99 protein-coding genes and 1 other RNA gene (1 of these 100 only partly in view) are annotated in these 115,343 nt (G+C 48.0%); 49 read left to right on the plus strand and 51 right to left on the minus strand.

All coding sequences use genetic code 11. The features are described 5' to 3' along the window. The first annotated feature begins 108 nt into the window (after nucleotides 1-108). The 7 genes from FHW36_RS08555 (at nucleotide 109) to FHW36_RS08585 (ending at nucleotide 14,115) form a co-directional block, all read left to right on the plus strand. Nucleotides 109-774, plus strand: a complete 666-nt coding sequence (locus FHW36_RS08555; RefSeq protein ID WP_145665671.1) for an RNA polymerase sigma factor — start codon at nucleotides 109-111, stop codon at nucleotides 772-774. Nucleotides 775-835: 61 nt separating this feature from the next. Beyond that, nucleotides 836-1,825: a FecR family protein gene (locus FHW36_RS08560; protein WP_145665676.1), complete on the plus strand. Its 990-nt coding sequence runs from the start codon at nucleotides 836-838 to the stop codon at nucleotides 1,823-1,825. A 51-nt stretch (nucleotides 1,826-1,876) separates the two neighbouring features. Next, complete coding sequence (locus FHW36_RS08565; protein WP_145665679.1) at nucleotides 1,877-5,275, plus strand: SusC/RagA family TonB-linked outer membrane protein; 3,399 nt, start codon at nucleotides 1,877-1,879, stop codon at nucleotides 5,273-5,275. Nucleotides 5,276-5,292: 17 nt separating this feature from the next. Beyond that, nucleotides 5,293-6,819, plus strand: a complete 1,527-nt coding sequence (locus FHW36_RS08570; protein WP_145665681.1) for a RagB/SusD family nutrient uptake outer membrane protein — start codon at nucleotides 5,293-5,295, stop codon at nucleotides 6,817-6,819. A gap of 8 nt (nucleotides 6,820-6,827) precedes the next feature. Further along, nucleotides 6,828-9,917: a glycoside hydrolase family 2 TIM barrel-domain containing protein gene (locus tag FHW36_RS08575; RefSeq protein ID WP_145665684.1), complete on the plus strand. Its 3,090-nt coding sequence runs from the start codon at nucleotides 6,828-6,830 to the stop codon at nucleotides 9,915-9,917. A gap of 1 nt (nucleotide 9,918) precedes the next feature. Beyond that, complete coding sequence (locus FHW36_RS08580) at nucleotides 9,919-11,811, plus strand: MGH1-like glycoside hydrolase domain-containing protein (protein WP_145665686.1); 1,893 nt, start codon at nucleotides 9,919-9,921, stop codon at nucleotides 11,809-11,811. A 6-nt stretch (nucleotides 11,812-11,817) separates the two neighbouring features. Continuing rightward, entirely contained in the window at nucleotides 11,818-14,115 is a 2,298-nt protein-coding gene (locus FHW36_RS08585; RefSeq protein WP_145665688.1) for an aminotransferase class III-fold pyridoxal phosphate-dependent enzyme, read from the plus strand. Here the strand turns inward: FHW36_RS08585 and FHW36_RS08590 are convergent. From FHW36_RS08590 to FHW36_RS08625, 9 genes are all read right to left on the minus strand, one after another. Continuing rightward, the gene (locus FHW36_RS08590; RefSeq protein ID WP_222429030.1) at nucleotides 14,100-15,251 is read right to left on the minus strand and encodes a DegT/DnrJ/EryC1/StrS family aminotransferase; all 1,152 of its coding nucleotides are present in this window, start codon (nucleotides 15,249-15,251) and stop codon (nucleotides 14,100-14,102) included. The two genes, FHW36_RS08585 and FHW36_RS08590, sit on opposite strands and share 16 nt — an antisense overlap. Further along, nucleotides 15,229-15,600: a sugar 3,4-ketoisomerase gene (locus FHW36_RS08595; RefSeq protein WP_145665690.1), complete on the minus strand. Its 372-nt coding sequence runs from the start codon at nucleotides 15,598-15,600 to the stop codon at nucleotides 15,229-15,231. Before FHW36_RS08595 ends, FHW36_RS08590 begins: the two co-directional genes overlap by 23 nt. Beyond that, entirely contained in the window at nucleotides 15,569-16,444 is an 876-nt protein-coding gene (locus tag FHW36_RS08600; RefSeq protein ID WP_145665692.1) for a beta-1,6-N-acetylglucosaminyltransferase, read from the minus strand. Before FHW36_RS08600 ends, FHW36_RS08595 begins: the two co-directional genes overlap by 32 nt. A 216-nt stretch (nucleotides 16,445-16,660) precedes the next feature. Continuing rightward, nucleotides 16,661-17,881 carry an Imm26 family immunity protein gene (locus tag FHW36_RS08605; protein ID WP_186452349.1) on the minus strand — a complete coding sequence of 407 codons (1,221 nt, stop codon included), beginning with the start codon at nucleotides 17,879-17,881 and terminating at the stop codon, nucleotides 16,661-16,663. Nucleotides 17,882-17,906: 25 nt separating this feature from the next. After that, the gene (locus tag FHW36_RS30455; protein WP_186452350.1) at nucleotides 17,907-18,080 is read right to left on the minus strand and encodes a hypothetical protein; all 174 of its coding nucleotides are present in this window, start codon (nucleotides 18,078-18,080) and stop codon (nucleotides 17,907-17,909) included. A gap of 364 nt (nucleotides 18,081-18,444) precedes the next feature. Further along, on the minus strand, nucleotides 18,445-19,698 hold the full coding sequence (locus tag FHW36_RS08610; protein WP_246121117.1) for an MFS transporter: 1,254 nt from the start codon (nucleotides 19,696-19,698) through the stop codon (nucleotides 18,445-18,447). Between the two features lie 13 nt (nucleotides 19,699-19,711). Next, complete coding sequence (locus tag FHW36_RS08615; protein WP_145665697.1) at nucleotides 19,712-20,374, minus strand: ArsR/SmtB family transcription factor; 663 nt, start codon at nucleotides 20,372-20,374, stop codon at nucleotides 19,712-19,714. Between the two features lie 8 nt (nucleotides 20,375-20,382). Then, nucleotides 20,383-20,817: a rhodanese-like domain-containing protein gene (locus FHW36_RS08620; protein WP_145665699.1), complete on the minus strand. Its 435-nt coding sequence runs from the start codon at nucleotides 20,815-20,817 to the stop codon at nucleotides 20,383-20,385. A gap of 306 nt (nucleotides 20,818-21,123) precedes the next feature. Beyond that, complete coding sequence (locus FHW36_RS08625) at nucleotides 21,124-23,556, minus strand: TonB-dependent receptor (protein ID WP_145665701.1); 2,433 nt, start codon at nucleotides 23,554-23,556, stop codon at nucleotides 21,124-21,126. 292 nt (nucleotides 23,557-23,848) lie between these two features. On the opposite strand from FHW36_RS08625, the gene FHW36_RS30460 reads away from it, so the two are divergent. Beyond that, nucleotides 23,849-23,998 (plus strand): hypothetical protein, encoded by a 150-nt coding sequence (locus FHW36_RS30460; protein WP_186452352.1) that lies wholly within the window; start codon nucleotides 23,849-23,851, stop codon nucleotides 23,996-23,998. 35 nt (nucleotides 23,999-24,033) lie between these two features. Here the strand turns inward: FHW36_RS30460 and FHW36_RS08630 are convergent, their stop codons facing one another. Further along, nucleotides 24,034-25,383 carry an SMI1/KNR4 family protein gene (locus tag FHW36_RS08630; protein ID WP_145665703.1) on the minus strand — a complete coding sequence of 450 codons (1,350 nt, stop codon included), beginning with the start codon at nucleotides 25,381-25,383 and terminating at the stop codon, nucleotides 24,034-24,036. 287 nt (nucleotides 25,384-25,670) lie between these two features. On the opposite strand from FHW36_RS08630, the gene FHW36_RS08635 reads away from it, so the two are divergent. After that, nucleotides 25,671-26,597, plus strand: a complete 927-nt coding sequence (locus FHW36_RS08635) for a glycoside hydrolase family 43 protein (protein ID WP_145665706.1) — start codon at nucleotides 25,671-25,673, stop codon at nucleotides 26,595-26,597. Nucleotides 26,598-26,809: 212 nt separating this feature from the next. After that, complete coding sequence (locus tag FHW36_RS08640) at nucleotides 26,810-28,801, plus strand: alpha-L-arabinofuranosidase C-terminal domain-containing protein (protein WP_246121118.1); 1,992 nt, start codon at nucleotides 26,810-26,812, stop codon at nucleotides 28,799-28,801. Between the two features lie 41 nt (nucleotides 28,802-28,842). On the opposite strand, the gene FHW36_RS30465 is transcribed toward FHW36_RS08640, so the two are convergent. Continuing rightward, a complete protein-coding gene (locus tag FHW36_RS30465; RefSeq protein WP_186452353.1) occupies nucleotides 28,843-29,769 on the minus strand; it encodes a nuclear transport factor 2 family protein in 927 nt (308 codons plus the stop codon). Nucleotides 29,770-30,010: 241 nt separating this feature from the next. Between FHW36_RS30465 and FHW36_RS08650 the strand changes: the two genes are divergently transcribed. Continuing rightward, nucleotides 30,011-30,439, plus strand: coding sequence for a hypothetical protein (locus FHW36_RS08650; RefSeq protein ID WP_145665708.1), 429 nt, complete (start codon nucleotides 30,011-30,013; stop codon nucleotides 30,437-30,439). Nucleotides 30,440-30,490: 51 nt separating this feature from the next. Then, nucleotides 30,491-30,928, plus strand: coding sequence for an acetyltransferase (locus FHW36_RS08655; protein WP_145665710.1), 438 nt, complete (start codon nucleotides 30,491-30,493; stop codon nucleotides 30,926-30,928). Between the two features lie 59 nt (nucleotides 30,929-30,987). On the opposite strand, the gene FHW36_RS08660 is transcribed toward FHW36_RS08655, so the two are convergent. Together FHW36_RS08660 and FHW36_RS08665 are read right to left on the minus strand one after the other, a co-directional pair. Further along, on the minus strand, nucleotides 30,988-31,410 hold the full coding sequence (locus FHW36_RS08660) for an SH3 domain-containing protein (protein WP_145665712.1): 423 nt from the start codon (nucleotides 31,408-31,410) through the stop codon (nucleotides 30,988-30,990). 24 nt (nucleotides 31,411-31,434) lie between these two features. Next, nucleotides 31,435-31,926 (minus strand): BON domain-containing protein, encoded by a 492-nt coding sequence (locus tag FHW36_RS08665; RefSeq protein ID WP_145665715.1) that lies wholly within the window; start codon nucleotides 31,924-31,926, stop codon nucleotides 31,435-31,437. Nucleotides 31,927-32,291: 365 nt separating this feature from the next. Here FHW36_RS08665 and FHW36_RS08670 point away from each other — a divergent pair, with 365 nt between their 5' ends. From FHW36_RS08670 to FHW36_RS08705, 8 genes are all read left to right on the plus strand, one after another. Then, nucleotides 32,292-33,380 (plus strand): hypothetical protein, encoded by a 1,089-nt coding sequence (locus FHW36_RS08670; RefSeq protein ID WP_145665717.1) that lies wholly within the window; start codon nucleotides 32,292-32,294, stop codon nucleotides 33,378-33,380. A 19-nt stretch (nucleotides 33,381-33,399) separates the two neighbouring features. Beyond that, a complete protein-coding gene (locus FHW36_RS08675; RefSeq protein WP_145665719.1) occupies nucleotides 33,400-33,702 on the plus strand; it encodes an autorepressor SdpR family transcription factor in 303 nt (100 codons plus the stop codon). Next, nucleotides 33,689-34,579, plus strand: coding sequence for an SdpI family protein (locus FHW36_RS08680; protein ID WP_145665721.1), 891 nt, complete (start codon nucleotides 33,689-33,691; stop codon nucleotides 34,577-34,579). Before FHW36_RS08675 ends, FHW36_RS08680 begins: the two co-directional genes overlap by 14 nt. Before the next feature lie 4 nt (nucleotides 34,580-34,583). Then, entirely contained in the window at nucleotides 34,584-35,900 is a 1,317-nt protein-coding gene (locus tag FHW36_RS08685; RefSeq protein ID WP_145665723.1) for an alpha/beta fold hydrolase, read from the plus strand. A gap of 92 nt (nucleotides 35,901-35,992) precedes the next feature. Beyond that, nucleotides 35,993-36,529, plus strand: coding sequence for an RNA polymerase sigma-70 factor (locus FHW36_RS08690; RefSeq protein ID WP_186452354.1), 537 nt, complete (start codon nucleotides 35,993-35,995; stop codon nucleotides 36,527-36,529). 11 nt (nucleotides 36,530-36,540) lie between these two features. Continuing rightward, nucleotides 36,541-37,527 carry a FecR family protein gene (locus FHW36_RS08695; RefSeq protein ID WP_145665728.1) on the plus strand — a complete coding sequence of 329 codons (987 nt, stop codon included), beginning with the start codon at nucleotides 36,541-36,543 and terminating at the stop codon, nucleotides 37,525-37,527. Beyond that, nucleotides 37,520-38,878: a hypothetical protein gene (locus tag FHW36_RS08700; RefSeq protein ID WP_145665731.1), complete on the plus strand. Its 1,359-nt coding sequence runs from the start codon at nucleotides 37,520-37,522 to the stop codon at nucleotides 38,876-38,878. The genes FHW36_RS08695 and FHW36_RS08700 overlap by 8 nt, the downstream gene beginning before the upstream one ends. An 88-nt stretch (nucleotides 38,879-38,966) precedes the next feature. Continuing rightward, on the plus strand, nucleotides 38,967-39,746 hold the full coding sequence (locus tag FHW36_RS08705; protein WP_145665734.1) for a class I SAM-dependent methyltransferase: 780 nt from the start codon (nucleotides 38,967-38,969) through the stop codon (nucleotides 39,744-39,746). Here the strand turns inward: FHW36_RS08705 and FHW36_RS08710 are convergent. Next, nucleotides 39,743-40,435 carry a molybdopterin-dependent oxidoreductase gene (locus tag FHW36_RS08710; protein ID WP_145665737.1) on the minus strand — a complete coding sequence of 231 codons (693 nt, stop codon included), beginning with the start codon at nucleotides 40,433-40,435 and terminating at the stop codon, nucleotides 39,743-39,745. The two genes, FHW36_RS08705 and FHW36_RS08710, sit on opposite strands and share 4 nt — an antisense overlap. A 144-nt stretch (nucleotides 40,436-40,579) precedes the next feature. Between FHW36_RS08710 and FHW36_RS08715 the strand changes: the two genes are divergently transcribed. Continuing rightward, nucleotides 40,580-41,602 carry a sterol desaturase family protein gene (locus FHW36_RS08715; RefSeq protein ID WP_145665740.1) on the plus strand — a complete coding sequence of 341 codons (1,023 nt, stop codon included), beginning with the start codon at nucleotides 40,580-40,582 and terminating at the stop codon, nucleotides 41,600-41,602. Here FHW36_RS08715 and FHW36_RS08720 read toward each other — a convergent pair. Both FHW36_RS08720 and FHW36_RS08725 read right to left on the minus strand, forming a co-directional pair. Then, nucleotides 41,567-42,652, minus strand: a complete 1,086-nt coding sequence (locus FHW36_RS08720) for a metallophosphoesterase (RefSeq protein WP_145665743.1) — start codon at nucleotides 42,650-42,652, stop codon at nucleotides 41,567-41,569. The genes FHW36_RS08715 and FHW36_RS08720 overlap by 36 nt on opposite strands. A gap of 97 nt (nucleotides 42,653-42,749) precedes the next feature. Further along, complete coding sequence (locus FHW36_RS08725; protein WP_145665745.1) at nucleotides 42,750-43,202, minus strand: cold-shock protein; 453 nt, start codon at nucleotides 43,200-43,202, stop codon at nucleotides 42,750-42,752. 266 nt (nucleotides 43,203-43,468) lie between these two features. Here FHW36_RS08725 and FHW36_RS08730 point away from each other — a divergent pair, with 266 nt between their 5' ends. Further along, nucleotides 43,469-46,759, plus strand: a complete 3,291-nt coding sequence (locus FHW36_RS08730; RefSeq protein ID WP_145665748.1) for a S41 family peptidase — start codon at nucleotides 43,469-43,471, stop codon at nucleotides 46,757-46,759. Nucleotides 46,760-47,105: 346 nt separating this feature from the next. Here FHW36_RS08730 and FHW36_RS08735 read toward each other — a convergent pair whose 3' ends face one another. The 9 genes from FHW36_RS08735 to FHW36_RS08775 form a co-directional block, all read right to left on the minus strand. Continuing rightward, nucleotides 47,106-48,086 carry a DUF6268 family outer membrane beta-barrel protein gene (locus FHW36_RS08735; RefSeq protein ID WP_145665751.1) on the minus strand — a complete coding sequence of 327 codons (981 nt, stop codon included), beginning with the start codon at nucleotides 48,084-48,086 and terminating at the stop codon, nucleotides 47,106-47,108. A gap of 166 nt (nucleotides 48,087-48,252) precedes the next feature. Further along, nucleotides 48,253-49,494, minus strand: coding sequence for a beta-ketoacyl-ACP synthase II (gene fabF / locus FHW36_RS08740; RefSeq protein ID WP_145665754.1), 1,242 nt, complete (start codon nucleotides 49,492-49,494; stop codon nucleotides 48,253-48,255). Nucleotides 49,495-49,500: 6 nt separating this feature from the next. Then, nucleotides 49,501-50,058: a TetR/AcrR family transcriptional regulator gene (locus FHW36_RS08745; protein WP_145665758.1), complete on the minus strand. Its 558-nt coding sequence runs from the start codon at nucleotides 50,056-50,058 to the stop codon at nucleotides 49,501-49,503. Between the two features lie 53 nt (nucleotides 50,059-50,111). Next, a complete protein-coding gene (locus FHW36_RS08750; protein ID WP_145665760.1) occupies nucleotides 50,112-50,546 on the minus strand; it encodes a hypothetical protein in 435 nt (144 codons plus the stop codon). Between the two features lie 2 nt (nucleotides 50,547-50,548). Then, the gene (locus FHW36_RS08755; RefSeq protein WP_145665762.1) at nucleotides 50,549-51,022 is read right to left on the minus strand and encodes a hypothetical protein; all 474 of its coding nucleotides are present in this window, start codon (nucleotides 51,020-51,022) and stop codon (nucleotides 50,549-50,551) included. A gap of 170 nt (nucleotides 51,023-51,192) precedes the next feature. Beyond that, a complete protein-coding gene (locus FHW36_RS08760; RefSeq protein WP_145665764.1) occupies nucleotides 51,193-51,543 on the minus strand; it encodes a GIY-YIG nuclease family protein in 351 nt (116 codons plus the stop codon). A 4-nt stretch (nucleotides 51,544-51,547) separates the two neighbouring features. Next, a complete protein-coding gene (locus FHW36_RS08765; protein WP_186452355.1) occupies nucleotides 51,548-52,138 on the minus strand; it encodes a TetR/AcrR family transcriptional regulator in 591 nt (196 codons plus the stop codon). A 113-nt stretch (nucleotides 52,139-52,251) separates the two neighbouring features. Then, nucleotides 52,252-55,218: an AsmA-like C-terminal region-containing protein gene (locus tag FHW36_RS08770; RefSeq protein WP_145665770.1), complete on the minus strand. Its 2,967-nt coding sequence runs from the start codon at nucleotides 55,216-55,218 to the stop codon at nucleotides 52,252-52,254. Further along, the gene (locus FHW36_RS08775; RefSeq protein WP_145665773.1) at nucleotides 55,191-55,463 is read right to left on the minus strand and encodes a hypothetical protein; all 273 of its coding nucleotides are present in this window, start codon (nucleotides 55,461-55,463) and stop codon (nucleotides 55,191-55,193) included. The genes FHW36_RS08770 and FHW36_RS08775 overlap by 28 nt, the downstream gene beginning before the upstream one ends. Before the next feature lie 113 nt (nucleotides 55,464-55,576). Between FHW36_RS08775 and FHW36_RS08780 the strand changes: the two genes are divergently transcribed. Both FHW36_RS08780 and FHW36_RS08785 read left to right on the plus strand, forming a co-directional pair. Continuing rightward, a complete protein-coding gene (locus tag FHW36_RS08780; RefSeq protein ID WP_145665776.1) occupies nucleotides 55,577-56,563 on the plus strand; it encodes a glycoside hydrolase family 43 protein in 987 nt (328 codons plus the stop codon). A gap of 86 nt (nucleotides 56,564-56,649) precedes the next feature. Further along, nucleotides 56,650-59,085 (plus strand): TonB-dependent receptor, encoded by a 2,436-nt coding sequence (locus FHW36_RS08785; protein ID WP_145665779.1) that lies wholly within the window; start codon nucleotides 56,650-56,652, stop codon nucleotides 59,083-59,085. Here FHW36_RS08785 and FHW36_RS08790 read toward each other — a convergent pair. Continuing rightward, entirely contained in the window at nucleotides 59,068-60,330 is a 1,263-nt protein-coding gene (locus FHW36_RS08790) for an MFS transporter (RefSeq protein ID WP_145665782.1), read from the minus strand. The genes FHW36_RS08785 and FHW36_RS08790 overlap by 18 nt on opposite strands. A gap of 115 nt (nucleotides 60,331-60,445) precedes the next feature. On the opposite strand from FHW36_RS08790, the gene FHW36_RS08795 reads away from it, so the two are divergent. Beyond that, nucleotides 60,446-61,333 carry a LysR substrate-binding domain-containing protein gene (locus FHW36_RS08795; protein WP_145665785.1) on the plus strand — a complete coding sequence of 296 codons (888 nt, stop codon included), beginning with the start codon at nucleotides 60,446-60,448 and terminating at the stop codon, nucleotides 61,331-61,333. Between the two features lie 53 nt (nucleotides 61,334-61,386). On the opposite strand, the gene FHW36_RS08800 is transcribed toward FHW36_RS08795, so the two are convergent. Genes FHW36_RS08800 through FHW36_RS08810 form a run of 3 tightly spaced genes read right to left on the minus strand, consistent with a single transcriptional unit; the run spans nucleotide 61,387 to nucleotide 64,093 of the window. Then, nucleotides 61,387-62,367: a helix-turn-helix transcriptional regulator gene (locus FHW36_RS08800; protein ID WP_145665788.1), complete on the minus strand. Its 981-nt coding sequence runs from the start codon at nucleotides 62,365-62,367 to the stop codon at nucleotides 61,387-61,389. Between the two features lie 31 nt (nucleotides 62,368-62,398). Next, nucleotides 62,399-63,493 carry a FecR family protein gene (locus FHW36_RS08805; protein WP_145665791.1) on the minus strand — a complete coding sequence of 365 codons (1,095 nt, stop codon included), beginning with the start codon at nucleotides 63,491-63,493 and terminating at the stop codon, nucleotides 62,399-62,401. A gap of 36 nt (nucleotides 63,494-63,529) precedes the next feature. Further along, nucleotides 63,530-64,093, minus strand: coding sequence for an RNA polymerase sigma-70 factor (locus FHW36_RS08810; protein WP_145665794.1), 564 nt, complete (start codon nucleotides 64,091-64,093; stop codon nucleotides 63,530-63,532). Nucleotides 64,094-64,538: 445 nt separating this feature from the next. Here FHW36_RS08810 and FHW36_RS08815 point away from each other — a divergent pair, with 445 nt between their 5' ends. Together FHW36_RS08815 and FHW36_RS08820 are read left to right on the plus strand one after the other, a co-directional pair. Then, nucleotides 64,539-65,132: a Crp/Fnr family transcriptional regulator gene (locus FHW36_RS08815; RefSeq protein WP_145665797.1), complete on the plus strand. Its 594-nt coding sequence runs from the start codon at nucleotides 64,539-64,541 to the stop codon at nucleotides 65,130-65,132. 91 nt (nucleotides 65,133-65,223) lie between these two features. Beyond that, nucleotides 65,224-66,006 carry a sterol desaturase family protein gene (locus FHW36_RS08820; protein WP_145665801.1) on the plus strand — a complete coding sequence of 261 codons (783 nt, stop codon included), beginning with the start codon at nucleotides 65,224-65,226 and terminating at the stop codon, nucleotides 66,004-66,006. Between the two features lie 59 nt (nucleotides 66,007-66,065). Here the strand turns inward: FHW36_RS08820 and FHW36_RS08825 are convergent, their stop codons facing one another. Further along, nucleotides 66,066-67,397 (minus strand): DEAD/DEAH box helicase, encoded by a 1,332-nt coding sequence (locus FHW36_RS08825; RefSeq protein WP_145665804.1) that lies wholly within the window; start codon nucleotides 67,395-67,397, stop codon nucleotides 66,066-66,068. 104 nt (nucleotides 67,398-67,501) lie between these two features. Between FHW36_RS08825 and FHW36_RS08830 the strand changes: the two genes are divergently transcribed. Further along, complete coding sequence (locus tag FHW36_RS08830; protein WP_145665807.1) at nucleotides 67,502-68,428, plus strand: NADP-dependent oxidoreductase; 927 nt, start codon at nucleotides 67,502-67,504, stop codon at nucleotides 68,426-68,428. Nucleotides 68,429-68,456: 28 nt separating this feature from the next. On the opposite strand, the gene FHW36_RS08835 is transcribed toward FHW36_RS08830, so the two are convergent. Then, on the minus strand, nucleotides 68,457-68,840 hold the full coding sequence (locus FHW36_RS08835; RefSeq protein ID WP_145665810.1) for a winged helix-turn-helix transcriptional regulator: 384 nt from the start codon (nucleotides 68,838-68,840) through the stop codon (nucleotides 68,457-68,459). A 107-nt stretch (nucleotides 68,841-68,947) separates the two neighbouring features. Here FHW36_RS08835 and FHW36_RS08840 point away from each other — a divergent pair, with 107 nt between their 5' ends. After that, a complete protein-coding gene (locus FHW36_RS08840) occupies nucleotides 68,948-69,655 on the plus strand; it encodes a DsbA family oxidoreductase (RefSeq protein ID WP_145665812.1) in 708 nt (235 codons plus the stop codon). A 313-nt stretch (nucleotides 69,656-69,968) separates the two neighbouring features. Beyond that, nucleotides 69,969-70,922 (plus strand): ion channel, encoded by a 954-nt coding sequence (locus FHW36_RS08845; protein WP_145665814.1) that lies wholly within the window; start codon nucleotides 69,969-69,971, stop codon nucleotides 70,920-70,922. 29 nt (nucleotides 70,923-70,951) lie between these two features. Here the strand turns inward: FHW36_RS08845 and FHW36_RS08850 are convergent, their stop codons facing one another. Continuing rightward, complete coding sequence (locus tag FHW36_RS08850) at nucleotides 70,952-72,394, minus strand: sodium:solute symporter (RefSeq protein WP_145665817.1); 1,443 nt, start codon at nucleotides 72,392-72,394, stop codon at nucleotides 70,952-70,954. A 208-nt stretch (nucleotides 72,395-72,602) separates the two neighbouring features. On the opposite strand from FHW36_RS08850, the gene FHW36_RS08855 reads away from it, so the two are divergent. After that, on the plus strand, nucleotides 72,603-73,535 hold the full coding sequence (locus FHW36_RS08855) for a bifunctional helix-turn-helix transcriptional regulator/GNAT family N-acetyltransferase (RefSeq protein WP_145665819.1): 933 nt from the start codon (nucleotides 72,603-72,605) through the stop codon (nucleotides 73,533-73,535). On the opposite strand, the gene FHW36_RS08860 is transcribed toward FHW36_RS08855, so the two are convergent. Continuing rightward, nucleotides 73,532-73,990 (minus strand): DinB family protein, encoded by a 459-nt coding sequence (locus FHW36_RS08860; RefSeq protein ID WP_145665822.1) that lies wholly within the window; start codon nucleotides 73,988-73,990, stop codon nucleotides 73,532-73,534. The two genes, FHW36_RS08855 and FHW36_RS08860, sit on opposite strands and share 4 nt — an antisense overlap. A 209-nt stretch (nucleotides 73,991-74,199) precedes the next feature. On the opposite strand from FHW36_RS08860, the gene FHW36_RS08865 reads away from it, so the two are divergent. The 4 genes from FHW36_RS08865 to FHW36_RS08880 all read left to right on the plus strand — a co-directional run bounded on the left by FHW36_RS08865 (nucleotide 74,200) and on the right by FHW36_RS08880 (nucleotide 81,555). After that, on the plus strand, nucleotides 74,200-75,837 hold the full coding sequence (locus FHW36_RS08865) for an acyl-CoA carboxylase subunit beta (protein ID WP_145665825.1): 1,638 nt from the start codon (nucleotides 74,200-74,202) through the stop codon (nucleotides 75,835-75,837). 140 nt (nucleotides 75,838-75,977) lie between these two features. Beyond that, complete coding sequence (gene rnhA, locus FHW36_RS08870) at nucleotides 75,978-76,439, plus strand: ribonuclease HI (RefSeq protein ID WP_145665828.1); 462 nt, start codon at nucleotides 75,978-75,980, stop codon at nucleotides 76,437-76,439. A gap of 521 nt (nucleotides 76,440-76,960) precedes the next feature. Next, complete coding sequence (locus FHW36_RS08875; protein ID WP_145665832.1) at nucleotides 76,961-80,050, plus strand: SusC/RagA family TonB-linked outer membrane protein; 3,090 nt, start codon at nucleotides 76,961-76,963, stop codon at nucleotides 80,048-80,050. Between the two features lie 11 nt (nucleotides 80,051-80,061). After that, the gene (locus tag FHW36_RS08880; RefSeq protein ID WP_145665835.1) at nucleotides 80,062-81,555 is read left to right on the plus strand and encodes a RagB/SusD family nutrient uptake outer membrane protein; all 1,494 of its coding nucleotides are present in this window, start codon (nucleotides 80,062-80,064) and stop codon (nucleotides 81,553-81,555) included. Nucleotides 81,556-81,603: 48 nt separating this feature from the next. On the opposite strand, the gene FHW36_RS08885 is transcribed toward FHW36_RS08880, so the two are convergent. Further along, a complete protein-coding gene (locus FHW36_RS08885; RefSeq protein WP_145665838.1) occupies nucleotides 81,604-82,167 on the minus strand; it encodes a methyltransferase family protein in 564 nt (187 codons plus the stop codon). Nucleotides 82,168-82,263: 96 nt separating this feature from the next. On the opposite strand from FHW36_RS08885, the gene trxA reads away from it, so the two are divergent. Then, a complete protein-coding gene (gene trxA / locus FHW36_RS08890; RefSeq protein WP_145665841.1) occupies nucleotides 82,264-82,560 on the plus strand; it encodes a thioredoxin in 297 nt (98 codons plus the stop codon). Nucleotides 82,561-82,566: 6 nt separating this feature from the next. On the opposite strand, the gene FHW36_RS08895 is transcribed toward trxA, so the two are convergent. The 4 genes from FHW36_RS08895 to fbaA all read right to left on the minus strand — a co-directional run bounded on the left by FHW36_RS08895 (nucleotide 82,567) and on the right by fbaA (nucleotide 86,377). Further along, entirely contained in the window at nucleotides 82,567-83,718 is a 1,152-nt protein-coding gene (locus FHW36_RS08895) for a hypothetical protein (RefSeq protein WP_145665844.1), read from the minus strand. Nucleotides 83,719-83,758: 40 nt separating this feature from the next. After that, entirely contained in the window at nucleotides 83,759-84,196 is a 438-nt protein-coding gene (smpB, locus tag FHW36_RS08900; protein WP_145665847.1) for an SsrA-binding protein SmpB, read from the minus strand. 61 nt (nucleotides 84,197-84,257) lie between these two features. Next, nucleotides 84,258-85,106 carry an acetyl-CoA carboxylase, carboxyltransferase subunit beta gene (gene accD, locus FHW36_RS08905; RefSeq protein ID WP_145665850.1) on the minus strand — a complete coding sequence of 283 codons (849 nt, stop codon included), beginning with the start codon at nucleotides 85,104-85,106 and terminating at the stop codon, nucleotides 84,258-84,260. Between the two features lie 203 nt (nucleotides 85,107-85,309). Then, nucleotides 85,310-86,377 (minus strand): class II fructose-bisphosphate aldolase, encoded by a 1,068-nt coding sequence (gene fbaA, locus FHW36_RS08910; RefSeq protein WP_145665853.1) that lies wholly within the window; start codon nucleotides 86,375-86,377, stop codon nucleotides 85,310-85,312. A 137-nt stretch (nucleotides 86,378-86,514) separates the two neighbouring features. Between fbaA and FHW36_RS08915 the strand changes: the two genes are divergently transcribed. Further along, nucleotides 86,515-87,327 carry an alpha/beta fold hydrolase gene (locus FHW36_RS08915; protein WP_222429031.1) on the plus strand — a complete coding sequence of 271 codons (813 nt, stop codon included), beginning with the start codon at nucleotides 86,515-86,517 and terminating at the stop codon, nucleotides 87,325-87,327. Here the strand turns inward: FHW36_RS08915 and FHW36_RS08920 are convergent. The 3 genes from FHW36_RS08920 to FHW36_RS08930 form a co-directional block, all read right to left on the minus strand. Further along, a complete protein-coding gene (locus tag FHW36_RS08920) occupies nucleotides 87,324-87,770 on the minus strand; it encodes a QcrA and Rieske domain-containing protein (RefSeq protein ID WP_145665856.1) in 447 nt (148 codons plus the stop codon). The two genes, FHW36_RS08915 and FHW36_RS08920, sit on opposite strands and share 4 nt — an antisense overlap. A 64-nt stretch (nucleotides 87,771-87,834) precedes the next feature. Then, a complete protein-coding gene (locus FHW36_RS08925; RefSeq protein WP_145665858.1) occupies nucleotides 87,835-88,620 on the minus strand; it encodes a helical backbone metal receptor in 786 nt (261 codons plus the stop codon). Between the two features lie 112 nt (nucleotides 88,621-88,732). Beyond that, a complete protein-coding gene (locus FHW36_RS08930) occupies nucleotides 88,733-90,091 on the minus strand; it encodes a pyridoxal-phosphate dependent enzyme (protein ID WP_145665861.1) in 1,359 nt (452 codons plus the stop codon). A gap of 112 nt (nucleotides 90,092-90,203) precedes the next feature. Between FHW36_RS08930 and bioD the strand changes: the two genes are divergently transcribed. The 10 genes from bioD to FHW36_RS08990 all read left to right on the plus strand — a co-directional run bounded on the left by bioD (nucleotide 90,204) and on the right by FHW36_RS08990 (nucleotide 101,020). Then, nucleotides 90,204-90,848, plus strand: coding sequence for a dethiobiotin synthase (bioD, locus tag FHW36_RS08935; protein ID WP_145665867.1), 645 nt, complete (start codon nucleotides 90,204-90,206; stop codon nucleotides 90,846-90,848). After that, nucleotides 90,845-91,417: a 5-formyltetrahydrofolate cyclo-ligase gene (locus FHW36_RS08940; RefSeq protein ID WP_145665870.1), complete on the plus strand. Its 573-nt coding sequence runs from the start codon at nucleotides 90,845-90,847 to the stop codon at nucleotides 91,415-91,417. Before bioD ends, FHW36_RS08940 begins: the two co-directional genes overlap by 4 nt. A gap of 6 nt (nucleotides 91,418-91,423) precedes the next feature. Beyond that, a complete protein-coding gene (gene lpxK / locus FHW36_RS08945; protein ID WP_145665879.1) occupies nucleotides 91,424-92,494 on the plus strand; it encodes a tetraacyldisaccharide 4'-kinase in 1,071 nt (356 codons plus the stop codon). A 15-nt stretch (nucleotides 92,495-92,509) separates the two neighbouring features. Then, entirely contained in the window at nucleotides 92,510-95,608 is a 3,099-nt protein-coding gene (rnr, locus tag FHW36_RS30470; protein WP_186452356.1) for a ribonuclease R, read from the plus strand. 20 nt (nucleotides 95,609-95,628) lie between these two features. Further along, nucleotides 95,629-96,600 (plus strand): polyprenyl synthetase family protein, encoded by a 972-nt coding sequence (locus FHW36_RS08965; RefSeq protein WP_145665884.1) that lies wholly within the window; start codon nucleotides 95,629-95,631, stop codon nucleotides 96,598-96,600. 182 nt (nucleotides 96,601-96,782) lie between these two features. Continuing rightward, nucleotides 96,783-98,423: an amino acid permease gene (locus FHW36_RS08970; protein ID WP_145665889.1), complete on the plus strand. Its 1,641-nt coding sequence runs from the start codon at nucleotides 96,783-96,785 to the stop codon at nucleotides 98,421-98,423. 135 nt (nucleotides 98,424-98,558) lie between these two features. Then, a complete protein-coding gene (locus FHW36_RS08975; protein WP_145665894.1) occupies nucleotides 98,559-99,023 on the plus strand; it encodes a DoxX family protein in 465 nt (154 codons plus the stop codon). A 67-nt stretch (nucleotides 99,024-99,090) separates the two neighbouring features. Next, nucleotides 99,091-100,140, plus strand: coding sequence for a Smr/MutS family protein (locus FHW36_RS08980; RefSeq protein ID WP_186452357.1), 1,050 nt, complete (start codon nucleotides 99,091-99,093; stop codon nucleotides 100,138-100,140). A gap of 23 nt (nucleotides 100,141-100,163) precedes the next feature. After that, an RNA gene (gene rnpB, locus FHW36_RS08985) (RNase P RNA component class A) lies at nucleotides 100,164-100,542 on the plus strand. A 67-nt stretch (nucleotides 100,543-100,609) separates the two neighbouring features. After that, nucleotides 100,610-101,020 (plus strand): DUF4870 domain-containing protein, encoded by a 411-nt coding sequence (locus FHW36_RS08990; protein WP_145665903.1) that lies wholly within the window; start codon nucleotides 100,610-100,612, stop codon nucleotides 101,018-101,020. 70 nt (nucleotides 101,021-101,090) lie between these two features. Here FHW36_RS08990 and FHW36_RS08995 read toward each other — a convergent pair whose 3' ends face one another. Continuing rightward, complete coding sequence (locus tag FHW36_RS08995; protein ID WP_222429032.1) at nucleotides 101,091-102,788, minus strand: S8 family peptidase; 1,698 nt, start codon at nucleotides 102,786-102,788, stop codon at nucleotides 101,091-101,093. Between the two features lie 367 nt (nucleotides 102,789-103,155). Between FHW36_RS08995 and FHW36_RS09000 the strand changes: the two genes are divergently transcribed. After that, nucleotides 103,156-103,689, plus strand: a complete 534-nt coding sequence (locus tag FHW36_RS09000) for a histidine phosphatase family protein (protein WP_186452358.1) — start codon at nucleotides 103,156-103,158, stop codon at nucleotides 103,687-103,689. A gap of 375 nt (nucleotides 103,690-104,064) precedes the next feature. On the opposite strand, the gene amaB is transcribed toward FHW36_RS09000, so the two are convergent. From amaB to panC, 9 genes are all read right to left on the minus strand, one after another. Then, nucleotides 104,065-105,594, minus strand: coding sequence for an L-piperidine-6-carboxylate dehydrogenase (gene amaB, locus FHW36_RS09005; protein ID WP_145665914.1), 1,530 nt, complete (start codon nucleotides 105,592-105,594; stop codon nucleotides 104,065-104,067). A 24-nt stretch (nucleotides 105,595-105,618) separates the two neighbouring features. Beyond that, on the minus strand, nucleotides 105,619-106,509 hold the full coding sequence (locus FHW36_RS09010) for a DUF1338 domain-containing protein (protein WP_145665919.1): 891 nt from the start codon (nucleotides 106,507-106,509) through the stop codon (nucleotides 105,619-105,621). Nucleotides 106,510-106,597: 88 nt separating this feature from the next. Next, nucleotides 106,598-107,668 carry a saccharopine dehydrogenase family protein gene (locus tag FHW36_RS09015; RefSeq protein WP_145665922.1) on the minus strand — a complete coding sequence of 357 codons (1,071 nt, stop codon included), beginning with the start codon at nucleotides 107,666-107,668 and terminating at the stop codon, nucleotides 106,598-106,600. A gap of 466 nt (nucleotides 107,669-108,134) precedes the next feature. Continuing rightward, nucleotides 108,135-108,950, minus strand: a complete 816-nt coding sequence (gene panB, locus FHW36_RS09020; protein WP_145665924.1) for a 3-methyl-2-oxobutanoate hydroxymethyltransferase — start codon at nucleotides 108,948-108,950, stop codon at nucleotides 108,135-108,137. Between the two features lie 80 nt (nucleotides 108,951-109,030). Next, on the minus strand, nucleotides 109,031-109,921 hold the full coding sequence (locus FHW36_RS09025) for a Ppx/GppA phosphatase family protein (protein WP_145665926.1): 891 nt from the start codon (nucleotides 109,919-109,921) through the stop codon (nucleotides 109,031-109,033). Nucleotides 109,922-109,965: 44 nt separating this feature from the next. Further along, complete coding sequence (gene ppk1, locus FHW36_RS09030; protein ID WP_145665931.1) at nucleotides 109,966-112,113, minus strand: polyphosphate kinase 1; 2,148 nt, start codon at nucleotides 112,111-112,113, stop codon at nucleotides 109,966-109,968. 192 nt (nucleotides 112,114-112,305) lie between these two features. Continuing rightward, a complete protein-coding gene (locus FHW36_RS09035) occupies nucleotides 112,306-113,331 on the minus strand; it encodes a lysylphosphatidylglycerol synthase transmembrane domain-containing protein (RefSeq protein ID WP_145665952.1) in 1,026 nt (341 codons plus the stop codon). 37 nt (nucleotides 113,332-113,368) lie between these two features. Beyond that, a complete protein-coding gene (gene panD, locus FHW36_RS09040; RefSeq protein WP_133811105.1) occupies nucleotides 113,369-113,713 on the minus strand; it encodes an aspartate 1-decarboxylase in 345 nt (114 codons plus the stop codon). Nucleotides 113,714-113,833: 120 nt separating this feature from the next. Then, nucleotides 113,834-114,697, minus strand: a complete 864-nt coding sequence (panC, locus tag FHW36_RS09045; RefSeq protein ID WP_145665955.1) for a pantoate--beta-alanine ligase — start codon at nucleotides 114,695-114,697, stop codon at nucleotides 113,834-113,836. Nucleotides 114,698-114,806: 109 nt separating this feature from the next. Here panC and FHW36_RS09050 point away from each other — a divergent pair, with 109 nt between their 5' ends. Then, a protein-coding gene (locus tag FHW36_RS09050) for a glycogen/starch synthase (protein ID WP_145665967.1) crosses the window boundary here: on the plus strand, nucleotides 114,807-115,343 show its 5' portion. 282 nt of this gene lie beyond the right edge of the window; the window shows 537 of its 819 coding nt (coding positions 1-537); the start codon lies at nucleotides 114,807-114,809; its stop codon lies off the right edge, out of view.

The following is a 115,343-nucleotide window of genomic DNA, read 5'->3' on the forward strand; positions in this document are numbered from 1 at the left end:
TTTTACCACCTGTTTTTTTACGTAGTATATATATTGATAGTACAAAGGTTAAAATATGTATACTTGAGGTTAATTTTTACATAGGTTACTCACCGGAAAAATAATACTTTGGCGGCTCATAACCTGTTCCCGGTGGCCTTGTCTTCTCCACATAAAAATATAGCACCTTTGCCTGTGCCTGACAGCAAGCCTGCTGCCGGAGAAGCTCTTGCCGTTTTCTGGACCGAATTTCAACAACATAATGAACACGGCTTGTATAAGATCTATCATGAACTGTACGATAACCTGTATCATTACGGAATATCCGTGGTCCTGGATCAGCAAATGGTAAAAGAAGCCATCAACGACGTATTCGTAGAGCTGTGGAAGAAACGGGAGCAGCTGATCGTGCCGGATCATATCCCTAATTATATCTTTATCTGTTTCAAACGCCGCCTCAGCAAACTGTTAGGCAAAGAGCATAAGCGCTCTGCCAAATATGCCGGACAGCTGTTCCAGGAGCCGGAAGAGCAGTCGTACGAGGCAGTGCTTATCGGCATGGAAGCCGATACACAGCTACGCCATAAAATGGAAAAGGTGCTGGCCCAGCTAACAGCCAGGCAAAAAGAGTTTATCCGCCTGCGTTTTTATGAAAATATGAGCATGGAAGAAATATCCCTTAAAACTTCCGCCTCTGTACGTACTATTTATAATACCCTGCATACCGCTATGGTACAGCTTCGCAGGATTTTGTCCTTCTTCTCACTCACCTTATTGTGGTATTTAGTAAAATAATTTTCATTTTCTTTAGTAAAAAAGAAAAGTACTGGTCCTCTTTACATTAAACGGGCAATTCATGAACCTACAGGCCTTCATGGCGGAAGATTTTATGCTGAACGAATCCTTTGTACGTTACTGTCTGCAGAGTAACGACGAAGATGTTGCTTTTTGGAACGACTGGATTGCACGGAACCCTCATAAACGGCCGGAAACGGAGAAGGCGAGGGAATGGGTGCTGCGCCTGGGTGTACGACTCAACGCTTCCGAGAAGCAGGAAGAATTCAGCAAGCTTCGCGCCATGATTGAAACAGACCGTGTCCAGGGAAAGCGCCGCAAAAGCTACCTGCCATATGTGGCCGCTGCAGCCATGTTTGCAGGAGCTGTTGTGGGCGCATGGCTGTGGAAAAAACAACCGCGTACCGAGCATAGCGCCGCCATGGCGTATACCACGTACCACGCGGATAGTGCTCGTAAACAGGTAATACTGGCAGATGGGAGTACGGTGATCCTGAACTGCAACAGTACATTAAAAGTCCCTGCCAGCTTTAATCAGCAGGAACGCCACCTGATCCTGCAAGGGGAGGCGTTGTATGATGTACAAAAAGACGATAAACGCCCATTTACAGTAACCGCCGGGCAGGCTACTGTACAGGTACTGGGTACTGTTTTTAAAGTAAGGGCCTACCTTTTTGAAAACAATGTACAGGTGTCATTATTATCCGGGAAAGTGAACGTGGCGGCCGACAATGCGGCAACGGCACTGTTACCCGGACAGATGGTGAAAACCAGCCGGGGCGGATTGATTGCCGGCACGTTCGATGCTGCAAGGGAATCGGACTGGCGCAGTGGACGATTATTATTTAAAGATGCATCCCTCCAGGAAATAGCCAACTTACTGGAGTATTGGTACGGTGTTAAGGTGCATGTAGCACCCCGCAATTATCAGGCTATTCACTTCAATGGCCAGTTCATGAATAAGTCATTATCCGAAGTGATTGCCTCTATTACTTACATCACTAATCTTAAAATTAATATCTCCGGAAACGAGTTATTTATCAACCAATAGTGAGCGCAGCAAGGCTGCTATTCCATTCTAAACTATAAACTTTCTGACGTTATGAGAAAGCAAAGCATCTCTTGTTATTACAAGAGTATAGCCCGGCGTGTGTGCTGTATAGCGCTGGCAGTATGTTTACTGTCGTGGGTACAGATCCCCGAGGGACTAAAAAATAAAGTCGAAATAGGATTTTCTCAGTCGAGTGTACTCAACGCGCTTCGCTACCTGGAGAAAAATACCGCGTTAAAGTTCTCCTATAACCGCGATGACCTGGAACGTACGGGCAAATTTTCTATCGATAAAAAAGTACGTACGGTGGAAACATTGTTAAAAGATATTTGCGCTGCCGCAGGCCTGGAATACCGGGTTGCCAACGACATGATCCTGGTAAAACGCGTTGCCGCGCCGCCGGCGGTAACAAGCGTGGAGCAGCAAAAGGAGCAGGACCTGCAGGGTATCGTAAAAGCCGCCACCGGCGAGCTGATTCCTGGCGCCACCGTTAAGGTAAAGGGCAGCAACAAAGGCACTTTCACCGCGGAAGATGGAAAGTTTAAACTGGCCGGCGTACCGGAAAATGCCATACTGGAAATTGCCTACATTGGCTACGAACCGCAGGAAATTGCCGTGGGTGGCCGCAAAGAGTTCAGCATCACCCTGCAGGCATCTGTGAAAGTACTCGACCAGGTAGTAGTAGTGGGATATGGTACGCAAAAGCAGGGCAATGTTACTGCCGCCATCTCTTCCGTAAAAGGCTCCGCTATCCAGAACATGGCCACCAATAACCCGGTAGACGCCCTCCAGGGAAGAGTAGCCGGCTTGTCGGTAACCAGCACCGGAGGCCAGCCCGGCGCTATGGCCGATGTACGCATCCGCGGCCTCAGCACATTTGGTAACCACCGACCACTCTTTATCATCGATGGCTCCCCCGGCGATCCCACTTACCTGAGCAATAACGATATCGCTTCCATGGAAGTGCTGAAAGACGGCGCCGCGGCCTCTATTTATGGTTCTTCCAGTGCCAACGGCGTAGTGATCATCACCACCAAAAAAGGAAAAAAAGGCGTACCGGTGATCGACTTCAATGCTTACTATGGCCTGGTAAGTCCCACCAGTAAATACAAACTCCTGGATGCCGACGGGTATAAATCGGTGCTTAAAACGATGTACCAGAATGCCGGCCGCAATTTACCTGCCTACGTGACAAAGAATACCGGCGTTAATACCAACTGGCAGGATGAAATCTCCCAACAGGGTAATGCCGAAAACTATAACCTCAACCTGCGCGGTGGAGGCGATTATATTACCTATGCCCTCAGTGGAGATATTACCAATGAAAAAGGTAATTTTATAGGATCTGATTTTAAAAAGAAAACGGTACGCTCCCGCAATGAATACAAAAAAGGTATCTTAACCGTAGAAGCCAACCTGACCTACTCCGAAACTAAAACACAGGTACAGAAATTTTCCCTCCGGGAAGCCTATTTTCAGTCGCCTTTACTCCCGGTGCTCGACAGCAGCGAGAAGTACGGATATGGCTTAACGGTAAACGGATTGCCCAAATACCAGAACCCAGTAGGCGCTGATCATTATTTTCAGTCATACAATACCACACAGTATTTCAATGTAAATACCCGCTTAACCCTTGATTTATGGAAGGGATTGAAAGCGGTAACAAACCTCAACCTGGTAAACGCCAACAACTTTGATTTTGCTTTCCGCCCCGCTGTACGGATCAACGCCAACGATGGCGCCGTACCCTATGCTTATCTCTATAACCAGCGTGCCAACAACCGGCAACGCCTGATGGAAAACCTGCTTTACTATGATTTCAATAAAGGAAAACATGCACTCAATGTGCTCGCGGGCTATACGGCACAGGAAACTACCAGCGATTGGCTGAACGTTACCGCCGATGGTAAAACCATTGTACGTACTATCCAGGACGGCCAATTGGTAGAGAAAACAGTGCCAGGCGGATTCCTGGATCCGTCTTTCATTACCATGGACGGCGCACTGGGAGGTACTTTCGGCGCCGGCGGCAGCAAAACAAAATATGTACGCTTGTCTACCCTCGGTCGCATTAACTATGCCTACGATGATAAATACATGATCCAGGTATCAGCAAGAAGGGATGGCTCCTCCAAATTCGACCTGGCCAAACGTTACAGCGTATTCCCTTCTGTAGCCCTGGGCTGGAATATCCAGAAAGAAAGCTTTATGAACAATATCAGCTGGCTGGATATGTTGAAATTGCGCGCCAGCTACGGTGAACTGGGAACAGAAGAAGCATTGCTGCCTTATGATCACCTGAATCTCATGTATGTCGACAATACCTGGTTAGGTGGTTATGTACAGGGAAGTGGCAGCACGCCGTGGACCGGTATCATCGGTCAGGACTTGCTGGGTCGTGAACTGCACTGGGAAACCAGCCGCTCTTCCAATATAGGCGTTGACTTTGCCCTGCTCCAGAATAGATTGAGCGGCTCTTTCAACGTGTTTAACAATAAAACAGATGGCTTGCTGATCACGAAAGAAGTACCACCTTCTTCCGGCGTGAATAATCCTACACTGAACGTTGGTAAAATCAGCAACCGTGGATGGGAACTGGAGTTTACCTATAGCCACCACGAAAGCGCTCTCCAATACAGCCTTACCGGTACGCTCAGCAGCGTGAAGAATAAAGTGGTAACACTGGCCAACGAAGGACAGACATTATATGGTACCGGCCTGAAATTCGGCGCCGACCATATTGCCAACCAAACCCGTGTAGGCAAAGAAGTAGGGGCGTTTTACCTGTATGAAGCAGATGGTATATTCCAGTCAGATGCGGAAGCTGCCAACTATAAAAATAAAGCGGGCGATCGCCTGCAACCTGCTGCCAAAGCAGGTGATATCCGGTTTAAAGATACCAATGGCGACGGCGTAATCGACGAAAATGATAAAACCTACCAGGGATCAGGCTTCCCCAAACTGGAATATGGATGCAATATCACGCTCAATTATAGAGGGTTAGACCTGGTACTGTTCCTGCAAGGCGTGAGCGGCAACAAGATCTACAATGGTAACCGCTTTGAGCTGGAAGGCATGGATGCCGGCCGTAATTTCCTCACTACTACCTTAAATGCCTGGACGCAGGATAATACGCATACAGATATGCCACGTGCCGTATTGGGCGACCCTAACAGGAATGCCCGCGAATCTACCCGCTTCCTGGAAAATGGCAACTACCTGCGCATGAAAACCATCCAGCTGGGGTATACCTTTCCACAAAGCATCCTGGGTCGTTATAAAATACAGAAACTGCGCCTGTTTGCCAGCGGACAAAACCTGTTAACGTTTACCCATTACAGTGGGCTGGATCCGGAAATAGGCAGGACCTCAGTACTCAACACCGGCATGGATCGTATGGCATACCCTCAGAACAAGAAAGTGATACTGGGTGCGCAATTGTCTTTCTAAGCATAAAATTATTCAAGATGAGAAAATTACATGTTTATATACCGCTGATATTTGCGCTAATGGCGATTGCGCCGGGTTGCAGCAAGGATGTATTAAACCAGCGCTCTCCCGATAAACTGGAAAGTGACCTGTACTGGACTTCCAAAGAAAGGGCCCTGTCCGGTCTGGCTGCCGCCTATTCACAAGTAGAAGGATTTATTTATTGGGATAACTACGTGGAAGCCCGCTCTGTACGCGAATTCTACCGGGAAGACTATGTGGAGGCCGGCGATGATGCCTATAACTATTCCTGGTGGATAGAACACTTTAACTTCAATTTTACCTCCGGTAACTATGCCATAGATTTATTATGGAGAGAAAATTACCGCGGTATTTACTACACCAACCAGGTGCTCGAAAACGTGGCTGCCATGCAGCCTTCCATGATAGATGATGCTTCCCGCAAGCAGATCCTGGGTGAAGCACATTTCCTGCGTGCCTATTATCACTATAAGCTCCTGGTGGATTTTGAAAAGATTATTATCCGTGATAAAGTACCACAGAAAGAATCAGAGCTGCCCAAAGGCCTATCTGACCGCAAAGAAACATGGGATTTTATCTGCAACGAGTTAAAAGCTGCAGAAGCGGCACTGCCGCTGAGAAGCGAGCGCCCCGATGCAGAGCTGGGACGCGCCACCAAAGGCGCGGCACAGGCGTTCCTGGGTAAAATTTACCTGTACCGCGCCGGCGAAGATAAGGGCGCTGCACCTGCATTGCTCGCAGCATCGTCCGACTGGTTCAGCAAGGTACTGGCTTCCAACCAATATCACCTGGAAGATAACTATATGTCCATGTTCAATGGCGTTGGTAAAAATACCGCCGAGTCTATCTTCGAATTACAGCAGTCTTCCGACGTAAACAACGGTGCTTCCTATGGTTCCTACCTGGCCGATTGGATGGCGGCTTCGCAAATGGGCGGCTATGGCGAAATATACGGTACGCCGCGTTTACTCACGGAAATGCTGAAGGAAGGAAAAACGGCCACGGATCAACTATACGACCACCGCGTATATGCCAACCTCGTTTTCAACGATCCTTATTTCAACGATGCCAATAACCCCCGTGCCTATGGATATACGTACAACCAGATTTTCGAGGCAGGTACCAACGTGATTGCCTTCAGGAAATGGATCCCTGCATCGCTCGATCGTTTAGGGAACGACAATGCCCTCAACGTACCATTGATCCGCCTGGCCGATGTAATGCTGATGCAGGCAGAAGTACTCAATGAACTGGGTAAGCCCGGCGCCATGAGTCTCATCAATGACGTAAGAGCCCGCGCAAAAATGCCGGCATTAAACCTCACCGTCAAGGCCGATATCTTCCAACAGATCATGCATGAAAGAGTGATGGAGCTGACCCTGGAAAACTGCCGCTACTACGACTTGCGCAGATGGGGATTGCTGGAAACAGAAATGAAGGAAGCCGGTCGCAAGTACGCCGCCGATAAAGCCTTCTATCCGCTTCCATTGAAAGAAACGGTGAATAATCCGATGGCTAACTAAGGGAAAGTATGTATAAGAAAATAGGTTTGTTATTCGCGATATGCGCCGGTGTCACTACCGGTCACGCACAAACGAATGATTGGGAAAATCCGGCAAAAGTAGCTCAACATGTTTTGTCCCCGCATGCCCATTTCATACCCTATACCAACGCAGCCGCAGCTGTACGCCGGGATTCCGCGCGTGCAGCTGTCATGCTGCTCGATGGTACCTGGCAATTTCATATGGCCCGCAACCCCGGCGCCAGGCCCGGAGATTTTTACCGCAACGATTTTGATGTATCTCAATGGAAAAAAATACGGGTACCGGAAAACTGGCAGACAGCGGGATTTGACAGCTACATTTTTACAGATGTAGAATATCCTTTCAAACCAGATCCTCCCAAAGTGCCGGCAGACTTCAACCCTGTTGGTTCCTACCGCCGCAATTTTGAATTGCCCGCTAACTGGAAAAATAAACAGGTATGGATACACCTGGGCGCTGTAAACTCTTTCTTCTATCTCTGGATCAACGGACACTACCTGGGTTTCAGCAAAGACAGTAAAACCCCTACGGAATTTGATATCACGCCTTACCTGAAAACAGGCGCCAATAACGTTTCCATCCAGGTATTCCGCTTCAGTGACGGATCTTACCTGGAAGGACAGGATATGTGGAAGCTCAGCGGGATTGAAAGGAGCGTATATCTCGTAGCCCGGCCCAAATTGTGTGTATATGATTTCTTTGCCAAACCCTTGCTGGTTAACCAGTACAGGGATGGTAACCTGGACCTGTTGCTGCAACTGAACCGCCGGCCTTTGCCGGCAGAGGCGGGGCAACGCATCAGTGTGAAGCTACTGGATCAGGATAAAACTATCTTAACAAAAGAATGGCAGATAGGGAAGGATAGTTCCTGGGAGATGAATGCAGGGTTGACCGACATCAGGTCCTGGAATGCGGAACGCCCTGCCCTGTATACTTTAGTGATGACGCATTACGACCGGAATGGCGCCGAGCTGGAAAGCATAGCCCATCGCATTGGCTTTCGTACCGTTGAAATCAAAGGCGGACAGCTGCTGCTAAACGGCGTACCTATCCATATCAAAGGCGTTAACCGTCATGAACACGATATGTACCGTGCCCGCGTGATATCGCATGAAGGTATGCGCCACGATATTGCTGTGATGAAGCAATACAATATCAACGCCGTGCGCAACAGCCATTACCCGGATACGGAGGAATGGTACGACCTCTGCGATGAATATGGTATTTACCTGGTGGATGAAGCAAACATTGAATGCGACGGCATGTCGCTGACACCACTACAAACATTGTCCGATAAGCCCGAATGGGAACAGGCCTACCTGCACCGGACTAAGCGCATGGTGGAACGAGATAAAAATTATTGCAGCATCATTACCTGGTCGCTGGGCAATGAAAGCGGTTTTGGCAATAACTTCATCTCCACCTATAAATATATCAAGGCAAAAGATAATACCCGGCCGGTGCAATATGAAGCGGCTGGCTCTAATCCGTGGACAGACATCATTTGCCCGATGTATAAATCGATCTATACGCTACAGCAAAAATACCTGCCGGCAAATGACCCGCGTCCCATTATTCAATGTGAATATGCGCATATGATGGGTAATGGTGGTGGTAACCTGCAGGACGACTGGGAACTGTTTTACCAGCATCCCCGATTGCAGGGCGGCTTTATCTGGGATTTTGCTGACCAGACCTTTTTAAAAACGGATGCCAATGGCCGGCAGATATGGGCCTATGGCGCCGACATGGGCACCGTAGGCGCCACCAGTGATACCAGTTTCTGTGCCGACGGCATGCTGGCAGCCGACCGCACCCCGCATCCGCAGGCATTTGAAGTCAGGAAAGTATACCAGAACATACAAATCAGGCCGGCAGGAACACAATGGCGTATCATTAACCGGTTTGATTTTACTAACCTGCAAGACTATACGATCCGCTGGAAAATCAGGGGAGATGGTGCAGACATCGCCACCGGCTTAGTGCCACCGCTGGCCCTGGCGCCGGGTAAAGACACGCTGCTGACCATTGCCCTGCCCGGTTTTACCCCCAACGCTGGCACGCACTATTACCTGCACTTTGAAACATCATCGCCTGACCAGGCGGTAGTGGCCACGGAGCAATATCCGTTACCCACCTATATACCGGTGGTAAAACAGGTAATGGATGGACCATCCTTGCTGGTAACGGAAGATGGTACGATTGGCAATACCTTGTTCAAAGCCAGGTTTAACAAAACAACCGGTTGGCTCGACAGCTATACCTCCGGCAACCAATCCCTCCTGCAGGCCCCTTTACAGCCTAACTTCTGGCGGGCAGCCACCGATAATGATATTGGCAACAGCGGGCAAATCCGTTGCGATATCTGGCAACAGGCGCTGCAAAATGTGGAACTGAAGCAGCTGAAAATTACACCGGTAAATGCTACCCGTATGGAGGTGAAAACAATACATTACCTGCCGGCCGTAAAGGTAACCTATACCACCACCTATACGGTATTTGTAAATGGCGATATCAACGTGGTGGCCGAATTTATGCCTGCAGATACCACCTTGCCGGAACTGCCGCGCATGGGCATGCGCATGATCTTGCCGGCCAGCTACGACCAGGTAAGCTGGCAGGGACGGGGCCCGTTCGATAACTACCAGGACCGGAAATACGCAGCTGACATCGACGTATATACGATGCCGGCAGATGCGCTGTTCCATCCTTATCCCCGTGCGCAGGAAAGCGGGCACCGCACCGATGTGAGCTGGATGGCCATGCAGGATAAAGATAAATCCGGCTGGATGTTCCTGTCGGATACATTGCTCAGCGCAGGCGTGCTTCATTTTGACATGGCGCAACTGGACTTCGACCGCCGGCAGAATAAACACGGCCATTCCATTCTCAATGAGAACGGGGTGTGGTGGGATATCGATTACCTGCAACAGGGAGTAGGGGGAGATAACAGCTGGGGCGCTAAACCGCATCCACAATACTTATTACCCTGCCGCCCTTATCAATATTCATTTACATTAAGAAGATTAATGCCCGGCATGAACGCGGTACAACAAGCTAAACTAAGATTCGAATAGTATGAGGAAATGGTGGTGGTTATTGTGTTGCAGCACCCTTGCGGTAAAGGCGCAACAGGTAGACAGGCAGCAGTTTACAGACGTATTGGATATAAAGCATTTTGTAAAAAACAATGCTGATGTAGCCATCAATTTTTTTTCAGACATGGGGGCCTGGCATGCTTACGCATTGCCCGCACGCAGCGCCGACTACGGGGGTTTTATTGGCCCCCTGCTGATGGAAATGAACGGGCGATGGCTAAGCAACAGCATCGCGAAATTGCATGTATCTGTACAGGGCAAAACGTGGCAACCGGAAAATGGCACCGCACACTATTACCCTGGGCTGATAGAACAAAGTTACCGGCTGAAAGACATACGCGTGCGTCTGCGCCTGATTTTTACCAGCCGCACCACCGCCATGCTCCAGACAGAATTGACCAACCTGGGCCGCAAACCCCTCCGGCTGCACCTGCAGTGGGAGGGAAGCGTCTCCCTGCCATCAAAAGAATGGCAGCAGCATGGCCAACAACTGAGTACTAACGTAAATGGGCATACGTTCTATATCGATTATTTGTCTGCCGGCAAATGGAATATCCATTTCACAGATACCGGCTATACGTCGGCGAAAACGATCCTGTTACCGGCCAAAGGCCATTGGCAGGAAACGCAGCTCCAGAGCTACCGGCAGCAGGACACCGCCACTACCGGCTTTGACGTGGCATTACAACAAAACCGTTCCCGCTGGAATGGCTACCTGCAATCGGTGTTGGGCAACGATACCATCCTGCAGCGCCTGAAAGTAAAATGCCTGATGACATTGATGACCAACTGGCGCAGTACATACGGTAACCTGAAGCATGACGGAATTTTTCCTTCCGCCAGCTACCAGGGCTTCTATGGCTTCTGGGCGTGGGACAGCTGGAAACAGGCTGCCGCCACCTGTCTGTTTCATCCTGCATTGGCAAAAGATAACATCCGTGCGATGTTTGATTATCAGCAACCCGATGGGATGGTGATCGATTGTATCTATGCCGACAGCAGCGAAAACAATGCCCGCGATACCAAGCCTCCATTGGCCGCATGGGCAGTATGGGAAGTATTCCGGCATACCGGCGATACCACTTTTGTGAGAGAGATGTATGCACCGTTGGTACGTTATCACCGGTGGTGGTATGCCGACAGGGATCACGACCGGGATAGCCTTTGCGAGTACGGCGCTACCGATGGCACCCGCATCGCCGCCGCCTGGGAAAGTGGTATGGACAATGCCGTACGGTTCGATCACGCCCGTATGCAGCAAAACCACGACTATGCCTGGTCGCTGGATCAGTCGTCGGTCGATTTGAATGCCTACCTCTATGCAGAAAAACAGTATCTTGGCAAAATGGCCGCCCTGTTGCATCTGGAGGATACCTGGACGGCTCCGGCAGCAGCGTTGAAAGAAAAAATTAATCAGCAATATTTTGATACGGCTACGGGGTTTTATTATGATAGTCACGGTTCCCTGGTAAAAGTACAGGGAGCGGAAGGCTGGATACCCCTGTGGGCGGGTATTGCCACGCCTGCGCAGGCAGCGGGCGTAGCGGCCGTCATGCAGCAGCCGGCGAAGTTCAATACCAAAGTACCCCTGCCGGTACTGGCAGCCGATCATCCCGCCTTCGATCCCCTCAAGGGCTACTGGCGCGGACCGGTATGGCTGGATCAGTTTTATTTTGGCATCATAGGATTGATGGCATATGGGTACCAGCAACAGGCAGATGCCCTGTTAATAAAGCTGTGGGACCATGCAGAAGGGATGAAGGATAATCATCCGTTGTATGAAAACTATCATCCCCTCACTGGGAAAGGATTGAATGCAAAGAATTTCAGCTGGTCAGCAGCACATATATTATTGTTATTACAGCGTAAATAAAGTATTATGGAGATATCGGCAATGAAAGCGCTTCTACAGCAGCACTATGGAATGGACGTCAGCGTACAGGCGCTGGATGGTTATGAAGAACGCAACTATCTGCTGAAAGATAGTGCCGGTCAGCAATACATCTGCAAGGTAGGAAATGCCGGCGGTGATCTGCATTTGCTGGATGTACAGATTAAAACGCTGGCGCACCTGGCTAATTCCCCGGTGTCAGCCGGTTTTCAGCAGGTAAAACCGAATGTACGCGGCGAAGCAATCACCGCTATCCCAGCCGGGTATATGCGGGTACTCACTTTCCTACCCGGCAAAATATGGGTAGAGGCGCCGGCGCATACCCCCGCGTTGTGGAACAGCCTGGGCAGCTTCCTTGGAAGAATGGATAAAGCATTGCAGGATTTTGCGCATCCCGCAGCCTATCGCATCTATAGCTGGGACCTGCGGAATGCCCTGGCTGCCAGGGAACACCTGGGCGCAATTAAAGATCATGAGCGCCGCCGGATGGTGGCCTATTTCCTGTTACAATTTGAAACGGAAATAGTGCCGCAACTATCACAGCTGCGCATGGCAGTGATTCATAATGACGCCAACGATTATAACCTGCTGGTCCACGGTGAAGCCGTAACAGGTCTTATCGACTTCGGCGATATGGTATACAGCCAGTTGGTCAACAATGTAGCCGTAGCTTGTACCTATGCCATGTTACATCAGTCCGACCCGCTGGCGGCGGCCGCGCGTGTAGTGGCAGGTTATCACAAAGAGTGGCCATTGACATCAGCCGAAATCAGTTGCCTATACTACCTGGTCGCTGCGCGTTTATGCATTAGCGTTACCAACTCCGCCAAGCAGGCAGCTGCAGGCAGTAACAACAGTTTCCATTTTATTACTGAAAAGGGCGCCTGGACGTTATTGTATCAACTGATCAAAATCAATCCCCTGGCGGCGGAAGATGCCTTCAGGATAGCAGCCGGCCTGCCATCGCTGATAAATGCCAGCGATGATTACCAACCCTTGTTGGAAGAAAGAAAGCAACACATTGGCCGTAACCTCAGTATCAGTTACCGGCAACCACTCAAAATCTGGAAGGGGGCATTGCAATACCTGTATGATAAAAAAGGGCGTACTTATATAGACTGCGTAAACAACGTAAGCCATGTAGGGCATTGCCATCCCACTGTGGTAGCGGCTATCCAGCGACAGGCCGCCAGGCTTAACACTAACACCCGTTACCTGTACGACGACCTGGTAGCTTATGCCAAAGAGTTGACCGCCACGCTGCCGGGAGAGCTGAAAGTGTGTTACTTTACCAACTCCGGTAGTGAGGCAAACGACCTGGCGATCCGCATGAGCCGGCACTTTACCAAACAGAAAGATGTGATTGTACTGGATCATGCGTACCACGGTACTTCCACGGTGGCTATGGAGCTAAGTCCCTATAAATTTGACGGTAAAGGTGGTTTTGGTAAGCCACCGCATACGCATAAAGCGGTGAATCCCGATCTATACCGCGGCGAGTTCCGCTATGGGCAGGAGAATGCCGGCGCAGCTTATGCGGAAGATGTCGCTCATATAATTGCTCGTTTGTCAGCAGAAGGAAAAGGCGTGGCCGCCTTTATTTGCGAAACCCTGTTGGGCGTAGGGGGGCAAATTCCACTGCCTGCCGGCTACCTGGAAAAAGTTTACCAGCATGTAAGGGCTGCAGGCGGCGTATGCATCGCCGACGAAGTACAGGTCGGCTTCGGCCGCGTGGGTAGCTGCTTCTGGGGCTTTGAGCTACAGGAGGTGGTACCCGACATCGTGGTGCTGGGTAAGCCTATTGGCAATGGACATCCGCTGGCAGCGGTGGTGACCACCCCGGCTATTGCGGAAGCATTCAATAATGGTATGGAATACTTTAACACCTTTGGCGGAAACCCGGTATCTATGGCCACCGGGAGAGCAGTGTTAAAAGCCATCCAGGAAGAGGAAATGCAGCAACATGCCCTTGATACCGGTGCGCATTTCCTCGAAGGGCTGAAACAACTGATGCAAAAGCACCCGATTATTGGCGATGTACGCGGACATGGATTGTTCATTGGGGCGGAACTGGTGCGCAGCCGGGAAACACTGGAACCCGCCGTACCGGAAATAGATGTGGTAGTGGAGAAAATGAAAGACCGGGGCTTCCTGATCAGCACAGACGGGCCGTTGCACAATGTGCTCAAAATAAAGCCACCATTGGTATTTAATAAAGAAAATGCAGATGCGTTGCTGGCGCACCTGGACACGGTACTGGGAGAATTCTCTTATCCTGGGAATTGATTCATAACAGCTACCACCTGGTGAATCTCCGCTTCGGTATGGATGACAGAGCAGGGGAGACTCAACGTTTGCTGGTGGATCTGCGTAGCAATGGGATAGTGGTAATGACGGAGGTATCCTTTCAACGCTGGCTGGTCATGCGGCGCTACCGGGTAATGAATATCCGTAGCGATATGATGATCAGCCAGGTATTTTTTCAGTTCATCTCTTTTCGGATGGAGCACATTGTAGATATGATAGACGTGAAAATAGTCCGGATCTACCACAGGTTTCATAAACTGATCATTCAGACCGGCGGCATAAATGTCTGCCAGTTTTCTTTTATGTTCGTTGATGCTGTTGAGTGCAGGGAGTTTAATTCTCAGGAAAGCGGCCTGTAGCTCATCGAGCCGGGAGTTATACCCGATAACACCGTTGTGATATTTTTTTTCTGAGCCATAGTTCCGGAGTTGCCGGAGCTTCAGGTAGTCGGTTTTGGATTTACAGATAATTGCACCGGCATCCCCAAGGGCGCCGAGGTTTTTGGTAGGATAGAAGCTGAAGGCGCCAAAGTCGCCGAAGGTGCCGGCCAGTTGTTGTTTATACCGGGCGCCATGTGCCTGGGCACAGTCTTCAATTACTTTAAGGCCATGTTGGGTGGCTATATCCATCACCGGTCCCATATTACAGCATTGTCCGTATAGATGTACCACCATGATAGCTACCGTTTTCGGCGTAATCAGGGGGGCAATAGCGGCAGGGTCTATATTATAGGTGCGTATGGATGGTTCGGCCAACACCGGTACCAGTCCGCAATGAATGATAGAAAGGATGGTGGCAATGTAGGTATTGGAAGGAACAATGACTTCACTGCCTTTTTCAAAACCGCAACACTGGAGGGAAAGGATCAGGGCATCGAGACCATTGGCTACGCCTACTGCATATGCTGAGCCATGATAATCTGCAAATTCCTGTTCAAAATGAGTTACCTCTTCGCCCAGGATATACCAGCCCTTTTCCAGGACATGTGCCAATTGCTGTTTGAATTGCTCTTCAAAAGGATGGTTAAGCCGCTTCAGATTTTCGTATGGAATTGCATGGCTCATAGCGCTATGCTGTTGAGTAAACGGCTGTTCATATGGCATCATATGGCTCATAAATGTAGTCTTTTGGGTCAAAGGACGTAGATGCCAATACTAACAGGATGGCATCCGGCGAAAAACTATGCATGACATGCCAGTCTTCGGGCATTAACAACAGGCATTTATCAGGACTGTCCAAGACAAATTCTTCCTCGAGTTTACTGTTATGATTGCTGATCTGGCAGGAACCCTGGATACAGATGGCCGCTTGTTCGGTAGTATGATGGCGGTGGCCTCCCCTGGAGGAGTTGTCTACGGAGTAAATATAAAAAAGCCTTTTTATCTCAAAGGGTACCACGTCGTCCAATACTGTTAATGATCCTCTATTGTCTTTAAACGTTTTTATATGAATTAATTTTGCCATCGGTCGGTATATATTCATCAATGATATCAAGGATTTCCGGGCTCTTAGTCATGTTAAACTTACGTGCAAAAAGCATGTCGGATTGCAATAATTTTTCAGCATCGCTGGCATTCAGCACTTTGGGATTTGCACCACCCCGCGACCAATCTATATAACGATAGCTGTTGTTAATAATTTTGTCCCGGTAGGGAGAGTTCATCAGTATCGTTTGAAAAACGACCTCATCACTCGCCCAGCTAAAGAAAAAGAAGCGCCGGAGCTTATTGTCTTCCGTTACCCTGTTCACTACATATAAAGCGGCGTCCGGGCTCAGCATCCAAAACATAGAACCGCCATAGGGATGTAGTCCGTAAGGGACCTTCTTCCTGGGGAACACTTTATTGATCACGTTTTCCAGGCGATATTTCCCTGGAAAACTAAATGCTGTCAGGTAATATTTTCTTAGCCGGATCCACCCTTCTTTCCAGTCGTTGATAATGTCTCGGTAACTTATAAATTCCTTTCCCCGGTGTGCTTCCAGGAAGTCGTTGATATAATCGGCCGACTTAATCGGATAGTCCTGGCCACTCAGGAAGTTGATAAAATCATAACGTCTTCCGGTAGCTGTAATTTCCCGGATACAGGCAAAAGTAGCTAATACGGTACTGAACGCGGCCCAGGTAACCTTTTGCCGGTTCTGTATGAAATATACATTGGGTAATGTTCCCAAATATAAATGTGGCTGTATATCAAACTTTTTATCTACGTGAATATAGAAGTCAAAATTTTCATGAGATAATCTTTTGATCATCCTTTCCGTTTGATGCGGATCAGTGTAGGTAAGGATCAAATGGGCGATGCGCATACTTTGCGGGCGACATTAATTGTGTATGAATGATGGGTGTGCTGGGGTGTGCTGCCGGGCCCGGGAAGTTTGCTTCCTGTAACCAATCATCATCACCCGGGTTAAATATAGTCATTTAAATTCATAATGTACCGTAGTAAATTGTTGTAACAGTGCTAATACTCAAATAATTGTGCGCAGGTCGCATGATCAGATATGATTGATGTGCCCGCTATTTTACGATAACGTCAGTAGCTCCTCCCGGTTTTTTGCACCAAATTGCCGGCAAAAATCATCATAACTAATGTTTACAGGTACCGCCAGGCTGTTGAAAAGGGCTGTTTTAATCGCGAGGTTATCGGGATGGTTAATGTCGGTATACTTATAGAAAGGAGGCAGCCCATTCCTGAAATCGGCTAGTAAATCTATCGGTGCTCCGCAGCTGACGCCATTATTCCTGAAATCAATATTTAAATCGACACCTTCCGGGACTGTTATTGCTATAGGTGGTATATCTGTGACCATGGCATGCCCCCAGCCGAAATAGTATCCCTTCCTGGCCGACGCTACATAACGGCCATAATGCATCGGGAAATTCAGTTCAGCAGGCTCCAGGGGAAGATGACCGATGATTGGATATTGTCCGCGCATCAAAGTGTCATCCATCATATAGAAGGCCGGTAACGTTTTTTGCTGTTGAAGCAGTAACAAATCTACTACCAGGGAATCTGCCCTGAAATCGTATAGCGTAACCAGCTGCACAACCGTCATCAGGTCATACCAGTGATGGTCTTTATCTACTACCTCTCTTTTTCTCAATGCCGAAATATTCAGGAGGTGCCGACCAAATACATATTCAACAGGGTCGCCATACAGGCTAAATCGGGTGGGCACGGCAAAAAAGTCGCCGCTTCTAAACTTTACCGGCCGGATTTTACCCGCCTTCTTTTCTTTTAGTTGTGCTAATCTATCCAAGTGATCAGCAGGCAAACCCTGGATAAATTGTGGGAGTCGCTGCCAGAAATCGGCCAACTGCTGCATACCATTGAATACCGGTGCATTATTTTCGATATCGGCTTTTTGCGAACCGATCTTCCAGCTCCAGTAGGTTTGGTAAGCAGGTGGACGCTCACCATTCCCGGCCATCTCCGGCAGCGGGTCCACCGGGGATATATCTACCCCGAAACTCACTGTTCTTCCCGGATAACTACTGATGTTGATTACGGAAATGGGTTTTTCTTTACCCTTGCCTCCGGGAGAAATAATTTTACTTCGCTCCCTTGTAGTAATGGCTGTGTCGAATTCCGCATAGGAAGTAACGGTTTGTATAAGTGCCTTGCGGATTATGTCCTGGTCAAAATAGCAGATCAGTCCTTTGGGAAAAGTGATGCGTGTCCATTGTGGGTCAACGGGGCACAAACCAATATATTTCCGTTGTTCATTACTAAATTCTGGCATATACGATAGTACTATTAGTGGCAAATTACAAAATAGCTGCCAGCTTACCATATTGCGTATAGCCGGTCCTGTTGTATCTTCTCAACAGGGGGCCCGCTGCCTTAATTACTTTATATAGATACAGCGGCACAGACCACCCCGACCAGAAGAAGCTGGGACCCACAATGGCAAAGATTCCCAGTGTTTCTACCCAGGGCATTTTTAGTATTAACCCCGAAACAACGAAGGCTAGTGTTACCAGGTAGCTCCGAATAGGTTTTGCCTCAAGTGTCTATCGCCTGCACTCAAATCTAAGGATTATAGTGATAGCGGTGTATATTCGGGAGGCATCTTTGCGCCATGAAAAATTACTAATAGCAGTAAAAATCCTTTCTAACTTTAAGGAATATCTGAGATAGATATGCAGCGACTATTATTTATTGGAGTGTTATTATTATCGGCTTGCACATGGAATGTCAATCGCGTAATAGGAACTTATCGTAGCACTTGCTTTCTACATATTTATCCGGCGGTTATTTTATTTTGACGTTGGATAGCTCGTGTAACTTCTCCTATCAATTTGCTTACCTGGAGAAAAAAGAAGGCTTTCTCTCCTTCATCTTCATCAACACCCACACACCCGATAAAAAAGTAAGTATACCGGCAATATGTACAGCCCAAACCAGCCCCACCAGCTGCGCTACAATGCCCGACATAACGGCGCCCACGGCATATCCTATATCTCTCCAAAATCTATATACCCCCAGGGAAGAAGCCCGCCAGGAAGGATGCGCCGCATCGCTCACTGCGGCCAGCAACGCAGGATACACCATAGCAGTGCCGGCGCCTAAGAGCACGGAGCCTATCATACCGGACATAAAAGGGGAGAAGAGCAACAAACCAATTACTACATGGCCGGCGGCCTGGGTAAACATCCCCCATACAATCAGTGGCTTCCTGCCAACACGATCTGTCAGCGGCCCGGTTACTACCTGCCCCACACCCCACACCACCGGGTAAATAGCTTTTATCCAGCCAATCCCTTCCAGGCCCACACCCGCGGAAACAAAAAGCAAGGGGAATACGCCCCACGACATACCATCGTTGAGATTATTGATAAGCCCTGCTTGTGATACGGCAAACAGGTTTTTATTTTTAATACTGGTTTCTTTAAATACCCACCACAGGTTAGGCCGGTGTGGCCGCTCCCCGGAGGTAGTAATAGCTACCTGGCTGGCCTCCAGCGTGGCATAGGAGCGGGTATCCCGGATAATAAAAATAGACAATAACAATCCAAAAATCGTATAGGCGATACCGATATAGAAGGGTTGGGGTCTTAATCCATATTGCGCCGCTATGTAACCGGTGAGTAATGCCGTTAGGCCCACGGCGCCGTAACCGGCAGCTTCATTGAGGCCCATGGCCAGGCCTCTTTTCTTGGGACCTACCAGGTCAATTTTCATGTTGACGGTCATCGACCAGGTGAAACCCTGGCTCATACCCAGTAATACATTGGCCAGGATAATCCAGTTCCACGACGGGCCCCAGGCGAGCAAAAAAGGTACGGGTAACCCGATGATCCATCCCAATATCAATACCCGTTTACGGGTCAGCTTGTCGGCCAGTACACCGGATACCAGGTTGGTAAATGCTTTCACCACACCAAAGGCAATGATGAAGGAAAACACAACAATGTCGGAGGCAATCTTAAATTCTTCTGACCCTACCAGGGGCACTATGGTACGCTCCAATCCCACCATACCTCCCACGAGGCAGTTTACCAGCACCAGCAACACAAATTGCTGCCAGTTTTCTTTTAATCCCAATTTGATCTCCACGATAATAGCTTGATTATTTGGTGGTAACCGGGTAGCCCTTCGCGGCCCAGTCAGGGAAACCTTCATATAGCCTTTGCGCCTTATAGCCTTTTTTCTTCAGCAGGGCTACGGCTTCATCGGCAAACACACAGAAGAGACCACGGCAGTAAGCAATCACCGTTTTATTTTTGGGTAATGTTTTCAGGATGCTGCTCAATTCATCTATCGGGGCAGACAGCGCCCGGTGTATATGTCCCCGCTTATATTCTTCTGCTGATCGAACATCCAGCAAAATTACCCTGTCTTTTTCCAACAGGGCAACCAGTGCTTCGGCATCAATGCTCTCGATAGGACCGTATCCTTTCCGGAAATCACTCACCACTTTTTCTACTTCGGCGTTATACACGATGCCCAACGCACGCAAGGCCGCCCAGGCATTAAACACGTTTTCACCTGCCAGGGAATATAAAATAAAGTTGCCATCCCGCGTGATGCTGACCAGCTTCGCGTTTTTCAATACCTGTAAATGCTGAGAAGCGTTCGCCACCGACATGCCCGTATGGTTGGCAATCTGTTCTACGGAAAAAGGACCTTGCCCCAGCAGGTCAATGATCTCCAGGCGATGGGGATTACCCATCGCCTTCGTGATCTTCGATAACTCGTCATACACTTTGTCCTTAAACGCCCGCTTCGTCATACCGCACACTATTTTTGAGTAGGATAATGTTGATCGATCCAGTTTACTTTCACGTTCTTCTCAATGTTCAATAGCCTTGCCTGTTTGAATCCCATTTCGGTCAACGTTTTAAATGCGGGCCGAACATTCGGGCATTTATCAAATGGGCAGCAGCCACAGTAGATCACTACTTCTTTATTTTTGTCAGTAGTTTTCAAAACCTGTCTAAGCTTGGCTAAACTTTCTGCATCTGATGCAGGGCCTATGTCAATACTGTTTTTGATAATTGCGCCCGGGCCTACGGATAAAATGAGCAGGTTACCATCTTTTTGATGGGTAATGGCATCTGCCAATACCGCTGGCGCCATTAACTGTGCAGGTGTCCAGGGTTCTGCTTTTTGTTGCGCTGATAAGCCTTGTATACAGGCTATTAACCCCATCATCAACAAAGAGAAATACTTCATAAGCTCTTTTTTTGACGAAAGTAGGGGATATTTAACTATTCAACAAAATTATTGAATAGATTTAGGTGTCTTCCTAAGTAACGAAACAGGAAAGGTCAGGGCTGATAATCCAGCATCCGCTCTATCACAAGGGTAATTCTACCTGTGGTAACAAGATGAATACAATTTTTCTCTTCGTCATGATACATAAGTATTGCGCCACCAGCAACTACCCAAGGACATTCATGCGTCAGAAAAGGACAAGGCATAAACTAAAACAGGCGCCTCTCTGCAGAGGCGCCTGTAGGTTATACAGATGAGAATAGTTTAGAACTTATACGTCACATTACCGGAAAAGCGCCTGGGCATCTGTGGCTCCAGGGTACTCCAGCCTTTATAGTAGATCTGGTTAGTGAGATTGTCCAGTTTAAACGCCACACCAAATTTGTTGGTGTTGTAAAACAGGGAACCATTCAGCACGGTATAGGAAGGCAATGTGAAAGTACCGGTGGTAGCGCGGTTCAGGATAATGTTTTCACCGGCGTAGTTGCCGCCAAAACCAATACCAAACCCTTTAACAGCACCCTGCTGGAATTTGTAAGTCACCCAAAGGTTAGCCAGGTTTTGAGGACCGGCTTCTTCGGGGCGCCTGTTTATATAATCCGTGGCGTCTGTTTTGGTGATCTTACTATCATTATAGCTATAGCCAGCAATGACATTTAAGCCGGCTACCGGGTTGGCAGTGATCTCTGCATCGACACCACGGCTATATTTTTCCCCGCCCTGGTTATAGTACCGTGGCTGATGAGGGATTTCCATGATAATATTTTTCACCTTGATATCGTAATAACTTACGGAACCGGTGATCATACCTCCCAGCAGGCTGGCTTTCACGCCCGCTTCCAGCTGGTTGGCCTGCTCAGGTTTGAAGGTTTTAATACTGTTGTCGCCCTGCTGCTTAGGTGCGCTGTTGGCATTGGAGAAGCCATTCATATAATTGGCGAAAACAGACAAGGTATTGGGAATAGGTTGATATACCAGGCCAAACTTAGGCGACACGGTAGTTTGCTGGTACTTATCGTTTTTATTGAGCGTCAGTCCCCCGTTGGTGAAATGGTCCACGCGCAGGCTTACCATCGCTGATAAGTTAGGCAGGAAGTTAAACACATCGGATACATACGCGCTGTACACATCCTGTTTCAGGTTGGCATTTTGCAGCGGCAATGCATTTAGCAGCGAATCAGTATGCTGTTTGGAAAGGATGCCATTGTCGGCGCCGGCCATATTGATGATGCCGTTCATGGCATAACCGGTGGCGCTGCTCACGGAACCGCGACTGAAATAATCCAGTCCGGCTACCAGCCGGTTGCGGAACTGACCTATTTTGAAATCACCGCTGAAGTTTTGCTGGATATCCGTGGTATTGGTGCTACCATTCTGGTAGCTGATATACCGGGCAAAAGTAGGGGAAATGTTCGGAAACCCGGGTGTGCTGGCAGACCCTTCATACAGGTAAGAATAATATCCTTCAGATTTGGCTGTTCCTCTCGACACAATCGTCTGGGAGGTCCATGTATCGGAAAGTTTATATACGGCCTGTGCCTGCACACTGGAGGTGGGCGTTTTAATGCTCAGGTTATTGCTGGTATAAGAGCGCCGGTAATCATATCCCAGCGCGGCCAGGTTCTTGGCAAACAGCGATGATCCGCGGTCAAAAAATAACATAGTGGGATTGGTGCTTTCGGCTGATAGGAATTCTGTATTCAGCATCAGGGTGAGGCGATCGTTCACTTTGTAGGTGAGGGAGGGAGCAATAAAACGTCTTTTCGCGAATCCTGCATCCTGGAAGCTGTTTTCATCATGATAGGCGCCGGTTACACGTAGGAGCACCTTTTTATCTCTATCCAGCGGGGTGTTAATGTCCATCGTTAAGCGGTTCAAACCATAGCTGCCACCAGTGTAACTGATCTCTCCTCCAAAATGATCATAAGGCTTTTTGGTAATGGTGTTGATCAAACCACCGTAGGAGATAACGGAGCTGCCAAACAGGGTGCCCGACGGGCCTTTTACTACTTCAATCCGGTCTATGTTGATCACATCCAGGCCGCCGTTAGTTAAGCCAGGCAATCCATTTACCAGCGTAGGCTGTACGGCAAACCCACGGAGGGAATAGTAGCCGGCGCCATCGCCTTCACGACCGGTAGAGGACCACAGTTTGCTCAGCCCCGGCGCATTATTCAACGCTTCGTCATAGCTGCTCACTACCTGGTCTTTCAGCAGGTCGGCCGAAATAACACTGTACACCTGCGGATTTTCTATATTCTTGAGCGGCAGTTTGGCTACGTAGTCGCTGTTGCTTTTCGTATATTTATTTCGGGTACCGGTAATCTCTACTTCATTTAAATTCTTTTCGGATATATTCAGGCGGAGATTGATAGTAATGGTTTTATCTTTTACTACGGTCACCGGTTGGCTGCTGGTTTCATAACCTGTGAGCGATACCTGTAGGGTGTACTGGCCCGGCACAATATTACGCAGCAGGTAGGTGCCATCGTCGTCTGTTACGGTCGTCTTCTTACTGCCCTTTAATACCACCACTACGCCCGGCGCCGGCTTGTTGTCTGAGGTAGTAACCAATCCTTTTATGCTGCCGCCGTTGTCGATGTCGGAGGCGAAGCCCGCTCCGTAAAAGAGCAGGTTGATAAGCAATCCATACCAGAGGGTACGGCTGAAAAATTTTCCTGTCAGTAATGTATCCATAATCCTATGCTTAATAATTTGCTGGCGCAAAATTCGGGTACTTATCCCGCCGGAGATAATCCGATACGGAATTTGATTTACGCGATGCGGAAAAAACATCGGGATCACCGGTGGGTAATAATTTCATGTTAAATTGACACTTATTTTTATATATCTAAGGGGCCATGCACATCACCGGTCATTTGTACTACCTGGAAAAAATTACGCCGCCAATAGGACCAACCTTTTTTTTGATAACGCATTCTTGTCTTGCCATCGCCATAATTTGTTTTTTTTTAACAGCGTTAGCCCAATGTCTCCCCAGGATTACTGCGCCAGCTTTGCCCGCGTGCCGGGCGAACATGGTATAGAAACCCATATCCGTCCCTGGATGGTAGATAACGCGATGGGCTTCCGTGGATGCACACCGGCGATTTCCCCCGCTTCGATCTCACAGATATGATTTTTACTACGCTGAACGATGCCCGGTAATAGCTGCTATGGCATTTGTTGCAACTGTTGTAGTGTGAGCGGGTATTCTTCTAATCGTCGTTTTAAATTAGATAAGATGTAGGAGTCGGCGCTGTGCGGCTTGGAGGCGAGGTGCTTGTATATGGGCAACAACTGCGGATCTTTTACTCCTGATAGTGCCTGTAGGGCCGTGCGTATAACGTCTTCCGATTCATCCTTCAACCCGCTGATAAAAGCGGAGAGATAAGCGCTTTTATCTTCCAGTTTGCCCAGGGTATATAACGCCGTAACACGTATATCGGCCAGCGCATGATTTACAAAGGGCGCAACTAACGGGCCAAACGGGTATTGGCTCTCGGTGAGAAGATAAGTACAGAAACGGAATGTTTCGCCGTCCTGCACCATCGGTAGTTGGGTTGTCACCAACGCACACCATTCTGCACAACGGTTTTTTGCATACCAGTAAATAAATTTAACGATGTCTTGGAAGTGTTCTTCCCAGGAGGCCAACAGATAAGGTTTCGCCCGGTTGTAATCAAACTTGGTTAATATTTGCAGCCATTGCAGGTGAGTTGCCTGATCCGCCTGTTGCAGGGCAATTTCCAACTGGCCTGTTGTTACGCTGCCCAATACCGCTTTCGCGACGATACCATTCAGGCATTCCGTTTTAAACACCGGGTCCGTGGACGATTGATATTGTTCCAGCAGGACGGCCATACTTCCGCTCCGCCGGTAGCCGTACCAGGGAGCGGTGTCGGCAGTAAGATCGCCGGAAATAACTTCGTCCAGCCAGCCCTCATACCAGTCCAGGAAATTATCAGCAAAGGAAAACACTGGTTGCGCCAGGTCCAGGTCAATATTTACCACGCGGCCGGCGTGCGGGCCATTCAGTAGTAATCCGTGATAATAGCTGCAGCCCTGCGAGCCAATAGGCAGTATGCCGGCAAATACCCGGCCTAACGCCGCTGTATATACGTCGTCTGCCAGATTATCGACCAGCAGGTCATGCTTTAACGTTTCCCAATAAGCAGCCGGCATACCGGGATAGATGTTCACCGCCTGCTGCAGGTAATCCGAAGGTGCTCCGATAAACTCGTCTGTATTTTCTTCCATCGGATAAATACCATAAAATGGCCCCGCGGCGGAATCCATGTAGGAAGGGCCTCCATTACCTATGGCGGTAAGGAAGGCTTTATAACAGGCAGGTAACATAATTTCCTGAGCAAGTTCAAACGCCGCTACCTGCTCAGGTTTGAGCGGTGTATGCAAAATATATTGATGATCGCTCGCGCCAAACGTTTTATGTTCGCTGTCTGCTTCACGTGCCAGAACTAATTTGGCCTTTATCCTGCTGATCTGTTTTTCAAATACTGACATTGTTGTTCCGGTTAACAAGAAAACATTCTCTTTTTTTCAATGGCAAGGTACTAAACCGGATATTACCTGCCGCCGGTTATTTTTATTATTTATGAAGAGATATTTGTATCTTGCAATTAAATGTTTAGTTGACAATTAATTAGACGCCGCTATAGTATTGCTAAAATTCCACGTGATCGCACCTTTAAGCATCGCTTACGTATAAACGGAAACCTATGAAAACCGGTTCTTCCTTAAACGGGAAAACCGGTATATTGTATCGCTCAACTAAAACGGTAATAGTATTTATGAAGAAAATCTGGATGTTTATCTTGCTGATAAGCGTGATGAAGGCGGCAACAGCGCAGGATTCAATATACATTTTCTCTTATTTTAAAGATAATGGGCAGGATGGGCTCCACCTCGCCTATAGCGAGGATGGCTATACCTGGAAGGAACTGGACAATGGCCGTTCCTACCTGCAGCCTACCGCAGGAAAAGATAAGCTCATGCGCGATCCTTGCGTAATCCGCGGCGCCGATGGATTGTTTCACATGGTGTGGACGGTTAGCTGGAATGAAAAAGGGATTGGCTATGCCTCTTCCCCGGATTTGCTGCACTGGTCCGCCCAGCAAGACATTCCCGTTATGGAGCACGAGCCCGGCGCACTCAACTGCTGGGCGCCGGAAATCACCTACGATGCCCGCAGTAAAACCTACATGATTTACTGGGCTACCACCATTCCCGGGCGTTTCCCTGCCGGTGATACCAGCGGCGACGATAAATACAACCACCGCCTGTATTACGTTACCACTAAGAACTTTAAGCAGTTCACGCCTGCACGGGTACTGTACGACCAGGGATTCAACGTGATAGATGCTACCATCATACCCGACAACAATCGCTACGTGATGTTTCTGAAAGATGAAACCCGGAAGCCGCCACAAAAAAATATCCGCTTTGCGGTCAGCAATAAATTGACCAGGGGATACGGAAAGCCGTCAGCGCCCATCACTGGTCAATACTGGGCGGAAGGTCCTACGGTATTGAAAAGAGGGAAGAAGTGGATCGTTTATTTTGATAAATACACCCAGGGCAGCTATGGCGCCATAAAATCGGAAGACAATGGGAAAACCTGGACCGACATCTCCGATAAACTGACCATGCCTAAAGGGCTCCGCCATGGAACAGTGGTGGCCATTACCCGGGAAGAATATAGTAAGCTGAAAGATTAGGCAGAAAGCAAAAAGCAAAAAGCTATCGTGGAGGATGATTACAGCGAATATTAAATATTCGCTAAAGTCTTCTTCACAATAGCTTTTTGTTTTTCGCTTTCAGCTTTTCAATAAATAATTGTCAAATTGACGATTAATAAAATAATTTATTATTTTTCCGTTGAAAACAGCCGGCAGGATGTACAACACTGCCGGGAAAAGCATTCACGGTTATGAAAAACAAAAACAAATGGTATGCTGCCAAAAAAACGCTCCCTGGTATGGTAGCATGCCTGGCAGCAGCCCTCTGCAGCTTGTCTGCCAACGTTACTTATGCACAACAGCAAACAGCCGGGCAACCGGTAAATGGTATTCCTGCGAAAGCTATTTCTCCCAATTTGTTTGGTATCTTCTTCGAAGACATCAGCTATGCAGCGGATGGAGGACTTTACGCAGAACTGATCCAGAACAGGTCGTTCGAATATACGCCGGCCGATCGCAGAAACTGGCATTCCCTCACCGCGTGGGAGTACCTCACCAAAGGCTATGGATATGGCTCCCTGTCGGTAGAAACGAAAGCGCCGGTGCATCCCAATAACCCGCATTATGTGGTGCTCAACGTAGACGATGCGGGGCAGGAAGGCGTAGGATTGGTAAATGATGGTTTCGATGGCATTGTGATCAGGGCAGGGGAGCAGTACGACTTTTCGGTATTTACCCGCTTGTTGTCGGCGCAACCGATCCCGGTGACGGTACAGTTGAGAAGTAAGAAAGGAGAGATTTACGCTGAAACGACCTTTACAGCGGCTGCCAAAAGCTGGAAAAAATATTCCCTGGCACTCACGCCCGGCAAGAGCGACGATAGCGCCAGGCTGGCCATTGTAGCCAAAACCAAAGGCATACTGGCTATCGATATGGTGTCCTTATTTCCGCATAAAACTTTCCATGGAAGAACAAACGGGTTGCGCCCGGACCTGGCCCAGGCTGTTGCCGATCTGCAACCGAAATTTATGCGCTTCCCCGGGGGCTGCCTGGTCCACGGCGATGGACTCGATAATATGTATCGCTGGAAGAATACCATCGGCCCTGTGGAAGAGCGGAAGGAGCAAAGAAATATCTGGTCTTACCACCAGTCCACCGGCCTGGGGTATTTTGAGTACTTCCAGTTTTGCGAAGACATTGGCGCCAAACCCTTGCCGGTAGTACCTGCGGCGGTGAGTTGCCAGAACTCCGGCGGTACCTGGGCCATCGGCGGTACCGGGCAAAAAGCCCTGCCCCTGGCAGATATGTCGGGTTATATTCAAGAGATACTCGACCTGGTAGAATATGCCAATGGCTCCGCCACATCTAAATGGGGCGCTAAAAGAGCCGCTGCCGGCCATCCGGCGCCTTTCCATCTCGAATACCTGGCCATCGGTAATGAAGACAAGCAAACACCTGAATTCCGGGAGCGTTTTAAAATGATTTACGACGCGGTGAAGAAGAAATACCCGAACATCACGCTGATCGGTACTTCCGGCCCCGGTTTTGAAGGAGAGGACTTTGAGGAAGGTTGGGCATTTGCTAACAAATATGGTTGGCAAATGATGGACGAACATTACTATGAGAACCCTGAATGGTTCCTGGCGCATACCCACCGCTATGATCAATACAACCGCAACGGTTCCAAAGTATATATAGGCGAGTATGCCTCTAAAGGAAATACATTGTTCAATGCCATGTCGGAAGCCTTGTATATGACGGGACTGGAACGCAACGGCGATGTGGTAAGCATGGCGTCTTATGCGCCGCTGCTGGCCAGAACGGCCCATACCTCCTGGAACCCCAACCTGATCTATTTCACCGGCAACAGCGTGTCGTTGACGCCCAATTATTATGTGCAGCAATTATTTTCCCGCAACAATGGTGACGTGTATTATGATAACGTGGTATCGTTTTCACCAGCCGACAGCCATACTGCCGGCGCTTCCTGCGTAAAGGATACCAAAACCGGCGATGTGATTATCAAACTGGTAAATGCCGGTGATACGCCGGTTACCGCTACTGCCTCACTGCCTCCGCTGGGAACACGTTCAGGAATGGCTGTCATCACTGTTCTCAGCGGTGAAAGCAAAACGTCCACGCAAGCAGTGATCAAGACCACAGACTTTAAACCCGGGGAAACCCTGAGCTATACGTTGCCTCCTTATTCGTTGTCCGTGATCCGGGCAAAAACGAAAGACTAATCATTCCCCGGCGCCGGCATTACCGGCGCCGGGATCAGGTATTAGTGCAAACTAATAACCCGGGATATCTGCCAATGGCCATCCGTATTTTTCCAGAGCACAATAAACTTACTGGCTTTAGACGGGGTGCCCACTGGCTGTTGATTGTTATGAAACCGGTGATAGGCTATTTCCACCGCGCCATACCCGTGAATCGGGTATACTTCCAGGCTGCCAGGCACGAGTTCCCGGCTTACCTTGCCGCAGATATTTTTACGGGTAGACTCCAGCACGTCTTTTTTGGAAGCACTCAAGCCTGTTTGGTCATGATAAAATTCCAGGCTGTCACTGAATGTATTGGTCATCGTTTCCATATCGCAGTTGTTATAAGCATGGAAGAACAGGCTGTCTTGCCGCGCAATCACTGCATATAATGGTTCAGCAGAGGGCACATAGGGGTTAGGGGCATAACGGGGCTGCCCGGCATCAGGAAAATTGGTTTTCACCGCATAGTCCAGCTCACTCACCATCTTCCAGTCGTTGCCCTGCTTTTTCCAGTTGCGCGTAAATTTAGATTCCTCCACCAATCGTTCTCCTCCCTGCTCCGATAGCACATACAGGCGTTGTATCCCCGTTTGTATGGCCTCCAGGCTGTTGACCGGGATCACCTGCAGGCTGTTGCCCACAATTTCACGGCGCATCTCCGGCGTATGGCTCGTACAGCGGCGCTGGATGTTTTCAATAAAATTGGTCAGCGACTGCGTGCCGGTAGGACCATCAGACCCGTTATCATGATAGAATACAAAGTCCGGAGCGAAGATTTCGTGTAGCCGTTGCACATTGCAGCTGTGAAAGGCAATATCAAACAACAGGCTGTCCTTCGCTTTCAAAGTCCCATAAAGCGCCGTTGTTGCCTGTCCCCGGGCGCCGATCGCCTGGAGGGATAGCGCGCCTATTATAATCGTAAATAATTTAATGTGTCTGGTCATGACATGATTTTTAGCTGTAGATACTGTATAAATGGATGATTGGTGTAATGCAAAGATATGGGTATTTAATGGTAGTATGCAATGCATATTACATAGTTTTCAAATAAATATGGATCAACGGTAAGTATTGTCCAGTGCTGGCGGTGTTATTTTTTATATTATCTTTAATAAGTTGATCCCTGAAATTCCATTATGATCCTGTGATGTTTAGTTAGTAGAAATTCTCGTAAACCCTCAAATTATGATATGCCACTTTAGGAAAATTTCATGTGTATTGTTATTGACTACCCAAATGGGTAACGCTACTGCGCAGAAGGAGATTGCCTCGCTGCCTGCTGCCAATGACAGTTCTTATGGCTATACAGCGGCCAACCCTGTAAAACTTAAGAAAGGTAATGTGGAGAGAAGCATCCTCCATACAATGGATTACCTGGCCGGATTAGTGACGGCAGATAACCAGGCGCTGGTGCTGATAAAACGCATCTCGGTACCGGCCCCCGGGCGTTCCGCCACCGCTGTCAGCGAGCGGTTTGGCGTGGCCAAACCCGGCATACTGGATAAATATGTTTTCGTAACCGCCACTTCAAAAGATACGATTACCCTGTTCGTAGATATTTATAACAAAAGCAAAACCATGATACCAGCAGGACTGAAATATGTACAACCCTGATAGATTTCGTGTATACTTCCCCGTTAAACCGGAAAGCTGTATTATTGTAGGATGATACCAGTGATTGACAACGTGCGATCAGCCGATTTCCCAGGCATAGTTGCCATATGGGAAGCCGCCGTCAGGGCTACGCACGATTTTTTAACGGAAGAGGATATTCAATTTTTTAAACCGCTTATTTTAAACGAATACCTGCCAGCTGTTAATCTGCGCTGTGTGAGAAATAAAAATGGTGATATGCTGGGGTTCATTGGTGTGGCGGAGAATAAAATAGAGATGTTATTTGTTCATCCCGATGCCCACGGTAAAGGAATCGGCAAAGCCCTGTTGAACTACGCTATAGCGCAGCAAGGCGCCACAGCAGTCGATGTGAACGAACAGAATCCACAGGCCGTTGCCTTTTATTTACATATGGGCTTCCGGGTAACAGCACGATCTGCCACCGATGGGATGGGAAAACCTTTTCCATTATTACACATGGCACTATAATAAAAAGGAAAAAGGCTGTACACATACAGCCTTTTTCCTTTATGATCTCTTACTCGTGCTTACTCAACAGGCGTCAGGTATTGCGCATAGGCATACCCTTCTGCTCCGCCATCAGTACGGATTAACCACCACTGGTCACTCTGTTTGCTGATCAGTGAAACCACTTCATTGTGCGCAGCTTTACCTACAATCGGCTGATCAGTGCCCGGACCCTTACGGATATTCAGGTTCGTGGAGTCAGTAGTCACCGTCAGTTTAGCGCCCGCTACTGCCGTGGCTACATTGATGTTCATGACTACATCGCCGGCCAGGAAGTTAGGATCTATCTTGCCGTAAATGTCCCACAGCTGGTCTTTTACAGCGCCGCTGGGTGCTTCGCCATCAATATGTAATACGCCATCCTGTTCAGCTACCTGGAGATTGGTGGTGCCGGAGGATTTAGCTGCATCAATCAGCTCTTTGTATTTATCCTGTAATGCCATGATTAATAAATTTAGGGGTGGAAATTATTTTACTTTCAAACCGGAAGCATCAACTTTCTTCGGTTTCAACGCATCCAATGCCATTTTCAGTTTTTTCCAGCGATCTGCTTTTGCTTCTCCGGTGATAGTAATAACACCGTCTTTTACATCTGCTGTAATACCAGGAAAATCTTTTACGATATCTGCTACTGAAGTCTTCAGCGCATCATCAGCAGTGGCAACAGGGGCTGCCGGAGGAGGTGGAGGAGGAGGCGTTACGGTAATGTTGTCTACCACGCTTTTTACCCCAGCTGTTACTTTGGCGGTATTTTCCGCCGCATCTTTGTCCGCTTCACTAGCAACGGTTCCTGTAAGCGTAACTACACCATCTTTTACATCAGCGCTAACGCCGGGACTCGACTGTAAAGCCGCTACTACCGCAGCTTTGATGTCCGCATCTTTAGGTTTTGATTTACAGGAAATCATAAACATAAGTCCTGCAGCAAGGGCGAGTGAGGTCAGGTGTTTCATTTTCATAGTCATACTGTGTTTTAGTAATGAAATAATAATTCTTAAGTTAAGTATCTTTTTTCAACTGGCCATCACGCCATTGTATGTTGTTTATTTTTTAATACGACGCTTCAGCCTGTAAAATCATGCCGTTTTTTTATCTACCTCAAAAAATCCCCCATTTTTTTAAAACCCCGTATGGAATTTATACCACCTCCGCATCATGCCGCCAAACAACGATAAAAAGACAGATTATATTGAAAGTATCGTCCTGGTTAATAAATATTTATGGCGTTTACATAAATTTTAGTTCTATGTTTTTACCCGGATAACAATGACATATATACGATAATATAAGGTATTTATATTGAGAAAAATAAAAATATATCCCTTTGAAATGTTTATGCTGTTTACTGTTGCTCCCCGCCGGGTTAATGGCCCAGGAAAATAAGCCGGTAACCCCGGTTATTTCCAGCGACTATCAACGCCTGATACACGCCGACGGTATAGTCCCATCCAGGTATTCCACTCATCGCCCGCTCCAGGTGAAGAAAATGGCGTTTGCCAATGCGCCACTCCTGAAACTGGCCGTTCGCCGCGATGAACTGGTCATGCGCCAGCAATACCCCACCACATTATATATTAATGGCGCCTATTCCGCTACCATGGAACTGAAAACGGTTAACCGGCAGCCCGCCCTGCAGGCGCAGTTTGTACAAGGCCACTCCGGCGCCTGGCAGAGACCAGCCACCAATGAACTGTTTAGCTATGGCCCCATGCTGCAGAGCCTCGAATTCGACGGCAGTACCTACCCCTGGGACATCAACGGGAAACTGGTGCCTGCCGGTACAGGCAACGGGCATAACGCCATCGCCTATAGGAACGATATCTTTCGCACCGGCAGCCGCTTTACCCAGCGCTTCGACCTGCAATCCAGGCTGATGCAGCAACGTAATAATATAGTGGAGCTCAACCTGTACCTGGCACATAGCAATGAAAACACGGTAATACGCGACAACAACAACTATCACAAAGAACTCAGCGCCACTGCCATCGCCCGGATAAAATGGCTCCGCATCGCCGGCGCCTTCCAATATGCCGCCGACGCCTTTTCAAATACCAACCGCAACGGATTCCTGAACCAGGTATACCGCCAGTCTATCCTGACCCCTGTGAGCTTCAATAACGCACAGGGCTACACGCTGGGCGCCGGCCAGAGAAGCTATAGCCTCCTGGCCGACAACCCCGGCTTCCTGCTCCATAACCCCCATCACTACGCCAACGCTGCCAGCCGTCGCGTGAACCTGGTCCTGGAAAGAAACAGCTATAAGAAAGTGAAGTATACGGTGAGCCAGCTGTTCGACCGGCATACCGGCAACAGCGACGCTGTCTTTGTTACGGCCTGCACGGGCCCACTTTCTTATCCTGTCCCGAAATATTTTGTGGATTACTCTCTTTTACCTACTTTTATATTTAGATAGTTGTCTAAATATATATCTAATGAACAACGTTTTCAAAGCGCTCAATGATAAAACCCGCCGGGATATCTTGGAGCTGCTGAAGCAGGAAGACATGACGGCGGGACAGATTGCCGACCACTTTAATTTTTCCAAACCGACCATCTCGCATCACCTGGATTTGCTAAAACAGGCGGAATTACTGACCAGCGTGAAAAAGGGACAGTTTGTGTTTTACTCCCTTAACACCACGGTGATGGACGAGTTATTAAAGTGGATGCTGCAGTTTACCGCCGATACCTTACCTCTCAAAAAGAAAATAACACCCCGCTATGAAGGAAAATAAATGGTTGCAGGAAATCCCGCTGCTGGTCGTCATGGGCGCGCCTTTCGTGGTATACCTATGCCTGCGGAGCCAACTGCCACCTACATTGCCATCGCACTACACGATTGGCGCAGATGGGAAGTGGATCGCCAATGCCTACATGTCGCCGCAGGGAAGCGTATGCGCCATGTTGATCGCCAGTCTCATTGTATATGCGGCGATGAGCATCCCTAGGTTTATAAACCCGCGAAAGCCCGGCGCCGACCGGCAAATTAAAGCCATCGGTCCTACTTTATATATCATGAAAGTAGCACTGGTGCTGCTGTTCACAGGTATCCCGATTTATGAAATGCTCGTAGGCGCTGGTAAATTATCTGCCGGAGGCTCTTCCATACTGGCTTACATCGGCGGCGCCGGGTTGCTGGTGCTATTGAATATCTTTATTTACCGGGTATACGCCATCATGTATAAATATGCCGATGAAAAACCGCTGGCGCGTAAATCCTATGTGGTTATCTGGGCCAGCACCCATGTGATAACGTCTATTGGTCCCCTTTGTATACTGCTGGCCGGTATCCATGTCAACCCGGAACGAATGATCGCACAGTTTGTCCTGGTGTTTCTCGCCATTACCGGCAACCTGCTGTACAACGTGCGTCCCAACCGCTACCTGGGCATCCGCACGCCCTGGACGCTCAGGAACGATATGGTATGGCGGAAAACACACCGGTTAGGAGGCATCCTGTTTTTCGTGTTTGGCACCCTGGGTTTTATCGCTACTTTAGTGTCCACCGGTTATCAGTCGCGCTACATCATGTTGACTGTCCTGGTCATTATCACGCTGATACCCATCATATATTCGTTTGTCCTCTATAGAAAATTAATTCATCAAGCTTAATACTATGAAACGTTTATTAACCTTATTGATAGTAGGCTGCAGCCAAATGGCAACAGTATCTTATATACATGCTACCGCTCCATTACATCTTTCAGTTTCCGCGCCGTTGCATGACCAACAGCAAAAAGACAGCGTTGTCAGCTTCTTCTTTGAACAACTCGGCAAAGGTAACTGGGAGGCGGCCCGGGAGGCAGTGGATCCAGCGGTGAAGGACAAGCTGACCGCCGCCTTGCTCAACAGTACCTGGCAACAGCTGGAACTGGCATACGGAAAGTGGGTGGCATTCACCAACCAGCAAACAATTCCGGCCGACCGTATGCACGTGATACTCGCTGCCAATACCTTTGCCCGTGGATATATCACCTTTAAAGTGGCATTGAGCCAACAGCATAAGATAGCGGGATTTTTTATAGAAGAAGCCCGGACTAACGCGCCGGTATTACAATCCAATGAAAGCGCCGATTCCATCACCACGAAAGACGGTGGTATGCTCCATGGGACACTGACGCTGCCTCCGGGAAAAACAGCCGCACCTGTAGTGTTGATTATCGCCGGATCTGGTCCCACCGACCGCAATGGGAATAATGTGATGCTGCCGTTGCCCAACAGCGCTTCCTACCAGCAACTGGCAGCAGGCCTTGCCGCCAGCGGTATTGCCTCTCTGCGTTACGACAAGCGCAGAGTAGGAGAGAGCCAGGGATTTTCTATCCCGATAGATCAAACGACGCTCAACGAATTTACTACCGACGCCCTTGCCTGGGTGGACCATCTGCAGCAAGACAAGCGGTTTACCGGCGTTACTGTGATGGGCCATAGTGAAGGTTGCCTCATAGGTAGCAAGGTGGCTGGGGAAAGAAAGCTGCACCGGCTCATACTACTCTGTCCCCCGGGAGAACCCATGAGCAAACTGCTGGCTATGCAATTAAAATCCCGCCTGAACGATTCGCTGAATCAGGAGCTGGATAATATCTTAGCCACACTGAGTAAAGGCAATAATCCTACCACGATACCCCGCGACCTGGGGATGCTCTTTGCCCCCTCCCTGTATAATTTCTGGAAAAGCACCTTTAAGTATGTGCCCTGTACTTTACTGGCCGCTGTAAAAACACCCATACTGCTGGTAGGCGGTTCAGCCGATGTGCAGGTGCCTCCAGCGCAACTGGATATCCTGCACCGCTGCAAGCCCACAGCCACTTTGCTGATGGTGCCAGGCATGACGCATACCCTGAAAAACAGTAATAATATTGGACCTGATAAAAATGCGCCCTTACCTTTGGTGCCGGAGTTAATGCCCGCATTGGTAGCATTTATTAAAAAATAATCTCAAAATTATTTTTCATTGGCATAGGGGGATTTTTCAGGTAAGGTGTATTAAAGGTATAACAGCAAAGAGCGTTGCATCTGCCACTGGAAATGGAGCAAAGTCATGACAAACTGGTTTCACTTGTAGAACACTACTTTCATACCTACTATGAAAGCCTGCACCGCTATGCCTTTACGATCCTGAAAGACAACGAGCAGGCAAAAGACGCAGTACAGGCGGTGTTCCTGAAACTATGGGAGAAAAGGAGTACGATCGACAAAGAGCAATCTGTAAAATCGTATCTCTATACAGCCGTATACAATTATTGCCTGAATGTAAAACGGCACGATAAAGTGAAAGACCGCTATGCTGCGGAAAGCAACGTAACCGGTGATGACAGCAATCAGCTGGTCAGCAAAGAAATCAGTCAGCGTATCATGGGAGAGATAGCTGCGCTGCCTCCGCAATGCCAGCTAATCTTTACTAAAAGCCGCTTTGAAGGAAAAAAATATGCTACCATCGCAGCCGAAATGAACCTGTCGGTAAAAACGGTAGAAGCTCAAATGGGCAAAGCATTGAAAATTTTACGGGAAAAATTGGGAGATTTAATTATTATCCTGGTAATCATTTTTTCCCGGTATAGCTAACACTATTAACGATGAATAGTCCCGGTCACATACAAGTAGATGAGGAAGTACTGGCTAAGTACCTTTCCGGAGAAGCATCTCCGGAAGAAGCCATGGCTGTGGATAATTGGGTGAAGGCAGATGATGGGAACCGGCGCCTGTTTGAACAGGCTATGAAAGTATGGGAGGGCGCCAACGCCGGCCCTTCCTGGCAGCTTCCTGATCCGCAAATCACTTTAACTGCTATCCGCGCACAGGCGCCGGTAAAATCCTCCGGCGGGATAAAAGCGATCCGCTGGAGTATTGCCGCTGCTGTACTGTTGCTGTTGGGCGCCACCGGCCTGTATGTGGGCTGGCAAAAGAAAAACACCGGGCAACCGTTACTGGCACTAATCACCCGAACAGCACAGGATACCCAGCTACAGGATACATTACCGGATCATTCACTGGCTGCTATCCAGCCAGGCAGCACGATTGCTTACGCCCGCGGTTTCTCCGGCGCCACCCGGGAAGTACAACTGACAGGTAATGCCACCTTCGATGTAACTTCCAACCCCGCTAAACCGTTTAGGGTGCGTGTGGGAGATATCCAGGTGCAGGTATTGGGTACGGTATTCCGGGTGTGGGAAGACAGTCAGTTCATCAGGGTAAAGGTAAATACGGGTGCGGTAAAAATGTACAGGAACGAAGATGGTATTGTTGTGAAAGCAGGACAAACAGGCAGCTACGATAAAGCTTTTCACCGCTTCGTCACCGATTCCATCCCGGCTGTGGGAGCGCCGCTGCAATCTTTTACCTTTACCAATGCCAGCCTGAAAGATATTGTCACACAGCTGGAAAAAGCCTATGGTATACGTGTGGTATTTAAAAATAAAAAACTGGAAGCCTGTACCATGAGCAGTTCTTTCGATAATAAAACGAAGGAATTTATTTTTGATGTTATCTCAATTACGTTGAATGTTCAATGCAGGATCGAAAAAGATACGGTGTATATCAGTGGTAAGGGATGTAATGAATAATATTGGCCGCTGCATCATAGTTGTGTTAATCGCCCTGGCAGCCGCCAGCCCCGTCAACGCACAAAGAAAAGTAAACCTGCAAGAGCAGGTGATGCTTCCGGGAACGGCCCTCCGGTTTGATTCGCTGTTGGGTATAGTCAGCCGGCAGACAGGTGCACGCTTTTCTCTCAACACGCGCAAATTTCCGCCGGGCCGTATTGTCCGCCTGGGTAGCGGCGCCAGGTCTATGGCAAAGCTACTGGCGGAAATCAGGCAATATACCGGTATATACTATACGATTTTGGGCGAACACATTATTTTCATCGATAATCCACCTCCTGGTGCTAAACCTGTGCTGGCACATCCAGCAACGAAAATAACCGCTAAGGTGAAAGCACCAGCCCCTCTTATTACCCCATGGCGTCAACAGTTACATACGCTGCCTCCACGATATCCTTCTCTTGCTATACCTACCAACTTTGATACGGCCATAAATTTTTTCATGACAGATACCGCATGGGCGCTTTCAAAAAAAGATTCCACCCTTGGCCGTCTACATACGCCAGCAGATAGTGCCAGGCAACTGACCGTAACAGGCGGATGGTCCTGGCATCCGGGAGGGCATTGGAAGAAAGAGACGGACTCCTCTCAGTATATTCCCGTTACGGTATCTGGAAAAGATACCGCTACCGACAAAACAAAACCACCAATAACCGATAAAGCCAGGACAACTGCTACCGGTAAAACCAGCGCGCTACAATCATGGTTGCAGGAAATTTTTGCCAGCCACTATCAGCGCCCGGCTTCAATGAAAGGGAATGGAAGTAGCGAACGACGCCCCTTTGCCTTCCTGCTCAACGCCGGCGTATCGGCAGATGAAATGAATTATGTAAACCCCACCTTGCAATTGGGATTTCCTTTCCTGTATGGCATCGGCTCCTGGAGCAGCAACTTTAGCAATTCCAGCCTGCGCTGGGGTGCAGGTACCTCCGTACGCCTGCCGGATGATTGGCGATTACACCTGCAAGGTACTACCGGCCAGCTCAAACAATCCTGGGACACCATGACGTTAGTCTCCACCATGAAAGTGCAACACTTGAAACTGGCACTGATAGCTGAAAAAAAATTGGGCAATCATTTTAGCCTGCAGGGGGGATTATCCTTTAATCGTATGCTCACGCGCTATTATGATTTCAATGGCCAATTCCAGGCGCTGGATAAATCGGCTATGGAAGCGATGAGCACCTATTTTTCGTTGCCCAAACCACCCTATACGCTCAGCGATAACTATGGCAGCAACGGAAATGTGAAGACCTGGATAGGCTTTCAGCTGGGCATATTTTATAACATGAATTTACCAAAACGGAAGTAAGGGTTTTTCGTTAGCCCTGTGTAGTAAGTAATGCCAGGTAACCTGACGATAGTCAGGATACCGATTATTCATTTAAAGAAGCATTACTATGATAGCATTATTGAAAACGGCCGAACGGATCAACAACACTTCTTTTGTAAATAACTACGTTTTTCAGCGGCATGTATTTGCCTACCAGGTTATTCCGATGGAGTACCTGCTACACAAGCAGGTATTGGAACTCGGCTGTGGGGAGGGATACAGCCTGGATTTGCTGGCAAGTCACACGGCCCATTACCGGGCAGTCGATAAAAAGAAACCACCCGCCGCACTTCCCGCCAATGCTTCTTTTCAAACCTGCCATCTGCCATACCTGATGGGCATTGCTGACAACAGCTATGATACAGTGATCTGTTTCCAGGTAATAGAACATATCCGCGATGATCATGCATTATTGCGGGAAATAAAACGTGTATTGAAACCCGGTGGCCGCCTGTTGCTGACCACGCCGAATAAATACATGTCGCTGAGCCGCAACCCGTTTCATGTGCGGGAATACCTGCCATCCGCCATGCAGGCGCTGGTGGGGGTGCACTTCCCGCAGGCCACGGTAGCAGGTATTTATGGCAATAATACAGTGATGAGTTATTACAGAGAAAATAAACGACACTTCGATGCCCTGACCCGGTTCGATATTTTCCGGCTGCAATACAGGCTGCCAGCCTTTTTGCTGAAAGGCCCCTACACGTTATTAAATAACATCAACCGCTATTTCCTGTTGAGAAAAATAGAAGATGTAACGGTGAATATTCGTCACAACGATTTTTACCTCCAGGACCTGGATCAGCATTGCCTGGATTATTTTGTTACTGCGGTAAAAGAAGGTTAGCTGTAACGATCATTCCTCCAGGGATAGGCGGTGTTGGAATAACCCCGCTCTTCCCAGAATCCCAGGGTGTTGGCGGTTAAAAATTCAATGCGGTGGATCCATTTTGTGCCTTTCCATGCATATAATTCGGGGGTAATCATTCGCACCGGGCCGCCGTGTTCCCTGGGCAGCGGGGCATTTTCTACAGTATGTGCCAACAGCACGTCCGGTTTTAATGCTTCCTCCAGGGACACGTTGGTGGTATAGTCGTCATACCCATAACACAAAATATGTGTAGCGTTTTCCACTGGTTGCACCAGGGCTGCCAGGTCGAGCAGGCGTACGCCTTTCCAGTGCATACCGAGTTTCGACCAGCTGGTAACACAGTGAAAATCTGATATATCCTCCGTTTGAGGCAGGGCCAGGAAGTCGTCCCAGGTAAGCGTCGTAGGATGCTCCACGGCGCCGTCCAATATTAGTCGCCACGCCGTTAACGATATCTCCGGTTCAATACCCAGGTCCAACACCGGCCATTTATGGGTAATGGTTTGGCCTACCGGTAATTCCGGCATACCATGCCGGTTGAGTTTACCGCTGCCCTGAGGCCGGTTGTCTGCCACCGATGGGGTTAGCCGCATCTTCTCTTCAAAGCGGGATTTTAGTTTCATTCTCGCTTCTACAATGCGTTTCAGTTTGTCAGCCGCTTCCATAAAATAAAATATTACATGAAGGTACGCATTTACCACTGGCCCCAGAATGTTTGAATTTTTGTAAAGAATTTTATACTTTGTATGGACAAATTGTTGATTGTTCAGACAAGTTGGGGCTATTCCATTGATTTAAATGTGTGCGTTATGATTTTTTTTCAGACATTATTCCACGAAATTATCGGCTTCTTAGGGATATCCAGGTTGATAGAGATTTGTAAAACCGGCGATTATAAGGTGTTATTGACGCTCAACGGGATCTTTTCCGTGATTTCTCCGCTCATACCTTTTTTGTTGCTGCTGGAAATAGGCAGGGCAATATTTTATAAGCGCTTCAAAATAGAGGACTACAAAATGCCCTTCTTTATTTTTGTAGCCAACCGCTTTATCTCCCGCTTTATTTCTATTGCGGCTGTGGCGTTCTGCATTGGCGTACTGGAGAAATATGCGCTCTTCGGCACTTCCCTCAAATGGTATTGGTTTATTTATGGCTACGTGATATGGGAATTCTCTCATTTTATTTATCATTACTTTGGCCATAAAGTGCGCCTGTTCTGGTGTTTGCACTCTACTCACCATGCGCCGGAAACCATGAACTTATCGGTGACTTATGCGCACTTTTTCCTGGAGGCGCCTTATGCAGATGTGGTTCGCACGAGTATCTGCATACTGATGGGCGTAAACCCGCCGCTGTTGTTTATCATCATGTTTATCGACGGCACCTGGGGCGCATTTATCCATGTGGGAGAAAACCTGATCAAAGATGGCCGCCTGGGCTTCCTGAACAATATTATTCTCACGCCTTCCCACCACCGGGTACATCATGCTAAAAACCCGCTGTACATGGATACCAACTTCTGCAACCTACTCAATATATGGGATAAGGTGTTTGGTACTTTTCAGCATGAAAAGCGGGAGATGAAGATTGAATACGGGATATCACGCGATGTGAATCCCAATAATTTCCTGGATGTTTACTTTGGGGAGCTATATGGCTTATGGAAAGACATGGTAAAAGCGCCGGGGATTAAAAACAAGTTGCTGTATATCGTGATGCCTCCGGGCTGGAGCCATACCGGCGAACATAAAACCGCCAGGGTGGTGAAACGCGCCTGGGTGGAGGAAAATAAAGAATCAGTTCATCTGGTCAAAGAGGTAGTAGAGGGGTGATTCTTCCAGGACCGTGCGGATATCATTTTTCCATTTCACCAGGCGGATAAATCCATCTGCTATTTCAATGCCGGTAATGTCGCCATCACTAAAGCAGCAGCAGCCGGTATTGAAGTAGGAGGGATGCGCCATAGTTTTCACAACTTGTTTACCTGCATATTCGGCCCTCCGGGCCTGTAATGCCTGTTGTAAAACGTGTACGGCCGCGGTGTCTCCCTGGCTTTGGGCTTTTTCCAATTGCTTTGTCAGCCGGTCTATATGATCCAATGAGGCAAACACCGGTTTATGTGTATGCCCTGAAACCAGGAGCGTTTTTTGGTAGTTTTTGCTCCACTCATACATCAGGCTATTGTGCCGGTCGGCCAGATCGTAGCTATCGGAAAGGGTGTCCATACGAACATTAAAATACCGCTGCACCGGGGTCCAGATAGCGGCAACAAACCATTTGCTGAAAGCATTGCCGTCGCTCCGCAAATCGCCCTGGTGGCCATGTGTGAGGAAAATACGATAGGTTTGTTCCCGGTAGCTGGTTTGAAGGATAAGGCCCTCGTATACCTTCAGTTTCCTGCCGAATATGGGTTTCAGGAACTGCTGCCGGGGAACGGCATACCGCCACTCCAGGTCGTGATTACCAAAAATCCGGAAATACTTTTTTTCCTGTAAAAAACGGGCTTCTGCCGTAAGTGTAACCTGGTTGGCGGCCAATACCTTCGTGGGCGTACATTCCCACAGTTCTTCGCAGTCGCCCAAGTTAATAAATGTGAATTGTTGCGCCCCGTAATGCTGCAAGGCAGCCAGGTAGCTGGACTCTGCGCTCATGAAGTCATCAGCGCCATCTTTTCCGCCTTTATGCTGATCGGAGAAAATGATAAAACGCGATTGCTCCATATCAAAAGGCAGCACCAGTCCCTTTTGGCGCCGGCCTGCGAGAATAGCTTCGTGTAGTGCCGACAGGGAACTGAATACCTGTTGCCGGTCAGGACTGGATGAAAACCTGGTGGAAAGCCAGATCACCGGGCGTTGTAACAATCGTTTTAACGGGTTAGACACGCTTCGTTGACTTTAGGGATAGTAATAGCGCTGGTTCCCCGTCCTTGAGGAGGAACGATGCGTGGAAAATAGTGACAGGTTGCCGATGGTTAACGGCCTACTTCTTTTTTACATTCACCGCATTCAGCCCTTTAGGGCCTCTTTCCACTTCAAAGGACACGCGGTCTCTTTCTTTAATCGGCCCGGCCAACTGGTTAATGTGTACGAATACACTATCCTGTGTTTCCTGGTCAATAATGAATCCATAACCTTTGGACTCGTTGAAGAATTTTACCACTCCGCTACGTTCGGTATTAACGGGGTCGGAAGGCTGCTGCTTGGGGGCGCCTATCTGGATGTCCTCCAGTTTAATTTCCACTTTCTTGTTCGGATCAGGAGGGGTAGAAGTCAAATTCCCGTTTTCATCGAGATAAGCCATCATGTCTTCCAGGCCCTTTCCTTTTCCGCTGTTAGCTTTCCGCTCTTCCTTTCTCTCTGCCTTTTCCTGGCGCTGTTGCTTCTTTCTCTTTTCTAATTCTTTTTTGCCACCTGTTTCCTGAGATTTGGCCATATGTTACATATAAATTTTTGGTACGGCATAAAGATCGGGTTTTTTTAGCTATGCTGGTAGAAATATCCAGTATAATCCTGCGCTGTTGAGTTACCCTGTGTCCCCTGCATAGAATGCATTATCCTGCCAAATCACCGGTGATACCAAATATGGGATTTTAACGGGTTGTTTTACCGGATTTACATAGATTAGTAAACAGGTTTTAATCCTGCAACACCGGAACCACTACCAACGGCTGCCGGTGTCACCAATCTAAAATGCTTATGATGAAAACAACAGCCCTGATCTTTCTGGCCGCTATGGCGGGAAAACAGACCATGGCACAGGTAGATGCCGGCCTATTCCGCTATCCCGATGTGTCCAGTTCCCAGATCGCATTTTCCTATGCAAATGATATCTGGATTGTCCCCAAAACCGGCGGCACTGCTATCAAACTGATTTCCCCGCCCGGCGTGGAGACCTTCCCCAAATTTTCGCCCGATGGCAGCAAACTGGCTTACAGCGCTAATTACGACGGCAACACCGACGTGTATGTATTGCCCGTGGCCGGTGGGATACCGTTGCGGCTTACCCAATACGGCGGCGCCGACCGGGTGGTCGACTGGACGCAGGACGGCAAACAGGTACTCTTTGCGTCCGGCAGGGAAAGTACCAAGGAACGCTTTAACCAGTTCTATACCATCCCCGAAACCGGCGGTGCCCCGGTGAAACTGCCGCTGGCCTACGCCGAGTTCGGCTCCTGGTCGCCCGACGGTAACCGCATCGCAGTAACCACCCGTACCCAAAGCTTCTCCAACTGGAAAAGATACCGGGGCGGCATGAAAGCAGATATCCATATTTTCGATTTTAATAAACAACAGTCCGAAAACATTTCCAACAAAAGTGAAACCAGCGACGAGTTCCCCATGTGGTATAAAAATTATATCTATTTCCTTTCGGACCGGGGCGACGAGAAACGGATGAACCTATGGCGCTACGATGCCAACACGAAAGCCAGTATACAGGTAACTCACTATAAGGACTACGACGTACATTTTCCCTCTATAGGGCCAGCTGACATTGTGTATGAGGCCAATGGGAAATTATACCTCCTGTCGCTCGGTAATGAACAAACCACGGAAGTAAAAATCAACATCAGTACCGACCTGGCAAGCCTGAAGCCGCGTACGGTACATCCTGGCGGCCTTATACAATCTTCATCCATCAGCCCCGACGGACAGCGCGCCCTGATCAGCGCCCGGGGCGATATATTTTCAGTGCCCGCCAACAGTGGGTATATCAAAGACCTTTCCCGCACCAGCGGTGTAGCAGAGCGTTACCCCGTATGGTCGCCTGATGGCAAAAATATCGCCTGGTGGAGCGATAAATCCGGGGAATATGAACTCTGGCTGGCGCCTGCCGGCAAGGAAAACGAAGCGCGTCAGGTCACCCATTACGGCCCCGGCTTCCGCTTCCGTCCTTATTGGTCGCCCAATGGAAAACAGATTGCCTTCATCGACCAGATGATGAAAATATTTGTACTTGATGTTACTACGGGCAAAACCACCGAGGTAGACAAAGCCCTGCATTATTCCCCCGATGTATTTGAAACATTCCGCTTCAGCTGGACGCCCGACAGCCGCTGGTTAACATATAGCCGCGACCTGGAAAACGGGCATGAAGCCGTTTTTCTCTTCGATACCAAAGATAACCAACGCCACCAGGTAACCAGCGGCTTTTATGACTGCAACCGCCCCATATTTGATGAAAGCGGAAAATACCTGTACCTGTTCACCAACCAGTCTTTCAAGCCTACCTACAGTAGTATAGATAATACTTTTATTTATGCTAACAGCACCCTCATTGGGGTGATAGGGCTGAAAAAAGAAACCCCGTCTTTGCTGGCTACCCGCAATGATGCAGTAGACATGAAAGAAGATAAAAAGGAATCCTCCGCACCCGCAAAGGATAAAGACAAGCACAAGAAAGAGAAGGACAAGAAAGGGGACGACAAGAAAGAAAAGCCTGGTGCCGGAAAACCAGCGGCCACCACAATTGATCTCGACAACATGGAGGCCAGGATGATATTGCTGCCGGTGCCCGGAGGCAACTATTCCCGCCTGGGGGCCGCCAAAGGGAAAATCCTGTTTCTCACCACTGGCATGCCCGACGAAGATGAAGGAAACGGCGAAAGCACATTGCAATACTATGATATCGCTACCCGCCAGGTAAAAACCATTATCAAAAATCCGGGTCAGTACGAGCTTTCCGCCGATGGTAATAAAATACTGGTCAACAACGGTCCCTATGGCGTAATCGATGTAGCTGAAAATCAGAAAATAGATACGGCTATGCGTGTTGGCGAAATGACCATGACTGTACAACCCATGGAAGAATGGAAGCAACTGTTTATGGATACCTGGCGCATGGAACGGGATTTCTTTTACGATCCGCATATGCACGGAGTAGACTGGAATGGCGTAAAAGATAAATACCTGCGCCTGTTGGAAGGCGCCCGCACCCGCGATGAAGTCAGCTTCGTGATCCGCGAAGTGCTCGGCGAAATAAGTTCCTCGCATACCTACAATATGGCAGGCGACGTAGAAAATGCCAAAACAGAAAATGTGGGTTACCTGGGCGTCGACTGGCAAGCCGATGGTCAGTATTATAAAATAAAAAGAATTATCCGCGGCGCTCCGTGGAATGGAGAAGTGCGCAACCCGCTGGATGAACCCGGCGTAAACATCCATGAAGGAGATTATATACTGGCGGTGAATGGCGTGCCGCTCACCACCGCACAGGAACCCTATGCCGGGTTCCAGGCCCTGGCTGGGAAGGCGGTGGAACTCACCTACAACAGCAGGCCTGCTATGGAAGGTGCTAAAACAGCTATCGTTACCACTATGGGCAGGGAATACCGTCTGCGTCACCTGGCCTGGATAGAAAGTAACCGTAAACGGATTGCGGATGCCACCAACAACCAGGTAGGATATATCTATGTGCCCAGCACTGGCTGGGATGGGCAGGATGAGTTGATCCGTCAGTTCAACGCGCAATGGGATAAAGGCGCGCTCATTATCGATGAACGCTTCAATAATGGCGGACAAATCCCCGATCGCTTTATAGAAATGCTCAACCGCAAACCTCTCGCTTACTGGGCCACCCGCAGCGGTACACCGCAGCCATGGCCTATGTATGCCAACTTTGGCCCCAAGGTAATGCTCATCAACGGCTGGAGTGGCTCTGGGGGAGATGCATTCCCCGACTACTTCCGTAAAGCAGGACTGGGGCCTATTATTGGTACACGCACCTGGGGCGGATTAATAGGCATTAGTAATACACCACCGCTGATAGATGGAGGTGTGATAACCATACCCAATTTTCGCATGTTTAACCCGGATGGAACCTGGTTTCGCGAAGGCCACGGCGTAGATCCAGATATCCCGGTAGATGAAAACCTCGGGGATATGGCCAAAGGAGTGGATCCGCAGATAGAACGCGCCATTACAGAAATAAAAAATCTCCTGCAGACCAAAGGCTATAACGCGCCCGCACAGCCGCCTTATGAAGTGAGGTAAAGTTTTTTATGTAAAATAACAAAGGAGCAAAGTGGTAATTTTTTACTGCTTTGCTCCTTTGCTTGTTTGTTGCGCTGCGAGATCAGACAACCGTTGCAAAATCGTATCGCCCCAGTGACAATCATCTCTTTTTGCGGCTGAAAAGCCGGTGCCGCAGGTGATTGCGCTCTACAGGGAATCGTTTGATACCGGGTATCAGCAGGTCGTCCAGATCAAAAGAAATGATAACGGCCATCATTATATGCTGGCCACTAAGATACCGAACCCCGTGGATATAACAACGTTGTCTGCCCGGCTCCATAGGAGCTCGAAGCAGACAAAGTATATTTTAATATAATCGTTTCCGTTAGCGACGTGCAGGTTTGAAATTCCACCGGAGACCACCGCTGAAAAAATAATTCGTAGCCAGGCGATGTGGATGCTGTTTATCAAACATATGCGACAAATCTTTTTCCTGGAAAGACACTTCATTCAGGAGGGTAGCGCCAGCAGAGGCCACAAAATCGATATGTTTGTTCAGGTGCCAGGTATTTTCCAGGCCTATACTCACCTCTGTTTGTCCCATCATTCTTTTGTTGTTTTGCTGGTTTTCTACGTCGTAAGCGGCGCCACGCATACGGAAAGCAAGGCCGAGATCAGTATATTTATTCAGCGTGGTGGACACACTGATTTTTTCAGGGAAATTAATATCTATCCTATACTTGTTATCTGTTTGCCATCTTACCATGAAGGCAGGAAGTACCATTGGCGTACCAAAGGAATTGGTCAGCATAGCCCCTATGCCATAGGAGAAGCGACGATTCACCTGTTTCACAAATAAAACGCCTCCATTCACAAAGAAATCTTTCTCATCAACCTTCACGAGATCGGTGTAAATGCCGGCTGAAAGCAGCGCCACCAGCGACCAGCGCCGGTTAATATTGCGGTAATGCTGCAGTGCCAGTTGGGCACCCAGCAACTCTTCCGGGAAGATGTTGTGTTCATAATCCTTGTTGGTGAATTTGGTGTAGCTGCCTGAAGCCGCCAGGGACCAGTTTCTTACCTTACCGGTAATGGTGTCAACACGACTGCTGAGTGAAAAGATAGCACCAAAATTATAACGTACCTGCGAAGAAGTAGCATGTGTTTTTACGCTGTCTTCCGGGCGGATATAACGCGATGCAGGTAAATAATCTACGCTGAATCCAATGCCGGGTCCATTGAGGGAAGCCGCGCCCAGCTGGGCAAAGAGACGTTGAGCGGGAGCAAAGGTGAATATGGCCACTAATAAATAAAGTGATTTTTTTTGCTTGCGCAGTTGCAGGTGTTTTGATGTGTAACCCATCATGATGGTCTTTTTTTTAGTATGTTTTTTTAAACTACATGAGGAAGACAGCATGACCGGGACATACCCCTACGCTTTTTTAAAAATTAATTTTAACGAAGCAGTTGATAAAAAATAAAGGGCGGTCGTCACAAAAACGACCGCCCGGGTATTATAGGTAAGTTTTTAATTATATTTTTCGGAAGACGACAATACCATTGTGGCCGCCGAATCCAAAGGTATTGCTCATGGCTACCGACACTGGTTTTTCTATAGCGTTGGTCAGCACTATCTGCGTTCCTGCGGGAATAGCAGGATCCAGTTGTTGGGTGTTGATGGTGGGAGGGATGATACCCTGCTGTATGCTCATCACGCTGGCAATAGCTTCTATGGCGCCCGCTGCGCCCAATAAGTGCCCCGTCATGGATTTGGTAGCGCTGATATGCAGGTGTGCAGGCGCTGCTCCAAATAATTTACCAATAGCAGCTATTTCGCTCAGGTCGCCCACCGGAGTTGAGGTGGCATGGGCATTTAGGTAATCAACGGAAGATTTATCGAGCCCCGCATCTTCGAGGGCCTGCTGCATGGCACGGAAAGCGCCCAGTCCTTCGGGATGCGTAGCGGTCATGTGATAGGCATCTGCTGTCATTGCGGCCCCTGCCACTTCTGCGTAAATATGCGCGCCCCTGGCCTTCGCATGTTCGTACTCTTCCAGTATCAGCGCGCCGGCGCCTTCTCCCATCACAAATCCGTCGCGATCCACATCAAAAGGCCTCGAAGCGGCAGTCGGATCATCATTGCGGACCGACATGGCCTTCATCGCACAAAATCCACCTACGGAGGCCGGCGTGATGGGCGCTTCAGAACCGCCTGTTACAATAACTTTGGCCTTGCCCAGCCGGATGTAATTTAAGGCATCCATGATGGCCGTATTGGACGTGGAGCAGGCAGATACAGTGGTATAGTTGATGCCCATCAGCCGGTGCTTAATAGAAATCATTCCTGAAGCCATATTCGTAATCAGCTTGGGAACGAAATAGGGACTGAAGCGCGGGTTAAAATCGCCGGACACATATTCGGTCACCTGCTCTTCGAATGTCTGCATACCGCCCTGTCCCGAGCCCCAGATAACCCCGGTGTCGAAAGGGTCCATGTTATTGAAATCCAGTCCGCTGTCGCGAATGGCCTGATCAGCAGCTACCAGTGCATATTGCGTAAATGGATCGGTTTTCCGGAGTTCGGCCTTATCCAGCAACGCGCTGGCATCAAATCCTGTCAGTTCATGGGCAAACCGGGTACGGAACCGGCTGGCATCAAAATGGGTGATGGTGGCAGCACCACTTTTCCCATTCACCAGGTTATTCCAGAAAGTGGCAACATCATTCCCTATTGGCGACACGGCGCCCATGCCTGTTATGACAACTCTTTTCATAGTTAGCTATTTTTGACAAATATCTTCCAGCAGTTGATCTGCGATCCGGTGAAAGGCAGATGGGCCCATCACGCGGGACAGCAGCAGGGAAGACTGTAAATTAGATATGATCATCAGCGCGCGCGCATCGGCGTCGCCTTTAAAGTGAAGACGTTTGTTTTTACGACCCTGCTCCAGGCAATTGGTCAGCCATTGCAGAATGATGCTGCCCATCTCCTGTACCTTGGCCTGCATGTCGGGCGCCAATGTTTCAAAATCGGTAGCCAGTGAACCCATCAGGCAGATGTTACCCTCACTGTTGTAGCGCCGGAATATATCGAATAACCGCGACAGCTGCTCATCTTCGGGCAGGTGGGCCCATTTGCCCGTGTTGCTGGTGAATAGCGCAATTTCATGGGCTACTACCTCTATGCCTAAATCGGCTTTCGCCGGAAAGTGATAGTGTACCGCTGCGTTTTTAATGTCCAACGGTGCTGAAATGTCTTTGTAGCTGAAGGCATTGAATCCCTTGGTTCTTACCAGCCTGTCGGCCATGGATACGATTTTATCTTTTGTGCCCGCCATATTTTTTGCCTTTTGGCCGCGTAAAGATACTTACTTAGTAGTAAGTAAGCAAATCAAATTTTTTCTGTCAGCAAAGTAGCCAGCGCCTGGATTGTTTTCCCGGAGAACAAGTGCAGCTTCAGGGGAAGCTTTTCACCACCTTTCATTAATAACGTGAGCCGGTATATGGTGCCTTGCTGACTGGTATACGTCAGTAATTCAATATCTGAGATATCGCGGTAATAATAAGTAGTAGCCTGGCGCCGCAGGTTTTGGGTAGTCATGCATTCGGGGTAAACGTCCAGGTAACAAACGCTGCTGGATTTGAAAAAAGAATCATAACAATACCAGCCGATCCCTCCCAGGTACAGCACTACGAATACCATTTCCGGTATCTCATAGTTGAGATTGGGCACCAGGTACCAGTACAAAGTGTACATCACCCCGGTGAAAATAAAGAACAGCAACATAGAATGATAAAGGCGGAAGGAGTAATGCTGTTCTTTCATTTTTACTCATGTGTTGACTGGGCCAGGATCTCAGGTATAATGGAGTCCTTGTAAAATTTTTCCGCTTCTTTGGGCAAACCTGCCAGTGGCTCGCAATAGATCTTGTTATTTTGTTTGTTTTCAAAACCTGCAAAGGTAAAGTTGCCATACTCCGGGAAATTGAGGTTGAAGGAGAAATTGGCGTAGGTTTCATTGCGGGCAATTACATAGAAGCGGGTTTTGCTGAATTTCACGCCAATCCGGTGCGGTCCCCGGGTAACCCTGATAGCGCCCGTGGGAAATGTGGTGCGTACGTCCAGGCTGTCGATGTGGGTAATCTCGAGGTTATTGCCAGTATACAGTGTAACAGTGCTGTCGCCCTTAGCAAGGCGTCCCAGCTTCCTGATATTGCTACGTCCTTTGATTTCCTTTTGTGCCAGCACAAATAGCCCCAGCAGCAGTAAAGCAATATAGATGATGTTTCGTAGCAGTTTCATACATACAGATGGTTAAAATCTGCCGCTAAGCTACACACCGCGAGGTATCCGTGATAGATACAATACATATTCGCGGCCAATGGCCTTATATTCGCCCGGTTTGCCGGGATACGCGCTTTCCCTGTTTGGTTCGCCGGCGTCTACGGGACACATGTCCCGTAAGTCAGATACTATTTTTTATGATAACCTTTTTCGCCGTATGGCGCCAGTTCCAGCATCACCAACTGCTCCAGGACTTTAACATCTTTGCGGTGGTCTGACCCCGGCTCAACAGACTCTTTCAGTACTTCTACGATCTCGTAAACGAAACCTTCTTCGCCGTACGTCAGCCAGTCGCGCTGTAAGGCTTCGTTGGCGTGATTCCCGGATTTTAACTGTATCCGCAGCGAGTTCCAGGCCCTGTCCAGGTCCATACTGCTGCCAACAAATACTTTATTGTTGTGCTTATTACGCAACTGGTATACGCCTTTCGGGAAGGTCATTTCTTTGTATACCTGCTTCAGTGCTTTCTTCGATGACATGGTGTTAACTTTTTAGCTGGCTGTCTATGAAATGAGTGGCTTGTTTTAAAAAGGCGTCATAGCTACCGGGATGGCGCCTGTTGAGATAAAGCGTGAGCAGGCCGGTAGTGCCGTATAACAAGGCGGCCTTTTTCAATCCCGCCTCACGGGAAGTGAGCATACGCCTGTCTACACAGTAATCCCAGTCCGTGGCGCATAACTCTTCCAGCAGCGAGGTAATCAACGCGCTGGTATCTCCCTTACCACTGATATCCGATAATTTCTCCGCAAAAAACAAGTCGAATATACCGGGGTATTGGATGAAGTATTCCATATAGGCCAGTATAATGGCTTTCAACCGTTTGTTGCCCGGTGTAGTGGTCATCGTGCGGCGCTCCACATACTCCCGGCACTCTTCCCGGAAATCCTTAACACAGAGGAACACCAGGTCTTTCACATCTTTGAAATAATTGTACAAAGTAGCAAAAGAATATCCCGCCCTGTCTGCAATATTGCGAACACTCACGCTTTTCAACCCCTCGCTTTTCAACAGGTCTTTCGTAGCGGTAATAAAATAGCCTTTTACCCGCTGTTCCTGTATTTCCTTTTTATTCATAATAGTGCAAATATATTGAACAGTGTTCAAAATATAAAACGGTATTAAATGGAATGCATAAAAAAGGCACTTCCAACGGAAGCGCCGCATATAGGTGAGGCCAAGATAGACGCTCAGGAAGTGCGTTTCGCCTTTTTCAAGGCTATCTTATATTTATCTGGTGTGCCGGAAACATTCAGGCTCATAAAACGGACCTTCTTGTCCTTATCGCGTACCTCAATTGCATCTACCTGGTCTACATCCACCTCTTCCCGCTTGCGGCCAAACAGGGCCTGGAAGCCCACCTGCGTCACCATCTTCATCGGGATGCGGAGGTAATAGTCCATCTGCATATTGACCGACTGACTACCGGAAACCTCTATATATCCCAGGGAAGAATTGATATTCATATTGGGGATCTGCAATACGCCGTTTTTCAGCGTGAGCTGGTTGCGTAGAGTGTCAAACCGCACCATGCGCAGGTTCTTATCCTTGAAATAGCCGGCCATGGCCTGCATGGGACCGAAATCCAGCAGGGTGCCATTCACAATGGCAATATTCATCTGTGATTCGGTTTCACTCAGCACCGGCGTCAGATCCGGGTGCAGGCGTACATTGCTCTTAATATGCCCGCTCAGCGTACCTTTCAGGTTGTTGTTCAACACAAAGTCCTGACCAAAATTGTCGAACTTGATCAGCAATTTGGAGATATCTACATTTTCTAGATAGATACCGCTTTTGAAATACAGTTTCTTTGGATCGCTGGCGTTAAACATGCCCCGCATGGCTACATGCCCGCCGGCAATGTTCATGGCAATGGTGTCGACCTTAATCTTTTTATCTTCCCGCATATGTACATTCGCCAGCAGGTTCTTTATCCATAGCCGCTTATACTTTACTTTTTTGATGTCTACCTGCGTTTCAAATTCGGAAAAGGGGATATTGAATACGTTAAAGCCGGCCGCATGGAGGGAGTCGTTTTCCTTTACAGTGGTGTGCTTCGCAGGCGTCGTGGAGGCTACGGCAGGCTCGCTGAAATCGTAGTTCATCAGCTCATCCACATCCAGCAGGTTGGATTTAAACCTAAAATAATTGCTGCGCTTTTGTTTGTTTTTACCTGGCCCAACAGCATAACGCATGTTCAGGTCAAAGTCGGTACGGCCCACCTTGCCGGTAAGTGTATCTATCACAATAAACCGGTTGTTGCCATAACGTATCCGCCCGTTTACTTTTTCTATATTAATAGGATGCTCCCGCAGAGTGCCGGAAATATTGGCGATATGCGCATCCACCTTCTTAAACACGGTATCGTATTTGAGGCTCATCTTAGAGCGCAGCCATACATTGTTCGCCTGCTCATACCAATACCCCCGGGGAATAAACTGGCGTCCCCGCTGGCTGATCAGGTCATTCACGGCCAGCCGGTCCGATTTAAAGTCAAATGCAATTTCAGTATTTCCCTTTTTAATTTTATCGAACCAGAGGAGATAGTTATTGAGTCGTCCTTTCAGCGCAAAATTACTGCTGTCGATGTTTCCGCTGAAATTAGATACCCGTAAACTGGTATCACCGATCGCCACCGCGGCGTTGAAGTCGTGCAACACATGCGGGTACTGCTGAAATGCTGCCCGCAGTTGCTCCACTTTAAAGGTTCCCTTAGGCAGTGGATTGGGATGCAGCAACTCTTTTACCGAGCTTTCAAAAGCCAGTCCTATATGGAAGTCCTTTACCACTTCTTTAGCCAATACCGGGTGGGTGGAATCCATTTTCCACAGTTCCCCCAGCTGCAAGCGCCTGCTGGATGCGCCAAAGGTAACGGCTACCGGCTTGTTTTGCTGGTGGAAGAGGGCCGGCACATCGCTCACGGAAGCATGCGCCAGTATATCGGAACTGCCTATACGAAAAGTCACGGAATCTACCTGCAGCCGCCCCTGTTGAATCACCGCATGCACATTCATATTTTGTACCGGCAGGTGATAACCGGGAATCCTGAACTCCAGGTGCTTTACGGTTAACTCGCTTTGTACGCCTTCTTTCAGCTTTGCCAGGCTTTCTTCGGGAATACGCATATCCACCATTTCCCGGAAATTCATATTCAGCTTAATTTCCCCGCTGATCTGTTCCAGGTCTTTAATACCCAGGAATTCCCCTACAAATCGCAGGTTCAGTTCAGAATATAACTGCATAATGATCTGCGGATCGGTGAAGTTCTTCATCACAAAGTTACCCTTGAATATACCAGTACCCGGGCGGGCATTGAAATTAAGGATATGTAATTCTGACGTTTGAAGGTTATGTGCCGCACCATTGGTGTAATACCCTTTAAAGCCCAGCTGATCTACTTTACGGTCTATCTTTTTATTCTGGAACCACACGGCTTCACAGCCAAAATTAACGGTAATCAGCGGGGCTATTCCTTTGCCCACCGGCCCTTTGATAATACCGTCGAAAAAGATGCGGCCGTCGTGCTTGTATTTCTCCAGTAACACCGTCACATCCCGCGGCACCAATGCCAGCAGGAGATTCATGTCGGGCTTGTCGCCTTTCACTTTAAGATCCACAAAGTGCTCGCTCAACAGTCCCGCCAACTCGAGGGAAGCGCCTTCCAGCCTGATCTTACCCGGAGGAAGGGTCAGTGTTTTCTTTTGTTTATCATAAACGCCACTCAACGTAAACAGAAGCTGCTTGTGCCGGAAAAGGCTGGTATCGGTTTTCCCGGTAACATCCACCACCAGCTTACTGTCCATGTTAATAGCGATGCGGTTGGCGTCCATGGAGAAGGCGGTCTTGATTTTATCGATATGGGAGGTCACCTTCCAGCCAGTGGCATCATCATGATAAGTGACGTCGATATTTTTCAGGATGATCTTTTTCAGGTCAAGGTTCAGCGCGGCCGTCGCAGTATCTGTAGCAATGCTACTGCTGCCGCTTTTCAGCGTATGTGCGTCAATAATGTCTACGGCGCCGTTGGCGTAACGGGCAACATGTACTTTCCCATTGGCCAGCACAATGATGCGGGCATTATACCGCTGCTGTAGTACGTCGGGCAGGCTAAAACCTACGTAGAGCCGTTCTACCTGGTACAAAGGAGTCCCATCCATTTTTTATCTCTGAAAAAACGGACATCGTGTAAGGCAATAGAGATATAAGGAAAGTTGCTGAAAGGAGAGATGCTGCTGCTGGCAATCACCAGCTCCCCGGGGAGCTGCTTGTTCAATTCCCTGACGGCCATCTGGGTAAGCCGCTCCTGCTGACTGTACAGTATACATCCTGCTATGGCGATCACCAGCAGGAAAATACCTGCGCTGATCAGTAATAACCTGATTATTTTTTTCCCACGCTTCATGCCAATTGCCTTTCTGTTGAATAAAAGTATGCAAAAATATATCGGAAATTTATCACCTTTAAAAACGCTTTGGAGATTTTATTATTTTTAACGATTCATTTTAATTGTTATTCATGAAAAGAAGAATGATAGCACTGTTATTATTGGCAGGGAGCGCGGGCATGGCTACAGCACAGCAAAAGAAGCTGGACAAATTATCCGGAAACCCCGTATTCCCCGGCTGGTACGCAGACCCGGAAGGGGTAGTATTTGGTAAGGAGTACTGGATTTATCCAACCTACTCCGCGGCTTATGAAAAGCAGGTATTTTTTGATGCCTTCTCTTCGCCCGACCTGGTTACCTGGACCAAACACCCGCGGATATTGGATACCGCTGCTGTAAAATGGGCCAAAAGAGCGATGTGGGCGCCGGCTATCATCCAGAAAAATCAACGCTACTATTTGTTCTTCGGCGCCAATGATATCCAAAGTAATGCCGAAATAGGCGGCATTGGTGTGGCAATGGCCGATCATCCCGCCGGCCCATATAAAGATTACCTGGGGAAGCCCCTCGTGGATAAGATCATCAACAAAGCCCAGCCCATTGATCAGTATGTGTTCCACGACAGCGATGGTAAATATTACCTCATCTACGGCGGCTGGGGCCACTGTAATATTGCGCAGCTGAAAGATGATTTCACGGGCTTTATTCCTTTTGAAGATGGTACTACCTTCCGGGAAATTACACCGGACAAATATGTAGAAGGGCCAACCATGTTTAAGAAAGACGGTAAATACTATTTCATGTGGTCGGAAGGCGGCTGGGGTGGCCCGGACTATTGTGTGGCCTATGCGATCGCCGATTCACCGAGGGGCCCCTTCAAACGCATTGACAAAATACTGGAGCAGGACCCAGCTATTGCCACCGGGGCAGGGCATCACTCTGTGATCAGTATTCCTGCTGAAAATCGCTGGTACATTGTATACCACCGCCGTCCGCTCACAGAAAAAGCAGCCAACTCACGGGAAACCTGTATCGACCGGATGGAGTTTGATGCCAACGGGTATATCAAACCGGTGAAGATCACTAGGGAGGGCGTGGTACGCGCACCGATCCGATAGACAAATTCCTTATCGCGTAAATCATTTTCCCGATACGATAAAGGCGCCGGTCTGCCTGGTTATATCTTGCGAAAAAAAAGCAATATATGATCAGGCAGACCGGCTTCTTAATAATATGGGTAGTACTCCTTTCCATTCCGAAATTCCTCCTTGCCGAAGAGGAACATGGCGGATCCGTTAAAGGAAAGGTGGTGACCGTAGATGGAAAATCCGCCACAGATGTAGTTATTCGCATTACAGAAACTAACGAGGCCGCTGTGTCGGAAGCAGACGGCACTTTTATATTCGAACATCTCAAACCCGGTAATTATCATCTGAGCGTTACCCTCATGGGATATCAGCCCATTGAAGAAACGGTGGTGGTCAATGCCGGCAAGGCCACCCATATCAGGATCCAGCTGGCCGTGTCCAGCAAGGCCCTCCGGGAAGTGGTGGTTACCGGCAACCACAATAAACTGGTGCGTACTTTCAGCGAAGATGTGGCTAAAATGCCGCTGAAGAATATTGAAAACCCACAGGTGTACAGTACCATTACGAAAGACCTGTTGCAGCAGCAGGTAGTTTTTTCGGTAGATGATGCCCTGAAAAATGCACCCGGCCTTACCCGCATGTGGGATGCTACCGGCAGGGGCGGCGATGGTGGCGCTTATTATAACCTCCGTGGATTTATTGTGCAAAGTAAACTGCGCAACGGTCTCGCGGGAAATGTAACCGCCCGGATCGATGCCTATAACCTGGAACAAGTAGAGGTGATAAAAGGTCCATCTGCCACGCTGTTTGGTAATGCACTCACCTCTTACGGCGGATTGATTAACCGCGTCACTAAAAAGCCGTATGATCGTTTTGGCGGCGATGTTACCTATTCCATGGGCAGTTACGGCTTTAACCGCATCAGCGCTGATATCAATACGCCGTTGGACAAAGAAAAAGATGTGCTGTTTCGCTTAAATGCCGCCTATAACTACGAAGGCAGCTGGCAGGACTATGGCTTTTCCAGGAACCTGGCGTTGGCGCCCAGCCTGTCTTACCGCGTCAACGACCGCTTATCTTTCTTATTTGATGCCGAATTTTCCACCGGGCAAAATACGGGCCTGGGTGTATTTTTCTTCCCGTATATGCAGCCGGTATCCGCGTTGGGCACCGATCGGGCCGACCAGCTAAAGATCGATTACAAACGTTCTTACGCTAACAGCAACTTGTTTCAGACCGCCCGCAACACCAATATATTCGGACTTATGAAATATAAAATTTCGGAGCAATGGAACATGAGTACTAATATCAGCTCTACCAACAGTTTTTCTGATGGCCCGTCGCCTTATTTTTATCTCTTGTCCGATGCTGCAGCTACCGGGGTAGCAGGAGCATCGGGGAGTAATTATATCTCCCGCAATGACCAGTTTACCGACAACAGCCGGGATGCTATTGTGGAGATACAGCAGAATTTCAATGGCGACTTCCACATCGGTAGCCTACGGAATCGTTTTGTAGGCGGATTGGACTATTTCCATCATCATTCCAACCAGTTCTTTGGCGGTAATACATATGATACGATTCCTTCCCATGGCGATATTCCGGCCTATGGTAACTTCAACCGCCGCAACCTGGATACTTTGTATGCCCGGCATGGGTTGTCGTTTACTTTCCCGGTGCGCACCATCAGCAATACGTATAGCGCGTATGCGTCAGACCTGCTTAATATCACCGATAACCTGATGGTATTGGCTGCCCTGCGTATCGACTACTTTGATAATAAAGGCAGCTATAATGAGGTAAAAGGCGTTTATGAGGGAAGTTATAACCAGGCTTCTTTCTCTCCCAAATTCGGGATCGTATATGAGCCGCTGAAAGACCGGCTGTCGCTGTTCGGTAATTATCAGAATGGTTTTACCAACCAGGTGGGCAATGCCGCCAACGGTAAGCCTTTTAAGCCGGAACAGGCTAACCAGCTGGAAGGTGGCGTGAAATTGCAATGGTTGAATGGACGGATCAACAGTACGGTCAGCTATTACTATATCAAGGTGAAAGATGTATTGCGTCCGGATTTGGCCAATCCTAATTTCTCCGTGCAGGATGGTACCCAGGTGAGTAAGGGGATAGAGGCAGAAGTCATTGCCAATCCTTTGCAGGGACTAAATATCGTAGCTGGATTTGCCTATAATGATGCGAAATACGAAGCCGCCGCCAAGGAGGTGGAAGGACTTCGTCCCGGTACTGCAGGAGCGCCCACGGTGGCCAATCTCTGGATCAGTTACCGCTTGTCTGCCGGCGCTGCGAAAGGGCTGGGAGCGGGCTTTGGCGGCAACTATGCCAGTGATAATAAGGTACTGAATGATAGAACGGTGGGGACTTTCATCCTGCCGGCATACACCGTATTAAATGCCAGCGTATTTTATGATCAGCCGCGTTTCAGGGTAGCATTGAAAATGGACAATCTCGCGAATCAGCATTATTGGATTGGTTATACCACTGTAAATCCGCAGAAACTCAGAAGCGTTACCGGCAGCTTATCCTTTAAGTTTTAAGGAAGGCGTTGTTATACCAGCACCATCTTGTACGGGGTACACGGTGGTGCTGATTTTTTTACGGTAGTTAACAAATACCACGGTGGCTACGGCTCCCGCTAAACCCGCTATGAGTACGGTCAACCGGGGTCCGATCAGGTGAGATAATAACCCTGTTAGTAAACTTCCCACCGGGATAATGCCCTGAAAGGCCATGATATAATAGCTGATCGCCCTGGCGCGCATAGTAGGAATGGCGTGGGTTTGTATGTAAGTATTGATACTGGCTGTTTGTGCCATCATGCCCACTCCCGAAAGCGTCATGAAGAGGAGCGCCAGCGGTAGCCAACCGGAAAAGGCCAGCAGCAGCACGCTCAGCGAAAAGATCAAACTGGCAGTGATCAGGATTTTTATAAGGTCTTTATTGGGTTTCAGTTTGGCCATGTAAATTGCGGAAGCGATGGAACCCAGTCCCGCAGCGCTCTCAAACCAACTGAAAGTTTTTGCATCTCCATTAAAAATATCTTTGGCAAATACCGGCATCAGGGTATTGAAGGGAATGACCAGCAGGCTGCTGGCACACAACATCAGCAACAACGAGGATAAGTCTTTATCGCCAGCAATATAATCGAAACCTTCCCGTAGTTCGACCCATATACTCCGGTCGGATTTTACGATGACCGGCAGGGTGATTTTCATCATCCACAACGAAATCAATACCGGTACATAGCTGAGGAAGTTGCTGAGAAAACAGAAGTCTTCTCCGAAGGCGCTGAGTATAATACCCGCCAGCGCCGGGCCGGCAATGCGGGCAAAGTTGGACATGGTGGAATTGAGCGCAATCGCGTTGGGCAGATCTTCCCGCTGCTCCACCATTTCCACCATCAGCGATTGCCTGCAGGTGACATCAAAGGCATTGATAATGCCCTGTACGAGCGACAGGAAAATGATACCAGGGATATTATAATATTTGAGTAAAATCATACCTGCCAGGGCGCCTGCCTGCAACATGGAAATCACCTGTGTGATAACCAGTACCCGGTAGCGGTTATGCCGGTCGATGTAACTGCCCGCATAAGGCGATAAAAAAAGGGAAGGGATCAGGCTTACAAAGCTTACAACTCCCAGCAATACCGCCGAGTTAGTAAGCCGGTATACCAGCCAGCATACCGCCGTTTTTTGCATCCAGGTACCTATAAGGGAGATTGATTGTCCGTAGAAGAAGAGCCGGAAATTCCGGGATTTTAAAGCACGAAAAGCATCCATTATTCCACACTGTTTAAGATCGTTAGTCATTTATTTCGGTGCAAATTTCGGGAAGTTGGATATATTTGTTAAATAGATTGTTTTAATGATATTGATTGATAAAACCGATTGATGCATGGAATTAAGGCAGCTGAGTTATTTCGTAAAAGCAGCGGAGCTATCCCATTTCACGGAGGCCGCCGCTACCCTGTACATCACGCAGTCGACTTTGTCGCAGCAAATCCGCCAACTGGAAAATGAGCTGGGTATGCCGCTATTTGATCGTATAGGCAAGCATGTTAGTCTTACGGAAGCAGGCGGCGTATTCCTCCTGCATGCCCGGCAAATACTGCTGGAAGTAGAAAAGGGTAAACAGGCGATACAGGATTTACAGCAGCTGTTGAGCGGTGATTTACGTATAGGCGTTACCTATGCCTTTACCTCTTTCCTGTTGCCCGCCCTGGCTACTTTCCCTGTGCAATATCCGGGTATCCGCATGTATGTGGAGTATGGCACTACCCAATCACTGGAGACTAAGTTAAGGGCATCAGAACTGGATCTGGTGCTGGCTTTTCACCAGGAGACTTTTAATAACGACCTGGAGATGCTGGAGTTGTTCCGCTCTAAGATGGTGGTGGCAGTTTCGCGCAAGAATAAGTTGGCCTCCCTGAAGAAGATACCGCTGCGGCGGCTCACCGGGATGGACCTTATTTTCCCGTCGCGCGGTTTTAGCGCCCGGGATTCGCTGGACGAGGTATTGCAAAGGAATAATATCCAGCCGGCAGTGCGTATTGAAATGAACGACGTACATTCCATCCTGTCGCTGGTAGAAAAAGGACATTGGGCCACTTTGTTGAATGAGCGGGCCTTGCTGGGCTGGAAAAACCTGGTGGCTATCCCTATTGAGGGCAGGGAACTGCAGCGTCGCGCCTATATCATCTGGCAGAAAGGTACGTACCGGAAAAAGGCGGCCCACTTATTCATACAAGAGCTATTGAAGGCGTTGCCGGATATCGAGAAATAGATAAGCGGCACTCAGCAGCAGCATGGGCCACTGCCGGGTGACCACACAAAGCGTTATTGTGCCATCCGCAGGTCGGCAACGACGCAGCGGTAATATTTTCCAAATGCCTGTGTCATTTCTTCCCGGCTACTATATTGGCTTACAGCAGCGATATGCGTCAGTGAATAATCAGTTTCCGCAATCATTTTAAAGAGGCAGGCCATTTTCTCCTGTTCAATCAGTTGTTCTACAGTAACCAGGAATTGTTGTTCAAATGGCGCTTCCAGGAACTCGGGCACTACCTTAAAGCGTTGGCAAAGCGCTTCTTTACTGACAGCTTCCAGCGGATGCTGCTGTACAAAAGTGGCAATCTCCGTCAACTGCTGCTGATAGCTTTCTTCGAGCATAATGGGCGGCTTGTTTTGAAGGAAATGCAGATAGGTGAGATAAAAATCAAGTGCATTCCGCTCCAGGAAAATATCAGATGCTTTTCCAATATACTTGCAGTTGCAAATCCGCTGCATCACGTGGTAACTGACAAAGTTTAGCTGGAATGGCCGGTTATGCGAAGGTTTTCGGGTTTCTTCCAGGCCTATGGCATCAATAATTTTAAATGCCGGGAATAGCGCCGACATTTTTTTGAGGGAGTAGCGATTAAAATTAACATGGAAACTGAGGATAAATTCTTTCTCATCTGCCGGCACTTCGGGAGCATCCGGCGAGGCTTTCACTGCTTTTTTCCTGAGCCGCATACGCATGGGCATGGCAGGATTATTTTCAGTAAACCCAGATACATGGGCCGGCAGCGCATAGTCGAACGGAAGTACCGTATCCAGGTGTACCCCTTCTGCCAGGTGAATAAAATGATAGTAGATGGCCCAGTCTTCCGATTCCAGGATCTGCTGGTCGATCACCATACCGTTTTCGTCAACATCTGTAAAGCATTTAGCATTGGGAACCAGCAAGGGATGTACATAGCTGGGTATATGTTCATAAGTGGTGTACCGGGTATCGCCACGGACGATCCTTAGTTCTTTGGTCGCAGATTGTTGCATTTGGAATGGTTAATAGATTTGAGATTTTCGGTTATTTAAAGTGTAGGGTGCTGTCTGCTGTAAAATAGTAATCGGTGCCGGTGGTGGCTTTGATACCTTCCAGGAAAAAGCTCATGGAGGTACTCTTGTCCAGCAGGCCGGTAAATGTCCGCGACGCCAGTTCGGGCTTGTCCAGCACAGCTTTTACGCCATACCAGCGGAAAACGGACTGGCAAATTTCGTCGAGGTGCGTGTTTGAAAAACAATACAATCCTTTTTGCCAGCTCAATTCTACGGTGGCATTAAATGGTTGCGTATCAAGTGTGGCTGCCTGCTTGTTGAAAATGGCTTGCTGACCGGGTTTCATCGTCACGGTTTTCTTGCCGGCTTTCATTCTTACCTTTCCGTCTACCAGCGATACTTTTACCATGCTGCTGTCGTAGCTGTTGATATTAAAGCTGGTACCTAGTACTTCCACTGTGCTGTTGGGCAGGTGTACCAGGAAAGGCCGGTTGGGTTGTCGCGCTATTTTGAGATAAGCCTCGCCGTTGAGGGTAATTTCCCGTCCGGGTACTGTCGTGGCAAAGCTGAAATCCATACGGGTGGAGGCATTAAGGTTCACGACCGAGCCATCGGGGAGCGCTACCTCATAGCTTTTCCCCGGGGGAACGATCAGCGTGTTCATTCCTTCCGGGAGCTGGTCGACTGCGTTGAGGAACAACGTGTTGTTTTTATTCGGAATGGAATGACCGCCTATAGTGACGGCTCCGGATGACTGGCTGAGGTTGATAGTAGGCTGCCCGGCTACCTGTAACAGCACGTCTGTATTGATTTTAGCGATAGGAGCGGGTTTGGGGGGAAACAGGAAGTTCCATTTCCACGCGGTCAGTGATACCAGCGCCAATACAGCTGCGGCAGCAGCCCAAGGCAGTATCCTGCGATAAATAGACCTCCTGGGTTTGAAATCAATGATTTCTATCCAGGGATCGGGGGGAGGCGGCACCTGGATGGCCGAAAGCTGTATCCATTTTTCCCGTACTTCCGGATCTGATTCGATCAGATCCTCCAACCATTGGTCGTCCGTTGCGGAAATAAGCCCCGCAATCTTTTCTGTCATTAACCTGTATATTTCTTCTGCGCTGTTCATGTACACTATTAACCGATTTTTAAATGGCACGGGGTATTAAAAAAAGAGAATTTTTTTTAAAGAAGCCCGTAACGTTTTCAGCGCATTGGCGACTTGTTTTTTCACTGTTTCTTCACTGGTGGCCATCTCCGCAGCTATTTCCTTGCGGGTTTTATGTTCCTGGTAGGCAAGCCGGAAAGCCATGGACTGGCGTTCGGGCAGGCGGCTGATGGCTGATTCCAGCTGCTCCCGCAATTCATTGTTCTCCAAACCGTTGGACGGGAGCGTGTAAGTATCTGAAATAAAAATATCCTTTAATCTCTTTTTCCGGGTAGCGTCTTTGGCAATTTTATTGAGGCAGCGGTTCCGGATGCTGACAAATAAAAAATTCCTCAATGAGCTGGTAGTATTCAGGTCAATTCGCATCCCCAGCCCCTTCTGCCAGAAATCGACAAACAGGTCCTGTACCAGCTCCTGTGCTTCTGCCTCATTTTTTATGATAGAGTAGGCCGCTACGTACAGCCAATGCCGGTAGGTAGTATAAAAGTGCTGAAAAGCTTCAAGACTGCCCGTCTTCAGTTGTGCAAGCAATTCATCATTATCGTTGATAGATGCACTCATGATGGGATTTAGTTGATAATGGTAACAACGGCGGTAGGTTCCCCCAGAAGACAACTGCTTTGGTAACAATGCATTAACATGCCTTATGGTATATTCGGCGCAATCAATAACACGGATTTCTATTTTTGCCCCTGATTTGTTAATGATTTGTTATTCAGGTGAATCTAATACCCCCTCTCCGGCGTTTTGCAACAGGAAATCGTTCAATTGGAATTTGCCAGGTGCCATTTGTACAATAGTACCAAATGTTTTGATAAAATGCGCCTGATCATAAAAACCGTACTCCAGCGCCGGTTGCGTCTACGGGCGGGATCGGGCAAATGCGATAACGCATCCACGAGGCTGCGTATGCAGATAATGCTGCATAATCCTTTGGGGTAATCCCCAGGCTCAGAATGAATAATAAAACTTACATTAGCGGTTTGCCTTACAGGCACGGAATAATATGAGTGCATCGATCAGTAGTTTACAGCAATTACTATTTGAGCTGTCGGGGGTATTGCCGGCGGATTCCTCACCTTTATTTGCCGTTACCCGGCAGGTAAAGCTGCATGCGAACGAAACTTATATCCGGGAGGGAGATAAGGACCGGCGGCTGGCCTATATTGAAAAGGGGATTATGCGCGCCTATACGCTGAAGCAAAATGGCGATGAGGCCACGTTGTTCCTGCGCTGGGAAAAGCAGTTCATCGCTTCCCATGATACGATCATCCACCGGAAGCCTTCCCGTTTTGTGTACCGGGCGCTGGAAGACGTTACCCTGCTGGAAATTGACTACGACGTACTGGAAGAGGTGATGAAAGTGTATCCTCAGTTTGAACCGTTGCGCAATTTCTTCCTGCTGCGCATGCTGTCGGAATCGCTGGCCATGATGGAGGCGTTTGTAACGCTCTCCCCGGAAGAACGTTACCGCAACCTGCTGGCCGAACGCTTCGATGTGGTAAACCGGGTGCCCGACAAGTACATTGCCTCTATGCTGGGTATTACGCCGGTTTCGTTGAGCCGTATCCGTAAGCGTATGCTGGAGAAGGGAAAATAGGAAATTAACTTTTGTTATCGCCGGAAATTAACCTTTGTAAACCACTGCTGCCACTGCCTTGCGCTATTTTTGGTGATAAATATACAAGGCGATGAAATCAATTATTGAAGCAGGCATTCGGGTTTTCAGCATGTCGGCCCTTCGGTACTTTTTACTGGCGGGTATTCCTTTTACTTTATTCTATTTGTTGATGCCTGCCAGGTTCAACCGGTTTAAGATCCAGTTGAAGCAGGCCACAAAAAAGGATTTCCTGCGTGAAATCTGGTATTCCATGCAAAGTACCCTGGTATTCACCATCATCACCGTGATATTGCTCTTTACGCCAGTGAGGAAATTTACGCTCGTTTATGACCACCTCAACGATTTCCCCCTATGGTATATAGGCGTGAGCCTGGTAGCCAGTCTCATTTTACATGATACCTACTTTTATTGGATGCACCGGTTGCTGCACCACAAGCAATTGTTTAAACGCACCCACCTGGTACACCACGAAAGTACCAACCCCTCTCCATGGACGTCCTATAGCTTTCATGTACTGGAAGCGGTAGCAGAAGGGGGGATATTGGTGTTAATCGTCAGCGTAATGCCCATGCATCCATTGACCGTACTGCTGTTTACCATTTCCGGTTTTATCATCAATGTATATGGTCACCTCGGATATGAGCTAATGCCGGAAAACTTCCGCTATACCTGGTGGTTTGAGGTGCTGAATACCTCTGTGCACCACAACCTGCATCATAAGAAGTTCAAGGGCAATTACGGATTATATTTCCGGGTATGGGACCGGATCATGGGTACGGAACATCCGGATTATGTGAAAGAATACGACCTGGTACAGGCCCGGCGTTTCGGCCCTCAAACGATAAAGGCTTAGCATAAAAAAATCCACCGCACACCGCGGTGGATTTTTAATATAGGAACGTTCGTTATATCTTATTTCTTCTTTGGCGTCCGCTTCTTCGGCTTGCCGTATTTCAGCATCATCTTTTCTTTATGTGATACCTTTTTGTTGGTCTTCATATTTTTAGCCAGCTTCTGGTGGAAGGCAGGCCCCACGTCTTCCCGTTTGGGGGCTTTCACCAGCGTATTACGCATGAACACCTTCGGCTTTTCATCTTCCGTTAATACATCGGAAATAGTAAGATCGGCTGGTAACGCCTGTTCCGGGATGGTGTAGTTCATCAGGTTTTCTATGCGTTCCAGGTTTTCCTTTTCTGCATCTTTGGTAAGCAGAATAGCAATCCCTTTTTTGTCAGCCCTACCGGTTCTGCCTATACGATGGATATAATTTTCCGGTACTTCCGGCGTATCGAAGTTGATGACATGCGTTACTTCGGCAATATCCAATCCACGGGCTACAATATCGGTCGCAATCAGGAAGCGAGTTTCGCCCGACTGGAACTTACGCACGGTATTAAAACGATGGTTCTGTTCTTTATTAGAGTGAATGATACCCACCTTGTCGGGAAATTCTTTGATCAGTTGTTCATACAGGTCGTCTGCCAGCTGTTTTGTTCCCACGAAAATGAGGGTCTTGGTCATGCTGGCATCATCAGTGATCAACAGTTCCAGCAGGTTTACCTTGGTATAAAAGTTGGGAACTTTATAGACGATCTGGTCAATGTTTTCCAAGGGAGTGCCAGTAGGTGCTGCTTCTATCCTGACAGGATCATCGAAATGTGTGTTAATCATTTTCTCCACGTCTTCCGTAATGGTGGCGGAAAACATCAGGTTTTGTCTTTTTGGTGGCAGCAGGTCCATAATATTGGTCAGCTGCGTACGGAAGCCCAGATTCAGCATTTCATCAACCTCATCGATGATCAGGCGTTTAATGGATTTAACTTTAAGGGCGCCGCTGAGAATGATGTCGTATAGGCGTCCGGGTGTGGCCACCAGGATATCCAGTTTATCTTTTACGGCTTCCATCTGCGGGTTCATGTTCACGCCACCATATACGCCCAGCACAGATACAGTCATGTAGGGAGTTAGTCTCCTTACCGATTCTACCACCTGCTGTACCAGCTCGCGGGTAGGTACCAGGATCAGCACAGTGGGGTACTTTTCCTTTGAAAACTTGAACATCCGGAGCGTGGGCAGCAGGTAAGCAAAAGTTTTACCTGTACCTGTTTGTGCAATACCGCATACATCCTTGCCGGACATGATCACGGAAAATGCGCGTTGTTGTATAGTAGTAGGCTTGCTTAAGCCCAGTTCATCCAATGCGTTTAATAAAGGGGTGTTAAGATTTAAATCACCAAAAGTCATGATACAGCTATAATTATGAACGGCAAAGGTAAGTTTTTTCAATTTTATGACCGGTGGTTTCCGCTTCGGGCAGACTGCAAGGTGTATCTTAGCAAAAAAAAGCTATGAAGAACCTCCACATACCCGCTATCCGCGTACACACCTATGGAGGTCCGGAACAGTTGCTACTGGAGGAAATCCCGGTGCCTGTTCTGGCCAAAGATGAGGTGTTGATAAAAGTAGTCGCCAGCGGGGTGAATCCGATCGACTGGAAAGTAAGAGAAGGCTTTATGCAGCATCCGCTGCCCTATATCCCCGGTGTAGAAGGGGCCGGCATTGTTACCGCCGTGGGAGAAGGCGTATACGGCCTGAAAATAGGCGATGAGGTGTATGGGTCCGTAGATGGCTCCTATACCACCTATGCCACCGTGTCTACGGAAGTATTGTTCCGTAAGCCGCCTACGGTTTCTTTCGAGGAAGCCGCTACTATGGCCGGCGCCAGAACCGCCTGGGGGGCCTTGTTTGATGTAGGGCGACTGGTCAAAGGCCAGCGTATCCTGGTACATGGTGGGGCGGGGGGCGTAGGCCATTTTGCTGTGCAACTGGCCTATAACGCGGGGGCCTACGTGATAGCTACCGCCAGCGAGGCTAATCTCGATTTTGTGGCTATGCTGGGCGCCAGTGAGGTGATCGACTACAAAGCCGCGCCTTTTGAAACACAGATGGACCCGGTAGATATCGTACTGGATACCGTGGGAGGCGATGTGACTGCACGGTCTATGAAAGTGCTGAAACCGGGTGGATTGCTAATCAGCATCGTCAATATGCCCGATCCGGCCATGGCGGAAGCTGCCGGCGTCAGATCCGTATGGGGAGGCACTAAAACGCTGGCTACCATGAAAACAGTACATGAGTTATTGGACAAGGGACTGATAAAACCTTACGTGCGCCGGGTATTTCATTCCCTGTCTGAAGCGGCTGCTGCCCAGGAATACAGTAAAAGTGGAGGAAGTGGGAGAGGAAAAATTGTACTGAAAATAGGAGAGATATAATCGAAAGCGGCGCCATCAGGCGCCGCAGTTATTTTCCCAGTATCTTCTTCCGGTGCTGCAATCCCCATTGTTGCAATGCTACAATCACGCTTTCCAGGGTGGAGGCGTAGGGAGTCAGGGTATATTCTACCTGCACCGGCTGCGTATCATATACGGTTCTCCGGATGAGCTTATGCGTTTCCAGGTCTTTCAACTCCTTGGAAAGCACCTTCGAAGTAATTTTAGGGATACTGCGTTCAATATCCCGGAAACGGTTATGCCCCCGGGAAACGGCAATGATAATGGGCAGTTTCCATTTTCCACTGATCACATCCAGCGCATCTCTTACGGGCATGATCACTTTATGACAATCGGTATGGCTGTCGCCCGTTGGCGGGGCGCCACAATCCACCAGTAATCCTGTACTCTTCATTTATATCGCTTTGGTTTCCCCCGGTAAAGCACTTACCTTTTGGAAACTGGTTACTTTTTGATAGCAAATGTATTTAACTTTGCGGAGCAAACACTAAAAAAATAAAAATGAAAGTAGAAATATGGTCCGACATCATGTGTCCGTTTTGCTATATCGGCAAAAGGAAATTTGAAGCGGCATTGGAACAATTTCCCGGTAAAGACAAGGTAACAGTGGAGTGGAAGAGCTTCCAGCTGAATCCTGACCTCAAATCCCAACCAGGCAAAGATATATATGATTACCTGGCGGAAATAAAAGGACAATCCCGCGAATGGTCAGTAGCCATTCATAACCAGATGACCGATACTGCCCGGGAAGTGGGACTCACCTATAACTTCGACAAAGCCGTAATAGCCAATTCTTTTGATGCTCACCGCCTCATCCAGCTGGCTAAAAAGCATGGAAAAGGAGATGCGGCAGAAGAACGCCTGTTTTATGCCTACTTCACCGAAGGAAAAGACATGAATAATCATGATACCCTGCTGGAAATAGGCACTGATATCGGTCTCGATAAAGCCGAAGTAGCCGCGGTATTGCAATCCGGCGAATTTGCCGCCGCGGTGAATCAGGATGTAAATGAAGCGCAGCAACTGGGTATCCGTGGTGTACCTTTCTTTGTACTGGACCGTAAATACGGCGTATCCGGCGCCCAGCCGGTAGATGCCTTTACACAGGCACTGGGACAGGCTTTCGATGAATGGAAGAAAACACAATCGGTGGTAGAGCTGGAAACCTTATCAGGACAAGTTTGTACGCCGGACGGAGAGTGTAAGTAAGTTGTTTTTGGTATAGTGGGGTTGGTTACGCCGTAACCAACCCTTTTTTATGCTATATTTACATAACAAATTTTCTTCATGAAAAAACAATTCGACGGCTTGTAACACCAAATGTGTTGACAAGTGAAAAACTACAAGTGGATGAAAAAGAAATGGCGTCAGAAGGTGCTGACTAATTTTGAGAATGAAGTCACCATCTATTTTGGAATTTAATAACCACCTAATAATGCTGAAAGGGTCATCTTCCCGACGGGAGATGACCTTTCTTATAAAAAAATATTCTTCTTAGCTTTATATCACAATTATCCATCTTATGGCGCTGCTGAAAAGAATCAACCCTTTTTTAAGACAAAACAACGACACCGGCTTTGGCGTAAATGCCAACGGTTACGGTGGCCGTTTTATTAACCGCGACGGGAGCTTTAACATACGCCGGGAAGGCCGGTCGTTTATGCACCGTTTCAATATTTACCATGCACTGCTGAACGTTCCCGCCTGGCAGTTTGCAGTCGTGATCCTGTTATTTTATTTTTCTATTAACCTGCTATATTCCGGTATTTACTGGTGGATCGGTTACGACGATTTCCAGGGAATCATCGGTAAAACGCCCTGGCAACGGTTTAAGGAAATTTATTTTTTTAGCACCGAAACCTTTACAACGGTAGGATATGGGCGGGTAAACCCGGTAGGTGACGGGGCTAATACGGTGGCAGCTATTGAAGCCATGACAGGCTTTCTATCCTTTGCGGTGGCTACAGGTCTTATCTATGGCCGGTTTTCGAAACCCCGGGCACACCTGTTGTTTAGCGACAATGCAGTGATTGCCCCTTTCCAGGACAAAACCGCCCTGATGTTCCGCTTCGCTTCCTACAAGGAAAATCATACGCTTACCAATGTAGAAGTGTTGGTTACCCTGGGCTTGCAGGTGCAGGAAAATGGAAATGCGGTATATAAGTTTTATACCCTGCCCCTGGAACGGCGACATGTGGAAACCCTGTCTATGAACTGGACGGTAGTACATCCTATTGATGAAGAAAGTCCCCTGCAGGGATTTACCTCCCATGACCTGGAAACAGCTGATGTAGAGGTTTATGTAACGGTAAGAGGTTTCAATGATGTATATGCCAATACCGTTATACAGCGCACGTCTTACACTTATGATGAAATTGTATACAACCGGAAATTTGTACCGATGTACCGGGAAAGTGATAATGGAAAAACAACGGTGCTGGAGTTGCACCATCTGAATAAAACAGTGGAAGTTTAAAAAAAATGCCCCATTTTATGGGGCATTTTTTATGCTTTACGTGATATCAGCAACAAGCCTATAAACGTAAAGAAGCCATTTATGATCAACAGTTCCAGCCCTATCTGGAAATGTCCAAACAATACGGACTGGTAAGTATCTACTACTAAGCACAGCAGGGGCGCCGCCACGCAGACCAGGGGTACCAGGGCGTCGTTTACTTTACGTTTCAACAGGATACCAAAGGCAAACAACCCCAATAATGGGCCGTAAGTATAAGTGGCCACTTTCAGGATCACGCCGATCATGCTCTGGTTGTTCACCCACTCAAATACCATCACGAACAGCAGGAAGATGAACGCCATCAGGAGGTGTATACGCTGCCGCACTTTCTTCTTGGTTGCCTCCGACCAGTCGCTTCTCCGCTGCATGTCCAGTATATCGATGCAGAGGGAAGAGGTGAGCGCTGTCATGGCGCCATCTGCGCTGGGAAACAGTGCAGATATCAGGGCAATTATAAAGATTACAGAAATCACCGGCGGCATATGATGCAGGGCCAGTTCAGGGAATAGCTTATCGCCCGTAGCGGTTACCTGCTGTTGTGCGCCATACAGGTGGAGCAGGCCGCCCAGGAAGAGAAACAGGCCGATCACGATCACCATGATAAAGGCCAGTGATACCATGTTTTTCTTGGAATCCTTTAATGTTTTTACAGAGATGTTTTTTTGCATCATCTCCTGGTCAAGCCCGGTCATCGTAATGGTGATGAAGGCGCCTGCCAGTATCTGTTTTATAAAAAACAGCTTGCTATCGGGATCCGTATTGAAAATAGTGGTCAACCCCCGTTCATGCATGGCACTCAGGCTTTGCCCCAGGCTGAGATCCATGGTGTGCAGGATAAAGCCGACGCATATGACCAGGCCAGCCAGCATACAGGTGGTTTGCAGGGTGTCCGTGTATACAATGGTTTTTACCCCTCCTTCATAAGTATACAGGAGGATCATGATCAGGATGACCAGCGTGGTGACCCAGAAAGGTACCCCGAAGCTGGAAAGAATGGCATCCTGGAGAATGCGTACCACCAGGTATAACCTCGCCGTAGCGCCCAGGGTGCGGGACAGGATAAAGAAGGAAGCGCCGGTTTTATAAGATTTGGTACCGAACCGGGTATCCAGGTAATTATAAATAGAGGTGAGCTGCAACCGGTAATACAAGGGAATCAATACATAGGCAATGGTCACATAGCCAATGAAGTATCCCAGGGTAATCTGCATGTAGGAAAAAGCATCTTTCCCAACGGCGCCAGGAACGCTTACAAAGGTAACCCCGCTCAAAGAGGTACCGATCATACCAAAGGCCACCAGCATCCAGTTACTGTTACGGTTGCCGATAAAGAAAGAGTCATTGTTCGAATTACGACCTGTATACCATGCTACGATCAACAGGATGACAAAGTAAGCAATGACAAAAGAAAATAATAAACCCGGAGACATAAATCTGATTTGGTGATAAGGGCCTTTTGCTGCCGAACAGCAAAGGGAAGGTAGCAAATATAATATTTGCTGGAAATTTATCTTCATAGGTAACAGAAAACCAGTAAACGAGGATCTAAAACCGGCTAAAATAAATAGTTGACATAGGCAAATAAATTATTTGCCTATGTCAACTATTTGCGTATTTTTGTTTGAAAAACAACTTCCTATGTCCAGTAATTCCCAGGTAGTAAGTGATGTACGCAGCTTTAACCGGTTTTATACCGGCATGATCGGGTTATTAAATCAGCATATCCTGGATAGCCAGTTGTCGCTATCGGAAGTGCGGGTATTATATGAAATCGGGCAGCTGGGAAAGTGTACGGCCGGACAGCTCACCGGTATTCTGAGGATAGATGGGGGCTACCTGAGCCGCATGTTGAAACGCTTTGAAAAGAATGGTTGGCTATTAAGACAGCAATCTACCGCCGACGGACGTACGTTTTTCTTACAGCTGAGTGCCGCGGGGAAAAAACTGATGGCACAATTAGAGGACAAATCGACCCGGGAAATTCATCAGTTGACCGATCCCTTGTCTGAAAAGGAGCAGCAACAGATCACCGGCGCCATGAAAACCATCCAGCAGGTGTTGTCGAACGATGAAAGTGGGGAAACTTCAGATATCCATATCCGTTATAACCTGCTTCCCGGCGATGTGGGATACCTGATTTACTTGCACGGACATTTGTATGCCCGGGAATGTGGGTACAACCTGGAATTTGAAAGCTATGTCTGTAAAACGTTCTATGAGTTCCTGCCCACCTACAACCCGGCGAAAGACCGTATGTTTATCGCTACGGCCAATAACCAGATGGTGGGCGCCGTGGCTATACTGGGATCTTCCCGGCACCTGGCGCAGCTGCGCTGGTTCCTGATCCATCCCGACTACCGGGGCAAAGGACTGGGAAAACGTTTGCTGCAGGAAGCCCTCGATTTCTGCCGGGAAAAAGATTACCAGAAGGTATACCTGATGACGACCAGCATGCAGGAAGCTGCCATCAGCCTGTATAAGAAGGCTGGCTTCCGCAAAACAGGAGAAAAGCACCTGCAGCTGTGGGGACAACAACTATATGAACAACGTTACGATATGGACCTGTTTTAGGCGTATTTATGTAACAACACAATTTGCCCCAGGTGATAGGCATCGTGTTCGGCCAGTCCCTGTAAATAGTAGATGGCAGTATGTTCGGTGCCGGGAATGGTGTCAAACAGCAGTTTCTCCGGGAAGTTCCGGATAGCCATAGTAATCATATCAAAAGAATGTCCCAGCCGATGAATGGTAGCCTGCCAGTTTTCCTCCCCATGATTTTCAGGCATATAAAAATCAGGCAGATCTCCATCCTGCTCAGGGGCCTCATTGTGCATATGCCGTTGCACCCGTTGATGCCAGAAGATAACGTGATTAACCAGCTCCCAGGTATTGTTGGAGCCGCCGAAGCGTTGCACAGCCTGGGCTGCATTTATACGCGACAAATGCTCCTGGAAAGTGACATCTATCCAGGGATCGCCGTTGTATAGTTTTTCCAGTGATGAGGCTAAATGTTCCGTTAACGACATACAAAAGAATTTTATTTTTTAAAAGATATCTGTATCTCTTTTAAATGCTATACATATAACCGGCATACAGCTATATAAATAAGAACAGAATCGCGGTAATCATAATATTCATCAAAATACCAACGAAGTCCGGCAGAAGACAGGCAGCTCCCTCTTCGTAATTTACTGAATTCTTTCCCTTATTTTTAAAGAATATAAAACCCATCGTTATGGATCAGCAGCAACTGGAAACCAATAAAAATGAAGATGCCATGCGAATGGCGATCAGTACTATGAAACAACGCCTGGGAGTGATTGAACAGGGCGGAGGAAAAAAAAGCCTGGAAAAGGTGCGGCAACGTGGCAAGCTCACCGCGCGCGAACGCATCGACTACCTGGTCGACAAGGACACCACTTTTATGGAAATAGGCGCCTTTGCTGCCTATGATATGTACGATGAATACGGAGGTTGCCCTGCCGCCGGTACCGTAGGGGGTATCGGGTATGTAAGCGGGCGGCAATGCATGATCGTAGCAAATGACATGACGGTAAAGGCGGGGGCCTGGTTTCCGATGACCGGTAAAAAGAACCTGCGTTTACAGGAAATAGCGATGGAAAACCATCTCCCGGTCATTTACCTGGTAGACAGCGCCGGAGTGTTTCTGCCTATGCAGGATGAAATTTTTCCCGATAAAGAACACTTTGGCCGCATCTTCCGCAACAATGCGCGGATGAGCGCCATGGGTATTACCCAGATTGCAGCCGTGATGGGTAGCTGTGTGGCCGGAGGGGCCTACCTGCCTATTATGAGCGACGAAGTACTGATGGTAGAAGGCAATGGCTCTATCTTCCTGGCCGGCCCTTACCTGGTGAAAGCCGCTATAGGAGAAGAGGTAGATGCCGAAACATTAGGCGGCGCCGTTACCCATACCGAAATTTCCGGTATTGCTGACTATAAATTCAAATCAGACGAAGAATGCCTGGACCAGGTAAAACGAATTGTTAGCAAAATAGGCCAGCCTGCCCAGGCCGGATTTGATCGTATCGCGGCAGTGGAGCCGGCCAAGCCAACCGCGGAACTAAATAGCGTATTGCCGGCCGATAGTACCCGTCCCTATGATATGCTGGAAGTAATAGAACGCCTGGTAGATGATTCTGCATTTGACCAGTATAAACAGGATTATGGTAAAAGCATTTTGTGCGGATATGCCCGTATCGACGGATGGGCAGTGGGTATTGTGGCTAACCAACGTAAGATTGTGAAAAGCCGCAAAGGCGAAATGCAGATGGGCGGTGTTATTTACAATGACAGCGCCGATAAGGCCGCCCGCTTTATTATGAACTGTAACCAAAAGAAAATCCCCCTGGTATTCCTACAGGATGTTACCGGGTTTATGGTAGGCAGCAGAAGTGAACACGCCGGCATCATTAAAGATGGAGCTAAACTGGTAAATGCGGTAGCCAATTCGGTGGTTCCGAAAATTACGATCATCATTGGCAACTCCTATGGAGCAGGCAACTACGCCATGTGTGGAAAGGCCTATGATCCCCGGTTTATCTATGCATGGCCGTCTGCCAAGATTGCGGTGATGGGAGGAGAGCAGGCTGCGAAGACATTATTACAAATACAGGTAGCTTCCCTGAAAGCCAAAGGCGAAGTAATTACACCAGAAGAAGAAGCACGGCTGCTCAAGGAAATCACCGATAAGTATACCGCACAAACAACCCCTTACTATGCAGCCGCCAGGTTATGGGTAGATGAAATCATCGATCCGGCTGATACGCGTATACGTATAGCGGAAGGAATTAAAGCCGCCAACAACGCGCCTGTGGAACAGGCCTTTAACGTGGGGGTATTCCAGGTGTAGCAGAAGCAGAAAGCGGAAAGCTATTGTAGCGAATGATCTTAGCGAATAGTTAAAATACGCTTTGGTCATTCGCTACAATAGCTTTCCGCTTTCCGCTTTTCCCCCATTTATCCTACCTTAGCACTTCTTTAAAAATAAATATGGCTGAACTGGTAGTATATACGGATGGTGCATCCCGTGGTAACCCTGGCCCGGGCGGATATGGAGTAGTATTGATATGGGGTAGTCTGCGCAAAGAGTTGTCACAAGGATACCGGAAAACCACCAACAACAGGATGGAGTTACTGGCAGTAATCGTAGCGCTGGAAGCTCTCAAAAAGGAGGGATTGACTGTGACTGTTTTTACCGATAGCAAGTATGTAGTAGATAGTATAGAAAAAGGATGGCTATGGAGTTGGGTAAAAACAAACTTTAAAGAGAAGAAAAATAAGGATCTGTGGCTTCGTTTCATTCCACTCTATAAAAAACACCGCGTCAAAATGCAGTGGGTAAAGGGACATGCCAGTAACCCATTCAATAACCGCTGCGATGAATTGGCCACAGCGGCAGCCGACAGCGGCCATTGGCTGGTAGATGAAGAATTTGAACGCACCTGCGGGTAGATAAGCCTCCTCTCCCTATCACACGGTGTTTACTCCAACATTGACGATATAAAAACAGCTTTCCGCATTTTGATGACAGGGAATTTCCGCTCATCACATTTTTATCAGCGCAATACCGCATCAAACCTGTAAATCGAATATTTAAAAAAGAGATACCTACTTTTTTAACAAATCTTTTGTTTTTCTTTACGAAAGCACTTAGCTTTGCGACCCATTAGTCTATAGAAGTTATAGGGTAATAAAGATCGAATTTAAATGAATGCTTATGTGGAAAATAACCCAACCATTTTTAACAACCGACTATTGTTGTTGCCATTAATTAACTAATAAATCGAAAACACTAACTGTCTATGCAAACCGCTGTAGTAGCGAGTTACAACAATCTATAACCGTATCTGGTCACACCAGCCATTACGGCTATTAACAACAATGGAATATCATACAGCCATAGTCTGTTTACACAACAGGCCTGTGTTTGTATTGCCAAAAACCTGTTTATTATATTTTCAACCCTTCAGTTTATGTTACAACGACTACTGCTCTCATTGCTGCTATTTGGCCCATTGGCCATATTTGCGCAGTCACGTACGGTCACAGGCCGTATTTATTCCGCAAAAGACAATACACCACTACCCGGGGCCACCGTAGTAGTTAAAGGAACGACTAACGGAACAGTTAGTGATCCTAACGGAAATTTTACATTACAGGTCAACGACCCCGCTGCTACTACACTGGTGATCCGCTTTGTGGGCCTGGAGTCACAGGAAGTACCTGTCAGCACTACGCCATTAAACATTTCCCTCAAAAGCGCAGGGAAAGATATTGATGAAGTGGTAGTGGTAGCTTACGGAACGGCCAAAAAGAATTCCTACACAGGCTCGGTGGCTACCATCAAAAGCGATGAACTGGTCAACCGCCAGGTATCCAACGTTACCAAAGCCCTGCAGGGCCTCGCTGCCGGCGTGCAAAGTTCTGCTTCGAGCGGACAGCCAGGCTCGGAAGCGACTATCCGCATCCGTGGCGTAGGTTCTATCAACGCATCCGCCGATCCTTTATATGTGGTAGATGGCGTGCCCTATGGTGGTAGCCTCAGCGCGATTAATCCATATGATATTGAGTCCATCAGCGTATTGAAAGATGCCGCTTCCAGCGCGTTATACGGCTCCCGTGGCGCCAACGGGGTGATTATCATCACCACAAAAAAGGGCAAAAAAGGCGGAAATAATATAGACGTACGCGTTAGCCAGGGCTACTCTAACAGAGCAGTAAAAGATTATGAAAAAGTAAGCACCGACCAATATTTTCAGATGTACTGGGAAGCATTGCGTAACGCGGGATTAACCAATGGTTTATCTCCCACTACAGCCGCCGCCCAGGCCAGCAGTAACCTGGTACGGAGAGTGGGGATTAATCCCTATGGTACTGCCTTCCCGCAACCGGTAGGCACCGACGGTAAACTGGTGAGCGGCGCTAAGCCCCTCTGGGATGATAGCTGGAACGATGCCATGCAACGTACCGGTCACCGCACAGAAGCTGACCTCAATATCAGCGGCGCTACCGACAAAAGCCGTTATTACATTGCCGGAGGATATCTCGATGACCAGGGCATTTACCTGGGCTCAGGATTTAAACGCTATAACGTACGCAGCAACGTGGAACTGGATGCCAAGAAATGGCTGAAAGTAGGACTGAACCTCAGCGGCGCGCACTCAGATCAACAGGCGCCTCCTTCAGAAGACAGCCGCTCCGATAACTACGTAAACTATGGCAGGCTTATGTCGAACTTTTATCCTATTTACCAGCGCGACAAAGCCACAGGTCAATATATCCTGGATGCCAACGGTAATAAGATATTTGATTTCGGTAGCTACCGTCCCAGCGCCGATAATCCAAACAGCAACCTGGTAGCCACTTCGGCGATAGATAAACACAATGTGATCCGGGATGACGTGTCTGCCCGTGTGTATGGAGAAGCAACGATCTGGCGCGGACTGAAATTTAAATCCAGCTATAACGCCGATTATACCAACCGTCAATCACACGACTACACCAATCCTACGCTCGGATTCGATGCAGAAGTAGGTGGTACCGTGGAAAAGGCCACTTATCGTACTTTCAGCTGGACCTTCAACAACCTCCTTACTTACGAAGAAACGTTCAATGAAAAGCACCACCTGAGCTTACTGGCCGGACAGGAAGCTTATAAATACCAGACCACTTTTATGGATGGTCAGAAATCCGGTTTCTCTCTGCCCGGGCTGGATGAGCTGTCGGATGCTTCCCTGATCAAGGACTTACAGGGATATACAGATACGTATACCCTTTCCAGTTACCTCGGCCGTGCTGAATACGATTACGAAGGAAAATATTTTCTGTCGGGTTCCCTGCGCCGCGACGGATCTTCGCGCTTTGCGCCTAACCGCCGCTGGGGTACCTTCTGGTCAGTAGGCGCCTCCTGGAAACTGACGGAAGAAAAAGCACTGAAAAATGTTTCCTGGCTCGATTTGCTGACTTTACGCGCCAGCTACGGAGGACAAGGCAATGACAACCTGGGGCCGGATTCTTACTACAACTATTATCCTTTGCTGGAAGTAAACAGCAACCTGGGCGAAGGCGGTACTTACCGCCGGTTTCTCTATAATCCATTGCTGAAATGGGAAACAAACCTAAATTTCAACGCAGGGGTCGACTTCGCCCTATTTAATAACCGTTTTAGTGGTACCCTGGAATTCTTCCAGCGCAGTTCGAAAGACCTGCTGTATTCCAAGCCACTCGCACCATCTCTGGGTTTCGGTTCCATTGCACAGAATATCGGGGCCTTGAAAAATACCGGTGCGGAACTGACCTTGCATGGTATACCCGTTAAAACAAAGGACTTCAGCTGGGCCATAGACCTGAATATGACGCGCTACCGCAATAAGGTAACGGAACTGCCACAAAAAACAATTATCAGCGGCACCAAAAGACTGGAAGTAGGGAAGTCTATTTATGAATTTTATCTCAGGCAATGGGCAGGAGTAGATCCTAATACCGGCTTGCCACAGTGGTATGTCGACAAAGCCGATGGCTCCAAAGGCATTACCAACAATTATAGTTCCGCCAGCCTCTATGGTAGCGGCTCTTCACTGCCGGATGTATATGGGGGGATCACCAATACCTTCAACTATAAAGGATTTTCTTTCTCCTTCCTGGTAGCGTATAGCCTTGGAGGTAAGGTACTGGACCAGGATTACCTGTTCCTGTTAGGAACCGGCACCAGCCCCGGACGCCCGTTTGCTACAGAAATGCTGAACCACTGGACACCGGACAATAAGAACACAGATGTGCCAAAGCTGACAACCATCAACACCAACTGGACGTCCGTTTCCAGCCGCTTCCTGTATGACGCCAGCTATGCGCGCTTAAAGAGCGTGAACCTGAGCTATAACCTTCCTGCTTTATGGATGGAGAAAGCGCACCTGCATAACGTAATGATTTACCTGCAGGGAGAAAACCTGTTCACCCTCTATAAGCATAAAGGGCTGGATCCGGAACAATCCATCGGCGGAACCACCTATTACCGTTATCCGGCTATTAAATCACTATCCGCCGGTATTAACCTCAGCTTCTAAACATTCATGCCATGAACAAGAAATTATTACTGATCATATTCGCAGCGTTGGCGTTCAGTGCCTGCAAAAAAGATTTCCTGGATACCAAGCCTACCAATGCTGTACCTGACGACCAGGTATTCAGTACAGCCGACAATGTAGAAACCGTATTGAATGGTACCTGGTCCTATATGTTTGAGGAGTTTTTCTCCTATGCGGTGCCCGGCTACAAATCCATCAACCTGACCAGCGATGCCATGGGCAGCGATGTAGCCGTGATTTCCTCTTACGGATTCAGTGCGGCGTATGGCTATACGGAAATGAACGACAACACCAAGAACCGCGTAAGCGCTTACTGGACCATCTTGTATAAGGTAATCGACAACTGCAATAACATTATCGCACGGGTCGATAATGCCACTGGAGATGACAGCAAAAAACAACGCCTCAAAGGCCAGGCATATGCGCTGCGCGCCAACTGCTACCTGACCCTGGCTTCCTTTTACCAGTTCAACAAAACCGGTGCTGAAAAAGCAGTGCCCATTTATACTACTCCCTCTGGCCCTACTTCCGTTGGAAAGCCCAAAGCCACTATCGGAGAGGTGTATAAACTGGTGATAGATGATTTACAAAAGGCGTTGCCGCTGCTGAAAGATTACCAACGCAGTGGTACCCAGAAATGGAAAATCGATGCCAGCGTAGTGAATGGTTTGTTGGCCCGTGCTTACTTATATAACCGCCAGTGGCCCGAAGCCATTACCAGCGCCATAGCCGCGCGTAACGGTTATCCGCTGATGTCGGGAGACGAGTATAACAAGGGATTCAGTGATATCAGCAATGGCGAATGGATCTGGGGACATGCGCAAACGCCTAATCAAAGTAACGCCAGCTATAACTTTCATTTCCTGGATGTGTCTACGCCGGCGTCGTACTACCAGAGCTTTATGGCCGATCCTTATTTCAAAAATTTCTTCGATAGTGCAGATGTGCGTTTCCGTTTGTTTGACTGGGATACGCTGCCCGACCAGGAAGGTTTCCTGCGGTATAAAAAATTCCGCTTCAGGGATCCGGGCGCACTGATCGGCGACCTGGTACTGATGCGCTCCGCTGAAATGTACCTGATCGAAGCAGAAGCTTATGCCCAGAATGGTAATACCGGCAAGGCAGCAGCAGCGCTGAATGTATTGAGAGATGCCCGCAGCGCCACCCATTATACCGGAAATGGCAGTCACCTGGTAGATACCATCCTGGTAGAAAGGAGGAAAGAATTATGGGGAGAAGGATTTTCGCTCTCTGATATCATTCGTACAGGCGGTACCGTGGTCAGAAAACCATTCCTGTCGTACAATGGGCAAGACAGTATTATCAGGGTACCCAGGGGAGATGGTTCTTTTGTGGAAGTAGCAGGACAGGGGCATCAAACACTGAAACAGCCGGATGGAACGGCTTTCACGCCCTACAGTAATTTTTACTTGTTCGCCATACCAATAACGGAAGTGCAGAATAATCCGAATCTTAACAACTAATAAAAAAATCCCCCCGCTGTAGCGGGGGATTTTTTTATTAGTTGGGTACTAGTAAATCCACGGCACCAGGCGCTTGGAGTGTTTCATATAGTTAATATATTCCTCTCCAAATTGCGTGGTCAACATCTTCTCTTCCACGTTTATCCGATGAATAAAGGCCGCCAATACCGGGACAAACGCTACCGCCAATGCCAGCCAGTTATTGAGCGATAGACCAAATCCCAGGAAAGAAAGCAGGGAACCGGTATAGGCGGGATGCCGTAATATGCTGTATAGTCCATCTGTTTTCAGGGTGTGGTCTTTCCGGATGGTAACCACTACAGTGAATAATCTCCCCAGCTGCTGGATAGCTGCGAAACGGAGTATCATACCGAGCAGTATAACGGTTAAGCCTATACGCGTCATAATTGGACCGGGTACTATGATATACCGCGTTTTATAAGCAAGAAAAACAGCGAGATTCAGGAATACGATGATCACCAGCCATATGTACGCCAGGCTGCCTTTGTCCTGCTTCTTTTTGTCTGTTTGGGCGCCGCCGCGCAAGATCCTGTGCAAAAGAATTTCAGAGAGAAACCAGGCCAGGTAGATGATGGAGGAAACGAGGTTCATATGCAGGGAGATAAGCGATATTGTATATCTAATATATGTTATATTTTAGGATCTTCAAAAAGTGCGTAATTTGGCATTGGAATTAAATCGCGTGTCATGGAAAATCTGCAAGCTATTCTACAATCTCCTACTCCTGTATTAGTTGATTGTTTTGCCACCTGGTGCGGTCCCTGCCAGATGGTGCCGCCAATCCTAAAAGAAGTAAAAGACAAAATGGGCGATCAGCTACGGATCGTTAAAATAGACATCGATAAGAATCAGCAGCTGGCGGCGCAATGGCAGATCAGCAGTGTGCCTACTTTATTGTTGTTCAAAGCAGGCCGGCTCATCTGGCGCCAGAGTGGGGTAGTGCCTGCCCACCAGTTAATTCCTATCCTGAAACAAAAGATATAATCTCCCTTAAAGACTGTTATAAAAACTCTGCAGGTCCCTGGCCAGCACGTCATAAATCGGGCGGGTAAATTCCATAAACAGATCTGAAGGTGGAGGTGGCGGTACATCCTGTCCACCCATGAGCTTACGGTCCTCATCACTGAGCGCTCGTTCATCCCCCCGGAAAGTACCAAATTGATTTACCCAGGTATAATTGCCCGGAATGCGGTCGGTACGCAGCACCTGGCCGTTGTTGGTATCGGTAATACGATAGTCCAGCAGTCCTTTCGATACCACCGTCTTTTTGGTGATGTATAGCGTAGCTTTTACAGTCTGGTATAAATTGATCGTATTGCCACTGGTGTCTTTTGTGGTGCCGGTTACAATTTCCTTTGATACATCCCGCTGGATACGGTCTACAAAGGTTTGTCCTACGACAAAGTCAAAAAAGCGCAGTTCGATATACTCGTCAGGGCGGAGATTTTCGCTGCGGGCTATCCGTTCATCGTAAAACTGTACAAAGCGGTTGATATTGCGCTGTTGCAGGTTCCTCACGAGGTAATCGCGGAACTGGTCGGCGCTGAACTGGTAGTAGGGCGAACGTACTTCTATCTGGCTCACTACCACGTTTACGACGCCCAGCTGAAAGGCCTCGTCCATGCGCTGTTTGGTATCGCGATAGTTGGGAATCAATTTGAGGGCGGCACCAAATTCTTCATACGCCTGACGGGCACTGACCTTATCGCCGCGATTGAGTAGCTCCGTGCCGCGATCATACCGTATTTCAGCGGCATTTTCCTGGGCGCCGGTGATGGCGTCGCGATAATCCTTCGGTTGCACTAGTTTCAGGGCAGCAGGGGAGCTGTGGATGCTATTATAGAGGTTTTGAAGCGCCCTATACTCATTCCTGACACTTTCCCATTTGAGTTGATTATTGGAGCGCAGCCATTCGTTTACCCTGTCTTCTCCCGACTGCAGGGCCTGGTGGTAGGCATCTGGCAGCAACCGTGTGGCGGCGGCATCCTGTGGTTTGCGATGCAACTTTTTTACAAATGCGAGCACTGCTTCACTGTAGCGGCCTTTGTTGTAGAGCTTTTCACCTGATTTGCAGGAGAGGAGTAAGGTGTAGGCGAGGAGGGCAACTATACAGCATAACTGCCTGCAGGATAATTTTTTCAAGGGGGTAGTTTTAAATGGACTTGTTTACCAGCTTGATTATTTATTTGAATTGTCGTCTTAATTCTCTGTCAGCTTCCCTGGCTTTGATGGTATCCCGTTTGTCGTGCACTTTCTTACCTTTACCAAGTCCTATCTCCAGTTTAGCGAGACTTTTATCGGTGATAAACATGCGCAGGGGTACAATGGTATAGCCACGTTCTTTGATCTTATTTTCCAACTTTCTCAGTTCCCGCTTGGTCAGTAACAGCTTGCGTTCTCTTAAGGGGTCGTGATTGGAAGAAGTACCGTGGGAGTATTCTGCAATATGCAGGCTTTTCACATACAATTCTCCTTTAGAAAAGTAGCAGAACGAATCATTAAAACTCACCTTATTGGCACGTATAGATTTGATTTCCGTACCCAGCAACACCATCCCGGCAATAAATTTATCTTCTATTGCGTACTCAAAATATGCCGATCTATTCTTTAATTCTGCCATTATTTGCTTTTTAGCGATTTAACAGCCGGCTTTCCATGATGGAAGGCCGGCTGCCAAATGCTTAATTTTTGAAGATGGTCAGCAGGCTGGCCAGTTTCGTCTTCAATTCTTTTCTATCCATGATGAAATCCAGGAATCCATGTTCCAGCAGGAACTCTGCACTCTGGAAGCCAGCAGGTAAATCTTTTTTAATTGTTTCCTTAATAATCCTTGGACCGGCAAAACCAATGAGTGCACCTGGTTCAGCTATGTTCAGGTCGCCCAGCATAGCATAAGAAGCCGTTACACCACCCGTGGTAGGGTCGGTCATCAGGGAGATATAAGGCAGCCTTGCATCGGCCAACTGGGTCAGTTTAGCAGATGTTTTAGCCATTTGCATCAGGGAAAATGCACTTTCCATCATGCGGGCGCCGCCTGACTTGGAAATAATCATCAGCGGCATCTTGTGAAGAATGCAATAGTCAATGGAACGGGCTATCTTTTCACCTACTACAGAACCCATAGAGCCTCCAATGAAATTAAAGTCCATACAGGCTACCACCAGGTTGCTCCCCAATACTTTACCAGCTCCTACTGTCATCGCATCTTTCAGTCCGGATTTCTTCTGGGCATCCTTCAACCTGTCGCCATAAGGCTTCAGATCCTTGAAACCCAGGAAGTCCGTTGGGTAAATATTAGGAAACAGTTCCTCGAACTGATTGTTATCAAAAATGATCTCAAAATACTCGGCAGAGTTGATACGGTTATGATAATTACACTTATCACAAACATAGAAATGCTCCTTCAGATCCTTAACAGTGGTGGTTTTCTTACAGTTAGGACACTTATGCCACAACCCATCCGGTGCTTCCTTCTTTTCACTGGTGGTAGTGGAAATGCCTTGTTTAATTCGCTTAAACCAGCTTGACATATTTTGCTATTAGATTAGAAAATAGTGGTGCAAGATACGAATTATCGTATAAAGCCAAAAACATATGAGAAAAAGCTTAAAGCATAAAGCGGAAAGCAAAAAGCTATTGCAGCAGAGATGGCAAATATATTATAAAATATAACATAATTTATAATCTCTTCTGCAATAGCTTTTTGCTTTCCGCTTTATGCTTTAAGCGCTCCTTATGCGTTTCTGTTGATGCAGTTCAGGTCTCTGAACGCTTCTTCCAGGCGTTTTACAAAGGTTTCTTCGCCTTTGCGCAGCCATACGCGTGGATCGTAGTATTTTTTATTAGGCTTGTCGGCGCCTTCCGGGTTACCCAGCTGTGCCTGCAGGTAATCTTTCTTCGCTTCGTAGAAATCATGTACACCTTCCCAGAATGCCCATTGCATATCGGTGTCGATGTTCATTTTGATAACGCCGTAACCCAGGGCTTCTGTGATCTGATGTTTGGGAGATCCGCTACCACCGTGGAATACATAGTATACTGGTTTAGCCGCAGTTTTAAATTTCTCCTGGATGAATTCCTGGCTGTTGTGCAGGATCACCGGGCGGAGTTCTACGTTACCCGGAGAATATACACCGTGTACGTTACCAAAAGCGGCAGCTACCGTGAAACGGGGGCCTACTTTAGATAAGATCTCGTACGCATAGGCTACTTCTTCAGGTTGCGTATATAATTTAGCGTTATCTACACCGGAATTATCAACGCCATCCTCTTCACCACCAGTTACGCCCAGCTCGATTTCGATAGACATACCCAGTTTGTTCATTCTCTCGAAATATTTATGAGAAATTTCGATGTTCTCAGCAATAGGTTCTTCAGACAGATCCAGCATATGAGAGCTGTACAGTGGTTGACCGGTCTGTTTGAAATGCACTTCACCCGCATCCAGCAAACCATCGATCCATGGCAGCCATTTTTTGGCAGCGTGGTCAGTGTGTAATACTACAGGTACGCCATAATATTTAGCTACTTCATGTACGTGTTTAGCACCGGAGATACCACCTGCAATATTGGCCTGCAGCTTGTCATTCGGCATACCTTTACCGGCAAAAAATTGTGCACCACCGTTAGAAAACTGTATAATCACCGGTGAATTTACCTTAGCAGCTGTTTCCAGTACCGCATTCACGGAGTTAGTTCCCACAACATTCACGGCAGGCATAGCAAATCCGTTGTTTTTGGCATCGTTATACAGCGCATCCAGCTCTTCGCCGAATAATACGCCAGCTCTGTATTTTCCCATACTCTGATATGTGTTTTATTTTTTAGGAAAGCAAATATAAGGAGTTAAATAGAAGATTTATAGCGAAAAGTAAGTGCTTATGTATTAAATCTACCAACAGAAAAATGTATTTTACCCTTTTCTTAACCCGGTTCCATATGAAAAAATACCTGGCCCTGTTGCTGCTGTTATGGCTGAAGATGCCCGTTGCGAAAGCTTTTTCGCCCGAGGCGACCGACTCTCTCCTGTACTATACTTCTTTTGACGGTACCCGTATTCATTATACGGTAAAAGGAAGCGGTAAACCGGTAATATTAATACATGGCTTTATTGTAGACGGCGAATCCTGGAAAAGAACCGCCTTATATGACGCTTTGCTTTTGTATGGCTTCCGCGTTATAACACTGGATATGAGGGGTAATGGCGCTTCAGATCATCCGCAGGACAGCACTGCCTACCTGCACGATGCAGAAGCAAAAGATGTGATGGAGCTGGCCAGCCGGCTGGGGCTCCAGCACTACCAGGTAGTGGGATATTCCCGCGGATCCATTATCACCGCGCGTTTGCTGGTACTGGATAGTCGTATATCCAGCGCCGTTATAGGAGGTATGGGCACCGCTTTCACCAATCCAGCCTGGCCCCGCCGTCAGCAATTTTATGAAGCCCTCTCCGGGAAACCGGTACCGGCATTGGCGACGATGGTGAAAAATGTGCAGCAGGCCGGCCTGGATCAGCGCGCCCTCGCCTGGATGCAGTTTGGCCAGCCTGCCACCACACCGCAGGAACTGGCCAAAGTACAGCAACCAGTATTGGTTATCGGAGGGGATAAAGATGAAGATAATGACACCGGCGGATCACTCGCCGCTATGATGCCGGCAGGCATGCATGGTACGGTTACCGGCGATCATAATTCCGTAGTGCGTAGCGCCGCATTTGCCGCATGGGTGCTGGATTTTCTTCAACATCACTAGCTGACGGTCAGCACGCTTCCATCTACTTTTACAGTAAAGGCAGACAATGCCGCCGTAGCAGGACCTGTATTTACGGCGCCGGTAGTGGTATACCTGCTGCCATGGCCGCAAGGCGCATTACACTCAATTAATTTGGAGCTGTTGTTGTAAGTAGCTACGGTACAGCCCTGGTGCGTACAGGTGCTGGACAACGCAGTGAACGCTGATGCTGTATTACCGCTGCCGGTACGGATCAGGATAACGCCATTGGAGATTTTAAAATCGCCTACATTAGGCAGATCGCTGGTGAGGTTGAGGGTAAGCTTTGCAGTGCCATTGCCGCCCGCCGGGGGCGTAGGGGTGGGATTGTCATTACTGCCGCCTTTACTGCAGGCCGCCAATCCCGCTGTGCAAGCCAGTGCCAGCGTTAGTCCGAGGTTGGAAACAAAATCTCTTCTTTCCATAAATGTGCGTTTTTTTGTTGATCTATTCACTGTTTACGCAAACGAAAAGAAGAAGGTTGCCTCGTTATTTTAAAGGATGTAGCAAAGACTGAAAATAAGCCGGGGATTCCAGTAAACGGCTGCCGTACCAGGAAAACATTTCCCCATCCACCAGCTGTACCTGTGCCTCCGGGAGTATAGCCTGTAATTCCGCGATATGTTTTTCCTTAAAAGGATAGGGCTCCGAAGATAGTAATACCCGCCGGCACCCGCTAATGGAAAGCTCTTCCGCAGTCACCGACGGATAACGGCGCCTGGACCCAAACACATTCTCCAACCCGCAGGTACGCAGCATTTCATGAATGAAGGTATCGCCCCCGGCCACCATCCATGGATCCCGCCAGATAAAGTAGGCAGTGGGCTCCGGCTCAGCGAGTGGTTGCAACGCGCTAAAGCCCGCCTGTATACGGGCACAGATATTAGCAGCAGCCGACTGCCGGCCGGTAATCGCTCCTATACCCGATATCATCTCAATGGCATCTTCCAGCGTTTGTATATTGCTCACCCACACTGGGTAATGCTCCATCAACGCAGTTACATCTGCCTCGGTATTTTCTTCTTTATTGCCAATGATCAGGTCCGGGTTCAGCGATTTGATAATATCGGCGTGTATATTTTTGGTACCGCCTACCCGTGTTTTTTCGCGAAACCACGCAGACGGGCGTACGCAGAATTTAGTGATGCCCACCACTTCTTTTTCAAGCCCCAGGGACCAGAGCAGTTCGGTTTGTGAAGGCACCAGCGAAATAATCCGCTGTGGCGGGTGGGCAAGTGTTATTTGACGGTTTAACTGATCAGTGAAAGTGAGCATAAGCGTAAAGTAAAGAGCAAAAAGCAAAAAGCTATTGTAGCGAATGATCAAAGCGATTTAATCAGCAAAACATTATAGCTTTTTGCTTTTTGCTTTCAGCTTTCCGCTCTTTCTAGCGGCCCAGGGCCTGGATAATGTCATACTTCGTTACAATATGGTGGTTGCCACTGTCGTCTTTGGTGAGCACAGCGCCGTTTTCCCGGTTAATGTATACCGACAGTTTTTCTATCGGCGTATCTTGTCCCACCAGCGGGAAAGAAGCCTGCATCACCTGCTGTACGGCGGCGTCTTTAAGGTTGGCGTCATCGATCAGGCGGTTGAATAACCCACTTTCAGAAATGGCACCTACTATTTCGCCGTCTTTTACCACGGGGATATGTTCAATATCAAATTTCTTCATGCGGGCGATGGCTTCGCTTACTTTTTCATCTGTGCCAATGGTGACCAGCGGCTGATTACGGCGGCCATTCACTACATCCTTTACCGTTTTTACATCGAGGAAGCCGCGCTCCATCATCCATTGGTCGTTGTATATTTTTCCTACATAACGGCTGCCATGATCATGGAAAATAACCACTACCACATCGGTAGGCTTCAGGGACGCTTTCAGCTGCAAAAGCCCCTGTATCGCAGATCCGGCGGAATAACCCACAAAAATACCTTCTTCTTTGGTGATGCGGCGCGCCATCACAGCAGCATCTTTATCGGTTACTTTTTCGAACTTGTCGATGACCGTCATATCATAATTCTCGGGTACAAAATCTTCTCCTATACCTTCTGTGATATAAGGGTATACTTCATTCATATCTATTTCACCGGTTTCAAAATATTTTTTCAACAAGGAACCATAGCTATCAATGGCCCATACCTGGATATCGGGATTTTTTTCTTTTAGGTATTTTCCGGTGCCGGTAACGGTACCGCCGGTGCCGGTAGCCACCACCAGGTGGGTGATCTTTCCCTCCGTTTGCTCCCAGATTTCCGGACCGGTTTGCTCGTAGTGGGCATCCCGGTTAGCCAGGTTGTCGTATTGATTCACATAAAAAGAGTTGGGCACTTCCGTGGCCAGCCTTTTGGATACGGAGTAGTAGGAGCGGGGATCTTCAGGCTCCACGTTGGTGGGACATACAATTACTTCGGCGCCTACCGCCTTGAGGATGTCCACCTTTTCCTTGGATTGTTTATCGGTAGTGGTGAAAATACATTTATAACCCCTCACAATGGCGGCCAGGGCCAGTCCCATACCAGTATTGCCGGAAGTGCCCTCAATCAGGGTGCCCCCAGGTTTCAGCAGTCCTTTTTGTTCGGCTACGTCTATCATTTTTACTGCCATCCGGTCTTTAATAGAGTTGCCCGGGTTAAAAAACTCCACTTTGGCCAGTACTGTGCAGGGAAGGGTGGCCGTAACGCGATGCAGCCGGATCATCGGGGTATTTCCTATCGTTTCGAGTATGTTATCACAATATTTCATAAAAAAATGAGGTTGTACGTTTACGAAAATACGGAATTGGGTCGATACCGCCCGGGCGCTTTACGATTGGTTTCCGGCGCTACGTTATACATTCTCCCTATATTTGCTGCCAATGAGTGAACGCATATTTATTACCGGTATAGGAACCGGCGTGGGAAAAACGATCAGTGCAGCCTGTGTAACCGAAGCGTTGCAGGCCGATTACTGGAAACCCGTACAAACAGGTTTGCTGGAAGGTACAGATACAGATACCGTCGGCAGCCTGTTATCCAATAACGTGTCAGTTTGTCACCCGGAGGCCTGGTTACTGCAGGCGCCTGCCTCTCCGCACCTGGCAGCCCGGCTGGAAAATAAAAATATTGATATCGACCGCATTGTGGCCTTGTCGAAACAATACCAGCCCAGGAACCGGGCATTGGTAATGGAAGGCGCCGGGGGGCTGCTGGTACCCATTAACGAAACACTGTCGACCCTCGACCTGATCCTGGCGCTGAATGCGAAAGTGCTGGTGGTAGCGCAGAATTACCTGGGGAGCATTAATCATGCGATGCTTACTGCGAGGGTACTGCAACATACAGGCGTACCCGTTATTGGATGGGTGTTTAACGGCGATTACCACACCAATGAAGATGATATTGTACGCTGGAGTGGCTATCCCAAAGTGGGGCGTATCCCGCAGGCCGATCCTGTGAATAAGGCATTTGTACAACAACAGGCACAGTTGTTGTCTGCCTCGCTGCATACTTTAATGGCATGACCACTAAAAAGGATATACGAAAACATTTCCTGGAGCTACGGCTCAATATGGACGACGATACGGCCCTGGATCTGAATGGGCGGTTGCTGGATCGCTGCAGGCAGCTGGACTACAGCCGTTTCCGGATGGCTCACGTTTTCCTGCCTATTTCAGAAAAAAAAGAAGCTGATACCTGGCCGCTGGTCAAATGGCTGCGGGAGGAACACCCTGGCCTGCAATGGGTGCTTTCCCGGTCGGATATGAAAACAGGCGACATGATCCATTATCTCTGGAAAACCAATACCATCCTTGTTAAAAACCAGTTTGGTATACCCGAACCCGAACATGGGGAAGAAGTACAACCGGCTGAGATAGACCTCATCTTTGTGCCTTTACTGGCCTTCGACCGGAAAGGGCAACGGGTAGGATACGGTAAAGGCATGTACGACCGCTTCCTGCAGCAATGCCCGGGGGCGCATACGGTGGGGCTGTCGCTGTTTGAACCAGTGCCCGCCATCCAGGATGCAGATCCCTGGGATATTCCGCTGCAAACGGTGGTAACCCCGGATCATATTTATCAATTTAAATAAACAACAGTGCTCAGATACCTGAATTTTCTTTTATACCCCTTTTCCCTGCTGTATGGCCTGGTGATGTGGATCCGTAACCGCCTCTATGACAAAGGACTGCTAACCGCCGTGGAATTTGACCTGCCGGTTATTGCCGCCGGCAACCTTTCTGTGGGAGGTACAGGTAAAACGCCCCATGTGGAATATATGATCCGCCTGTTGAAAGACCATCTCAACGTAGCAACCCTCAGCCGGGGATATAACCGCCGTACCAGCGGCTACCTGCTGGCCGATGAGCATAGCACCGCCGCAGATATCGGGGATGAACCGATGCAGTTTCATGATAAATTCCCCGATATCAAAGTCTGCGTAGGAGAAGAAAGGATGTTGGCTATTCCCCAGTTGCTGGGCGATGAACCCAATACCCAGGTGATATTACTCGATGATGCCTTCCAGCACCGCTCTATTAAGCCAGGCATGAATATCATGATCACCGATTACAGCCGCCTGTTTACCCGCGATCATGTGGTACCCTTCGGCCGCCTGAGAGAGGGCAGGGCCGGTTATCACCGCGCCAACTGCATCATCGTATCCAAGTGTCCGCCGGATATGAGCCCGGCAGAAAAAGCAGCCCTGGAAAAAGAAATTAACCCTTTGCCTCATCAGCGGCTCTTTTTCACTACCTTGCAGTACGGCGCCCTGTCCGATATGGTAACCCATCAACCGGTGGAAATCCCCCCATCAGCAACTGTATTGCTGGCTTGTGGTATAGCAAGGCCCGAACCATTGCTCGATGAACTGAAACGGCGTTATGACCAGGTTTACCTCTTGTCCTTTCCCGATCACTATTATTACACAGAAAAAGATATCGCAAAAATCAAAAAAGAATGCAGCGACTTGCCAGGTACCGAAAAGATTGTCATCACCACCGAAAAGGATGCAGTGAGACTACACCTGCTGAAAAAGGAGCTGGCAGAACAAAACCTCCGCATGGCTGTTATTCCTGTGGAAGTATCCTTCCTCTTCGGAGAGGCAGAATTATTTAATAACTTTATTTTTGACTACATAAGCCGGCACCTGCCAGCTCCTGGTCAATGATAACTTACGACTAACATGAGTAGAAAAAAGAAAAATAAAAAAGGGAATCATCACCATAACCACCAAAATACCCAGAAGAAAACCTTTAAAGGCATTGTGGAAGTAACAAAGTCAGGAATGGCTTTTGTGATCGTGGAAGGCCTGACCAAAGACATCATGGTGAAGCAGAAAAACCTGCATACCGCCCTCGACAGGGATGAAGTACTGGTAGATGTATTGAAGCAAGATCGCAACAATGGCGCCCGCATGGAAGGCATTGTAACGGACATCCTTAAACGAAATAAAACTGAATTTACCGGCACCCTCCAGGTCAGCAAAAGCTTTGCTTTCTTGATACCTGAAAAAGGATTGTTTATGCCGGATATCTATATCCCCGCCAATTCCCTTGGAACCGCTAAGAGCGGCGATAAAGCCGTGGTGAAAATAGTAGCCTGGGGCGAGAAATCCCGTAAACCGGTAGGCGAAATCATAGAAATACTGGACGCTACCAATACCAACGACCTGGCGATGAAGGAAATCCTCATTGAAGCAGGCTTCCCGCTCAACTTCCCCAAAGAAGTCATGACGGAGTTGGACTATCTCCAGGAAAATATAACGGAAACGGAAGTAAGTAATCGCAAAGATATCCGCAAATTCCTCACCATGACCATCGACCCGGTGGATGCAAAGGATTTTGATGACGCCATTTCCCTGCGCCTGTTAAAAAGCGGGCTGTATGAGGTGGGTGTGCACATTGCGGATGTAAGTCATTATGTATTGCCGGGAACGGAACTGGACAAGGAGGCGGATAAACGCGCCACGTCGGTATACCTGCCAGACAGGGTGCTGCCGATGTTGCCCGAAAAAATATCCAACGAGCTTTGTTCCCTGCGCCCACATGAAGATAAACTTACCTTCTCGGCCATGTTCCAAATGACCGATAAAGGAGAAATAAAACAACACTGGATTGGGCGGACTGTCATTCATTCTGACCATCGCTTTACCTATGAAGAGGTACAGGATATTATAGAAACAAAAGAAGGCCTTTACCGGAACGAAGTACTGCTGCTGAACAAGATTGCTCAAAACCTCCGTGCACAGCGTTTTGAGAAGGGTGCTATCAACTTCTCTTCCCAGGAAGTGCGTTTTAAACTGGATGAAACAGGTAAGCCCGTCGGGATTGTGGTTAAAGAAAGCAAGGAGGCCCACCAGCTGATTGAAGAGTTTATGCTGCTGGCCAATAAAACCATTGCAGCCTTTGTCGCAAAACTGAGAATTAATAAACAGCCTATTCCTTTCCCATACCGTGTACACGATACGCCGGATCCGGAAAAGCTGAAAACCTTTGCCCTGTTTGCGGGCAAGTTTGGTTATAAATTCGATCTCAGTGGCCCTGAAACCATTGCGGAATCATTCAATAGTATGTTGGCCCAGGTAAAAGGCCGGCCAGAACAGCCGGTGCTGGAAACGCTCGGCATCCGTACCATGGCGAAGGCTATTTATACGGTAGATAACATAGGTCACTATGGCCTCGGCTTTGAAGACTACTGCCACTTTACCTCGCCAATACGCCGCTATCCCGACGTACTGGTACACCGCGTACTGGCGGAATGCCTGGCCAACAGCGTACGCCCAGATAAGCAAATGGAGCAGAAATGTAAACACAGCTCGGAGATGGAACGCAAGGCGATGGAGGCAGAGAGAGCCGGTAATAAATATAAGCAGGTGGAATACATGCAACAGTTCATTGGTCACACCTTTGAAGGCGTGATCAGTGGTGTGGCGCATTTCGGCTTCTGGGTGGAAACCATGGATACCAAATGTGAAGGACTGATCAGTATTCATAACCTCAACAGGCGGGAAGATTTTCAGTTCAACGAAGGAGAATATGCCCTGGTGGGACAACACACCGGTCGCAAGTTTCGTATAGGCGAGAAGGTAAGTATCCGGGTGGTAGCGGCCAACCTGGCCAAACGCCAGCTGGACTACGACCTGGAAGATGAACTCACGGGCACAGGTGTACCTGCCGTTCCTGGCGCCTTCCAACCTAAGCGCCGTGACGAACAACGCAGGGAACAACGTCGCGATGAACGTAAACGGAAAAAGGAAAAATTCCGTGCCGACAAGCAAGGAAGACCATGGGAACATGCCCCCGCGCCTAAAACACATGAAGCGCCCCGTATTGAGCCAGAACCAGTGCCAGTGGTAGACCAGGTAGTGGCGGAAACCCATGTAGTGCCTGTTACACCTGTAGCTGAACCGGTTACTCCTGCTGCGTCTCAACCTGTTGTACCTGAAAGGAAAGCGAAGAGAAAGAAAGAACAAAAGCCTGTCACCATACCAGCTGCACCTGCTATGCCGGCCCCTGTAAAAGAGGTGGCTATTAGCAAGGACGAAGTAAAAGCACCGGTGAAGAAAGCAATCGATAAAGTAGCCGCCAAGCCAGCTACCGCAGCGAAAGCACCAGCCAGCAAAACAACAGCAAAGCCGCCTGCTAAACCTGCCCCCGCGGCGAAAGCACCGGCTAAGAAAGTGGCCGCTGCGCCTGCCAGGAAAGCCGCTGTGACTAAAGCGACCGCGAAGAAAGCGGTGGCAAAAGTGGCTGCTAAACCAGCTAAGAAAGCCGCTGTGACTAAAGCGCCCGCGAAGAAAGCGGTGGCAAAAGTGGCTGCTAAACCAGCTAAGAAAGCCGCTGTGACTAAAGCGCCAGCTAAGAAAGCGGTGGCAAAAGTGGCTGCTAAACCAGCTAAGAAAGCTGCGGTAACCAAAGCGCCCGCGAAGAAAGCGGTGGCAAAAGTAGCTGCTAAACCAGCTAAGAAAGCTGCGGTAACCAAAGCGCCAGCTAAGAAAGCGGTGGCAAAAGTAGCTGCTAAACCAGCTAAGAAAGCTGCGGTAACCAAAGCACCCGCGAAGAAAGCGGTGGCAAAAGTGGCTGCTAAACCGGCTAAGAAAGCTGCGGTAACCAAAGCACCGGCGAAGAAAGCGGTGACAAAAGTGGCTGCTAAACCAGCTAAGAAAGCTGCGGTAACCAAAGCGCCTGCAAAGAAAGCAGCGGTGAAGGTGGCTGCTAAACCAGCCCCAAAAGCAACGGCTAAACCGGTCAATAAAAAAGCAACAAAGAAAAAGAGTAAATAATAAAACACGAGCCACGAGAGATGCAGTCATTTCAAGATTTAATAGCCCAGTTTAGTCAACATTTTAATCAGCAACATTTTCCGGAGCAACCCCGGAAGCTGTATGACGCGGCCTCTCATATCCTGGGAATAGGTGGTAAAAGAATTCGGCCGGTATTGTGTTTGATGGGAAATGAGTTATTTGATGCCCTGCGCCCGGATGCCCTGGAGGTGGGAAGTGCTATTGAGCTTTTCCATAATTTCACCCTGGTGCATGATGATATCATGGATAAAGCGCCGCTTCGTCGCGGTAAGCCTACTGTACATAAGGTGTATGGCGACCCGGCCGCTATCCTGGCCGGAGATGTGATGCTGATCAATGTATACGAACGACTCAACAAGGTGCAGGCACATTACAAACAGAAGATCATCAGCGTTTTTAATAAAGCGGCTATTGAAGTGTGTGAAGGCCAGCAGCTGGACATGGATTTCGAAAGCGTGGACCCTGAAACCGTGCAATACGATGATTATGTAAACATGATTGGCCTTAAAACTTCGGTATTGCTGGCCGCCAGCCTGCAGCTGGGCGCTATCATCGGTGGCGCCGGAGAGGGAAACCAGCAACACCTGTACAACTTCGGGAAAAATGTAGGTATTGCTTTCCAGATCCAGGACGACTACCTCGATGCTTTCGGAGACCCCGAAAAATTTGGAAAACAACAGGGTGGCGATATCCTGGTGAATAAAAAAACGTTCCTGTTACTCAAGGCTTTTGAACTGTGCAACGCGGCGCAAAAGGCTGAACTGATCCGGTTAATGGAAACGTCGCCGGCAAACAAGGTAGAAAGGGTATTGGAACTGTTCCGCGCCTGCAAGGTAGATGAGTGGGCCGAAAAGGAAAAAGAACGCTTTACCCAGCTGGCTTTCCAGAGCCTCGATCATATCGCGGTACTGTCGTCCCGCAAAGCGCCGCTGATGGACCTGGCCAACTACCTGTTAAACCGCCAGCAATAAGTTTTGTATTTAAATTCGCGTTATATTCGCGCTTGTCTTATTCAGGATGAAAGTGAGAATGCTGTTTACACTGATTTTTTTCTGAAAGATTTAATCAGGGTAATCAGCATTTTTATTTTACCGGGACAGGATTTTTTCAAATTACATTAAAAGCCAAACTGTAACACGTAATTCCTTAGCCAATGTCTAATTCGCTGTTTCGAAAAAAATCGCTTGCCACTATTTTAAAAGATGCCAAAGATGGATTGGCAGACGGTCATGAAACAGGGGGAATGCATAAGGTGCTGAAAGTAAAGGACCTTACTGCCATGGGAATTGCGGCGGTTATTGGCGCCGGCATCTTTTCCACCATCGGGGAAGCTTCTTTTCATGGCGGTCCGGGCGTATCCCTGTTATTTGTGATTACTGCGATTACCTGTGGATTTTCTGCCCTCTGTTACGCCGAATTTGCCTCCCGGGTGCCGGTATCCGGCAGCGCTTATACTTACTCTTACGTTACTTTTGGAGAATTAGCGGCCTGGGTGATAGGCTGGGCGCTGATCCTGGAATATGCTATCGGGAATATCGCCGTGGCCATTTCCTGGAGCGGGTATTTTAATAACCTCCTTGGTGGCCTCGGATTGAGCCTGCCGCGCTGGCTGGCCAGCAACTACGACAGCGCCAGTCCGGCCCTGGTAGCCGCAGCCCCGCATATTGCCGGTATCCCGATCATTCTTAACCTGCCCGCCTTTATTATTGTGGTAATCGTTACTTACCTGGCTTATGTAGGTATCCAGGAAAGTAAACGGAGCGCCAACTTCATGGTGGCGCTCAAAATTCTGGTGATTCTCTTTGTGATCGTAGTAGGGTTTTTCTATGTAAATAAGGCCAATTGGTCGCCTTTTATGCCTAATGGGTTCTCTGGTGTCATGAAGGGGGTATCGGCCGTATTTTTCGCTTATATTGGCTTTGACGCAGTAAGTACTACTGCGGAAGAGTGTGCCAATCCACAGCGGGATTTGCCTAAAGGCATGATTTATTCGCTTATTATCTGTACTGTATTATATGTGCTGATTTCTTTTGTGTTGACGGGTATGGTACCGTTTTATAACCTGAAGGTAGATGATCCCCTGGCGTTTGTTTTTGATCAGGTACATTTACCGTGGATCAGCTACCTCATTTCTGTGAGTGCCGTGGTGGCAACTACCAGCGTATTGCTGGTATTCCAGATTGGTCAGCCCCGCATCTGGATGAGCATGAGCCGCGATGGGTTGTTGCCCCGCCGGTTCAGCACGATCCACCGCCGGTTTAAAACACCTTCCTACGCCACGATTATAACCGGCCTGCTGGTTGGTATTCCGGCGCTGTTCCTCAACCTGACGATTGTAACAGACCTCACCAGCATCGGTACCCTGTTTGCCTTTATCCTGGTATGCGGCGGCGTATTGATACTTCCCCGCGAGGAAAAAGCCACTACCAAACGTTTTCAACTGCCATACATCAACGGGCAATGGATTGTTCCCGCACTGGTAGTTGGCCTGATCATCCTGTTTAACAAAGAAATATTGGTCAAGCTGTCTATGGAAGGAGGCTGGGATGTATGGAAACATAATATTCCTTTCTACCTGTTTGTGGTGGTAACATTGATAATTACTTATCTGTCTGCTACCCGTAAACTTTCGTTGATACCGGTATTAGGCATGCTCAGCTGTTTTTACCTGATGACAGAAATAGCCCTGAAAAACTGGATCGTATTTTCTATCTGGCTGGCCGTGGGCTTAGTGATTTACATCGGCTACAGCTATTCACACAGTAAACTGGCAGTAAAGGAAAAACAGGCATAAGCCGTACTTTATACGTAATTACGGGGAGAAGAGAACAGGTAACCTGTTCTCTTCTCCCCGTAATAGTTATATGCATTCCGCTCTTTTCTTTTTCGTAACTTCACAGTAGCTCTTTGATCTTAAAATTTATATTTTATGAACATGCTACAACGGGTTGAACACTGGGGCGACACCCATAGTCCCAATTGGCTGAGTGCAGTACGCATTCTGCTGGGCATATTTCTCATGGGAATAGGTGTCCTGTTTGTGATGGACAGAGATGCCCTGGTGTCTATGATCAGTCAGCGGCCTACGATGGCGGCCATGTCAATCATACTGGGGCATTATATTGTATTTGCCCACATCGTCGGCGGTTTATTTATTGCTATGGGGCTGGTGACGCGGTTTTCCGTGATTGTCAACATACCCATCCTCCTGGGCGCCGTTTTCTTCGTACATTCTCCTACTAAGTTATTTAATGTATATCCTTCTACAGGCCTTGCAATCCTGGTGCTCCTGTTGCTGATTGTCTTCCTGGTGGAAGGAAGCGGCCGTATTTCTGTTGATGACTATATGCGCCGGCACCCTGAAAAACGTAACCACAAGTATATCGACTTCTGATATTCCGGATATCTCTGGCCCGCATATCCTTTCAAATTTCTATTTTTGCAGTCTGAAGAATGCAATTATGAAATACCAAATAGGCGACAGGATACTGCTGTTGAGCTCAAAAGAAGAAGGAACGGTTGTTGAACTGGTGAATGATAACATGGTAATGATCGAGATAAAAGGGACATCTTTCCCGGTGTATCTCGACCAGATAGACTTCCCATATTTCCATCGTTTTACCCAGCAGAAGCTGGTAAAGGAAAAGCCGCGGCTCATTCCCGGCGATGAAATCAAAGTAGACAGAAGCAAATACGAAGTGTTTAAAACAGATAAGGGCATGTTCCTGTCTGTTTTACCGGTATACCAGATGGACGGTTTAGATGAAACAGTGAAACTGATGAAGTTTCACCTGTTCAACGATACTCCGCATGCCATGCGTTTCTATTTTCAGATCTGGCTGAACAATCAGCTGGATCTGGAAATAAAGAATGAGATCCAGCCCTACAATCATTTCTACCTGGCTGACCTGCTGTTTGAATCGCTGAATGATAATCCCCGTTTTGAGTTTACTTTCTTCCTGAAAGAGCCGCAACCCAAGCTGGCTACTTCTGTGAAGAAGACCTGGAGAATCAAGGCAAAACAAATGTTTGTGCAGCTGGAACAGTTGCGTACCAAGGCAGAAGCCACCATTACTTATCCTTTATTTGATAAATTCCCGGAGAGGGAACCAGCGCCCGAACCTACACCGGAGCAGCCTAAAAAGAAGGCGCCTGTTACCACCATCGGATCCGGGAACTTTGCCAGCCTGCTGAGTAAAATACAACTGCAGCCTGAAACAACGCTGACCCCTAAGCAGGAGGTAGATTTGCATATAGAGGCGCTGGAAAAAAACTGGAAAGGATTGAGCAATATCGCCATCCTGGCTATCCAGCTCAATGCTTTTCAACGTTACCTGGAACTGGCGATCAGTCATCATCAGCACAACCTGGTAGTGATTCATGGTGTGGGTAAAGGAAAGCTGCGGGATGAAATTCACCAGCTATTGCGACAAACGCCGGAAGTAGCCAACTTCGTTAATCAATACCACGCCAAATATGGATATGGCGCTACAGAAATAACGTTTAGGTAATATTTTCTTACCTTCGCGCCTCAACTACAAACCGTGCTATCGTTTCGCTGACTTGTTCAGTGGGAAGGAAAGTCCGGACAGCGCAGAGCAACGCACCACCTAACGGGTGGGGCCTCCATCATTGGTGGAGGCACAGCCAGTGCCACAGAAAATAACCGCCTCTACCCCGGTAGAGGTAAGGGTGAAAAAGTGGGGTAAGAGCCCACGGTGCAGGCAGGTAACTGTTTGTGCGGGTAAACCTTGCGTGCTGAAATGCCATGTATACGGTCGCCTGAGGGCTGCTCGTCCGATGACCGAGGGTAGGCAGATACAGGCAACGTGCGAACGTTGCCGCAGATAAATGATAGCAGCCCCCCACGAAAGCGGGGGGAACAGAATCCGGCTTACAGGTTTGTAGTTTTTTTCTTCTTCTCTTTTGATATGCTAAAATAAGCTGTTAACTTCCCTTTAATATTTAATCTTATATTTTATGAATCCTAAAGAAGAACGTACCTGGAGTACCTTTATTCACCTGGGCGGCCTTATTGGTATGTGGATCATCCCTACTGTAGGCAATATTATCGGGGCGCTGGTACTATGGCTGATTAAGCGCAATGATTCCCATTTAGTGGACGATCAGGGCAAGGAAGCCGTGAATTTTCAGATCACCTATAGCCTGGCAGTTATTGCCGCCAAAATCGTTGAAAATATTCTGTATGGCATTTGGTCAGTGGCTACGTTTTGGTCACGGCCATGGTGGAATTTCAGTTTTACCTGGGGATGGGGAAGCCTGGTACAGATATTATGGCTCCTCAATGTTATTTTCAGTATCGTGGCAGCGGTACGTGCTAATGAAGGTAGGATATACCGTTACCCACTCAGCCTGCGCCTCGTTAAATAAAACGCGTTTAAAATTAAAAAGACCTGGCCAATGTATCGTAGCCAGGTCTTTTTAGTATAATCGATACCGGTTAGTTCTTTTTGATCGGTTTCACTTTTGCTTTGTGTTGTTTCTTCCCTTTCACATTTTCTCCCTTAATGGTAGCCGCCAGCTTCAACGCTTCATAAGCATTGATCAGGCCCCCGGTAACAGATAAATCTGAAAAAGCAATTTTTTCGTCGGTGCTGCCTGGTTTATTAACCATGGTAGAACCATCCGGCAGCGGGGTAGCGCTCTTTTCAAGCACATACTTCAGTTGCCTGGCGCTGAGTTCAGGGTAGTAGGAGAGTACCAGTGCAGCTACCCCTGCCACAACCGGGCTGGCCATGCTGGTACCGCTGGCAGAACCGTATTTGTTACCACCCGGGATCGTAGAGTAGATTTGAACGCCCGGTGCAAACAAGTCTACTTCTTTCTTGCCGTAGTTGGAGAAGCTCGCCACTTTATCAGGCATGGTGCCGGCGCTGATGGCACCTACGGTGATAAAGTTGGCAGCCCGGCCACCGTCGAGGTAGTTCGGGTTAGGGTAGTTGGCAACGGAATCGTTGTTGGCGCCATCATTACCGGCGGCATGCACCAGTAATACCCCTTTTTCTTCTGCATATTTCACTGCGGCATCTACCCATTCTTTATGAGGCGAGAAGGGCTTGCCAAAGCTCATATTGATAATCTGAGCGCCGTTATCCACTGCATAGCGGATAGCCAGGGCTACGTCTTTATCTCTTTCATCGCCGTCAGGAACCGCTTTTACGGCCATGATACGTACATTGTCGGCTACGCCGTCGATACCTATGCCATTATTCCTGGAGGCGGCAATAATGCCGGATACGTGTGTTCCATGGAACCCGAAAGTACCCATTACATCCTTGTTGCCGTATTTGTTGTCGTTGATATCTTCGAGGTTGTCGCCTACAATCCTTTCCCGGTTAGCGTTGGGCAGTACATCGGTGGCTTCTGCCTTACGTTTCAGTTCATTCATGTACTCATCGAATTCCATTTTGAACTCGCCGAAAGTAGCTGGTTCATCGCCGGCGCTTTTCAACAGTCGACTCATGAAGTTGCGGGCCAGCAGTACATCCTGGTTGGTAGTTTGAATACTGTCCAGTTGTGCTACATTGAAATCGTCTTTGCCCAGGTAGTTTTTCAGGATGGTTTCACATTTGTTCACGTTTTCCTGGAGCTTGGACATGCTCTTGTATTGCACTTTAAACTGGGAGTTAGGCTTTTCTACTTTCGATTGCAATTGCTGCCAAACGGTATATTCCTTTGAATCTTTTGCCAGCGCAGAATCAGGATTGCCATATTGGGTTTTATAACGGTAGTATTCGCGGGCTGCCTCTTCAGAGTCTTCTTTTAGGCTGGAGCCGTCTTTACCTCCGAGGAAGTTCCAGCCATGGATATCGTCTATATAGCCATTACGGTCGTCATCCTTGCCGTTACCGGGTATTTCCCGTGGGTTGGTCCACAATATGTTTTTCAGGTCTTCATGCAGTGTATCGATACCAGAGTCGATGACGGCTACAATAACCGGGGAGCTTTTCTTCCCTTTTAACAATTCTTTATAAGCTTTTTCGGTAGACGTACCGAACACACTATCGGTATCGTAGCTTAAGAGTTGCCAGTTTTTGGGAACCTGGACTTTACTTTGTGCATCGGCGCTTGTTGTAAATGCAGTCATCAACGCAACGCAGCCGGCAAGGGCCGCTACCTCTCGACTAAACAATTTCATGTTCAATAATTTTCCCTATAAAAACAACTAAAAATATCTTGATGATAAACGATAAAGGTATAGAAAAAGCGGTATAACATTAAATTTTAATGATAAACGCGCTATTTATTGGTTGATTGGAGAATGGAAGAACGGGAGCAGTATGATTGCAGTAAAAAGGGGTGGTTTAACCGGAAATGTCATTCTTATCTTGATAAAGTAGCTTGCCAGCACGGGCAGCCACCTGTCATAATGTGGTTGATGATCGATGGAAAGCGACGTAGTTTTGGGTTGTTCTGATACACATTATACCAGCTCTTCTACCATATCTAACCGGGATGCTATTTCTTTTACAGGTATCCATTTTTCATTTATTAAATCTATCGTCATGTTTAAAGCAGTTCTGATGGCCACTTTGCTGGCTACTGGTTTGCGGGTGTCTGCGGGAGAACCCGAAGTAACCACCCTTATTTTCGTGAACGCAGGTGAAATGGAAGTTTCCACCTCTGCAGATGCCAACCTGAGCACCACCGGGCAGCAGCAGGCCAGTCAATTGGTATCCTCGCTGGATGGAATGGACATTTCCGCCATTTACACCACCTTTGTGAATCGCGCCGTGGAAACAGTTACCCCGTTGGCAAAAGCCCGGATGAAGCAACTGGACTATTTCAAATTGACCGATGATCCAGAGCAGGCCGCCAGCGTATTTAACGACTTGATAAAGAGAAATAAAGGCAAAACCATTGTTATTTGCAGTGATCCGGAAAATATTACTGCGATGATTTATCGTACCGGTTTAAGAGGAAAAGAGATCAAAACCCTTTATGACAAAGGATGTGGACAGGTTTTGATCGTGAAACAGAGTGGCAGTAATGCACCCGTAGCACAAAAGTTGAATATGAATATTCAAAAAAAAGTTTAATATTTATATCCAGAAGAGTATTTAATGGCTTCCCGCCATTTTTACTTTTCTCATAAGCATGGTTTCCGTTTAACGAAAAGCGGGGTTCTCTAACCTCGCTACTATTTTTAGAACCGTGCACGCAGTATGTAGAGTAAGGTGCAGCCTGGGCTGTACAAAAAGAATATTAGTCACGCATTTTATCAACCGCTTTTAAAAATCTGATCGGGTAGCAGTTCCAGTCATGAAAGTTAAAAGCTCCGGGGCTACCGCCTCGGAGCTGGAATCCGAAAAAAAGCGAAAGCAGCCATCATAAGCGTAAAAAGCTATTAAAACAAACGACCGGTACGAATATCCGCACCGGTCGTTTGTTTTAATAGCTTTTATGCTCAATGCTTAGAAATCGAACTTGATTCCTTGTGCCAAAGGCAAGCTGGTAGAATAGTTGATCGTATTGGTCTGACGGCGCATATAGGCTCTCCATGCATCGGAACCGCTTTCGCGACCACCACCGGTTTCTTTTTCACCCCCGAAAGCACCGCCGATTTCTGCACCGGAAGTACCGATGTTTACGTTGGCAATACCGCAATCAGATCCGGCATGGGAGAGGAATTGTTCCGCTTCCCGCAGGTTGAGGGTCATGATGGCAGAGGAAAGCCCTTGCGGCACATCATTCTGCATAGCAATAGCCTCCGCCAGGGTCTTGTATTTCATCACATACAGGATGGGAGCAAAGGTTTCATGCTGAACAATCGCGTAGGTATTTTCCACCGCCGCAATACAAGGTTTCACATAGCAGCCGGATTCATACCCAGCACCGGAAAGCACGCCACCTTCTACGAGGAAGCTGCCTCCCTGTGCTTTTACCTGTTCAATGGAATCCAGGTAAGCGTTAACGGCTGCTTTATCAATCAATGGGCCTACATGGTTATGCTGATCCAGCGGGTTGCCGATGCGTAATTGTGAATAGGCTTTTACCAGCCTGGCGGTAAAAGCGTCGTATACGCTTTCGTGGATGATGAGCCTGCGGGTAGAGGTACAACGCTGCCCGGCTGTGCCCACGGCGCCAAATACAGCACCAATGATGGACATATCAAGGTCGGCATCCTGCGAAATAATAATGGCATTGTTACCACCCAATTCCAGCAGGGAGCGTCCCAAACGTTGTCCTACAGCTGCTCCTACGGCTTTACCCATACGGGTGGAACCAGTAGCAGATACCAGCGGGATACGGGTATCGTGCGACATCCATTCGCCGGCATCACGGTCGCCGATTACCAGGTTACACACGCCTTCGGGTACCTTATTGGCAGCAAATACGGTGTCGACTATACGTTGACAAGCCAGCGCGGTCACTGGTGTTTTTTCTGAAGGCTTCCAGATACAAACGTTTCCGCAAACCCATGCCAGCATGGAGTTCCAGCTCCATACGGCTACCGGGAAGTTGAAGGCGGAAATGATGCCGGTAATACCCAGTGGATGCCACTGCTCATACATGCGATGCCCGGGGCGCTCAGAGTGCATGGTTAACCCGTGCAGCTGCCGCGATAATCCAACAGCAAAATCACAGATGTCGATCATCTCCTGTACTTCTCCATAGCCTTCCTGCAGGCTTTTTCCCATTTCATAAGACACCAGCTTACCCAGGTGCTCTTTATGTTGACGCAAGGCCTCGCCAATTTGCCGCACAATTTCTCCTCTCTTGGGAGCGGGCCAGTGACGCCATTCTTTGAAGGCTTCCTGGGCGGTAGCCACCACCTGGTCGTAGTCTTCCCGGCTGGCGCCTTTTACAGCGGCAATTTTTTTATCATCTACCGGAGATACGGAGGTAATGATAGCTCCGTGAGCTGGCAGCCAGTAAGCGCCGGTGCTGACACCGCTTTGTTCACCCTGGATACCTAATGCTTTTAAAATATCTTCAACCATTGTCAGGTGTATTATTGAACTAAATTAGGAAGTTTTTTTTGTTTGGGCAGCGTAGGTACTTTCGAAGATCTTATCGGCATTACCGGCTTCAAAGCCTTCCCGGCGGTGCTCGCGGCGGATTTCTCCCGGCGGGAGTCCGGCAAATGCGGGGAGTACCTTTCTTTCGGCAAATTCAACGTAAGAGCCGGCGATATCCTGTTTTTCGCCGCCGGCAAATTCGGCGGTGATCATACGGGCTACAGTAGCGCTCTGTAACAACATACCATCCGGGCTGGTTTTGATTTTGCCCCCGGCATCATTCAGCCGGAAGCCATGTTTCTCCAGGAAAGTATTGAAATCGGCTACTGTATTATATCCTGTCGGCAGGTTATGCACGCTCACGGTAAAGTGATTCAGGTAATAGCGGTTGTAAATTACCCAGGCGGCATACTCACTTTCGGCCGCCAGCAGCTTGTAATCTGCCACGGTAGGGGTACGCCACAGGGCGCTGTGTAAAAAGGTATCCACAGCGGCGCTATCATCCAGGTTCAGTTGATCTACCGGGTCGCTGCTCACCTCGCGGGTATAGCTATGAATAATATCCTGTGCCTGCTGGCTGAGATCCTTCACCCGGAGTTCGCTGATAAAGATCCGTGGATACTGGGGTGCAGGGGGGGCATACCACCAGGCATCCAGCTTTTTGGCGGCAAAATGGTAGTGATCCATTTTCCGGTAGCCATAGTGCAGAAATATTTTTTCCAGCGAAGCCACCCCCAGCTGAGGAACTCCCATTGTTCTGAACGCAATATGATCGTTCTCTATATCATCTGCCTTCCGGATCATTCCTTCTTTTATCATGGCGGTAATCACTGCCGCCACATCCGGAACCCGCTGCTGATAGCGTTCCATCAGCCCATTTAATACATCTTTTAACATGGAGGATGCGTTTTTGCAATTAGCTGTTAGTATTTCTGGTAAAGAGGCCGCTCTTTACAGTAATTTACCAAGAGCAGATAGTTAAAAACTAATTATAATATACCGCAAAGCGGTTCTTGATCAAATCTCCGAATGCCACATCTTCCTGGCGAACAAAGCCGGTAGCCGGCAATTTGCCCTTGGCATGGAGGTCGATTACCGCACAGGCAGCACCGGCAGTGGTTAGCTGGATGGCCGTGAAATCCTTGCCGGCTATAGCCTGGTTGTAGATTTTACGGGAGTAGGAGCGTTGTACCGAACGGCCATTTACGGTGCCGGAAACGGATACAAATACCAGCACCACGTCCTGTGGGGTGAAAGGTATGCTATCTTCCATAATCTCCTTCAACATTTCCCTCTTTTTATTGAGTTTAAGCTCGTTGAGCAGGATTTTCATCAGGTTACAGTGACCAGGATAACGTACGGTTTTATAGTCGAGGTTATATACTTTGTTGTCCAGTATTTCCGCCAGGGCGCCTAGTCCGCCGGAGGTATTAAACGCTTCGTATTCCACGCCGTCGAGGGCAAAGCGTTCGTAGCCTTCCATAGGCATTACTTCCTTACGTTCGCCTTCATGAATGGCATCGCAGGGGTTGCAATATTCGTTGATCAGGCCATCGGTGCTCCAGGTAAGGTTATACATAAGGCTATTGGTAGGAAACTGGGGCAGGGCGCCAACTCGCAGGCGAACGGCATCCAGGGTGTCGAATTGTTTGGCAATATCATGAGCGGCAATGCTGATAAATCCCGGCGCCAGGCCACATTGTGGCATAAAACTCACATTGGCTTTGGCGGCTATTTCACGGATAGCATTAGTAGTAGCCACATCTTCTGTAAGATCAAAATAGTGGGTGTTGGCTTTAGCGGCGGCGGTGGCAATTTTTACGTTCAGGTAAAAGGGACAGGCGCTCAACACCATATCCTGGTCGGTTAATGCCTGCTCTAAAGCGGCGGCATCGTTTACATTCAGCAAGGTTTTGTGAATGCCCTCATCTGTACATTTCTGTAAAAGCCCTTCATTACTGTCTGCCAGGGTTACAGTATAGTCGCCAGACTGTTGCAGCAGGAAAGCTGCGGTTTCACCGATCTTGCCGGCGCCGATAATCATTACGCGTTTCATAATCTGTTTGGAATTATAGTGATGCGTGAAGCGGTTAGCTTCACTTGTTTAGTGAAAATACATAGCCATTATTCCACACTACGTATATGCGTTAACGTTATATTTACTGCAACAAACTCTTATGAATGACAGGTGTATAGTTTATACCATGGAAAACACCGGTACAGCTAACGCCGATCATTCATTGCAGGAATGCTGAAATGCAATACAGTTAACCGCTTGAGCGGTAGTGCAGCAAGAAAAATATGTAGGGAAGTTAAATGCCCTTTGTGCTACCTATGGCACATGGGAGCAGGTGCTCCGTAAATAGGAGAGAAGAGAAAGCTGTATGTTTAACAGATGATTCATTCAACTTATAAAAGTGATGAACAAATATAAGTATTTGAAACGAAAGAAAAGCGATATCTATAAAAAATAAACAGCCCCCCGTTAAAAGCGGGGGGCTGTAAAGAATGAGCTTAGTGGTTTAGTATTGTTCGTTGTCGTTCGGGAAATCTTTGGCTTTTACATCATGAATATAGGCCTGGGTGGCCCCGTAGATTTCTGCATAAAGATCGAGGTAACGGCGCAGGAAGCGTGGTTTGAACTCCTTATTGATACCCAGCATGTCATGCATCACCAGTACCTGGCCATCTACATACTTACCCGCGCCAATACCGATAATAGGAATTTCTACCGACTCGGCCACTGTTTTGGCCAGTGCAGCAGGGATTTTTTCCAGCACAATGGCGAAGCAACCGGCATCCTGCAATAGTTTGGCGTCGTTGATCAGCTTATTGGCTTCAGCTTCTTCTGTGGCCCGTACGGCGTAAGTGCCAAATTTATAAATAGATTGAGGGGTAAGTCCCAGGTGGCCCATTACCGGTACACCGGCGGAGATAATACGTTTTACGGATTCGATAATTTCTTCGCCGCCTTCTATTTTAATACCGTGCGCACCTGTTTCCTTCATAATGCGGATCGCAGAACTCAGTGCTTCCTTGGAATTTCCCTGGTAGGAACCAAAAGGAAGATCTACTACTACAAAGCAACGTTTAATGGCTCTTACCACCGAAGCGGCATGGTAGATCATCTGATCTAATGTAATGGGCAGCGTGGTTTCATGACCGGCCATTACATTGGAAGCAGAATCACCGACTAGTATGATATCAATACCGGCATCGTCAAAAATGCGGGCCATAGAATAATCGTATGCAGTGAGCATAGATATTCTTTCTCCGTCCACCTTCATCTTCTGTAGTACATGCGTGGTGATACGCTTTATTTCTTTATGGACTGACATAAGCAGTAGCTTTTAGCATTTAAGGGCTGTTAGCAATAACCGCAAAGGTGATAATATAAAAAGATAAAAGGAAATGTTTTTTATGTGCGGCTAACGGCTATTTCCTCGTAAAGGGCGTGGATAAGACCATCTGCCAGCCCGATTTTAGGAACGAAAATTTCCGGTGTATCTGCCCAGCGCATTACGTTTACGTAGATCTGCAAGGCAGGTACGATCACATCGGCGCGGTCTTCCCGGAGGTTATAGAGGTGAATGCGTTCTTCTACGGTAAAGCTGCTGAATTCCTTGTAGTAATCCTTCAGCGTATCCAGTGATAGTGGTTTACCTTCTTTGCGTTTAGAGAGAGAGAATATTTTATTAATGTTGCCGCCGGAGCCGATCGCGTATACAGGACCGGCCCCTTTGAGCTGTTGTTTCAGAAAATCTTTCAGCTGCTGCCATTGTACATCGGTCACCTGTTGCTGCAACAGCCGGATCGTACCTATGTTAAACGATTCTTTGAATACCTGTTTACCGGCACTGAAGAGGGTGAGCTCCGTACTACCGCCACCTACGTCTATATAGAGGTACGACTTGGTGGTATCCAGGTGTTCGGCTACATGGTTCTCATAAATAAAAGCTGCTTCTTCCTGGCCGGAAATGATTTTTATATCGATACCGGTAGCGTCTTTTACCTGCTGCAGGATTTCAGGGCCATTGGTGGCATCCCGCATGGCTGAGGTAGCACAGGCTTTCAGGTATTTTACATCATATACGTCGAGCAGGAGACGATAGGATTTGATGGTATTGATGAGTTGTTCGGCTTTTTTTTCCGAGATGATATTGCTGGTAAATACGTCAAACCCTAGTCGCAACGGTACTCTTACCAGATTCAGCTTGGTAAAGTCCATTACTCCGGAACTATTTGGCGATGCTTCAGAAATGAGTAATCTGGCAGCGTTGGAGCCAATATCAATCGCAGCTAATTTCATCTGTCAGTCGTTAGATCAAAAGCCAAAAGTAAAACATTTTAAATTTACAGGTATTGTTTTTCGTGCAGGTACCGGTAGATTTCTACCTGGGTACGGATCTTTTTATCCCCCTCTTTCTTGTATTGATTAGTCTGCTCGTTATCCAGAATACGGGCTTTTACGTTGCCGCTCAGCTGTACCTGCATAATATCTATCAGCTCCTGTCGTATAGCCGGATCTGTTATTTGTACGGCGGCTTCTATGCGGTGGTCCAGGTTACGCACCATCCAGTCGCAGGAAGCAATGAATACTTTCTCTGCCCCGCCATGATGGAAAATAAATACGCGGGCATGCTCCAGGTATTCATCTACAATGCTGATGGCGTTGATATTTTTCTTCCATTTTTTATTCTCCGTATAGGCGCAACAGATACCCCGGATCACCATCTTCACATCTACGCCCGCTTTGGCGGCTTCATACAACTTGGCAATCAGCATCACATCAGAGAGGGAGTTCATTTTGATGGTAATAGCGGCCTTCTTTTTGTGCTTGGCGTTCTTAATTTCCCGGTCTATCAGCCGCAGGAAAGTGTCGCGCATGTTGAGCGGACTAACCGGCAGGGTTTTGCAGCCCTGTAGTATTTTGATATCATGCCGCGGACTTTCCAGGTACGAGAAGATGCGGTTCATGTCGGCAATGATCAGGCGGTTGGTTGTCAGCAGGCAATGGTCGCCGTATACCCGGGCTGTTTTTTCATTGAGGTTACCGGTGCTGATAAAGCCGCATTGAATGGTTTTATTGCCAATCCGTTTTTTAATCACGCATAGTTTGGCATGTATTTTCATGTTGGGAATACCCAGCAATACTTTTACGCCCTCTTCCTCCAGCCTGGATTTCCAGTCAAGATTGGCTGCTTCGTCAAAGCGTGCACGCAGCTCCAGTACTACGGTTACCTGTTTACCGTTACGTACGGCATTCACCAGGGCATTGATAATTTTTGAATTACGGGCCAGCCTGTACGCAGTTATCTTGATTGCGGATACGTTGGGATCTATGGCGGCTTCCCTTAACAGGTCGATAATGGTATCGAAACTGTGATAAGGGAAATGGAGCATCACATCCTGTTGCTGAATAACGTGCATTACGCTGGGCGCATTTAAAAACAGGGGATGGGTAAAGGTTTTACGGTGTGTATGAGGGGGAAAGATAGATTCCGGGAAGTCCATAAAATCTTTGAAGTTATGGATACGGGCACCCGGGATGAGGTTATCTTTCCCTGATAATCCCTGCCGGCGCATCAGGTATTCGAGCAGCAGCGGGTCAATATCTTTGTCGTATACAAATCTTACGGGCTTGCCTTTACGCCGGTCTTTTAGGCCTTTTTCAATCTGGTGAATAAGGCTGTCGGAGATATCATTATCGATGTCGAGTTCCGCATCACGGGTTACTTTGATGATGTGTGCGGAAAATTTATCGTAACCAAAATAAACGAAGATGCTTGGTAAACAGAAGCGTACCAGGTCTTCCAGCAGGATAATATCATGCTCTCCGGATTTGGAAGGAAGAATGATAAACCGGGGAAGTACGTTGGTAGGGATTTCTATCAATGCAAATTTCTGTCGTACCGAATTATCCTGGCGGGCCAGCACAATGGCCAGGTAAATAGATTTATCGCGCAGGATGGGAAACTGTTGTATACTCTCAATCATGAGCGGGATGATGTTGGTACGTACCTGCTCATTGAAGTAGTTGAGTACAAATTTCTGTTGTTCTTTATTGAGCTGTTTTTCGGTGCGGAGGTAGATATGCTGCGTTTCCATTTCTGTGGCAATATCTTTCCATACCTGGTCAAATTCCCGTTGTTGTTCTATTACCCTGGCCTGGATTTCATCCAGTATTTTGTCGGGATTTTCTTCGAGATGCATTTTGGCGGATTTGCCAAAAGACATCATGCGTTTGAGGGTGGCTACGCGTACCCTGAAAAACTCGTCGAGGTTGTTGGAAAAGATACCCAGAAAGCGAATACGTTCGTGAAGGGGAACTGTTTTATCAGCGGCTTCCTGTAATACCCTGGCATTGAAAGCCAGCCAGCTGATATCCCGGGCTATCATTTTTTTCTTTTCGGGCAGGGGCTTTTTCCGGGCTGTTTTTTTAGATACAATTACTTCAGGCATTGTCATGATATCGAGGTTCTCACTATTCTGCAAACGCATACTAACTAATTTACATTCAAAAAATTCACATCATACTAAAATACGATGATACGGCTTTCGCTTTAATTGAAGTATTAAATTAAAGTTAAAGAAAAACAGGATATTTCATGCGGTCCGGCGTCTTTACAGGAAATAAAAAACGCCCCACGTTAGCGGGGCGCTCCTAATCGATATCTTTTAGCCGTTGGAAAACTAAGGTGTTACGGGTACGGCTTCTTTCTTTTTGTTATAGATCGGGAGGGCCACCAGGCTAACAAAGCCGAGGAGGATCACCAACATGGTTTGCGCTACCCAGATAATCCAGCCAAAGGCGAAACCGATAGCGGAAGGGATGCTGTAGATTTCCAGTGTTTTCTGTACCAGTGGCTGATAGGCGCCGATACCGCCGGGCATAACGATCATGCCTACACTACCGATCATGAGTACAGCCAGGGCCGCGCTGATGCCCAGGTGGCTGGTTTCCTGGAGACAGAAAAAGCCAATGTATACCTGGGAGAGGTAGCAGGACCAGATCAATACGGAATGGATAATGAACCACACTTTTTTCTTCTTTTCCATTTTGCCGATCGACAGGAAGCCTTCCGTTATGCCCCTGATCAGGCCTTTTACAGTGATGGCTATTTTGGAACGGGCAAAGCGGCGGAGTAACCATCCTAATACTACGAGTATCACGGCAAGTATAATGATGCCTGTCAGCAGTTGCATGCCATTGGCATGCGCTATCTTGTTGGAGATGGGCTGCAAAACGGTTTCATTTACCAGGGAGCCGAGAAGATCGAGTTGGGTTACCACGGTAAGGATCATGAGGAGAATAAGGCATACCAGGTCCACGGCGCGTTCGGCAATCATGGTGCCTACCAGTTTGTCGGCCGGTACTTTTTCATACTGGGCCAGTAAACCACAGCGGGTTACTTCTCCCAGGCGGGGTACGGCCAGGTTGGCCAGGTAGCCTACCATCACGGCAAAGAAGGTGTTGAGGGTGGTAGGTTGATGGCCCAGGGGCTTCATCAGGAGCTTCCATCTTACGGCCCGGAACCAGTGACTGGCGATGCCGATGGTCATAGTAGGGATCAGCAGCCAATAGTTGGCTTTGCGCAGGGCCACTTTAATCTGGTCCCACTCTGCTGCATTGATATTCCTGGTGAACAGCCATATCAACAGCACCCCTATGCCAAAAAAGCAAACAAACTTAATGACGTTCTTAAGCGTTTTGGGCATGATCCAAAGTTGTTTAGGGTGTTAATAACAATAAGGGTTACAATTTATTCCCTTCTTTAGGGAAAATGGCAATAGGCGTATATTTTTTAGCTTCTTCAAAATCCATGGTGGCATAGGAAATAATAATCACAATGTCTCCGGGAGCTACCAGGCGGGCCGCAGGGCCATTCATACAAATGACGCCGGAACCGCGTTTACCTTTGATGACATAGGTTTCCAGTCTTTCCCCATTATTTACGTTTAATACCTGGACTTTTTCGTATTCAATTAAACCAGCAGCATCCATCAGGTCTTCGTCAATCGTAATGCTTCCAACATATTGCAGATTGGCTTCGGTAACTACTGCGCGGTGAATCTTACACTTTAAAATTTCGATTTGCATAATTTGTACTGGCTTAACGCTTATTAAAAGAGCGTCTGCAAAACTAGGGAAAAAATATGGAAGATTGAACAAGACATGCAGTCCTGGTGCAGCGTGCGCTGCATGTCTTGTTCCATAAGGCTAGAGGCTGCCCTGTAATATCATGTTGTCGATCAGGCGGACTCCATCGAGCCAGGCGGCCAGCGCTACTACAACCGTGGCATCGCCGGGAGGCTGATCCAGGGGACGGAGCATGCCGTTTTCCAGCTGGAGTATGTCGACGTACTCCGGTTCAAAGCCCTCTTTTTTCAGGTGGTCAAAAGCCTCAAGAGCTTCTTCCATGAAATAGAGGCCTTTACCAAAGTTATTTTTGATAGTCATCAGTTCGTGGTAGATGGCGGTGGCCTTTTTGCGGGCGGCAGGAGAGAGCCGGGTATTGCGGCTGCTCATGGCCAGGCCGTCTTTTTCCCTTTCCGTAGGACACACCACCAGTTTTACGGGAGAATGGGTGATCTGCAGCAGGCGACGGATGATCAGGCACTGTTGCAGATCTTTTTGTCCCATAAAAAGCTGGTCTGGTTGCACAATATCCAGTAACTTGTGAACAATGCGGCCAACCCCCTGGAAATGTCCGGGCCGGAATTTGCCTTCCAGGATAGTTTCCAGGTCGCCAAAGTCGTAATGCAGATCACTTTCCAGTCCTTCCGGGTACATTTCTTCTACGGATGGTAAAAAAAGTATATCTGTTGATGCATGATTTAATTTTTTAATATCCTCTTCAATGGTGATGGGATATTTTTCAAAATCTTTAGGATCATTGAATTGGGTTGGATTGACGAAGATGCTGCAAATGACCACGTCAGTATTTTTCCTGGCGGCCTGAATAAGTGACAGATGCCCATCGTGGAGGGCTCCCATAGTGGGCACGAATCCAATGCTTTTGTTATTTTTTCTTACCAGGTCCAGATGCTTCTTCAGGTCCGTGCTGCGCTTAAATAGATACATAAATCATTGCTTAAAAGGATGTTAAAACTGACAGATTGGCCAATATTCCGTAAAAAATCCGTAATTTTGCAAGCCAAATTAAAATTACTGCATTAATAATCAGCGTTAAATGTCCACAAAGAAAAGAATTCTTTTTATTGCCCAAGAGATGTCGCCGTACCTGGAATTGAGTGATTACGCGAACATGGTCAATAAAATGGCAATTAAGTCCAATGAGGCTGGCCTGGAAGTGAGAGTGATCATGCCCAGATTTGGAATTATTAATGAAAGAAGACACCGTTTGCACGAAGTGGTAAGGTTGTCGGGTATCAACATTGTGATTGACGGGGATGATTACCCGTTGATTATCAAGGTGGCATCCCTTCCGAATGCCCGGTTGCAGGTTTACTTCCTGGATAATGAAGATTATTTTAAGCGGAAGACTGTATTTGCCGATGAAAACGAAGAGTTTTTTGACGACAATGCAGCCAGAGCTGTCTTCTTTTGTAAGGGAGCCCTGGAAACAGTGAAAAAGTTCGGATGGCCTCCGGACATTATTCATTGCAGTGGCTGGATGACCTCTCTGATACCGATGTATCTGAAAACTGCCTATAAGAAGGAGCCGGTTTTTGCCAACTCAAAAATCATATATTCGCTGACGCCTAAC

The sequence above is a fragment of the Chitinophaga polysaccharea genome (assembly GCF_007829335.1).
Taxonomy (GTDB): Bacteria; Bacteroidota; Bacteroidia; order Chitinophagales; family Chitinophagaceae; genus Chitinophaga; species Chitinophaga polysaccharea_B.

What these genes read in the sequence shown, in the direction of transcription:
- FHW36_RS08560 (WP_145665676.1), top strand. Translation starts at nt 836, where the DNA reads ATGAACCTACAGGCCTTCATGGCGGAAGATTTTATGCTGAACGAATCC.
- FHW36_RS08565 (WP_145665679.1), top strand. Translation starts at nt 1,877, where the DNA reads ATGAGAAAGCAAAGCATCTCTTGTTATTACAAGAGTATAGCCCGGCGT.
- FHW36_RS08570 (WP_145665681.1), top strand. Translation starts at nt 5,293, where the DNA reads ATGAGAAAATTACATGTTTATATACCGCTGATATTTGCGCTAATGGCG.
- FHW36_RS08575 (WP_145665684.1), top strand. Translation starts at nt 6,828, where the DNA reads ATGTATAAGAAAATAGGTTTGTTATTCGCGATATGCGCCGGTGTCACT.
- FHW36_RS08580 (WP_145665686.1), top strand. Translation starts at nt 9,919, where the DNA reads ATGAGGAAATGGTGGTGGTTATTGTGTTGCAGCACCCTTGCGGTAAAG.
- FHW36_RS08585 (WP_145665688.1), top strand. Translation starts at nt 11,818, where the DNA reads ATGGAGATATCGGCAATGAAAGCGCTTCTACAGCAGCACTATGGAATG.
- FHW36_RS08590 (WP_222429030.1), bottom strand. Translation starts at nt 15,251, where the DNA reads ATGAGCCATATGATGCCATATGAACAGCCGTTTACTCAACAGCATAGC.
- FHW36_RS08595 (WP_145665690.1), bottom strand. Translation starts at nt 15,600, where the DNA reads ATGGCAAAATTAATTCATATAAAAACGTTTAAAGACAATAGAGGATCA.
- FHW36_RS08600 (WP_145665692.1), bottom strand. Translation starts at nt 16,444, where the DNA reads ATGCGCATCGCCCATTTGATCCTTACCTACACTGATCCGCATCAAACG.
- FHW36_RS08605 (WP_186452349.1), bottom strand. Translation starts at nt 17,881, where the DNA reads ATGCCAGAATTTAGTAATGAACAACGGAAATATATTGGTTTGTGCCCC.
- FHW36_RS30455 (WP_186452350.1), bottom strand. Translation starts at nt 18,080, where the DNA reads ATGCCCTGGGTAGAAACACTGGGAATCTTTGCCATTGTGGGTCCCAGC.
- FHW36_RS08615 (WP_145665697.1), bottom strand. Translation starts at nt 20,374, where the DNA reads ATGACGAAGCGGGCGTTTAAGGACAAAGTGTATGACGAGTTATCGAAG.
- FHW36_RS08620 (WP_145665699.1), bottom strand. Translation starts at nt 20,817, where the DNA reads ATGAAGTATTTCTCTTTGTTGATGATGGGGTTAATAGCCTGTATACAA.
- FHW36_RS08625 (WP_145665701.1), bottom strand. Translation starts at nt 23,556, where the DNA reads ATGGATACATTACTGACAGGAAAATTTTTCAGCCGTACCCTCTGGTAT.
- FHW36_RS30460 (WP_186452352.1), top strand. Translation starts at nt 23,849, where the DNA reads ATGTCTCCCCAGGATTACTGCGCCAGCTTTGCCCGCGTGCCGGGCGAA.
- FHW36_RS08630 (WP_145665703.1), bottom strand. Translation starts at nt 25,383, where the DNA reads ATGTCAGTATTTGAAAAACAGATCAGCAGGATAAAGGCCAAATTAGTT.
- FHW36_RS08635 (WP_145665706.1), top strand. Translation starts at nt 25,671, where the DNA reads ATGAAGAAAATCTGGATGTTTATCTTGCTGATAAGCGTGATGAAGGCG.
- FHW36_RS08640 (WP_246121118.1), top strand. Translation starts at nt 26,810, where the DNA reads ATGAAAAACAAAAACAAATGGTATGCTGCCAAAAAAACGCTCCCTGGT.
- FHW36_RS30465 (WP_186452353.1), bottom strand. Translation starts at nt 29,769, where the DNA reads ATGACCAGACACATTAAATTATTTACGATTATAATAGGCGCGCTATCC.
- FHW36_RS08650 (WP_145665708.1), top strand. Translation starts at nt 30,011, where the DNA reads ATGATATGCCACTTTAGGAAAATTTCATGTGTATTGTTATTGACTACC.
- FHW36_RS08655 (WP_145665710.1), top strand. Translation starts at nt 30,491, where the DNA reads ATGATACCAGTGATTGACAACGTGCGATCAGCCGATTTCCCAGGCATA.
- FHW36_RS08660 (WP_145665712.1), bottom strand. Translation starts at nt 31,410, where the DNA reads ATGGCATTACAGGATAAATACAAAGAGCTGATTGATGCAGCTAAATCC.
- FHW36_RS08665 (WP_145665715.1), bottom strand. Translation starts at nt 31,926, where the DNA reads ATGAAAATGAAACACCTGACCTCACTCGCCCTTGCTGCAGGACTTATG.
- FHW36_RS08675 (WP_145665719.1), top strand. Translation starts at nt 33,400, where the DNA reads ATGAACAACGTTTTCAAAGCGCTCAATGATAAAACCCGCCGGGATATC.
- FHW36_RS08680 (WP_145665721.1), top strand. Translation starts at nt 33,689, where the DNA reads ATGAAGGAAAATAAATGGTTGCAGGAAATCCCGCTGCTGGTCGTCATG.
- FHW36_RS08685 (WP_145665723.1), top strand. Translation starts at nt 34,584, where the DNA reads ATGAAACGTTTATTAACCTTATTGATAGTAGGCTGCAGCCAAATGGCA.
- FHW36_RS08690 (WP_186452354.1), top strand. Translation starts at nt 35,993, where the DNA reads ATGGAGCAAAGTCATGACAAACTGGTTTCACTTGTAGAACACTACTTT.
- FHW36_RS08695 (WP_145665728.1), top strand. Translation starts at nt 36,541, where the DNA reads ATGAATAGTCCCGGTCACATACAAGTAGATGAGGAAGTACTGGCTAAG.
- FHW36_RS08700 (WP_145665731.1), top strand. Translation starts at nt 37,520, where the DNA reads ATGAATAATATTGGCCGCTGCATCATAGTTGTGTTAATCGCCCTGGCA.
- FHW36_RS08705 (WP_145665734.1), top strand. Translation starts at nt 38,967, where the DNA reads ATGATAGCATTATTGAAAACGGCCGAACGGATCAACAACACTTCTTTT.
- FHW36_RS08710 (WP_145665737.1), bottom strand. Translation starts at nt 40,435, where the DNA reads ATGGAAGCGGCTGACAAACTGAAACGCATTGTAGAAGCGAGAATGAAA.
- FHW36_RS08715 (WP_145665740.1), top strand. Translation starts at nt 40,580, where the DNA reads ATGATTTTTTTTCAGACATTATTCCACGAAATTATCGGCTTCTTAGGG.
- FHW36_RS08725 (WP_145665745.1), bottom strand. Translation starts at nt 43,202, where the DNA reads ATGGCCAAATCTCAGGAAACAGGTGGCAAAAAAGAATTAGAAAAGAGA.
- FHW36_RS08730 (WP_145665748.1), top strand. Translation starts at nt 43,469, where the DNA reads ATGAAAACAACAGCCCTGATCTTTCTGGCCGCTATGGCGGGAAAACAG.
- FHW36_RS08735 (WP_145665751.1), bottom strand. Translation starts at nt 48,086, where the DNA reads ATGATGGGTTACACATCAAAACACCTGCAACTGCGCAAGCAAAAAAAA.
- fabF (WP_145665754.1), bottom strand. Translation starts at nt 49,494, where the DNA reads ATGAAAAGAGTTGTCATAACAGGCATGGGCGCCGTGTCGCCAATAGGG.
- FHW36_RS08745 (WP_145665758.1), bottom strand. Translation starts at nt 50,058, where the DNA reads ATGGCGGGCACAAAAGATAAAATCGTATCCATGGCCGACAGGCTGGTA.
- FHW36_RS08750 (WP_145665760.1), bottom strand. Translation starts at nt 50,546, where the DNA reads ATGAAAGAACAGCATTACTCCTTCCGCCTTTATCATTCTATGTTGCTG.
- FHW36_RS08755 (WP_145665762.1), bottom strand. Translation starts at nt 51,022, where the DNA reads ATGAAACTGCTACGAAACATCATCTATATTGCTTTACTGCTGCTGGGG.
- FHW36_RS08760 (WP_145665764.1), bottom strand. Translation starts at nt 51,543, where the DNA reads ATGTCATCGAAGAAAGCACTGAAGCAGGTATACAAAGAAATGACCTTC.
- FHW36_RS08765 (WP_186452355.1), bottom strand. Translation starts at nt 52,138, where the DNA reads ATGAATAAAAAGGAAATACAGGAACAGCGGGTAAAAGGCTATTTTATT.
- FHW36_RS08770 (WP_145665770.1), bottom strand. Translation starts at nt 55,218, where the DNA reads ATGGATGGGACTCCTTTGTACCAGGTAGAACGGCTCTACGTAGGTTTT.
- FHW36_RS08775 (WP_145665773.1), bottom strand. Translation starts at nt 55,463, where the DNA reads ATGAAGCGTGGGAAAAAAATAATCAGGTTATTACTGATCAGCGCAGGT.
- FHW36_RS08780 (WP_145665776.1), top strand. Translation starts at nt 55,577, where the DNA reads ATGAAAAGAAGAATGATAGCACTGTTATTATTGGCAGGGAGCGCGGGC.
- FHW36_RS08785 (WP_145665779.1), top strand. Translation starts at nt 56,650, where the DNA reads ATGATCAGGCAGACCGGCTTCTTAATAATATGGGTAGTACTCCTTTCC.
- FHW36_RS08790 (WP_145665782.1), bottom strand. Translation starts at nt 60,330, where the DNA reads ATGGATGCTTTTCGTGCTTTAAAATCCCGGAATTTCCGGCTCTTCTTC.
- FHW36_RS08795 (WP_145665785.1), top strand. Translation starts at nt 60,446, where the DNA reads ATGGAATTAAGGCAGCTGAGTTATTTCGTAAAAGCAGCGGAGCTATCC.
- FHW36_RS08800 (WP_145665788.1), bottom strand. Translation starts at nt 62,367, where the DNA reads ATGCAACAATCTGCGACCAAAGAACTAAGGATCGTCCGTGGCGATACC.
- FHW36_RS08805 (WP_145665791.1), bottom strand. Translation starts at nt 63,493, where the DNA reads ATGAACAGCGCAGAAGAAATATACAGGTTAATGACAGAAAAGATTGCG.
- FHW36_RS08810 (WP_145665794.1), bottom strand. Translation starts at nt 64,093, where the DNA reads ATGAGTGCATCTATCAACGATAATGATGAATTGCTTGCACAACTGAAG.
- FHW36_RS08815 (WP_145665797.1), top strand. Translation starts at nt 64,539, where the DNA reads ATGAGTGCATCGATCAGTAGTTTACAGCAATTACTATTTGAGCTGTCG.
- FHW36_RS08820 (WP_145665801.1), top strand. Translation starts at nt 65,224, where the DNA reads ATGAAATCAATTATTGAAGCAGGCATTCGGGTTTTCAGCATGTCGGCC.
- FHW36_RS08825 (WP_145665804.1), bottom strand. Translation starts at nt 67,397, where the DNA reads ATGACTTTTGGTGATTTAAATCTTAACACCCCTTTATTAAACGCATTG.
- FHW36_RS08830 (WP_145665807.1), top strand. Translation starts at nt 67,502, where the DNA reads ATGAAGAACCTCCACATACCCGCTATCCGCGTACACACCTATGGAGGT.
- FHW36_RS08835 (WP_145665810.1), bottom strand. Translation starts at nt 68,840, where the DNA reads ATGAAGAGTACAGGATTACTGGTGGATTGTGGCGCCCCGCCAACGGGC.
- FHW36_RS08840 (WP_145665812.1), top strand. Translation starts at nt 68,948, where the DNA reads ATGAAAGTAGAAATATGGTCCGACATCATGTGTCCGTTTTGCTATATC.
- FHW36_RS08845 (WP_145665814.1), top strand. Translation starts at nt 69,969, where the DNA reads ATGGCGCTGCTGAAAAGAATCAACCCTTTTTTAAGACAAAACAACGAC.
- FHW36_RS08850 (WP_145665817.1), bottom strand. Translation starts at nt 72,394, where the DNA reads ATGTCTCCGGGTTTATTATTTTCTTTTGTCATTGCTTACTTTGTCATC.
- FHW36_RS08855 (WP_145665819.1), top strand. Translation starts at nt 72,603, where the DNA reads ATGTCCAGTAATTCCCAGGTAGTAAGTGATGTACGCAGCTTTAACCGG.
- FHW36_RS08860 (WP_145665822.1), bottom strand. Translation starts at nt 73,990, where the DNA reads ATGTCGTTAACGGAACATTTAGCCTCATCACTGGAAAAACTATACAAC.
- FHW36_RS08865 (WP_145665825.1), top strand. Translation starts at nt 74,200, where the DNA reads ATGGATCAGCAGCAACTGGAAACCAATAAAAATGAAGATGCCATGCGA.
- rnhA (WP_145665828.1), top strand. Translation starts at nt 75,978, where the DNA reads ATGGCTGAACTGGTAGTATATACGGATGGTGCATCCCGTGGTAACCCT.
- FHW36_RS08875 (WP_145665832.1), top strand. Translation starts at nt 76,961, where the DNA reads ATGTTACAACGACTACTGCTCTCATTGCTGCTATTTGGCCCATTGGCC.
- FHW36_RS08880 (WP_145665835.1), top strand. Translation starts at nt 80,062, where the DNA reads ATGAACAAGAAATTATTACTGATCATATTCGCAGCGTTGGCGTTCAGT.
- FHW36_RS08885 (WP_145665838.1), bottom strand. Translation starts at nt 82,167, where the DNA reads ATGAACCTCGTTTCCTCCATCATCTACCTGGCCTGGTTTCTCTCTGAA.
- trxA (WP_145665841.1), top strand. Translation starts at nt 82,264, where the DNA reads ATGGAAAATCTGCAAGCTATTCTACAATCTCCTACTCCTGTATTAGTT.
- smpB (WP_145665847.1), bottom strand. Translation starts at nt 84,196, where the DNA reads ATGGCAGAATTAAAGAATAGATCGGCATATTTTGAGTACGCAATAGAA.
- accD (WP_145665850.1), bottom strand. Translation starts at nt 85,106, where the DNA reads ATGTCAAGCTGGTTTAAGCGAATTAAACAAGGCATTTCCACTACCACC.
- fbaA (WP_145665853.1), bottom strand. Translation starts at nt 86,377, where the DNA reads ATGGGAAAATACAGAGCTGGCGTATTATTCGGCGAAGAGCTGGATGCG.
- FHW36_RS08915 (WP_222429031.1), top strand. Translation starts at nt 86,515, where the DNA reads ATGAAAAAATACCTGGCCCTGTTGCTGCTGTTATGGCTGAAGATGCCC.
- FHW36_RS08920 (WP_145665856.1), bottom strand. Translation starts at nt 87,770, where the DNA reads ATGGAAAGAAGAGATTTTGTTTCCAACCTCGGACTAACGCTGGCACTG.
- FHW36_RS08925 (WP_145665858.1), bottom strand. Translation starts at nt 88,620, where the DNA reads ATGCTCACTTTCACTGATCAGTTAAACCGTCAAATAACACTTGCCCAC.
- FHW36_RS08930 (WP_145665861.1), bottom strand. Translation starts at nt 90,091, where the DNA reads ATGAAATATTGTGATAACATACTCGAAACGATAGGAAATACCCCGATG.
- bioD (WP_145665867.1), top strand. Translation starts at nt 90,204, where the DNA reads ATGAGTGAACGCATATTTATTACCGGTATAGGAACCGGCGTGGGAAAA.
- FHW36_RS08940 (WP_145665870.1), top strand. Translation starts at nt 90,845, where the DNA reads ATGACCACTAAAAAGGATATACGAAAACATTTCCTGGAGCTACGGCTC.
- rnr (WP_186452356.1), top strand. Translation starts at nt 92,510, where the DNA reads ATGAGTAGAAAAAAGAAAAATAAAAAAGGGAATCATCACCATAACCAC.
- FHW36_RS08965 (WP_145665884.1), top strand. Translation starts at nt 95,629, where the DNA reads ATGCAGTCATTTCAAGATTTAATAGCCCAGTTTAGTCAACATTTTAAT.
- FHW36_RS08970 (WP_145665889.1), top strand. Translation starts at nt 96,783, where the DNA reads ATGTCTAATTCGCTGTTTCGAAAAAAATCGCTTGCCACTATTTTAAAA.
- FHW36_RS08975 (WP_145665894.1), top strand. Translation starts at nt 98,559, where the DNA reads ATGAACATGCTACAACGGGTTGAACACTGGGGCGACACCCATAGTCCC.
- FHW36_RS08980 (WP_186452357.1), top strand. Translation starts at nt 99,091, where the DNA reads ATGAAATACCAAATAGGCGACAGGATACTGCTGTTGAGCTCAAAAGAA.
- FHW36_RS08990 (WP_145665903.1), top strand. Translation starts at nt 100,610, where the DNA reads ATGAATCCTAAAGAAGAACGTACCTGGAGTACCTTTATTCACCTGGGC.
- FHW36_RS08995 (WP_222429032.1), bottom strand. Translation starts at nt 102,788, where the DNA reads ATGAAATTGTTTAGTCGAGAGGTAGCGGCCCTTGCCGGCTGCGTTGCG.
- FHW36_RS09000 (WP_186452358.1), top strand. Translation starts at nt 103,156, where the DNA reads ATGTTTAAAGCAGTTCTGATGGCCACTTTGCTGGCTACTGGTTTGCGG.
- amaB (WP_145665914.1), bottom strand. Translation starts at nt 105,594, where the DNA reads ATGGTTGAAGATATTTTAAAAGCATTAGGTATCCAGGGTGAACAAAGC.
- FHW36_RS09010 (WP_145665919.1), bottom strand. Translation starts at nt 106,509, where the DNA reads ATGTTAAAAGATGTATTAAATGGGCTGATGGAACGCTATCAGCAGCGG.
- FHW36_RS09015 (WP_145665922.1), bottom strand. Translation starts at nt 107,668, where the DNA reads ATGAAACGCGTAATGATTATCGGCGCCGGCAAGATCGGTGAAACCGCA.
- panB (WP_145665924.1), bottom strand. Translation starts at nt 108,950, where the DNA reads ATGTCAGTCCATAAAGAAATAAAGCGTATCACCACGCATGTACTACAG.
- FHW36_RS09025 (WP_145665926.1), bottom strand. Translation starts at nt 109,921, where the DNA reads ATGAAATTAGCTGCGATTGATATTGGCTCCAACGCTGCCAGATTACTC.
- ppk1 (WP_145665931.1), bottom strand. Translation starts at nt 112,113, where the DNA reads ATGCGTTTGCAGAATAGTGAGAACCTCGATATCATGACAATGCCTGAA.
- FHW36_RS09035 (WP_145665952.1), bottom strand. Translation starts at nt 113,331, where the DNA reads ATGCCCAAAACGCTTAAGAACGTCATTAAGTTTGTTTGCTTTTTTGGC.
- panD (WP_133811105.1), bottom strand. Translation starts at nt 113,713, where the DNA reads ATGCAAATCGAAATTTTAAAGTGTAAGATTCACCGCGCAGTAGTTACC.
- panC (WP_145665955.1), bottom strand. Translation starts at nt 114,697, where the DNA reads ATGTATCTATTTAAGCGCAGCACGGACCTGAAGAAGCATCTGGACCTG.